The sequence below is a fragment of the Streptomyces sp. NPDC093801 genome, assembly GCF_040701585.1.
Classification (GTDB): Bacteria; Actinomycetota; Actinomycetes; order Streptomycetales; family Streptomycetaceae; genus Streptomyces.
The window spans coordinates 1-111861 of sequence record NZ_JBFBDP010000002.1 but is presented as its reverse complement, the minus strand read 5'-3'; the positions used below and the strand labels follow the sequence as shown (position 1 = coordinate 111861).

Below are 111861 nucleotides of genomic sequence, written 5' to 3'. Positions count from 1 at the left end.
GTCGACCCCTCCGCCATGGTCGTCGAGCCCCTGATGAAGGGGGTCACCTTCTCCTGGGCCAAGGGCGAGGGCGCCCGCTTCGGCCCCGAGGGCGCCAAGCTGCCCCTGGGCAACCTGCGGCTCGACGTGAACGCGGCGATCGACACCGCCAAGGACGCCCCCGCCTCGGCGGGCGCCTCGGTGTCCGGCTTCGTCCAGCTGGCCCCCCAGGTCGAGTTCTCGTACACGGGCACGAAGATCGGTTCCGCCCCCAGCGCGGCCTTCCTCGGCATGAGCGGCGACTGGTCCTCGCAGTGGGCCCTCAAGGGCCGCGCGGCGGCGAGCACCGGCTCGCCCAAGCGGATCCCGTTCGCCAAGCTGCACAGCGCCCCCGTCATCCAGGTGGGCCCGGTCCCGGTCGTGGTCAACCTCGACCTGACCACGTACATCCAGGTCGAGGCCGACGGCCAGGTCACCCTCGACGTCCAGCAGGACGTCAAGGGCGACTTCCGCGTCGGCGGCAGCTACGCGGCGGGCAAGGGCTGGCAGCCGGTCAGCACCTCGGCCGTCAACAGCTCCCCGGTGAAGGCCACCGTCGCCGCCGCCGGGCGGGTCAAGGGCGCCCTGGGCGCCGAGGCCTCCGTCGGCCTGTACGGGGCCGTCGGCGTCGGCGCAGACTTCGCCCCCTACCTGCGCGGCGAGGCCGACGCCAAGGCGTCCGCGTCCACCGACGGGAAGACCTCCGTCAGCGGCGCCTGGGCCCTGTACGGCGGCTTCGACCTGAACGGGCAGCTGCACCTCCAGCTGTCCCTGTTCGGCACGCCCGTCCTGGAGCGCCGCATCCCGCTGGGCTCCCTGCACCGCGAGTGGCCGCTGGTCAGCGGCAGCGCCGGACGCTAGCACCCGCTCCGCGGCGGGCGGGGGCCCGAAGGCCCCCGCCCGCCGCGGAGCCGCTTGACCAACCGGCTCTACGTGTCGGTAACTTGTGGCCGTCCAGGACTTCCGACGGAAGGGGAGGCGCGTGGCGGACCACGACCTGACCGGCTTCACCAAGAGCACGTTCACCCACGACGGCGCCACCCGCCGGGTGCTGCGCCGGGGCACGGGCCCGGCGGTGATCATCATGGCCGAGGTCCCGGGCATCACCCCCAAGGTCCTGGCGTTCGCCGAGCGCGTGGCGGACGCCGGCTGCACGGCCGTGCTCCCGGTGCTCTTCGGCACGCCCGGCCGCGACGCCGACCCCGCCACCGCGGGCTGGTCCCGTACCGCCCGCGCCCTGGCCTCGACCATGTGGCAGGTGTGCGTGAGCCGGGAGTTCACCCTGCTGGCGACCGGACGCAGCTCGCGCGTGGTGGGGTGGCTGCGGGCACTGGCCGCAGCCGAGCACGAGCGCTGCGGCGGGCCCGGGGTGGGCGCCGTCGGCATGTGCCTGACCGGCGGATTCGCCCTCGCCATGGCCACGGACGAGCGGATGCTCGCGCCGGTGCTGTCCCAGCCCTCGCTCCCCCTGCCCTGCACGGCGGGCCGGGCGGGCTCGATCGACATCGGCCCGCAGGAGCTGGCGGTCGTCCGCGGACGCTGCGAGCGCGAGGGGCTCCAGGTCCTGGGGCTGCGCTTCAAGGGAGACCGCCTGGTCCCCGGGGACCGGTTCGCGTTCCTGCGCCGCGAGCTCGGCGACGCGTTCGTCGCCGTCGAGCTGGAGGACGCCGCGGCCGCCCCGCAGAGCCCGCTGCCCGCGCACTCCGTCCTGACCGAGCACCTCGTCGACGAGCCCGGTCAGCCGACGCGGCAGGCGCTGGACACCGTGCTCGACCTGTTCCGCGAGAAGCTGCTGCCCGGCACGGGGGCGGACGCCTCCGCGTGAGCCGGGGCCCGGGGTCCCGGACCCCGGGCCGCCGGTCCGGTTCAGTACACGAGCTTGTACGTGACGTCCTTGTGCACGGGCGCCGGCGCGGTGTCCGTGTACAGCAGCCGGATCTTGGTGAAGCGCTGGACCCCGGGATGCGCGGGCCAGGGAAGCGGCTCGCTCAGGGTGACCGTCACGGGATAGGGGCGGAATCGCCCCGCCGCGCAGTAGGGACGGCAGTCGTTCACCATGTCGGTGCCGGTGGCGGTCGCCGTGCTCGCGCCCCAGCTGTCCCAGTCGAGTCCGACCAGGCGGTTGTTGCCGTCACCGCAGGCCAGGACGTACTCCTCGGGCCGCACCTGGGCCGCCGAGGAGCAGTCCACGACCACCACCGGGTACGGATCCTTCGGCGGGGCCTGCGCCGCCGCCGGCGCCGCCACCGCCGCCAGGGCGGCGGCCGCGCACATCAGGCCGGCCCTCCGCCCCCACTGCCGGGCCGGGCGGGCGCGCCGCCCGTCTCCTGAAGCGTCCACGAGCCCCTCCTCACCAGTCGGCTCCGCGGTCGGCACTACTGCCACCACGTCCAGCTTTGCCCATCCGGGCGGGCCGCGCACCCGCTGGGCGCGGCAGCGGGCCGTCGGGGACGGCCGGGCGGCGGCGCCAGTCCCGGGGCACCGGGGTGAAGACCTCCGGGCCGAAGCCGTCGCCGCCGCGCGCCGGATGAGCGCGCTGGAAGCCGGACGGACGGAGCTGCTGCACACCGCGCCGGTGCGCTACCGGGAGCAGCTGCTCCACCTCGCCCGCAGGGAGGAACCCGCCGCCGTGGACGAGGAGATCGTCCTCCCCGGGCGCGGGGGGCACTGACCCCCCGGGCGTGTGCGGCTTTCTTAGCGGAACGTTAGATCTGGGTGCCGGGCCTTGTCCGGGTGCGGTGGCGCATCCAGTCTGGGCACTCCCCCGGATCCGGGGGCGCCACCCCTCCCCATCAGGGACTTCCGTCTGGAGCCGCCATGCCCCCGTCCGCCGTCACGCTCGGCCCGTCAGCCTCGGACGAGCGCCGCAGGCGCCGTCTCGCGCTCGTCGGGGGGTCCCTCGGCAACCTCGTGGAGTGGTACGACTGGTTCGTCTACGCCAGCTTCGCCATCTACTTCGCCGATTCCTTCTTCCCCGGCGACAACCCGACCACCCAGCTGATGAACACCGCGGGCATCTTCGCCGTCGGCTTCCTGATGCGTCCCGTCGGCGGGTGGATCCTCGGGCGGGCCGCCGACCGGCACGGACGCAAGAGCGCGCTCACCCTGACCGTCACCATGATGTCGGTGGCCGCCCTGCTGATCGCCGTCGCCCCGACCTACGGCCAGGCCGGCTACTTCGGGGCCGTCGTGCTGCTGCTGGCGCGGCTGCTCCAGGGGATGAGCATCGGCGGGGAGTACGCGGCCAGCGCGACGTACCTGACCGAGGCCTCGGCCCGCGACCGGCGCGGGCTGGGGTCCTCGTTCCAGTACGTGTCCATGACCTGCGGGCAGCTCCTCGGCCTGGGCATCCTGATCACGATGCAGCACACACTGACCAAGGAGCAGCTGGGCAGCTGGGGCTGGCGGGTCCCGTTCGCGCTCGGGGCGGTGTTCGCGGTCGTCGTGTTCTGGCTGCGGCGCCGGCTCCAGGAGACCGACGCCTTCAAGGAGGACGGTGCGCACGACGACAGCGCGCGCGGCTCCCTCAAGGCGCTGTGGGAGCACCGGCGGCAGGCCGGGCTGGTCATGGCCCTCACCCTCGGCGGCACCGTCGCGTACTACACGTACACCACCTACCTCACCAAGTACCTGGTCGGCAGTGCGGGCATGGCCAAGACCACGGCCACGCTGGTGAGTTTCACCGCGCTGGCGCTGTTCGCCGCGCTCCAGCCCCTCGCCGGGATGCTGTCCGACCGGATCGGCCGCCGGCCGCTGCTGATCACCTTCGCGGTGGGCTGCACGGTCGGCACCTACCCGATCATGACGGCGCTCGGGTCGGCGTCCTCGTACTGGTCGGCGCTCGGCCTGTCCCTGCTGGCCCTGGTGATCGTCACCGGCTACACCTCCATCAACGCGGCGGTGAAGGCCGAGCTGTTCCCCACCCGGGTCCGCGCGCTGGGTGTGGCGCTGCCGTACGCGGTCGCCAACGCGCTCTTCGGCGGCACGGCGGAGTACGTGGCCCTGTGGTTCAAGGACGGCGGCCACGAGAAGATGTTCTTCTGGTACGTGTCCGGGTGCGCCCTCGTCTCGCTGGTGACGTACGTCCTGATGCCGGACACCCGTGACGCGGCGCTCAGCCGCGCCGAGGAGGAGGCCGGGGCGCGGTCGTCTGCGGCGACGGCCGCCGCGGGCGCGGCGCGATAGGCTGCCGGCCGGTTCGGGGGTCCGGGGTGCGGGGAGGGTGCCGGTGCACGCGCTGCTGGTGGAGGACGACGACCGCATGGCGCGGGCCCTGGGCACCGCCCTCGCCCGGCGCGGGCACACCGTCCGCCGGGTGGGCCGGGCCCTGGACGCCCTGCGGCACGTCCACGAGGCCGAGTTCGTCCTGCTCGACCTCGGTCTGCCCGACCTCGACGGGCTCGAACTGCTGCGGCGGCTGCGGACGGTCTGCGACGCGCCGCTGATCGTGGTGACGGCGCGCTGCGAGGAGCGCGACGTCGTCCAGGGGCTGCGGGCGGGCGCCGACGACTACGTGGTCAAGCCGTTCCGGATGGCGGAACTGATCGCCCGGATCGACACCGTGCGCCGGCGGACCGGGGCGTACGGAGTACGTCCGGGCGGCGGGGCGGCCGACGGCGGCGCCCGAGCCGTGCGCGCCGGGGACGTCGAGGTGGACCCGGCGGGGCGGACCGTGAGGGTGGCCGGGAGCGAAGTCCGGCTGACACGCAGGGAGTTCGACGTACTGGCCTTGCTGGCCGCGCGCCCGGAGGAGGTCCACTCGCGTGAGGAGATCCTGGACCGGATCTGGGGCGACGCCTTCCTCGCCGCCTCCCGGTCGCTGGACGTGCACGTGGCGGGCGTGCGTGCCAAGACGGGCCGCCCGGGCCTGGTGCGCACGGTGCGCGGGTTCGGCTACCAGCTCGGCTCGGCCGCCGCCGTGCTCGGGGAGCGGGAAGCGGGCCGGTGAGGCGCAGGCTGCTCGCGGTGCTGATGGTGCTCATGGGGGCCGCCGCGCTGTTGCTCTGCGTGCCCCTGGCCGACGCGTACGCGCGGGGGCGGACCGAGCACCTGCTGCTCCAGCGGCGTTCGGAGGCCGTACGGTTCGCCGACCTCGCGGACCGGACGGGCGGCGAGGCCGACCGGGCGGAGCTGTCGGCCGAGATCGGCCGGTACGCACAGCTGTACGGGGCCTCGGTGCTCGTGGTGGACGCGGCCGGGGCGACGGTGGCGCGGGCCGCGGGCACGGGGCCCGCCGCGCGGACCCCGCTGTCCGGGGCGGTGGACGCCCGCCGGCGGGCCCTCACCGGGCGCTCCACCGACCGGCTGCCGACGATCCGCCCCTGGGGCCCGGGAAGCGCGGTCCTCGCCGAGCCGGTGGGGCGGGACGAGCGGGTCAGCGGGGCGGTGCTGATGGCCGTGCCCACGGACGCCGCCCGCCGGGACGTCGCGGTCCGCTGGTCGCTGATCGCCGCCGGGGCGGTCGCCGCCTTCGCGGCGGCGGCCCTGGTCGCGGCGGGGATCGCGCGGTGGCTGATGCGGCCCGTCCTCGATCTGGACCGGGCGGTGGAGCGCCTGGCGGCCGGGAGCCTGCGGGCCCGGGCCGTCTCCGACACGGGTCCGCCGGAACTGCGGCGGCTGCGGCGGCACTTCAACGGGATGGCGGAGGCCGTCGCCGACTCCCTCGGCCGCCAGCGGGACTTCGTCGCCGATGCCTCCCACCAGCTCCGCAACCCCCTGGCCACGCTGGTCCTCCAGCTGGAGAACGTCGAACCGTACGTCGCCCCGGGCCCGGGCCTGGCCGAGCACGCCCGGGCCCTGGACGAGGCGGAGCGGCTGGAGGAGCTGCTGGACGGGCTGCTGTCGCTGGCCCGTGTGGAGTCGGGGGCGGCGGAGCTCGCGGACCAGGACCTGGCACGGGCGGTACGGGGCCGGGTGGAGGCCTGGGCGCCGGTCTTCGGGGCCGCGGGCCTGGAGCTGGCGGCGGGCGGCCTCCCGCGGGAGCTGCCGGTGCGCGCCCTGCCCGACGCGGCGGGGCGGATCCTGGACGCGCTCCTCGACAACGCGGTGAAGTTCGTCCCGGGCGGCGGCCGCGTGGAGGTGCGCGCGTGGGGCGCTCCGGGAGGGGAGGCGGTCGTACGGGTCGCCGACGACGGCCCCGGGGTTCCGGCGGACCAACTGGGCCTGCTGCTGCGCCGTTTCGCCCGCTCCCCCGAGCACCAGAACGTGCGCGGCAGCGGGCTGGGGCTGGCCATCGCGGAGGAGATCGCCCGGATCAGCGGGGGCCGGCTCGGCGTCGCCCCGAACCTCCCGCGGGGGCTGGCCTTCGAGTTCCGGCTGCCGGCCCCGGCGGACGGTCAGCCGTACACCGAGCGGTAGTAGGAGGCCGCGCCCGGGTGGAGCGGCACGGCGCCGGTGGATATGGCGAAGCGGGGTTCCAGCCGCACGCCCGCCGTGACCTCGCCCAGCAGGTCGTCGCGGCGGTCGAAGACCACCCGCAGCAGCCCGGCCGTCGCGCCCGCGGCCACGTCCGCGCGGGCCAGGAGGTAGTTGCCGACGCCGATGGTGCCCACCGGCGCGGTCAGTCCGTAGGCCCCGGCGGGCAGGGTGACCGTGGTGTAGACGGGGCCGAAGCGCTGCCTCAGCGCGTCCGCGAAGCCGTCCAGCGCGAGGAAGCGCAGGGGCAGTGCGCGGGCCAGGTCCGTCAGGGCCGGGGTGGGCACGCCACCGGACCAGAACACGGCGTCGACCGAGCCCGCGCGCAGAGCGGCCGCCGACTCGGCCAGGCCCAGCTGCCGTTCGCCGGCCGCCGCCGGGCCCTCGGACAGCCCGGCGGCGCGCAGGACGCGGGCCGCCACCACCTGCGCCCCCGATCCGGCGGCGCCGACCGCGACCGGGCGTCCGGCGAGGTCCGCCACCGAGCGGACCGGCCCGGCGGCCGGGACCAGGAGGTGGGTGTAGTTGACGTAGACGCGGGCCAGCGCCGTCACCGGGGCCCGGCGGACGAACGGTTCGCGCCCCAGGGCGGCGTCCTCGGCCACGTCGGCCATGGACAGGGCGAGGTCGACGGAGCCTTCGTCGAGCCGGCGCAGGTTGTCCACGCTCGCGGCGGTGGCCACCGGGACGATCTCCAGCCGGCTCCCGGCGTCGGCGGCGGCCCGGGCGAGGGCCTGACCGAAGGCGTTGTACGGGCCTCCCGGCGGCCCGGTCGCCAGCCGGAGCCGCGGCGCGGGGCCTGAGCGCCCGGAGCATCCGGCCAGGGCAGCCGCCGCGGCCGCGCCGAGCGCCGCGCCCATCAGGCGTCGGCGTCCGGTCGCTGCGTCGGTCACGGCGGCAGCCTAGCTCCCGCTCAGGCGCGCAGGTCCGCCGCGGTGGGGACGACGACGCCGAACAGGTCGGTGATCGTCGTCAGCGCGGCGGCCTGGAGGGCCGCGGCGGGCTGGACGGTGCCGTCCGGGGCGGCCAGGGCGCGGGTGGCGGTGGCCTCGGCGACGACCGTGGGACGGTAGCCGAGGTTGAAGGCCTCCTGGGCGGTGAACGCGATGCACATGTGCGTCATGAACCCGGCCAGGACGAGGTCCTTGCCGGTGCCGGCCCCGAAGCCGAGTCCGGCCAGGGTCTCCTCCAGCCCGGTGGCGCGGAAGGCGTTGGGGAACCCCTTGACCACGACGGGCTCGCCGTCGGCCGGGGCGACCTCGTCGGCGATGGCGCCGATGTGCTCGCGGACGTCGTACGGGCTGCCCTCGCCGCCGTCGTGGACGACGTGCACGACGGGGGTGCCGGCGGCGCGGGCGCGCGCCAGCAGGCGGGCGCCCGCCGCGAGGGCCTCCTCGGCGCCCTCCAGGGCCATGACGCCGGTGCGGTAGGTGTTCTGGAAGTCGATCATGACCAGGGCGGACTCGCCCAGCCGCGGCGGCCGGGATTCCAGTCCGCTCAGCTTGCGCAGGGTCGCGGACGCGGTGGTGGTGGTGCTCGTGGTGTCGGTGCTGCTGGTGGTGCTCACAGGATGCCTTTCCTCTGGATGTCGTTCATCGGGATGCGGTCGGCGGCAGCGGGCAGGGCGAAGCGCTCCGCCCGGCCGTCCGCCGGGGGAAGGGGTGGTGCGGGTCCGGGGCCGGGGCCTTCAGGCCGTCCGGGTGCGGAAGCGGCGCCGGTAGGCCGCCGGGGTGGTGGCGAGCTGCCGCCTGAAGGCCCGGTGCAGGGTCTCCGCCGAGCCGAGTCCGGAGCCTGCCGCCACCTGGTCGAGCGGGCAGTCGGTGGTCTCCAGCAGGCGCCGGGCCAGTTCGATGCGGACCGCTTCGACGTACGCGGCGGGGCTGGTGCCCGTCTCCTGGGTGAAGACGCGGGCGAAGTGCCGTTCGCTCAGGCACATCCGGGCGGCCAGGACCGGAGCGGACAGGTCGGCGTCGGGGTGGTCGGCGATCCACAGCCGCAGTTCGTCGATGTCCCGGCGCGCGGCGGCCGGGCGGCTGAGCGGTACGGAGAACTGGCTCTGGCCGCCCTGCCGCTTGAGGTACATCACCAGCTGCCGGGCCACGGCGAGCGCGGTCTGCTCACCGAGGTCCTCGGCGACCAGGGCGAGCGCCAGGTCCAGGCAGGCGCTGATCCCGGCCCCCGTCCACAGCCGTCCCCGGTCGGTCCGGACGAAGATCGGGTCCGGGTCGACCGTGACGGCGGGGTGGTCCGCGGCGAGCTGGGCGGCGGTCGACCAGTGGGTGGTGGCCGTCCTCCCGTCCAACAGCCCCGCGGCGGCCAGCAGATGGGCCCCGACGCAGACCGACGCCACGCGCCGGGCGTGCGGCGCGGTCTCCCGCACCCAGGCCACGACCTCCTCGTCGATCCGGGCGACCGGGCCGTCCTCGGCCATGTCGACCGCGCCCGGCACCAGCAGGGTGTCCACCTCCGCGCCGACGTCGGCGAACGCCACGTCGGTCAGCAGCCGCACGCCCGCCGACGTGCGCACCGCCCCGGCGGCGGAGCCGGCGAGGCGGACCTCGTACCCGGCCCGGCCCGCGGTCTCGCGGTTGGCCAGCGCGAAGACCTCTGCGGGGCCGGTGACGTCGAGGAGGTCGACATCGGGGAAGACCGCGATGACGACACGGTGTGCGGTGGGCATGGCCCCATCCTCGCCGCGGCCGCGGCATGGCCGCAATGACGCTTCCCCGTCACATTCGGACACGCCGGTCAACAGGGCCGGGCCGGTGGCGGGCCTCCTGCCAGGCGATCGGGTGATCTAGCGCCACCTCGCGGGGAGGTACCCCGTTACCAGGACGACCTCCCCAGCCGGGGCCGGTCCTCCGCCAGACAAGGAACCTTTCGAGCATGCTGAAGAAGATGATGGTCACCGCCGCAGCCACCGCCGCCGCGATCGGTGCGGGTGCTGCCGTTGCCGCCCCGGCCATGGCCATCGGCAACGACAACGGGGTCAACACCGTCAACGGCAACGGCGCCCAGCAGATCTACGGCAACCAGAAGACCGCCGGCGACATGAGCCCCCAGCTCAGCGCCATCCAGGGCACCCTCAACAAGCCCTGCATCGGCCTGCCCGTCAAGGTCAACGCCCAGTCGCTGATCGCCATCCTGGCCAACGTCGGAGTCCAGGACGTCAACGTCCTGTCCAACCCGCAGAACCAGCAGTGCACCGAGAACTCCACCCAGGCCAAGGGCGACGAGTCCCTCTCGCACATCCTGGACAACATCCCGGTCCTCTCCGGCAACCTCTCCGCCGGCAGCTGATCGGCCGAGGCCCCCCACCCCGCGTCCGGGGTGGGGGGCCTCGTCGTGCCGTCAGCGGGACCGGGCGGCGGTCACCACATCACCGGCAGGCGCTCGGGCAGCCGCTTCATGAAGCCGGTGCGCCAGACGAGCTGTTCGACGGGGACGGCCAGCCGCAGCCGGGGCATCGCCGCGAGGACGGCGCGCAGGCCGATCTCCGCGTGCTTCTTGCCGAGGGCGGTGGCGGGGCAGTAGTGGGAGCCGCCGCCGAAGGAGAAGTGGGCGGAGGAGTTGGCCCGCGTGAAGTCGAGGCGGTGCGGCTCCGGGAAGACGGACGGGTCGAAGTTGGCGCCCTCGGGCAGGACGAGCACCAGCTCGCCCTTCTTCACCTCGACGTCGCCGAGGGTCGTGTCCTCCATCGCCAGCCGGGGCAGGCCGTCCCCGATGGAGAGGTTGATCCGCAGGAGCTCGTCCACGGCCTGGGGCATCAGCTCCGGGTGGTCGGCCAGGTGGTCGGCCTCCTCCGGGTGGGTGAGCAGGGTGACCAGCGCCATGGCGAGGAACCCGGCGGTGGAGATGACGCCCGCGCCGAACAGGGTGACGCCGACGGTCGCGAACATCTCGTCGCTGACGTGCTCGTAGCCCTCGGTGCCGCGCAGCTTCGCGAGGTCGCCGATGAGGCCCTGCTCCGTGTCGTCGAGGCGGGCGGTCATGTACGCGATGTCGCGGTCCCAGTTCAGGCGGGCCGCCGGGATCTCGCGGGGGCTGTTCATGAAGGCGATCGGCAGCGACTCCGACAGCAGCGGGGCCGCCTCGTGCGGGATGCCGAGGATCTGGCAGTGCATCGCCTCCGAGAAGGGGTCGGTGAACATGGAGCGGATGTCGACGGGGGCGCCGTGCCGGACCATCCGCCCGACGAGCTCGGCGGCGTGGTCCTCCATCCACTCCTGGAGCCCGGGGGCCTTGGGGTTGATCGCCTTCATGACGGCCTTGCGCAGGCCGGCTCCGGTGATGTTGCCCATGTTGTTGACGACCTCGGGCGGGATCGTCAGCGCGTACTGGCGCGGCACCCCGGGGTCGGAGGTGTTCTTGAGGCTGAACCGGTCGTCCTCGAGGACCTGCTTGACGAGCTCGTACGAGGAGACCAGCCAGGCCTCGGCCCCGGCGATGGTGCGCACCTTCACCACGGGGGCGAGTTCGCCGATCTGGGCGGGCAGGTGGGTGCCGTCCCACGTGAACGGGAAGTCGAGGATCGGCTCCGCGTGGGTGGTCACAGCTGTTCTCCTTCGGTGGCGGGGGTGACGACGGCGTGGCCCTGGTTGCGGGAGGCCCGCAGTCCGGCGCCGCGCGAGTAGAGCAGGTCCGCCATCGGCAGCGCCTGGTGGTAGCAGTTCAGCGAGGAGGGGACGCCCAGGATCGCGGGGGTGTCGAGGAACAGGGGCGCCTCGGCGCACACGTAGTCGAGGCAGACCTTGCGCTGGTGCGCGGTGGGCTGCCGGCCGCCGAGCACCTTCGAGGACAGGAAGATGTCGACGAGTTCGTTGGCGGTCTGGGCGAACGCCGGGTCGGTGCCGAGCCGTTCCAGCAGGTCCGCGTGCATGCGGTCGTACGCGGGGATGCCCTGGAGCGAGGACATCGGCCTGCCGCGCAGGCGGGTGCCGGACGGGTCGATATCGGCCACGGCGTTGGTCACCTTGGCGCGTACGCCCCGGAGGTTCTTGACTGTTTTTCGACGGGCCTCGTCCTCCGGATAGCCCATGGCCACATACATTTCGGCCACGTGCAGGTCGGTGTAGATGAGATCGGCCTGCCGGAAGTTGTCCAGGGCCCATTCGGCGAGCGCGTGCACGCGCTGGGCGGAGAAGTAGGAGTTGCCGGGCGAGATGCCGATGACGGCGTGGTCGCCCTCACCGGCGATGACCTGGCAGTGCGGGGTGTAGGGGTCAACGCGGAAGGCGCTGGTCCGGGTTGCTGTTGTCATGGGAGTGGTCACGTCCCTGTCGCCGCGATTCCCCGCTCGGACCCCGTGTCCCGGGTGCGGCGGCGACGTTCAGAACCTAGCCGCAAAGCACGGCTCCGGTTGGATTACCGCACAGTTCGTCTCGGCTTCTGGACTCAGATGTTGCCCCAGTCAACAGCTGTGACGTGCGGGGCTGTTGTTCTGCCCTGCATGGTGATGATCGGACGGGTTCCCTGGCTCAATGACACCTTTTCCCTACAAGATCGCCGGATGGGCCACATGTGCCGGGTGGCCGGAACACGGAGTCCGGAAACGGCCCCCGCGCTGGGCCGCCCTGGCGGGCCTTCCCCGGGATCCGGGTGCCGATCACCCATAGTGGGGTGCATGCTGTCCGAGAAGACGCAGGTCCGCGTGGTGATCGTCGAGGACCACCCGCTGTTTCGCGAGGGGCTGAGGGCGGCGCTGGAGAGCGCCGACGACATCCGCGTGGTGGGCGAGGCGCAGACCCTCTCCGAGCTGCCCGCCGCGGTGGCCGCGGGCCGGCCGCAGGTGGTGGTGATGGACCTGTCCCTGCCGGACGGCTCGGGCATCGAGGCCACCCGGCGGCTCGCCGGGGAGCACCCCGAGCTGCAGGTGCTGGTGCTGACCATGGCGGACGACGACGGCACCCTCCTGGCCGCCCTGCACGCGGGCGCGCGCGGCTACCTGGTCAAGGGGGCCGGCCGGGAGGAGGTCCTGCACGCGGTGCGCACGGTGGCGGCCGGGGGCGCGGTCTTCGGCCCCGACGTGGCCGCGCGGATCGCCGCCCTGGTCACCGGCGGGCCGCGGCGCGAAGCGGAGCGGGTCCTCCCCGCGCTGACCGCCCGCGAGGTGGAGGTGCTGGACCTGGTCGCCCGGGGCTACGACAACCGCCGGATCTCGCGCGAGCTGGTCCTCGCGGAGAAGACGGTGCGCAACCACATCACCCACATCTTCGAGAAGCTCGACGTCGCCACCCGGGCCGAGGCCGTCGCGCGCGCCCGGGACGCGGGGCTGGGCGTGGCCGGGGACGGAGGGGGAGGGGGCGGCTGAGACCGGGGCCCGGCCCCTTCTCCCGGGACGCGCCGGCCGCACGCCGGCGGGGGCGTGTCACGAAACCGCCACAGCGTCCCACCTGCGCAACCCCGGCGGACCGCGGCGCGTGTCCGCCGACGCGAGAGCCGGCGCGGAACCGGTCGTGAGCCACGGGAGCATCCCATGCAGTACACAGCAGGTCTTCGGCGCACCGCCACGGCGCTGGCGGCGGCCGCGGCGGCCACCGCCCTGATGACGGGCTGCGGCCCGACCGGCGACGCGGGCGCCGCCGCCCCGCCGTCCGCGCCGCCCGCACCCCCGGCGTCGGCAACGGCAACGGCCACGCCCGCGGGCGGATCCGGGGGCTCCTCCTCCGGCGGCTCCTCCTCCACCGGGGGCGGGGGCTCCGCGAAGCCGACGCCCTCGTCGGCCGGAGGCGGCGGCAAGGCCAAGGCCTGCACGATCGAGGACGTCCGGGTCTCCCCCGCCCACCAGGCCGACGTCCGCCCGCCCGGCACCGGGACCGGGGCGGTGGTCGTGTCGGTCACCAGCCTCTCGACCTGCACCCTGCTCGGGTTCCCGCAGGTCGCCGGCGCCGGCAACGGCGCCCCCGACAAGAACCTGCCCCTGGCCACCACCAACAGCGGTACGGCCGCCCCGGTGTCGCTCACCCCGGGCGCCCGCGCGTGGACGAAGCTGACGTTCGTCAACGTCCAGGGCGAGGCGGACGGCTACTGCGTGTCCGGCTCCACGCCCGTCGTCTTCCCCAGCCTCGTCATCCGCGTACCGGGCGCGGGCTCGCACCAGATCGGCATGGACGACGGGCAGTTCGCCGAGTGCGACAACAAGGTGACGGTCACGCCCTTCTCCCTGACGAAGCCCTCCTGAGACCGGCGGTGGGAGCCGCGGTGGTACGGCGTCAGGAGATGCCGTACCACTGGCTGCCCCAGCCGGTGTTGATCGTGCTGGTGGACTGCTCGGAGAGGTTGAGGGCGGGCGGCAGCGAGGTCTGCCCGGTCAGGACCGTGCTGTAGCGCAGGGCCGGGGGCGTCAGGCCCGCGTTCACGGAGATGCCGGCGCCGGTGGCCTTCAGGGTGAGGGCGTTGGTGGCCCAGTTGCCGTTCAGCAGGAGGGCGATGAAGTAGGTGCCGCCGGCGGCGGTGAACGGCTTGGTGAAGGGCAGCGGCTTGGCCACCGCGTCGGTCATCAGCTGGGGCGAGATGTCGGCGGTGGACGCGACCAGCTTGCCGGTGGCGTCGTACACGCCGAGGTAGCAGTTGGAGAGCTGCGCGTTCGGGTCGACGCCGGCCAGGCCCAGCCAGACGTTGGACCAGGTGATCTGCTCGCGCAGGCCGATCCGCACCAGGGTGATCCGGCCGCCGACCCCCGCGGCCGACTGGGCGGTGACGTGGCCCGCGTCGTTGGGGTCGCCGGTCCAGGCCAGCAGGTTCTGGTCCTGCGGGCGCGGGCCCTCGTACCCGGAGCCGCCGCCCTGCACGGGTGCGGGAGCGGCCGCCGGGGGGCTCGACGCGTGCGGGGCGCCGTCGGACGAGGTGCACCCGGAGAGGGCGAGCAGCGCTGCGAGGGTGGCGGCCGGGCCGGCGGTGGTGGTACGGGTGCGCATGGTCCCCCCATGTGGTGCGGATGTGCCGGGGCCATCGTCACATGAGCCCCTGTGGTTGCCGCAGGCGCCCGGTGCGCGGCGTCCGGGCGAGCGGTTCCGGCCGCTTCGCGCCGGGAGTTGGCCCGGGAGGCCGTCGTCCGCAACGGCGTGCGGACCGATACTGCACGGGGCGGACCGCAACGCCCGGGGAGGGGAACCGATGGGGTCGAACGGGGTGGCGCGCGCGGCCGCGCGCCGGCGCGGGCGCGGTGTCGCGCTGCTGGCCGTACTGGGGGCGCTGGGAGCGGGGGCCCTCGTCCCCGCCGCGCCGGCGCAGGCCGCGCCGCGGTGCCCGGCCGCCGCCTCGGGCGCGCCGGTGCAGGTGGCGTACGTCCCGGACTGGGTCGAGTCGATCGCGGTGGACCGGCGGGGCCGGATGTTCGCCACCGGCTACTTCGGCGGACGCGTGTACCGCATCGACGCGCCGGGGGCGGCGCCCGTCGCGCTCACCGGGAACATCGGCGCCAACGGCGGGATCGTGGTGCGCGAGGACGGCCGGCTCCTCGTCGGCACCGGCAACGACGCGGCCCACTCGCTGACCGGGGACCTGCTGCCGGTCTCGAAGCTCCTGGAGGTGGACCCGGAGAGCGGGGCCGTCCGGGTGTACGCCTCGGGGCTCGGCGGTGTCGACGGGGTCGCGGCGGCCCCCGACGGGACCGTCTACACGACGACCCTGGGCGGTTCGGGCATCGGCCGCGTCACCCCCGACGGCCGGGTGGACCCGGCGTGGGCGCGGATCCCGCAGCCCAACGGGATCGCCGTGTCCCCCGACGGGACCGAGGTGTACGTGGTCCGGACGACCCTCTCGCCCGGGGTGTACCGGATCCCCGTCGCGGACCCGGGGCGGCCGCGGCGCTGGGTCTCGGCCGCAGGGGCCGACGCCCTGGCGCTGCCGGACGGGCTCACCCTCGACGGGCGGGGGCGGCCGCTGATCGCCACGCACGCGGCGGGAGAGGTCTGGCGGGTCGAGGCCGGGGCGCTGTGCGCCGCCGCGTCGGGACCGGAGCTGCGGCTGTCCACGCAGATCGTGTACGGGCGCGGCGGCCGGGGTTTCGCGGCGGGCCGGCTGTACCGGGCGGGCGTCGACGGAAGGATCTACGAGCTGCCGGAGGCGGCCGAGGGCCCGGAGTGATCCGGAAGGGACGGCCTAGAGGTCGTCCCAGGCCATCGCGCTCATCCGCCAGCCGTCCGGGGTGCGGACGAACTGGGTGGTCTTGCGGCCCTCGCCCTCGAACCACTGCCCGTCGAGGCGGCCGGACTTGCGGTACGCGCTGAAGCGGTGCGCGATCGACCCGAAGATCTCGGTGCGTTCGGCGACCTCCCACTCCGAGAACTCCGTCAGCGTTCCGTCGGTGAGGATCCGGCGCCGGGGTTCGATGAAGGAGTCGAGGTCGTGGACGACGGGCTCGCCCCCGACGTTCTTGATGATCATCCCTTGGGGGATGAACACCCTGCGGACGGCGTCGACGTCGGGGACGGCGCCTGCGGTGTTGGTGAACGCGCCGAGGAACGCGCCCATCAGCTCGTCGAGTTCGGTCTTCACGTCGGACACGCGGGCCCCCTGGTTCGTACGGCGGTGTACGCGCAGGATCGTATGCGGCCCGGGGCCGCGCCAGAAGATCCGTACGGCGGGTGGGGCGGCATCCGTCCGCGTACAGTCCGTGATGACCCGCACCTCTCGACGGCCGGGCCGCCGGCCGGACAGGAGAAGCCCCGTGGCCACAGACGCCGCCCCCGCGCAGCTCCCCCAGCAGCCGAACGGACCGGGCGGCCGGCCCGTGCCCGAACTGGACGGCGCGGCCGTGGAGTCGTGGCGCGCCGGGGGCGGGGAGCTGATCGACCTGCTGGCACGGGTGCGGGAGCGGCTCGGCGGGGTGGCCTCCGTCCGGCTGGGGCCGCGGCCCACCGTCCTGGTCACCGCGCCGGAGGCGGTGCAGCACGTGCTGGCCCTGCATCCGGACCGGTACGTCAAGCGCTCCCACCGCGCCCGCCTGCTGATCGGCGACGGGGTGCTGGCCGCGACCGGCGAGGCCTGGAAGCGGCAGCGGCGGCTGCTCCAGTCGCAGTTCACGGGGACGGGGATGCGCCGCTACGAGCGGCGGATCGCCGGGGCGGCCCGGACCGCGGCCGGGCGCTGGGCCGGCTACGCGCGCACCGGGCAGGTCTTCGACGTCGGGGAGGAGATGCGCCGCTTCGCCCTCGACACCATCTGGCGCTCCCTCACCGGCCACCCCCTGGATCCTGCGACCGCCCGCGAACTGGCCTCCGTGGCGGCCGTGGTGGCGGCGCTGCCGAGCCTGCCGGCCGATGCCGCGGAGGCGCGGGGCTCGGTGGCCGCGGACCTCGCCCGGATCGACGCGGTGGCGCAGGAGGCCGTGGCCGCCGCGCGGCGCGGGGAGGCCGGGCCCGACGGGCCGGGGCTGCTCCACATCCTGGCCGGGGCCGCGCGGGAGCGCCCCGAGTACACCGACCGGCTGGTGCGCGACGAGCTGGTCACCCTGCTGGTGGCCGGGCACGAGACCACCGCCACCACCCTCACCTGGCTGTACCTGCTGCTCGACCGGCATCCGCAGGCGCGCGGGGAGGCCCTGGCGGCGGGGCCCGAGGGTTCCCCGGAGCGCGGGGAGGCGGTCCGGGCGCTGGTCTCCGAGACCCTCCGCCTCTACCCGTCCGCCTGGATCCTGCCCCGGTACACGGCGGAGGCGGACACCGTGGCCGGGTACGCGGTGGAGGCGGACAGCGACGTGCTGGTCTGCCCGTACCTGACGCACCGCGATCCGCTGCTGTGGCCGGATCCGGAGCGCTTCGACCCGAGGCGCTTCGCGGCAGGGGCCGGCCGCCCCGGCCGGCCGGGGGCCTACCTGCCGTTCGGGATCGGGCCCCGGGCCTGCCTGGGCACGCAGTTCGCGCTGCGGGAGTCGACGGTGCTGCTGGAGCACCTGCTGCCCCGGTACACCCCGTCCTTCGTCTCCGTGCCGGGCGGGGCCGCGTACAGCATCACGGTCCGCCCCGACGGCCCGACTCCGGCGACCGTCGCCGCGACCGGGCCCTAGCCGCGGACGGGCCCCGGTGCCGGAAGAGCCCGGCCGGCGGTACGGGGGTCGACCGGTGTGAGGACGCCGAGGCGGTCCTCGACGGCCTGGGCGGCGGCCAGGCAGAGGTCCTCGCGGAAGGCCCGTCCGATGATCTGCACGCCGGCGGGGAGCCCGTCGCGCAGTCCGGTGGGGAGGGCCACGGCGGGGACGCCGACGAAGCTGGTCGCGGTGCACAGGCGCATGCCGGAGGCCACCCGGTCCCGGCCCGCCCGGTCGCGTGACTCCAGCCCCGGCTCGACCGGCGGCTCGGTGAAGGAGGGGCCGAGGACCAGCGGGTACGCGTCCAGGAACTCGGCCCAGGAGCGCCGGATGCCCAGCCAGGTGCCCATCAGGCGCACGAGTTCGTCGGCGGTGGCGGGCGGGGTGCGTTCCATGACGCTCTGGACGTAGCGGTCGCCGCCCTCGCCGAGGAGGGTGCGGACCACCGGCCAGGTCGGGGCGAACTCGGTGATCGTGATGCGGTCGTAGGCGTCGAGGGTCTCGTCCAGGCGGGGTACGTCGGGGACTTCGCACACCTCGTACCCGGCGTCGGCGAGCGCGGCTGCCGCGTCGGCGACGGCGGCGCGCACCGACGGGTGGATCCCGCGGCCGCCGGGGTCGGCCACCACCGCGACCTTCACGGGGCCGGGCAGCGCGGGGCCGTACGCGGGCACGGGCACGGCCCTCGGGTCGCGGGGGTCGGCGCCGGCGAGGGCCTCGTAGGCGAGGCGGAGGTCGGCCACGGTACGGGCGAACGGGCCGTCGGTGACGAGGGCCTGGGAGGCCGGGCCGGGGTCGTCGGGACCGAGCACGCGGTGGTCGGCGGGGAAGCGGCCGGTGGTCGGCTTGAGTCCGGCGACCCCGCAGAACTGGGCCGGGACGCGGATGGAGCCGCCGGAGTCGTTGCCGAGGCCGAGGGCGGCCATGCCGGTGGCGACGGCCACCGCGTCGCCGCCGCTGGAGCCTCCCGGGGTGCGGGTCGGGTCCCAGGGGTTGGCGGTGTCGCCGAAGAGCTCGCTGCGGGTGTGCATCCCGGCCAGGATCAGGGTGGGCATGTTGGCGTGGCCGATCGGGATGGCCCCGGCGGCGCGGAGGCGGGCCACGGGGGGCGCGTCGGCCGCCGCGACGAGGTCGCGGAAGCGGGGCACGCCGAAGGTGGTCGGCACGCCCTCGACCGGAGTGGTCTCCTTCACCGTGAAGGGAACGCCGGCGAGGGGCCCGAGTTCCTCGCCCGCGGCGCGCCGGCGGTCCGTCAGGGCCGCGTCCGCGCGGGCCCGTTCCGCCATCAGCTGGGTGACGGCGTTCACCCGGGGGTTGACCTGCGCGACGCGCGCCAGATGGCTCTCGACCAGTTCGGCGGCGGACACCTCGCCGCCGCGCACGGCTCCCGCCTGCGCGGCGGCCGTCATCCTCCAGAGCTCTTCCCGCATGGCTCGTACGCTCCCGTCCTCGTTTCGATGCGCTTGCATCGGAACCATATACGGGAACCGATGCAAACGCATCGAATAAACTGCGGGCCAGTGCGGCGGACAGGGAGGCGGAGGACATGCCCAGGCAGGTGGACCACGAGGAGCGGCGCCGGCTGATCGCCGAGGCGGTGTGCCGGCTCGCAGACGAGAGCGGACTGGAGGGCGTGACCCTGCGCGACGTCGCCGGGCGGGCCGGGGTGTCGATGGGCGCCGTACAGCGGTGCTTCCGCACCAAGGAGGAGATGCTGCTGTTCACCCTCGGGCAGATCGGCGAACGGGTCGGCGAACGGGTGCGGGCCCGGCTCGTGCGCAGCCCGGCCCAGTCGGCCGCCTCCGCCCTGGGCCACGCGGCCACGGAGGTCGCCCTGCTGCGCGGGGAGCACCGGGCGGAGGCCCGGGTCTGGCTGGCGTTCGTCGCCCAGGCGGCGGTCAGCGCCCCGCTGGCCGAGACGCTCAGGACGAACTACGCGGCGCTGGAGGCGCTGTTCGCCCGGCTGCTCGGGGAAGCGGCCGGGGGCCGCCCCCTGCCCGTGCCCCTCGACCCGCGGCGGGAGGCCCGGGCCCTGCTCGCCCTCGCGGACGGCCTCACCGCGCACGTGCTCATCGGGCACCTCACCGCGGACGGGGCCCAGGAGGTCCTGCACGCGCACCTGGCCCGCCTCTGGGAGCTCGAAGGCGGCGGAGCCGGTGGAGGGCCGGCGTCCGGGCTGTGAAAGAGTGCCTGGGGCAATGATCCGACAGGCCGGAAGGGCTCCCCATCATGAACACAGCCGACCAGCTCGACCACCGGGCGGCCGTGGCGGCGGAGACCGCCCGGTTCGCGGACCTGCTCCGGGGCGCCGACATGACGGCCCCCGTCCCCACCTGCCCCGGCTGGAACCTGACCGACCTGGCCCGGCACGCCGGAAGCGTGCACCGCTGGTTCTCGGTGCTGCTGCGCCGGCGCATCCAGGCACCGCCGACCAGCCGTGACGTGGACCTGCGGCTGCCGGAGCGGGCGGACGGGTACGCCGACTGGCTGGAGCAGGGCGCCGCCGAGGCGGCGGAGGTGTTCGCGAACACCGACCCGGACGCGCCCATGTGGGTCTGGGGCGCCGACGGGCACGCCCGCTTCTGGGTGCGCCGGATGCTGTTCGAGACGCTGGTCCACCGGGTCGACGCGGAGCGGGCGCTGGGTCTGCCCTCCGCCGTCGGGCTCGCGCAGGCCCGGGACGGCGTGGACGAGTTCCTCGCCAACCTGCCCTTCGCCGCCCTCTTCGCCCCGAAGGTGGCCAACCTGCGCGGAGCGGACCGGAGCATCCGCTTCGAGTGCACCGACACGGACGGCTCGTGGCTGGTCCGGCTGCGCCCCGACGGCTTCGGCACGGTCCCGGGGGGCACCGCCGACGAGGAACCCGCCGAGGCCGTGGTCCGCGCCCCGGCCGCCGACCTCCTCCTCCTGCTCTACGGCCGCCTGGACCGCTCGGCGGCGACGGTCGAGGCCCTCGGGGACCGGGAGCTGCTGGACCTCTGGTTCGCCAACTCGGAGTTCTGAGACCGCCGTGCCCGGCCGGGCACGCGATGCGGATCGCCACCGGGTGTGTCAGCGTGTGAGGGGACACGTCCCGCGAGGGGCGGGCAGTCCTGACGTGCTTCTCGTCGTCGCAGTGCGCGGCCTCGGGCTGAAGGGATCCTCTCGTGGCGCCTCCTGGTGATCCGCCGTCCCCGGCCCTCCCGGCCGAGGTCGCTCCCGCACGGGGAGGGCCGCCCGGCGAGGGCCCGACCCACACGTGGGCGGTGGGGCTGCTGATGGCGGCGGCCCCCTGTTCGGTGCGCGAGGCGAAACAGATCCTGCTGGGGGCGGCCGAGCTGGCCCGCGTCACGGCGGTGGAGGTGGCGGCCGCGATGGTCGCCGGCACCCTCGGCATGCCGATGCCCGTACGGATCGAGCGGGCCCTGCGCCGGTCCCTGGAGGCGGCCCGCGGCCCGGTCCGCCCGGGCACGGTCCAGGCGGTGGGGATCCTGCCGAGCCGGCTGCGCACCGAGGAGGTGCTGTCCCGGCTGCGCGGCTGCCAGGCCCGTCTGGCTGCCGCCCCGACGGACCCCGGCACCCTGCGGGCGATGGACGACGTCGCCTACACCCTGTGCGTGCTCATGGGCCGGCCCAGCACGCACCAGGCGGTCCTGGCGGCGGAGGAGCACCTGTCGGCCGCCGCCGAGTAGCACCGGCACCGGGGCCCCGCGGAACGGGGCCCCGGGACCCGGTTCACCAGCGGACGGGCAGCTCCTTGACCCCGCGGATCAGCATGCCGGGGACCCAGGGCAGCTTCGCCTCGTCGGCGTCACCGGTGAGCTCCGGGAAGCGCTCCAGCAGCGAGCGCAGGGCGATCCGGCCCTCCAGACGCGCGAGCGGGGCGCCGAGGCAGTAGTGCAGCCCGTGCCCGAAGGCGATGTGGCCGCGGGCGTCGCGGCGGATGTCGAAGCGGTCGGCGTCCTCGAAGCGGGCCGGGTCACGGTCCGCGTCGGCCATGGCGATCAGGACGGTGGAGCGCTTGGGTATCACCACGCCGCCCATCTCCACGTCCTCCAGGGCGAGTCGCTCGGTGCAGGTCTCGACGGGGCCGTCGTAGCGGAGCATCTCCTCGATCGCGCCGTCGAGCAGGCCGAGGTCCGCGCGCAGGTCGGCGAGCTGGTCGGGATGGGCGAAGAGCGCGCGCATCCCGTTGCCGATCATGTTCACGGTGGTCTCGTGGCCGGCGATGAGCAGCAGGACGGACATGCCGATCAGCTCGGACGGCGAGAGCCGGTCGCCGCCCTCGTCGACGGCGTGGATCATCGCGCTGAGCAGGTCGTCGCCGGGCTCGGCGCGCTTGGCGTCGATGAGACCGGTCAGATACCCGATCATCCCCTCGTACGCGGCGGCCTCGGCCTCCGGGCTGGTGCGGGCGACCGCCTCGTTGGACCAGGCGCGGAAGGCGTCGCGGTCCAGGCCCGGAACACCGAGCAGCTCGCAGATGACGGTCATCGGCAGCGGGAAGGCCAGGGCCTCCAGGAGGTCGGTCCGGCGCTCCTCGTTCGCCTCCATGGCGTCGAGCAGTTCGTCGGTGATCTGCTGGATGCGCGGCGCCAGTTCCTCGATGCGGCGCGGGGTGAACGCCCGGGCCACCAGGCGGCGCAGCCGGGTGTGGTGCGGCGGGTCGGCCATCAGCATGTGGGCCAGCGCCGGATTGTCCTGCTCGACGTTGATGATCTGGCTGATGTCGCCGGAGCGGAGCCAGTCGCGGCTCAGCCGCGGGTCGTTGAAGGCCGTGCGACAGGCCTCGTACCCGACGATCAGCCACAGCTCCTCGCCGTCGGGCGTACGGACGTGGTGGACGGGTCCGCGCGCGCGCAGCTGCGCGTAGACCGGGTACGGGTCGCGGACGAAGTCCGGACCCAGCTCCAGCAGGTCCACCGTTTCGGTACCAAGCGCCATTGCAATCCCCCTGAATGCACGTGTTGCCTTGCACGGTCACACGCCGATGCGTGTGCACCCCACACAGTAGTCATGACGGCACGGGGACGGGGGACCCGGGCCTCCCCCTCGGCGGCGGGGGAGGCGGCGCAGGACTTCAGGCGGTGCTGCGACTGCCGTGTCAGCAGCCGAAGTCGATGCGCCGGAACGTGGCGTAGTGGTCGGCGGTGTAGTAGTCCTCCTGGTACTGCCGGCCCGTGACGATCCGTCGGGCGCCGCGCGTCGGCGAGCCGGGGGTGATCACGGTGTACTCGTGGTAGTAGCCGGTGGTCTGGGCCGGCAGCACCCGTTCGCGGTTCTGGAAGACGATCCCGTCCTGGGAGTAGGGGAACGGGCCGCCCTGGTCGATGAGTTCGAGGGTGTCGTACGCCTCGTCGGGCAGCGCGGAGTAGCAGACGCTGCCGACCGAGGCCACGGCGGCGGGTGCGGGGGCCGGGGCGGCCGCGGCGGCCTGACCGGTGAACAGGGTGGCGGCGACGGCGGCCGCGGCGGCGATGGACGCGATGCGTGGGGGAATCCTCATGCGCCCCACACAACGCGCGTAGAGCGGGCACGGTCAACGCCAACTCGTAGCTGTTCCACGCCTGTTCACCCAGGTGGCACCGGGTGTGACCCGAACTCCCCCGGCCCGTAAACCACCGTTCCCCTGAGGGCGCGGCTCCGCTTGCCCGCGGGGTCGGGGCGCCGTACGGCACCGGGGGCGCCGGGGCCGTCCCGGGCGGGCGGCGGCCCCGGCGGCGGGGTTCAGGCCTGCGGGGCGTGGTCCTCGGGGAGGCCGGCGCCGCCCAGGCGGGTGAGGAGGCCGCCCAGTTCCCCGAGGTCGCCGTCGGCCCACTCCGGGGCGCCGAAGACGTCCGCGGCCACCTGCTCGGCGGCCTTGAGGGCGTGGGCCAGCCGCTCGCGCCCGGCGTCCGTGAGGGCCGCGTACGCCACGCGGGCGTCGCGGGCGTCGGTCTCGCGCTCCACCAGGCCGATCCGCTCCAGGGGGGCCAGCCCGCGGGTCACGCCCGAGGCCGTGAGCCCGAGCGCCCCGGCGAGGTCCACCCGCCGCATCCGGCCGCCCTCGGCCCGCCCCAGGTGCAGCAGCACCAGGAAGTCGGCCAGGCTCACCCCGTACAGGGCTCCCAGACGGGAGTCGAACCGGCGCACCAGGGCGGTCTGGGCCTTCACCAAGCGCAGGGACACATCCAGCGCATCACTCATTGCTACCTCCTTGACTCCTCAAGGATATGAAAAAAACTTGAGGAGTCAAGGAGGTGCGCAGCAATACCGCAGGCTCCGGCTCCGGCTCCGGCTAGAGCCGGCCGGGAGGGCCGTCGCCCCTGTCGCCCGGAGAGAGGTGGGCGACCACCTCGGCGAGCTCCTCGCAGGCCTCCTCGATCTTCAGCCGCACGTTGTTCTGCTCGGTGACCAGCGCCGCCAGCAGCAGCCCGGTCAGCGCCGCCGCGCCGTTGAGGGCCTGGAGGTTGACCATGACCTCCAGGAGGCTGTGCTCGGCGAAGGGGCCGGCGTGGTCGGTCGCCGCCCAGATCGACAGGACGGACACCAGCAGGGCGCAGGGCGCCGCCCCGGCCAGCTGGAAGCGCACCGCGGCCCAGATGAGCAGGGGGAAGACCAGGAACAGCAGGGACAGGGCGCTGTGGGTGGCGAGAACGGTCGTGACGACGGTGGCGACCGTCAGCGCCACCGCCTCGGCCACCCGGTAGGGGTCGCGGGGCGGCCCCGTCCAGCGGAGGGCCAGCAGCAGCGGGGTCACCAGCAGCACCCCCATCGTGTCCCCCGCCCACCAGGCCGACCAGGTCGGCCAGAAGCTGTCGGCCGGCAGGTTCCCGGTGAGCACGAGCGTGCCGGTCCCGGCGGTCGCGCTGATCAGCATCGGGAGCAGTCCGCCCAGGAAGACCAGCGCCAGTCCGTCGCGCAGCCGGTCCAGTTCGGGGCGGAATCCAGCCCTGCGCAGGAACAGCAGGGCGCATACCGGCGCCAGGACGTTGCCGGCCACGATGCCCAGGTCGGCGAGGTGGAACGCGGCGAGCTGCTCGATGGAGAGGTAGGTTCCGAGGGCGATTCCCGGCCAGACCCGCAGACCGAACCGGAGCAGGGCGGTCAGTGCGATCCCGGTGGGCAGCCACAGGGGGGTGACGACCGCGCCGTCGACCACCACCTGCCGCAGCAGTCCGAGCCGGCCGGTCGCGTAGTAGGCGGCGGCGAGGGCGAGGACCAGCAGGAGCGTTCCCCACGGACGCCGCCATTCCAGGGTGCGCACCCCAGCATCAGACAACAGGCGGGCCGTCCCGGCCGGGCGTGACACGCGCGCGCGGCGGGCGGGCCCGGGACGGCGGGGCGGACGGGCCCCGCCGCGGGGCGGGTGACGGCCCGCGGGTCAGACCCCCGCGGCGCCGCGCCCGCCCCGCCCGTCGGAGCCGTTCGGGCCGTCGGAGCCGGTCTGGCCTTCGGAGCCGGCCGGGGCGTCCGGGCCGTCGCGGCCGTCGGAGTCGGTCAGGGCGTCCGGGCCGTCGTGGCTGAGGACGAGGACGGCCGCGTCGTCGGCGTGGCCGGTCGAGTCGGCGACCTTCATCACCTCGGCGGCCAGCTCGTCGGGGTCGCCGCCCGCCGCCTCCCGCACGATCCGGGACACCCGCTCCAGCCCCTCCTCGATGGGGAACGACGGTCCCTCCACCACCCCGTCGGTCAGCAGCACGATGGACCCCGCGGCGGTCAGCCTGCGCCGGGTGACCCCGTACCCCGCCCCGGGGACCAGGCCCAGCGGCGGCCCGCCGGCGTCCTCGGCGATGCCGTGGCGGCCGTCGACGGTGGCCCAGACCGCGGGGACGTGGCCGGCGCGGGCGCCCTGGAGCTCACCCGTGCCCGGGTCGAAGAGCAGCAGGCTGCACGTGGCGAACAGCTCGGAGTCCAGCGAGAGCAGCACCTCGTTGGCCCGGCCCAGGACCTCTCCGGGGTCGGAGACGACGGCCGACACCGCGCGCAGGCAGACCCGTACCTGGCCCATGAAGGCGGCGGCCGCGACGTCGTGCCCCTGGACGTCGCCGATGGAGAAGGCGAGGGCGCCCTCGGGCAGCCGGAACCCGTCGTACCAGTCGCCGCCGATGTCCAGGCCGTGCTGGGCGGGCGCGTACCGGGCGGCGGCCCGCAGCCCCGGCAGGACGGGAAGGGTGGCGGGCAGCATCTCGAGCTGGATGGCCTCGGCCAGTTCGACCCGGGTGTGGTGCAGCTGGGCGCCCTCCCGCGCCTGGGCGGTGAGCCGCCCCAGCGTGGTCAGCAGATCGGCGCTGGCCGGCCGGGGGTGCCGCCGGCGCGGGGTCACGGACCACTCCCGGGTACGTCCATCTGCCTCTCTGCTCCCGCTGTGCGAAAGACCCAGGCACATCATATTTCGGCTCGCCTCCGGCCGCCCGGCGCCGCCGGGCGCCGGCCGGGCGGCCGGCCCACCGGTTCGGACCTCCCCCGCCCACGGGCGCCACCGCCGCGCCACGGCCGGAGCACGCCCCCCGCACCGGCCGTGTCCCCCACCGGGCACACGGGCCGCCGCGCCGGAGCACTCGTACGAACGGACAACGACTTTCGGCCGCCTGCGCGATGACGGCGCATCAGGCGACCCCGGCGGCCTCGGTAGGCTCATGATCACCCCGGCTGCCTCCGGGGGCCCGGGAACCGCACCCCACCGAGCCGAGGAGCAACGTGCCCCTGTCCGCCAACCGCCGCCCCCTGAACCGTCGCCTGGCCGTCGGCGCCGCCCTGCTGGCCGTGGTCGCCGGCGTGGCGCCCGCCACCGCCGCGCAGGCCGCCACCGCCCCCTCCGCCGAGGCCCTGCGCACCGCCGGCCCCGCGCTGCCGGCTCCGGACATGGAGGCCGTCGACCAGGCGCTGCGCAACACCCTCGCCGCCGGAGCCCCGGGCGCGCTGGCCCGGATCGCCGAGGGCGGCCGGGCCCTGAGCGCGACGGAGGGCGTGAGCGACAAGGTCACGGGCGCGGCCATGGACACCCGGGCCCGCTTCCGGATCGGCAGCGTCACCAAGACCTTCTCGACCGTCGTGCTGCTCCAGCTGGTGGACGAGAAGAAGATCGAGCTGGACACGCCGGTCAACCACTACCTGCCGGGGCTGCTGCCCGACGACCGGATCACGGTGCGCCACCTGCTGACCCACCGCAGCGGGCTGTCGGACTACACGAACGCCATGTTCGACAAGACCGTCCCCGGCTTCGAGGCCGTCCGCAACAAGGTGTTCAGCTACCAGGAGCTGGTGAACCTCTCGCTGGCCGAGCCCAGGACGACCGAGCCCGGGGCCTCGTACCAGTACTCGAACACCAACTTCGTGGTCGTCGGCATGCTGATCGAGAAGGCCACCGGGAAGCCGGTCGCCAAGGAGTACGAGCGCCGCATCATCAAGCCGCTGAAGCTGCGCGACACCGCGTACGTGCACCCCGGCACGGAGATCGCGGGTCTGCACACCCACGGCTACCTCACGCCGGACGAGGCCGGCGCCCCGCTGGTCGACTCCACCGAGCAGACCGTGTCCTGGGCGCAGTCGGCCGGTGCGATGATCTCCAGCCCGGCGGACCTCAGCACGTTCATGTCCGCGCTGGTGGGCGGCAGGCTGGTGGCGCCGAAGCTGCTGGACGAGATGCTGGTCATGACCCCGACGGACGCGGCCAAGACCCGCTTCTACGGGCTGGGCCTGCGCCGGTACGACCTGTCCTGCGGCACCTCGGTGTACGGGCACACGGGCACGGTGCAGGGCTTCTACACGTACGCGTTCACCACCCGCGACGGCAAGCGCAGCCTCACCGCCATGGCGAACACCTCGAACCGGGGCGCCGCGAACACCGCGCTCGGCGCGACCCTGGAGGGGGCGTTCTGCGGCAAGAAGCCGGCCCCCGCGGCGAAGGCCCGCAGCTTCTCCTCCGCTCCGGCCGACGTGGACCTGCCGGAGCGCGACGTCCGCTGACGGCCTCCCCCCGGGGCCCCGCCGCCTACGTTCCGGTGGCGGGCCCGCGGCGGGCCGTGAGGGCGGCGAGGGACAGCCAGGCGGTGGCCAGCAGCCAGCCGCCGAGCACGTCCGAGGGCCAGTGCACGCCGAGGTAGACCCGGCTGAGCCCCACCGCCGCACCCCAGGCGACGATCAGCACGGCGGCAGCCGTCCGGGCCGGGCCCGGGGAGCCCCGCAGGGCGAGCGCCGCGAGCAGGAGTCCGGCGACCAGGGCCCCCGTCGTGGCGTGGCCGGACGGGAAGGACCAGTTCCCGGCGTGGGTGGCCCAGTCGGCGGCCGGGGGCCGCGGCCGGGCGATCAGGGTCATCACCGTGTACCGCACGGCCTGCCCGCCGGCGAGGCACAGGGCGAACGCGGCCGCCGTCAGGAGGCGCTGCCGGGTCCCGCGGCCGGCCCACAGGCCCGCCAGGACGACCAGGACGTACGGCAGGACCCCGGTGCCGGTGGCGGTGACCGCCCGGGCCACGGCCAGGCCGAGGGCCGGCCGGTGCACGAGGGACCAGGCGTGCGGGCCCGGGTCCCCGGGCAGCGGCCCGGCGGGGGCCAGGGTCACCCAGAGCGCGAGCAGCGCGAACGCGGTCGAGGACGCCAGGGCCGTCCGGGCCGCCGGGCCGGGGCTCCGCAGGCGGGCCCGGCGCCGTCCGTCGGGGGCGGGGTCGGGCATGCGGGCTGCCTCTCACGGTCCTGGACGGGGCCGGAGCGGGTACGGTCCGTTCCGCCTCCCCCACGTACGGGGTGTACCGCACTGTAGCGAGCGGGACGCGGGGGGCGGCCGTGACCGGCGGGGCGAGTGGGTCGAGTCCCCGTCAGAGGGTGACCCAGTAGCGGCGCTTGGGCCCTATCAGGGTCTCCCGGACGTCCTCCAGGACGCCGCCGGACCGCTCGATCGTGCGCTGCGAGGGCTCGTTGCCGGGGTCGCAGGTCAGCAGGACCCGGTCCATGCCCATCAGGCGGGCCTCGTACAGGACCCGGTCCAGCGCCCAGCCGGCCAGGCCGCGCCGGCGCGCCGAGGGGCGGACGCTGTAGCCGATGTGGCCGCCGGCGTCGAGGAGGAAGGCGTTGAGGTAGTGGCGCAGGTCGATGGCGCCCAGGTAGGTGTCGCCCTCGGCGATCCACCAGTACGTGGCGTGGACGCGGCCGTCCTCGACCGCCGCCGTGCGGTCCGCCTGGCGGCGCAGGCGGGCGGTCCAGGCCTCGAAGCCCCCGGGGGTCTCCACGTCGTCGGCGGAGCCCAGTCCGGCGCCGTCCATGTGGGCGTCGACGCCCCATTCCGCCTGCGCGTCGAGCCAGGAGGAGTGCAGGTGCGGGGAGGGGGCGATCAGTTCGGGCATGACCCGACCGTAACAGTCCGATCATCCGACTGTTCAGCTTCGGCGACGCTGCTGCGGCGGCCACACCGCCGACCCCGGGGGCACCGCCCGGAGACCGATCGGATAGTTTGCCATCCGTTTACCCGACGGCACCGACGCCGCCCGCGCCACCAGGAGCTCCCGCATGCCCCACCCCGTACGCCGCCCCGCACGGACGGCGGTCCTCACCGCCGCCGCCCTGCTGGCGGTCCCCGTCCTGGCGGCCTGTGACGGCGGTGGCGGGGCTCCGGCGGCGCTCAGGCCCCCGGCCCCGGCGAGCGCCCCCGCCGCCCCGCCTGCCGCGCTGCCCGCCGCCCTGACCGGGCAGAAGCCGGCCTGGGCGCCCTGCCCGGCGCCCTCCGCCGCCCAGGGCGGCGGCAAGGCCCCCGGCGCGGGCTGGGAGTGCGCCACGATGAAGGCGCCCCTGGACTACGCGAAGCCCGACGGCGAGACCCTGGACGTGGCGCTCATCCGCAAGAAGGCCACCGACGCCGGCAAGCGCGTCGGCTCGCTGGTGTACAACTTCGGCGGCCCGGGCGCCTCGGGCGTGAAGACGCTCCCGCACGCGGCGAAGGACTACGGGAAGCTGGGCGCCGTCTACGACCTGGTCAGCTTCGACCCCCGCGGCGTGGGCAACACCGCCCCGGTCACCTGCCTGGACGACAAGGCCCTGGACGAGGGGCCCGGCCCCGCCGGCGACGACCCGCTCTCCGCCGTCCGGACCTACACGCAGGCCTGCGAGCGGAACTCGGGCAAGGTCCTCCCCCACGTCGGCACGGCCGACACCGCACGCGACATGGACCTGATGCGCCACGTCCTCGGCGAGGCCCGGCTGAACTACTTCGGCATCTCCTACGGCACCCAGCTGGGCGGCGTCTACGCGCACCTGTTCCCGAAGAACGTCGGCCGCACCGTGTTCGACGCCGTGGTCGACCCCACCTCGGACGAGCTCCAGGCGGGCCTCGGCCAGGCCAAGGGGTTCCAGCTGGCGCTGGAGCACGCCATGGAGTTCTGCCGCGACAAGTACGCCGCCAAGTGCCCCACGGGCGCCGACACCGCCGAGGGCAACCGGCGGATCGCGGAACTGCTGGAGAAGCTGGAGAAGCGGCCCGCGCCCACGAAGAGCGGCCGCAAGCTGACCTCCGACGCGGCGCTCACCGGGATCGCCGCCACCCTGTACGACAAGCAGACCTGGGACTACCTGGTCCAGGGGCTGTACGAGCTGCGGCAGCTGGGCACCGGGAACAGCCTGCTCGCCATCGCGGACGCCTACAGCGGGCGCGGCCAGGACGGCCGCTACGACAACACCGACGCCGCCCACACGGCGATCGGCTGCGCCGACACCGGCCGCCGCTACACCGTGGACGAGATGCGGGCCCAGGAGCCCGCCTTCCGCTCCGCCTCCCCGGTCTTCGGCCCGTCCCTGGCGAAGGGCCTGCTGGTCTGCACCGACTGGCCGGTGCGCGGTACCTCCGACCGGCCGCAGGTGGCCGCCGAGGGCGCGGCCCCGATCCTCGTCGTCGGCAACACCGGCGACCCGGCCACCCCGGTCGAGGGCGCGAAGCGGATGGCCGACGCGCTCGGCCGGGGCGTCGGCGTCGGTCTGACGGTGAAGGGCGAGGGCCACGGTGTCTACGGGAACGACGGCTGCGCGACCAGGACCATCGACGCCTTCCTCGTCGACGGGACCACACCGGCGGACGGAACCACCTGCCCCTGAGTTCCGCTTTGCCCCCTGTTCAGGCCTTTGCCCCGGCGCCCGTACCGACCTGTGTTCGGGTGCCGGGATTCCGCCACCTACACTTGTGCCGCCCGGCCGCCGGTGCCGGCTTCAGGGGAGCGACGTCCTAAGTGAGCAGCACCAGCAGTGAAGCGCCGATCTACGACCGGCTCGTACGCGAGCGCGGCGATGTCCCGGGGCAGGTCCGCCGGGAGGCGGAGGAGATCCTCCACCACCTGGCCCAGGTGATGGCCGGCCGTCCTCCGTCGGGCGGGCTGCCCGGCTGGCGGACCTCCTGACCCGGTCCCGACACGGCCCGGAGTCCCCGGCGCCGGCGTGACGCCGGCTGCGCCGGTGGCGTTCTCCGCCATGGGCGGCGCACGGAGTGTGGGTCCGGCGCACATCGGCACCGGCCGCGCCGGTCCCTAACGTTCGGACCATGACGAGCGGATCTTCCAGCAGCGCGTCCGGCGGCACGGAGCCCGGCCGGGCGCGGACCGGCGGCCCGGCGGGGCCCGGACCCGAGGGCCGGGTGGCCCTGGTGACCGGCGGCGGCAGCGGCATCGGGCGCGCCTGCGCCGTGGCACTGGCCGACGCCGGGGCCTTCGTGCACGTCGTGGACGTCGACGCGGAGGCGGCGAAGGCCGTGGCCGCGCGGATCGGCGGCGCGGCGCACCCGGCCGACCTCGCCGACCCCGCGGCCTGCGACGCCCTGCCGGCCTCCGTGGACATCCTGGTCAACAGTGCGGGGCTGCAACACGTCGCGGCCATCGAGGAGTTCCCGCCGGAGCGGTTCGAGCTGATCCAGCGGGTGATGGTCCACGCCCCGTTCCTGCTGCTGCGCCGGGTCCTGCCCCACATGTACGGGCGCGGGTGGGGGCGGGTGGTCAACATCTCCAGCGTGCACGGACTGCGGGCCAGCGCGTTCAAGTCCGCGTACGTGGCCGCGAAGCACGCGCTGGAGGGACTGAGCAAGGTCACCGCCCTGGAGGGGGCCCCGCACGGGGTGACCAGCAACTGCGTGAACCCCGGCTACGTCCGCACCCCGCTGGTGGAACGGCAGATCGCCGCCCAGGCACGGGCCCACGGCCTGCCGCCCGAGCGGGTCGTCGAGGAGGTGCTGCTGCGCGGCTCGGCGATCAAGCGGCTGATCGAGCCCGAGGAGGTGGCCGCCGTCGCCGTGTGGCTGTGCGGCCCGCACACCGGGCACGTCACCGGGGCCTCGCTACCGATGGACGGCGGCTGGACCGCCGCCTGACCCCGCGGCGGGGTTCACGGCCGCGGAGGGGGCGTGCGGACTTTGCCCGCGGTCCGTGCGGGGGGATCCTGGGAATGGGGCCCGTCACGGAGGAGGCAGGCCATGACACACGCCGAGGAGTGGAGGGTGGACCTCTACCTCGTGGAGGAGGACGGCACCACCAGGGCCCGGGCCGTGCTCGACAACGGGAGGACCACCCTGACCGGCAGCGGGCGGGCCCGGTGCAATCCGCAGGACGTCGACGTCCCCGCCATCGGCGACGAGCTGGCCGCGAGCCGGGCGATGCACGACCTGTCCGCCCAGCTGATGCGCGCCGCCGACCGCGACCTGGCCGCGGTCGGCGCCGTACCCGTCCCGCCGCGCACCGGGTACGGCTGGCCGGACGACGCCCGCCCGGAGCGGTAGCCGGGCGGGGCGGCGGGTCCCGGTCAGCAGATGCGGGGCAGCTGCTCCCCCAGGGGCAGGTCCACCACGCGGGTGCCGCCGAGTCCGGTGCGCGCCACGACCAGGCCGGGGTGCGCGTCGACGGCCTCGCCGATCACCGCCGCGTGCCGGCCCAGCGGGTGGGCGCGCATGGCGTCCAGGACGGCGTCGGCGTGCTCGCGCGGGACGAACGCGACGAGCTTGCCCTCGTTGGCGACGTAGAGCGGGTCGAGGCCGAGGATCGCGCAGGCGTTCGCCACTGCCGGCGGGACCGGGACGCGCCCCTCGTGCAGGACGACGCCGGTGCCGGAGGCGGCCGCGATCTCGTTGAGGGCGGCCGCGAGCCCGCCCCGGGTGGGGTCGCGCAGGACGTGCAGGTCGGGGGTGACCGCGAGCATCGCCCGCACGAGCCCGCCCAGGGCCGCGCAGTCGCTCTCGACGTCCACGCCGAACTCCAGCCCCTCCCGGACGCTCATGATCGCCACCCCGTGCAGGCCGATCTCGCCGCTGACGATCACGACGTCACCGGGTACGACGCGCTGCGCGCGCAGGTCGACCCCGTCCGGGATCAGGCCGATCCCCGCGGTGTTGACGTAGACGCCGTCGCCGTGGCCCGCCTCGACGACCTTGGTGTCGCCGGTGGCCACCTCCACGCCGGCGGCCCGTGCGGCGGCCCCCATGGCCTCGGCGACCCGGGCGACCGAGGCCATCTCGACGCCCTCCTCGAGGATGAACCCGCAGGACAGGTAGGCGGCCTCGGCCCCGCTCATGGCGAGGTCGTTCACCGTGCCGTTGACCGCCAGGTCGCCGATGCTGCCGCCGGGGAAGAACAGCGGCCGCACCACGTAGGAGTCGGTGGAGAAGGCGAGGCGGACCCCGCCCAGGCGCAGGGCCGCCGCGTCGCCGAGCTGCGCGAGCGCCTCGCCGCCGAAGGCCGGGGCGAACAGGTGCTGGACCAGTTCCGCCGACAGCGCCCCGCCGCCGCCGTGGCCCATCACCACGCGGGGCCGGTCGCGCAGGGGGGCCGGGCAGGTCCAGCCCGTGACGTCGAGTGCGGTCTCAGACAACGGGGCTCGCCTCCAGCGGGGCGGTCGGGGCGGTGGGCCGGGCCGGGGTGGTGGCGGACCTCGGGGCCGCGGGCCGGATGTCCAGGCGCCGGTAGAGGTAGTAGGCGGCGCAGGCCCCCTCGCTGGAGACCATGGTGGCGCCGAGCGGGTTGCGCGGGGTGCACAGCGTGCCGAAGGCCTCGCACTCGTGCGGCTTGATCAGCCCCTGGAGCACCTCCCCGCTGCGGCAGGCGGCCGGCTCGCGGGTGGTGATGCCGGTGACGGAGAAGCGGTGCTCGGCGTCGTACTCCCGGAACCGGTCGGACAGCCGCCAGCCGCTGTCGGGGATGACCCCGATGCCGCGCCAGGCCCGGTCGGTGACCTCGAAGACGTCCGCCAGCATGGCGAGCGCGGCGGGGTTGCCCTCGGGGCGGACGGCGCGCGGGTAGGCGTTCTCGACCGTGTGCTCGCCGCGCTCCAGCTGCCGTACGGCCCGCCGTACGCCTTCGAGGATGTCCAGCGGCTCGAAGCCGGTCACCACGATCGGAACGCGGTGGCGTGCCGCGAGGTCCGGGTACTCGGCGGTGCCCATGACGCTGCACACGTGCCCGGCGGCGAGGAAGCCCTGGACGCGGCAGCTGGGCGAGCGCATGATCGCCTCGATGGCCGGGGGCACCCGGACGTGGGAGACGAGCAGGCTGAAGTTGGTGATGCCGAGCTTGCGGGCCTGGTACACCGTCATGGCGTTGGGCGGGGCGGTGGTCTCGAAGCCGATGCCGAAGAAGACCACCTCGCGGTCCGGGTTCTGCCGGGCGATCTTCAACGCGTCGAGGGGCGAGTACACCACCCGTACGTCGCCGCCCTCGCTGCGCACCTGGAAGAGGTCGCGGCCGGTTCCGGGGACGCGGAGCATGTCCCCGAAGGAGCAGAAGACGACCCCGGGCCGGGAGGCGATCTCCAGGGCCTTGTCGATGACCTCCAGGGGGGTCACGCACACGGGGCAGCCGGGGCCGTGGATCAACTCCACCTGTTCGGGGAGGAGCTGGTCGATGCCGTGCCGGATGATGGTGTGGGTCTGCCCTCCGCAGACCTCCATCAGGGCCCAGGGGCGGGTCACCGTCGCGTGGATGTCGTCCAGGATCCTGCGGGCCAGGCCGGGGTCCTGGAATTCCTCGATGTACTTCACCGCCGGGCTTCCTTCCGCGTCTCCGCCGCGCCGGCCGGGGTCTCCCCGGCCCGGCGCTCGTCGTCGTCCTCGTCCTCGTACCCTTCGTCTTCCCGGTCCTCGGCGAAGGGAGGATCCCCCTCGCCCAGCCGGGCCGCCTGCTCCCAGGGGTCGCCGAACTCCTCCTGGAGCATGCCGAGTTCGGAGAAGAGGTCGAGGGTCTTGCGGGCCGACTCCTCGTCGAGCCGCTGGAGGGCGAAGCCCACGTGCACGATGGCGTACTCGCCCACCCGGAGGTCCGGGAGGTACTCCAGGCACACCTCCTTCTGTACGCCGCCGAAGTCGACGGTGGCCATCCGGGTGCCGTCCCTCTCCCCGATCTCAAGCACTCTGCCGGGTACCGCCAGGCACATGGGCCTCTCCTTGTGGTGGGTGTTGCGTGGCGGTGGCGGCCGCGGCCGCCACCATGAGCTGGCCGAGTGCCAGTCCGCCGTCGTTGGGCGGCACCCGGTGCTGCCGCAGGACGGTGAACCCCCGCGCGCGCAGCGTCCGGGCGCACGCGGAGGAGAGGAGGGTGTTGCAGAAGACCCCGCCGGTCAGGGCGACGGTGTCCGGGCCGTGCGCGGCGCGGGCGAGCACGCAGAGGTCGGCGACCAGGTCCGCGACCGCCGCGTGGAAGCGGGCCGCGACCAGCGGGCGGCCCGCACCGGCCCGTAGGTCCGCCACCGCGGCGGCCAGGACGGGAGCCGGGTCGGCGACGACCGGGCGCGCCGTCCCGGGGGCGGGCAGCCGCAGGCCGAAGGCGTACGCGCGGCCGCCGGGCGGGGCCTGGAGTGCGGCGGCCTCCAGTTCGACGGCGGCCTGGGCCTCGTACCCGGAGTAGTGGCAGACCCCGGCGAGCGAGGAGACGGCGTCGAAGAGCCGGCCCATGCTGGACGTCGGCACGCAGTTCAGGCCCCGCTCCAACTGGGTCTCCAGTACCCGCAGTTCGTCCGCCGGGCAGGCGGCGACGCACGGCAGGTCCGGTTCCCGGCCGAGGCCCGCGGCGCGCAGGTGGGACAGGGCCATGCGGTACGGGCGGCGCACGGAGGCGTCGCCGCCGGGCAGCGGGACGTAGGCGAGGTGGGCGAAGCGGGTGTAGCCGGCGTAGTCCGCGAGGAGGACCTCGCCGCCCCACACCGCGCCGTCGTCCCCGTACCCGGTGCCGTCGAAGGCGACGCCGATCACCCGCCGTCCGCCGTCCAGGCCGTGTTCGGCCAGGGCGGAGGCGATGTGGGCGTGGTGGTGCTGGACGGGGACCAGCGGGCGGCCCTCCGCGTGGTCGCGCGCCCAGCGGGTGGAGCGGTAGCCGGGGTGGCGGTCGGCGGCGAGCCGTGCGGGGGCGACCCCGGTGAGGGCCGACAGCTGCCGCTGCGCGTGGGCGAAGGCGTCCTGGGTGGCGAGGTCGTCCATGTCGCCGATGTGGGCGGACAGCCAGGCGCGGCGGCCCTCGCCGAGGCAGAAGGCGTTCTTGAGGTCGCCGCCGGCGGCGAGGGTGGGCGGGACGGGCAGCGGGAGGGGGACCGGCAGGGGGGCGTAGCCGCGCGAGCGCCGCAGGACCAGGGGTTCGCCGTCGCAGACCCGGACGACGGAGTCGTCGCAGGGGACGTGGATGGGGCGGTCGTGGGTGAGCCAGGCGTCGGCGAGGCCGGCGAGGCGTTCCAGGGCCTCGGCGTCGTCCGTGACGATGGGCTCGCCGGAGAGGTTGCCGCTGGTCATCACGAGCAGGCGGGGGCCCGGGGGGTCGCCGGGCAGGCCGAGCAGCAGGTGGTGGACGGGGGTGTACGGGAGCATCACGCCCAGGTCGGGGCTGCCCGGTGCGACGGCGTCCGCCGGCCCGGGTGCGGCGGCGCGGCGCCGGAGCAGGACGACGGGGCGGGCGGGTCCGGTGAGCAGTTCCCGCTCCTCGGGGCCCAGTTCGGCCAGGCGCTCGACGTCCGGGAGGTCCCGGGCCATCAGGGCGAAGGGCTTGTCCCCGCGGTCCTTGCGGCGCCGCAGCTCGGCCACGGCCCCGGCGTTGCCCGCGTCGCAGGCGAGGTGGTAGCCGCCGAGGCCCTTCACCGCGAGGACGGCGCCGTCCGCCAGCAGCCTGCGGGCCTCCGCGACGGGGTCGGCGGCGGCCGCCCTGCGCGGCGGCCGGCCGGTGAGCAGGCTCAGCCGGGGGCCGCAGGCCGGGCAGGCGACGGGCTGGGCGTGGAAGCGGCGGTCGGCGGGGTCGGCGTACTCGCGGGCGCAGTCCGGGCACATGGGGAAGCGGGCCATGGTGGTGTGGGCGCGGTCGTAGGGCAGCCCGGTGACGATGGTGAAGCGCGGTCCGCAGTGGGTGCAGGTGATGAACGGGTGGCGGTGGCGGCGGTCGGCCGGATCGGCGAGTTCGGCGAGGCAGTCGGCGCAGGTGGCGGTGTCCGGGGAGACCAGGGTGCGGGGCGGGCCTCCGGTGCGGGAGGCGATGATGGTGAACCCGGCGCCGCCGGCGAGGGGCACCGGGCGGTGGTCGACGGTGTCGACGACGGCCAGGGGCGGGGCGTCGGCGGCGAGCCGCTCGCAGAACGCCGCCACCGCCGACGGGGACCCCTCGACCTCGGCGACGACGCCGTCGGGGGTGTTGGTGACGTGGCCCGCCAGGCCCAGGGTGGTGGCGCGGGTGTACACGTACGGGCGGAAGCCGACGCCCTGGACCACACCGCGGACGGTGACGCGGCGGCGTTCCGCAGCCTCCATCAGCGCGGCCCGGCCGTGGTGGCGGGGGCCGGGTGGGTGTGGGTGTGGGTGTGGGTGTGGCCGTGCGGGTGACCGTGACCGTGGGTGTGGCCGTCGGGCTGCCGGGACATCACCGGGGTGTGGGGGCGGGCGCCGGCCGCGATGTCGAGGGCGCGGTCCAGGAGGAGGCCCGTTCCCTCGCCCGAGCGGGACGAGGTGCGCAGGATCTCCACGCCCGGGTTGACCCGTCGGACGTTCGCGAGGAAGGCCTCCTCGTCGAACCCGACGGCCTCCGCGATGTCGGTCTTGGTCACGACCACCAGCTGGGCGAGCCCGAAGGCGGTCGGGTACTTGAGGGGCTTGTCCTCGCCCTCCGTCACCGAGGCCAGGACCACGCGGAGCGACTCGCCCAGGTCGTAGGAGGCCGGGCAGACCAGGTTGCCGACGTTCTCGACGAACAGCAGGCGGGTGCCCTCGGGCAGCCAGCCGTCCAGGTGGCGGCCCAGCATGTCGGCTTCGAGGTGGCACAGGCCGTCGGTGAGGACCTGGCGGACCGGGACGCCCGAACGGGCCAGCCGGGTCGCGTCGTTCTCCGTCGCCAGGTCGGCCGTCAGCGCGGCCGCGGGCACCCCGCGCTCCCGGGCGAGGGTCAGCTCGCGCTCCAGCAGGGCCGTCTTCCCGCTGCCGGGGCTGGAGAGCAGGTTGACCACCGCCGTTCCGCGGGCGGTCAGTGCGGCGCGCAGGGCCTGCGCGGCCCCGTCGTTCTTGGCGAGCACCGCTTGTCGCAGGTCGACCACTCGGCACACGGTCAGGCCTCCTCGGGGATCGGTTCGGGGGCGTCTTCCCAGACCACGCGCAGGATCCGCAGTTCACGCCCCGTCAGGAGCTCCACGGCGGTCCCGTTGCCGCAGCCGGGGCAGGACAGGTCGGGGGGCATGCCGACGGCCCACTCCCCCGTGCAGGATGCGCAGCGGGCGCGGGCCGCCACGGAGCGGGTGACCAGCTCGGCGCCTTCCAGGGGCGTACCGCTGCGGGCCAGTTCGAAGGAGAAGGCCAGCGCGTCGGGGACGACCCCGGCCAGTTCCCCGATCTCCAGCTCCACACGGCTCACGGAGCGTGCCGCTCCGGCCTGGGCCGCCTCCGCCACCTGGTCCACGACGGCCATGGCGATCGACATCTCGTGCATCGGACTCCGTCCTGCCGGGCCTCATTACAGCGGCAGGGCCGGGACCGGGGCGGCGGGCACGCCGACACGCCGCCGGGCCCGTACTCCGTTCGGACGCCGGAGCCGGCCCGGGGCCGCGGCCGTGCGCTACGCCATCCGCTGCGCACCCGCCGTGTCCGGCCGGTTCCGTGACGGAACCGGACCCCCTGTGGATAGCCTCCTCCGCGTCAGCGCCGTGATTTCGACGCTCCTTCGCGCGGATCGACTCCACCGCACCAGGCCGGAACGCCGACGGCGCGTACTCGTCGAAAGGATTGCGCGATGCCCCTCCTCTCCTCGACGGTCCGGTGTCTCGGGTCGGTCCTGCTGCTCCTCGGACTGGGCACACCGGCCGCGGCGGCGCCGGCGGATTCCCCGCTGGGACACGCGGGCCGCTGGCTGACCGACGACCAGGGCCGTGTGATCACCCTGCACGGGGTGAACATGGTCTACAAGAAACCGCCGTACTTCCCGGCAGCGGGAGGGTTCGGCGAGAAGGACGCCCGGTTCCTGGCGGAGAACGGTTTCAACGCGGTGCGGCTGGGTTTCGCGTGGAACGCGGTCGAACCGCGGCCCGGCGTCTACGACGACGCCTACATCGAGCAGATCAGGCAGACCCAGCAGGTGCTGGCCCGCCACGGCATCCTCAGTCTCGTCGATTCCCACCAGGACGCGTTCAACGAGAAGGTGGGCGCGAGCTGGAGCGGGTTCCCCGACTGGGCGACCATCAGCGACGGATTCCCGGTCAAGCCGAACCCGGGCTTTCCGCTGGTCTACTTCACGAGCCCCGCGCAGAACCAGACGTGGGCGAACTTCTGGCGCGACCGCACCGCGCCCGACGGCGTCGGGCTCCAGGAGCACTACGCGGCCATGTGGGAGCACGTCGCGCAGCGCTTCGCGGACCAGCCGTACGTCCTCGGCTACGACCTGATCAACGAGCCGTGGCCGGGCTGGGACTACCCGACGTGCTTCCCGAACGGCTGTCCCCGGTTCGAGGGCGATGTGCTCGCGCCGTTCGAGGCGAAGGCCATGAAGGCCATCCGCCGGGTCGACCAGAAGCACCTGCTGTTCTTCGAGCCCTCCCTGACCAACGACTTCGGTACGCCGGACTGGATGCCCAATCCGACCGGTGATCCGAACGCGGGCATGAGCTTCCACGACTACTGCGTCGGGGTCGACACCTGTGTGACCAACGGCCTGGACCGCTCCGTCGAGGACGGGGTCGCCGCGGTGGTGACCGAGTTCGGCGCGACCAAGGACGCGGCGAGGCTGACCCGCCTCACCGACCGGTTCGACGAGAACCTGGCGTCCTGGATGTTCTGGTCCGAGCCGCAGAACCAGACGCCCGGTCACCCCCAGGAACCGCCGACCGGCCCCAACCTGATGGACCCGGCGGTCGTCCGCCCGTATCCCCGTGCCGTCGCGGGGACCCCGCAGCAGTGGGGCTACGACACCACGGCGGGGACGTTCACCCTCCGCTACAGCACCGCCCGGGCCGGTTCCGGTGCGCCGTTCGCCCCCGGAGCCCTGACCGAGGTGTACCTGCCGCAGAGCGGCTACCCGGGCGGCTACCGGGTCCGGGCCCAGGGCGCCGAGGTCGTGTCCGCGCCCGGTGCCCGGGTGCTCCAGCTCACCGCCGTTCCCGGGCAGGACACCGTCCAGGTGACGGTGACGCGCCTCTGACGTGGGGAACGGCCCGGAACATGCTGTTCCGGGCCGTTCCCTCCGCAGCGGCGGGTCCGGGGTGCGGACCCGCGGTGCCTCACATGCGGCGGATCCGCAGGTAGCGCTTGATGTCGGGGAGCGTCTGTGCCAGGACGACGGTCAGGGCCAGGGCCGCGGCTCCGCACAGGACGGCCTTCTTCATGGGGTTCTCCTCAGTTCGCACCGGTTGCTTTCGTCCGGCTCGGGCTCCGCTTCCCCGGCCGGCAGGAGGTCCAGGAGCATCCGTACGGCGTCCGGCACCGCGGCGGCCACGGGGGCGCTCAGGCCGATGCCCTCGTCCACGCAGGCGGGTTCGCAGCCGACGACGTAGGTGCGCCGGGGCGGTTTGGAACCCGTTCCGGCGCAGAGGGTGCCCAGCAGGCCGAGGACCGCGTCCGGGGACATGTGGTGGCCGTCCAGGACGGGCCGGCCGCGGCCCTGCGGGGCGGAGCCGGGCGCCTCGATCAGGTACAGGGTGCCCGGTGCGCCGCCCCGCTCGGTGGCGTCGACCAGGACGAGGGTGTCGTAGCCGTCCAGGAGCTGGTAGGCCAGGTGCACCCCGCGCACGCCGAAGTCGACCACCTCCACGTGGTCGGGCAGGGCGTGCGCGGACAGGGCCCGCACCGTCTCGACGCCGAAGCCGTCGTCGCCGAGGAAGACGTTGCCGATGCCGGCGACCAGGACCCGGCCGCTCACGGCTCCTCCCCCACGGTGACCTCGTCGGGCTGGAAGTACAGGAACCGGCCCTGCTCGCGGCGGATGTCGGCGCCCGGATCGCCCTCCACGGTGACGGCGAGGTGCACTCCCCCGTCGACGTCGTGCAGGACCGCCTCGACGCGCGCGGCGCGGCCCTGGAGGAAGAGGTCCTGGGCGTCGGTGCGCCGCAGCCCCGGGCGGAGCAGCACGCGGCTTCCGGGGCCGACGGGCGTGCCGTCGACCAGTGCCCGGCCGGGTCCCGCCGCGTCCGCGCCGGCCGGATCCCACCAGGGGGTCTGCGGGGTGAACAGCGTGTCGGGCGCGGGCTCCTCGGGCTCCGCCGCGCCGGTGGGGCCGCGCAGGGAGCGGATCGCTCCGTGCAGCCGCTCCAGCACCTCGGGCGGCAGGGAGTCGGCCAGGTCGACGACGGCCGCGGCGCGCGGGTCGGTACCGCGCGCCTCGCGCTTCTCCTGGTCGGTGAGGGCGGCGGTGCGCAGGGCGAGGATCTCGTCGATCTCGGTGGCGTCGTACATCGCGCCGGCGCTCTCGGGGGCGATGGCGGGGTGGTCCTCCAGGATGATCGGGGAGGAGAGGACCACGTCGGCGCGGCCGTCCTCGCCGGCCAGGACGGGCCAGGTGTGCAGGTTGGCGCAGGCGGCGACGGCGGGCCGGGCCCATTCGGGCGGGTCGGTCATGGACAGGAAGGAGCCCGGGGTCAGGCCCAGCATCAGGTGGGCGGCGACGAGGGAGCGGGGCAGGGCCTCCTCGCGGGCGGTGCCCGGGGCGTCCGGGGTCCAGGCGCTGGTGTTCTCGACCACGGCCGTGAGCCTGAGGACCCGGTAGGGGCAGTCGAGTTCCTCGGCGTGGAGGCGGACGACGCCCTCGACCTCCCGGGTGCGCCGTACCAGGCGGCCGACGGTCCGGCCGTGCTCGTCGAGCACCGGTTCGGTGTCCTCGCGGGCGGGGCGGGCGAAGGGGAGGACGATCTCCTTCTCCGTCAGCTCGGGTACGGCGACGCGCAGTTCGACCCGCTCCTCGGTGCCCTCGTCCCAGGGGACGAGGACCCGGTCGGGCAGGTGGAGTCCGGCCGTGTCCTCGAACGTGCCGTCGGCGCGGACCCGTTGGACGGTGCGGCGCTGGGCGTGCAGGAAGCGCAGTTCGAGGGAGAGGGTCGCGGCGCCGCGCGGCTCCATGAGGACCTCGGTCCGCTGGAGGCTGTGCTCGCCCTGCTCGGGGGCCCAGGCGGGCGGGACGAGGACGCCGAACTGCCAGCGCATCCGGTTCTTGGCGGCGGAGGCCCGGTACGGGTAGAGGACGTAGCCCTCGAAGAGGACGGCGTCCGCCACCTGGCGGGCCGTGTCGAAGCGCCGGCCCGGGCGGGAGGCGGTGGTCGTGGATGCCGTGGTGGTCATGGCACCGCCCTCTCGGTGACGCGGGGCGCCGGCGCCCCGGGCAGCGGGAGCGGCGGCGGCACGGGGGGTTCGGCTGCGTCCAGCAGGGCGCGCAGGGTGCTCTCCCAGGAGGCGAGGGAGTGGCGGGAGCGGAAGGCGAGCAGTGCGGCCATGGTGTCCCGGGGCAGCCGCAGCCATCCGCAGCCGGGGAAGTGCTGTTCGACCATCTCCTGCCAGACGGCGACCGGCATCCGGAACGCGGCCTCGCGGTCCCAGGGCACGGGTTCGACGCGGAATCCGCCGGCCCCGGTGAAGGCGGTGCCGGAGAAGAGCAGCAGGAGCGGGACCTCGCCGTCCCGGAGGGCGTTGAAGTACCGGGTGGAGGCGATGTCCATGTCGTAGGTGCAGGGGACGACGAGGTCGGTCTCGGTCTCCCCGGTGAAGCCGGGCACCATCAGGCCGACCTGGGCGAACTGCACGGGCCGCAGTGTGGTCCCCCAGCGGGAGCGGTCGCCGAACAGGTCGGCGAGGCCCTCGGCCTCCTCGGGGCCGTAGCCGCGCCGGGCCGGTTCGATGCGGATCTGGCAGCGCAGGGCGAGGGCGTGGACCGGCGTGCCGGGGTCCGCGGTGATGCGCAGCCGCAGGACGAGGGTGGGGCCGGCGGCGTACGGGTCGGCGCGGACCCCGGTGCAGGTGAAGGTGAGGGCGGTCATGTGGGGCCGGCCTCCGCGAGCACCTTGGCGCGGGCCTCGACCTGCGCGAACAGGGTGTCGAGGGCGGCCCGGGCCTCGGCCCCGCCGTCGAAGCCGCGCCAGTGCAGCCGCATCCGCCCGACGAGTGCGTAGCAGACGTCGATGGGCACGAGGTGGCAGGTGGTGCGGCCGGGCGTGTGGTGCAGCAGGAGTGCCTCCACGTCGGGTTCGAGGAGCGCGGCGAGCCGGCCGCCGCCGAGCACGGACTGCCAGGTGTCCGGGTCGAGTTCGCTCTCGGTGGCCCCGGCGGGGCTCGGGTAGAGCGCGACCAGCCGGCCGAGGGCGGCGTTGCGGAAGAGGAAGGCCACGCCGACGGGGATCCGCAGCCGTTCCCAGGCCGCGTCGTCCAGCGGGTGGGAGGGGTCGCTGAGATAGCGGTCCGGGACGGCGCGGTAGCGGCCGGTGGCCGCCCCCGGCCGGTCGAAGAGCAGGGCGCAGGCGGTGCAGGCGCAGACCAGGGCCCGCTGCTCGGTCTCCACCAGGTGGCGGTGGCCGTCCGGGGGCACGGGTGCCGCGCACAGTCCGCAGCTCTCGGGCCGGGGCGGGCGGGGGCCGGTGAACCGGCGCAGCCCCCGGGGGCGGGGGCCCGTCACGGCACCCGGGCCGGGGTGTGCGGGCGGGTGCCGATCTGGAGCAGGGGGGCCGGGGGCGCGGCCGTTTCGAGGTCGACGCCGGTGACCTCGGGGGCGAAGCAGGCCAGGGCGTCCTCCAGGGCGGTGCGGGTGGCGTCCGTGGCGCCGGAGCCGCAGCCGCAGCCGGCGGCCGCGGCGGGGGTGGTGCGCAGCCGCAGGACTCCGGTGGCCGCGTCGAATCCGAGGCGCTCGACGGGGGCGCCGGCGGCGCGCAGGGCCCGTCCGATGCGGGTGTCGACGTCCTCGGGGTGCAGGCCGTGCAGGGTGAGCAGGCTCGCCACGAGGTCGTCGTCCAGCAGCGGGGCGAGCGCCCGGGTGCCGAGCCGCTCGGTGATCCGGGCGAGGCCGGCCCCGTAGAACTCCATGAGGACGCGGACGAGTTCCTCGGCTGCCTCGCAGGCGGCGCGGTCCCCGGACGCGGCCAGCCCGTCGAGGACCTCCTCGACCCGCTCCCCCGCCCGCCGGGCGTCGGCGGCGGCGGCGCTCATCCGCCCAGTCCGCTCAGGCCGGTGGGCACGTGCAGGGACTTCACGGTCTTGCCGCCGCCCACGTACATGTGGACCCCGCACGGCAGACAGGGGTCGAAGCTGCGCACGGCGCGCATGATGTCGATGCCCTTGAAGTTCTCCGGGGTGTTCTCCTCGAAGATCGGGGTGTTCTGCACGGCGTCCTCGTACGGTCCCGGTGTGCCGAAGGTGTCGCGGGTGCTCGCGTTCCACGGGGTCGGCGGGTAGGGGTGGTAGTTGGCGATCTTCCCGTCGCGGATCACCATGTGGTGGGAGAGGACGCCGCGGACGGCCTCGGTGAAGCCGCAGCCGATGGACTGGTCGGGGACCTCGAACTTCTCCCAGGTCTGCGTGCGTCCGGCGCGGACCTCGGCCAGGCCCTGCTCGGCGCAGTGCAGGGCGATGCCCGCCGCGTACGCCTGGAAGTAGGTGCGGGCGCGGTTGCGCTCCAGCGCGTTGGACCACTTCGGGATCTTCCACTCGAAGGTGGTCTCGGGCTTGGTCATGGTGCGCGGCAGGGTGATGACCACGCTGTGGCCGGTGGCCTTGACGTAGCCGACGTCGACGAGCCCGGACAGGGCCGTGGACCACAGGCGGGCGATGGGGCCGCCGCCGGTGTCGAGCGCCAGGTGGTCCTTGCCGTCGAACCAGCGGGGGGACATCACCCAGCTGTACTTGTCGTCGAAGTTCCGCTTCTGCGGGGCGGGGATGGTGTGCTGGTTCCAGGGGTGGCGGGGGTCGACGGGGTTGCCGAGCGGGTCGTGGGTGACGAACTGCTCGTGGCCCTCCCAGTCGTCGTAGTAGGAGCTGCCGAGCAGGATGCGGATGCCGAGGTTGATCCGGGTGAGGTCGTTGGTGACCAGCTTGCCGTCGACGACGACGCCCGGGGTGACGAACATCTTCCGTCCCCAGTCGGTCATGTTGGCGTACGTGAAGTCGCAGTGCTCGGGGTCGTTGAGGGCGCCCCAGCAGCCCAGCAGCACGCGCCGGCGGCCGACCTCCTCGTAGCCGGGGAGGGCCTCGTAGAAGAAGTCGAACAGGTCGTCGTGGAGCGGGACGACCCGCTTCATGAACTCGCAGTACCGCATGAGGCGGCTCATGTAGTCGGTGAACAGCTGCACGGACGCGATGGTGCCGACGCCGCCCGGGTAGAGGGTGGAGGGGTGCACGTGGCGCCCCTCCATCAGGCAGAACATCTCGCGCGTGTACCGGCTGACCTGGAGGGCCTCGCGGTAGAACTCGCCCTCGATGGGGTTGAGGGAGCGCATGATGTCGGCGATGGTGCGGTAGCCGTGGTCGGCGGCGTGCGGGGCCTCGGTGCGCTCGGCGAGTTCGAGGACGCCGGGGTTGGTCTCGCGGACCATCTTCTCGCAGTAGTCGACCCCGACCAGGTTCTCCTGGAAGATGTTGTGGTCGAACATGTACTCCGCCGACTCGCCGAGGTTGATGATCCACTCGGCGAGGTGGGGCGGCTTCACCCCGTAGGCCATGTTCTGGGCGTAGACGGAGCAGGTGGCGTGGTTGTCCCCGCAGATGCCGCAGATGCGGCTGGTGATGAAGTGCGCGTCGCGGGGGTCCTTGCCTCGCATGAAGACGCTGTAGCCGCGGAAGACCGATGAGGTGCTGTAGCACTCGGCGACGCGCTTCTGCTTGAAGTCGATCTTCGTGTGGATGCCGAGGCTGCCCACGATCCGGGTGATCGGATCCCAGGCCATCTCGACCAGGCCGCTGCCGTCACCGGCCGCGTTCGTCTTCGCTGCCATCGTCTGTGCCGTGACCCTTCGTTCGTACGGGGTGGGTGGGATCGGTGGGAGGGCGGCCCGTCACCAGGGCGGGCGGTAGCCGGTGGTGAGCGTGCGGCCGGCGTTGCGCCACTTCGGTTCGCGGTCGACGGTGTGCAGGGTGACCGCGCGGAGCCTTCGGACCACGGCCCCGTACGCTCCGCTGGCCTTCGCGGACACGGCGGATCCGGGGGGCGCGTCCATGAAGGGCATGAACTTGTCGGGGAAGCCGGGCATGGTGCAGGCGATGCAGATGCCGCCGACGTTGGGGCAGCCCCCGATGCCGTTCATCCAGCCGCGCTTGGGGACGTTGCACTTGACGACCGGGCCCCAGCAGCCGAGCCGGACCAGGCACTGCGGGGAGTCGTAGGCCTCGGCGAACTGGCCCTGCTCGTAGTACCCGGCGCGGTCGCAGCCCTCGTGGACGGTCTGCCCGAACAGCCAGGTCGGGCGCAGCTTGTCGTCCAGGGGGATCATCGGGGCCGAGCCCGCCGCCTGGTACAGCAGGTAGGTCAGGGTCTCGGAGAAGTTGTCGGGCTGGATGGGGCAGCCGGGCACGCAGACGATCGGGATGCCCGCCTTGGAGGTCCAGTCCCAGCCGAGGTAGTCGGGCACGCCCATGGCGCCGGTCGGGTTGCCCTCCATGGCGTGGATGCCGCCGTACGTGGCGCAGGTGCCGATGGCCACGACCGCGAGCGCCTTGGGGGCGAGCCGGTCGATCCACTCGCTGGTGGTGATCGGCTGCCCGGTGCGGGGGTCGTCGCCGAAGCCGCACCAGTAGCCCTCGGGTTTGACGGACTCGTTGGGGATCGATCCCTCGACGACGAGCACGAACGGGTCGATCTCGCCCCGCTCCCCCTTGAAGAACCATTCGATGAAGGTGTCGGCGCCGCCGACGGGGCCGCACTCGAAGTCGATCAGGGGCCAGTGCACGGCGATCTTGGGCAGGCCCGGGAGGGTGCCCGTGACGATCTCCTCGATGCTCGGCTGCATGGCCGCCGTGAGGGAGACCGAGTCGCCGTCACAGCTCAGTCCGGCGTTGATCCAGAGGATGTGGATCGTCGGGTCCTCGGCCGGGTCCGACGTTGCTGCATCCATGCGGGGCCTCCTTGGAGGGGATGCGGAGGGGGCGGTGAGGGGGCGGACGGGGGCCCGCGCCTCTTCCTTGCTAGCAGGGCCCCGTGGGGGACGCGCTGTCCTGTACGGCCGGTCCAGTGACGCCGGGGCCGGCCGGGCGTCCGCCGCCGGGTGCGGGGGCGGTGCGGCGCGTGAGGTGGGGCGGGGTCTCCCGCGGGGGCTCCTTGCGCACGAAGGCCCGGCGCAGGGCGTGGTAGGGGGCCTGCGGGTCGTCGAAGGTCCGCTTCATCCGGGCCAGCTCGGCCTCCCGGTAGGCGGCCAGCGGGCGCCGGGCCTCGTCCTGCTCCCGGCGGGCCTTCTTGGCGGCGATGCGCGAGGAGGTGGCGGGCAGGGCCGCCAGCCGGGCCGCGAGCCGCGCCGTCTCGCCGGCGAAGGCCTCCGGCGGGCAGGCGATCGTACGGTCGGACAGGCCCAGGCCGAGGGCTGCGGCGGCGCTCAGCGGCAGGGCGTCCCCGGTGATCCGGGCGGCCGCGGCCTCGCCGACACGGGCCGCCAGGGTGTACGTCCAGTACTCGGAGCCGTACAGGCCCATCAGCCGGTAGTGGGGGTTGAGGACCGTGCCGGAGCGGCACCAGACCTCGTCGGCGGCGAGGGCCAGCATGGCCCCGCCGGCGGCGGCGTTCCCGCCGAGGGCGGCGACCACGAGCCGGTCGGTGGTGGTCAGGACGGCCTCGACCAGGTCGTCCATGGCGTTGATGTTGGCCCAGGACTCGGCGGCCGGGTCGGCCGCCGCCTCGATCACGCCCAGGTGGATGCCGTTGGAGAAGAAGTCGCGGCCGCCGCCGAGGACGAGGACCGACGTCGGGCGGGACAGGGCGGTCCGGTAGGCCGCCAGCAGCCGGCGGCAGCGGTCGGTGCTCATCGCCCCGGACGGGAAGGAGAACGAGAGGAAGCCCACCGGCCCCTCCTCCCGGTAGCCGATGTCGGACCAGGTGCGGCGGCGGGGGTCGGTGTGCAGGGGCGCGGGGTGTTCGCGCAGCGGGGGCAGCCGGTCGCCGAGGGCGAGGACGGCCGGGAGCCGGGGGGCCTGCGGCTGCCCGGGGTCGTGGCGGGCCCGCAGTTCGGGGATCCAGACGGCGCCGTCGGCCGTGGCGCGGCAGACCGCGCCGGCCCGGGTGGCCAGGAGCTCGCCGGGACGGCCGCGCAGCCGGTCCTCGGGGTGGCCGCCGTGCAGGTACCAGTCCCCGCCGAGCAGGTCGTCGCGTACGCCGGGCCGGGAGTCGGCGGCGCGCAGCACCCGCAGGACCCGCTCGGTGGTGTCCGTCTCCCAGTCGATGCGGCGGCCGTCCTGGCGCAGGGCGGGGCGGGCGAGGCCGCCGCTCTGGGGCTGTGGGACGTACGTCCCGGAGGCGAAGCGCTCCACGGCCAGCAGGACGGCCTCCAGGGCCGCGTCGGCGATCTCCCCGCGGTAGAGGTCGCTCTTGCCCACCGCCGGGACGGTGCAGCCGGCGGTGGCCCAGACGGGGCCGGCGTCCATCTCGGCCTCGGCCTGGAGGACGGTCACCCCCCAGCGGGGGCACCGCTCCTGGACGGCCCGGTCGAGGGAGGAGGGGCCGCGGTCGCCGACCGGGCCCGGATGCACGATCAGACAGGGGTGGGCGGACCAGACCTCTTCGGGGACCGCGGTGCGCAGCATCGGGGCGAGGACGAGGTCGGGCGCGTGGCGGCGGACGGTCTCGGCGAGGGGGAGGTGCGGGAGGGCGAGTTCGACGACCACGCTGTGGCCGTGGTCGCGGAGCTCGGCGTGGACCCGCTGGGTGAGGCTGTTGAACGCGCTCGCGAGGAGCAGGACGTGCACGTGGGGTCTCCCGCGGCGCTCCGGGGCCGGGGCGCGGTGGCGCCCGGCCCGATCGGCAGGTCGTGACCGGGTCATGACCGGCCGCCTGAGATCGTGGCGCGGGGAGCCGGGGGCGGGGGCGCAGGCGGGCGGCGGTGTCACCCGAAAGCGGCCCGGCCGGGGGGCCAGTCGGCCCCGGGACCGGCCTGATCCGGAAGCGGTCGTCGAAGGCTGCGCCGACCCGGCCGCCTGCGTGTCCCGGTCCGGCCCGAGATCGCCGAGCCCGCGCCATGCTCATGCCATCCATGTCATAGTCGGACACTATGTGGACAACGCTTGCGCCGCTCATCGGCGTCCTGCTCGGCGGCTTCATGTCGATGCTGGCCCAGCGCTCGGCAGGACGCGCCATGGAACGCGGCGAGGAGCGCCGCAGTGTTCGTGAACTTGCCGAGGCGCGCCGCAACGAACGTCTCACTCACCTCATCGAATTTCTGTCTGCGGTGCAGGAAGCCGAACGGGTCGCGGTGGATCGGCATCACCACAACCTGGCCGACGAGCAGTGGCAGGCCCGGGCAAGGCAGGTCCTTGACAGGGTGTGGGTGACGCAGAAGACGATCCACGTGCTGTGCACCTCCGAGGTCAGCGAAGCGGCACGCAGCCTCGCGTGGGCCGTACAGGAGGTGATCAGGAAGGGTCCCGAAGACCGGGGAGAGCCGCAGGACGAGAAAGTCTGGGCGCACATCCGTCCGAGCCGACAGGCATTCCTTGATCTCGTGCGCGACCAGCTGAGTTGAAACCCCGGGGAGGGATTCTGCAGCTGCCGTGCACGTCCGCGGGCCGGCAGCAGGCCGTCGAATGGCCCCTTGGCCCATCGACAAGCTGATCACGATCACTTCGGAACGACTCGTCTAGAGGCGGTCCTCCATGCCGATGGCGTCCTCCAGGTCCCGGCGCGCCCGGGTCCCGTCGCCCGCCTGCTGTTCCAGGAGGGCGCCGGCGATGGCGTCCAGCTTGCGCTGGATGGCGTGTTCGGCGCGCCGCTCGGAGTTCTTCAGCAGGGCCAGCAGCAGGAGGGACAGGGCGCCCATGGCGTCGCCCGCGAGGTGCTGCCACTCCATGGGCAGCCGGGCCAGGTGGACGGCGGCGAACGCGGCCACCAGGGTGAGGCACAGGAGCAGGAAGGCCGCGGAGCTCGTGAAGTTCGAGGCCAGCTCGGCGAGGGTCTCGAAGCGGCCGCGCCGCCCCTCGCGGGTCTTCTTCGCGGGGTGCTCGAAGGTCATGCCCGGCGCCTGCCCACGCGCGGCCCCGGCAATCGGGCCGGCCCCGCCCGGCCGCCGCCCCGGCACCGGCGCCGCGCCGGGAGGAACGGTCCGGCCGGGGTGGCCGCGTACGCGAGGGCGAAGGCGGCGATGAGGGCGGGGTCGGAGGGGGCGACCGCAGGGGCAGCAGCGCGAGGACGACGGCGGTCGGGGCGCAGACCGTGCCGGCCGGCATGCCGGGGCGCCCGCCGCGCTCCGGGTCCGTCGGCGATGCGGGCGACCGGGGGCCCACCACGCCCACGCCTCCTCCTTCGAGTGGCCCGAGCCCCGCGGGTGTGTCACACCTGCCCCGACACGATCGTCCCACCGCCGGCGGGTTCGGGCAGGGCGGGCCCGCGCCCGGGGGCTCAGCGGTAGTGGGCGGCGGCCTCCGCGAAGGACACGGCCTGCGCGGGCACCGAGGCCAGCAGGGCGACCCAGGAGCCGTCCGTGAACTCCAGGTCCATGCGCCCCCGCTGGAGCACGCCCGTGGGCTTGGCGCGGACGGCGGCGACGGCCGGACGGGGTACTTCCCAGTACTCCTTCATCACGGGCGTCGACTGCCACAGGTGCGAGACGTCGCTGAGGCCGAACCAGCGCCGGTCGGTGACGGCGAGGACGCCGGTGACCGACCCGCGCGCTCCGGCGCGGCTGATGAGGAAGTGCCCGGCCGCGCTCTGCCAGCCGCCCTCCATGCTCTTGCCGTGCATCAGCCGGGTGCCGAGCTGGTCCACGGCGTCCGGCAGCCGGTCCACCGCGGCCGCCGCGGCGGCGGGCCGCGAGCGCCGGGGGTCGATGACGCGGCTCCGGACCAGCTGGGCCAGCGGCCGCGGCAGCTTGGCCTCGATCCGGCGGTGGAGCGCGGAGGGGTCGGCCGGGGGGAGGAGCTCCTCCGGCGGGGTGGGTACGCCCGGACCGAGCTCGTACGCGCACACGGCGACGAGGTGCTCCCCCGCACGCAGGAAGGGTCGGACCTGTTCGCGCCTGTCCTCGGTCAAGGGACGTGCTCCTGTCGTGCGTAGGGCCGGGGGTAACCGGTGCTGTGCCGCCGGAATGGGTCGTGTCCGGCGTTCCGGATTCTGCCCCATGGGCCGCCGCGGATGATCATCGGGGGGTGTCCGGGAGGGATACCCGGAAGGGGTACCGGCGGTAAGGCCCGCCGGGGCGTCCGGGAGCGCGCCCGGAGGCGGTCCGGGCCGACCTCGCGGAGCGGGTGGGCGGCGGTCCGGGCCGCGCCCGCCGGAGCGGCCCGGGGCGGTCCCGCGGGCCCGCTCCGGGCCGTCCCCGGGCCTTCCCCGGGCCTTCCCGGTGCCGTCTCAGAGGGGGTCCGCGTCCAGGAGGAAGGCCGTGGGGTCCGGTTCCGCTTCGGCGGCGCCCGGTGGCCCCAGCTCCGCCCAGATGACCTTGCCCCCGGGGGTGTAGCGGGTGCCCCAGTGCTCGCTGAGCTGCGCCACCAGGAACAGGCCGCGGCCGCCCTCGTCCGTGGTGGCGGCGTACCGCAGGTGCGGAGCAGTACTGCTGCCGTCCCAGACCTCGCAGGTCAGGCCGTGGTCGTGCAGCAGCCGTACCCGCACCGGGGCGCTGCCGTGCCGCAGGGCGTTGGTGACCAGCTCGCTGAGGATCAGCTCCGTGGCGAAGCCGAGCTCCGGCAGGCCCCACCCGTCGACGGTACGGGCGGCCGCGTTGCGGATCTCCCCGACGGCACTGGCCTCGAACGGCACGTCCCACTCGGCGACCCGGTCCGGGCCCAGGGTGCGGGTCCGGGCGACGAGGAGGGCCACGTCGTCGGCCGGGCGGGTCGGCAGCAGCAGGTCGAGGACCTCCCGGCAGGTCTCGCGCGGGTCCCCGTCGGCGCCGCTCAGCGCGGTGCGCAGGAGTTCCAGCCCCTCGCCGATGTCCCGGCCGCGCTCCTCGATCAGCCCGTCCGTGTACAGGACGAGGCGGCTGCCCTCCGCCAGGTCCAGCTCGGCCGTCTCGAAGGGCATCCCGCCGAGGCCCAGCGGGGGCCCGGCCGGCAGGTCCACGATCTCGGTGGTGCCGTCGGGGGCGGCCACCAGGGGCGGCAGGTGTCCGGCCCGGGCCATGGTGCAGCGCCGGGAGACCGGGTCGTATACGGCGTACAGGCAGGTGGCGCCGAGGACGGAGCCGCTCGTGTCGCCGCCCTCGTCGTCGTGGTCGATGCGCTGGACGAGGTCGTCGAGGCGGGCGAGGATCTCGTCGGGGGCGAGGTCGAGGGAGGAGAAGTTGTGCACCGCCGTCCGCAGCCGCCCCATGGTCGCGGCGGCGTGCAGGCCGTGCCCGACCACGTCCCCGACGACCAGCGCGACCCGGCATCCGGGCAGCGGGATCACGTCGAACCAGTCCCCGCCCACCCCGGACTGCGCGGGCAGGTAGAAGTGCGCCACGTCCACGGCGCTCTGCTCCGGCAGGGCGCGCGGCAGCAGGCTGCGCTGGAGGGTCACGGCGAGGGCGTGCTCGCGGGTGTAGCGGCGCGCGTTGTCCATGCTGACGGCGGCCCGGGCGACCAGCTCGACGGCCAGTGACAGGTCGTCCTCGTCGAAGGGCTCGGGCTTGCGCGCGCGCCAGAAGTTGACCACGCCGAGGACCACGCCGCGGGCGGTGAGCGGGGCCGCGATCAGCGAGTGGATCCCGTACTCGATGATGGCGCGGGTGCGCTGGGGGTCCTGGGCGAGCCAGCCCGGCTCGGCGGACAGGTCGGGCACCAGCTCGGCCTTGCCGGTGCCGTATCCGCGCGCCTGGGGGGTGGACGGCAGGAAGTCGATCAGCAGCCCGCGGGGGTAGAGGGGGTGGTCGGAGCGGATGCCGCTGACCGCGGTGCGGCGCATGTCCGCTCCCGGTCCGGGCTCGTCCCCGTCGAGGACCGCCTCGGCCAGGTCGACGGTGACGTAGTCGGCGAAGCGGGGGACGGCGACGTCGGCGAGCTCCTCGGCGGTGCGGACGACGTCGAGGGTGGTGCCGATGTCGCCGCCGGCGTCGTAGAGCAGCTTGAGGCGCCGGCGGGCCGTCTCCGCGCGGCTGGTCAGGACCTGCATCTCGGTGGAGTCGCGGATGGTGACCACCGTGCCGCCGTCGGCCCGGCCCTGGGGGTGGGTGCGCCGCTGGTTGACGACGAGCAGCCGGTCCCCGGTCTCCAGCACCTCGTCGGTGGCCACCCGGCCGGAGAGCAGCAGGTCGGCCATCGGGCGGTCCAGGCCCGGCACGTCCCCGATGCGGCTGCCGTCGGTGTCCTCCGGCAGCCCGAGCAGGCGTCGGGCCTCGTCGTTGGCGAGCAGCAGCCGGCCGTCCCCGTCGATGATCAGCACCCCTTCGCGGACGGCGTGGAGCACCGCGTCGTGGTGTTCGTACATGCGGGTCATCTCGAGCGGGCCCAGGCCGTGGGTCTGCCGGTTCAGCCGTCTGGTGATCAGGGCCGTGCCGGCGGTGGCCAGGGCCAGGCCGATGGCGATGGACAGCAGGATGACGGGGAGCTGGCGGTTGACGACGCCGCTCACGTTCTTCACCGTCAGCCCCGCCGACACCAGCCCGACGACCTTGCCGTCGGGTGCCGTGACCGGCACCACCGCCTGGATCTCCTTGCCGAGGGGTCCGTTCACGCTCTCGGTGTAGGTGTGGCCGGCGAGGGAGGGCCCGATGGTGCCCACGAACCGCTGGCCGATGCGTGCCGGCTGGGGGTGGGTGTACCGGATGCCCTGGGTGTCCATCACCACGATGAAGTCCACCCCGGCGTCCTTGCGGGTCCGCTCGGCGACCGGTTGCAGGATCGCCGAGGGGTTCGCCGACTTCAGCGCCGGCTGGAGGCCCACGGAGTGCGCGAACGTCTGTGCGACGGCCACGGACCGGTTGCGCGCCTCGCGGTCGATGTCGTGGTGCGACTGGAGGAGCAGCGCCAGGAGCGCGCCGCCCGCGAGCAACACCACGATCGCCACCTGGAGGACGAATACCTGTCTGGCGACGCTTCGGGATCGGCTGCCTAGAGGTGACCGCACCGACGTGCCCGGCACGGGTGGCGAGAAGGGGTCACGCCCCCAGTTGTAGCACTTCCGGGCGCTCACGGCCCCCGGCGCGGCGGCGCGGCGCCCGTGGCGTCGTGTCGGGCCGCCCCGCTCCCCCCTTCGGGTCAGGCGGGAGCGGCGGCTGCGCGGCAGTCCGGGTGCCCCCAGCGGGCCCCCAGTTTGGCGATCTTCTCGCCGGCCGCGTACGGCTGCCCGCAGGGGCAGGTGCCGCGGAACTTCGCCGTGATGGTGCGCACCCCGGAGCGGGCGGCGCCGCCCCCGGAGGCGGTCCCCCGCGCCGGGGCCGTACGGGACGGGGCCGTACGGGACGGGGCGGTGCGGGACGGGGCCGGCACGGGGACGGCCGTGGCGCCGTGGGCGGTGCCGGCGGGCTCCTGGCTGACGGCGGCGTCGCTGGCGGCCTGGTCGGCGATGGCGTTCAGGTGGTCGCCGTCCTCCCGGTGGGCCGGTACGTAGCGGAACTCGACGTCACGCTCGGCGAGCAGGGAGTCGATCCGCTCGACGATCTCCCGGTTGGCGACGGGCTTGCCCGCCGCGGTCTTCCAGCCGTTGCGCTTCCAGTTCGGCAGCCACTGGGTCACGGCCTTCATGGCGTACTGGGAGTCCATCCGCACCTGGAGCGCGGTACCCGGCTCCACGGCCTCCAGCAGGCGCTGGAGGGCGGTGAGCTCTCCGACGTTGTTGGTGGCGCGCCCCAGCGGGCCGGCCTCCCAGCGCTCGGGCCGGCCCCCGGCGTCCGCGATGACCCACGCCCATCCGGCCGGGCCGGGGTTTCCCTTGGCCGCCCCGTCACAGGCGGCGATGATGCGATCAGACATCCCCCGATCTTGCCCTATCCGGCGGGCCCGGACGGCCACCCCTGCGGATCGGGGCACCGGCCGCCCGCCGGCGGTCCCGGTCGGGGCCCGGCCGGCGGGGTCGGCCGCCCGGACCCGCCGCCGCGGAATCGACGGCGATCGCCCGCACGATGCCGGCGGCGGGCGGGACGGAGCCCCGGGCCTCAGCCCACCCGGACCGTAACCGTGCGGCCGGGGGCCACGGACGGGGTGGCGTAGGTGTACGTCACCCCGTCCACCACCTTGGTCCGCACCGGCACCGGCACCCCGTCCACCCGTATGGACGACCAGGTGCCCGGGAAGCGGGCCTCCCAGGTCCAGCGGTCCGTCCCGGAGGTGTTGGTGAGGGTCGAGGCGCGGTTCCCGTCGTGCCGCAGCGAGAAGCCGGACCTCCCCACCCGCAGGTCGTCGACCTTCAGCCAGTCCATGCCGGCGGGCAGCCCGGACCGGGTGGTCAGCCGGCGGGCGGGCGCGTCGGGGGTGACGCCGAGGAGGCCCTCGACGGTCTGGCCGAGGAGCGTGAAGGAGACCTCGGGGTAGTCGCCGTTGGCGCCCTGGGCGGCGTTGACGTGCTGGAGGTCCTTCTGGTCGTAGACCTGCTGCATCCACTTCCAGGCGGTGTCCGGGCGATTGTTGGCGAAGAAGGTGTCCGGGAGGTAGGTGAGGGCCTCGATGTTGTCGGGGCGGCCCTCGCCCGACGCCTCCCGGTCGATGTAGTCGAGGTAGGCCTCCCTGCGCGGGCCCGGGTCGATGATCTGCTTCATCGGCATGAACCAGCTGTTCTCCTTGCCCCAGCCGGTCAGCGGGCGCCCGTCGGTCGTCCAGCCGCGCACCATGTCGGCGCCCGATCCGGAACCGCTCCAGACCGTGTTGAAGTACGCCTTCAGGTCGCGGGCGCGGGTGTCGTAGGCGGCGGCGAGCGCGCGGTCCCCCTTGGCCCTGGCCAGGGCGGCCACCGCCGTGTACGCGCGGTACTGGGCGGCGATGCCGTCGCCCGCCTCGGCCAGCGGCTCGCCGCCCTGCTCGTTGTAGCTGGCGGTGCCCTGGAAGATGCCCCGGCCGGTGCCCTCGGCGACCTTGACGGGGCCGTTGTCCTTGAGCCCGTCGTGCAGGTCGACGAACTCCCCGGTGGCGTGCCGGTAGAAGTCCCAGAGCACGGGGTCGGTGAGGTAGGAGCGGTCCCCGCTCCAGCGGTAGGCCTCCTCGGCCTTCTGCACCAGCTCGAAGGTGGCGGGGACCTCGCGGACGAAGAGGGACGGGCCGCGGTAGTCGATCGCCAGGGGGCTGCGGCCGTCGAAGTTGAGGGCCCAGACCGGGTAGTACTTCTGCTCGGCGGTGGCGGAGGCTGCGAAGCTGCGCAGCACGGCCCGGTTCTCGGCGTACAGGCCCAGGACGCCGGCGCCGGCCAGCTGGTGGGCCGCGTCGCGGGAGTAGTAGCCGCTGCGGTTGGCGTAGCCCGCCCAGTACGAGGGCCCGTACGCGCCGGTGCCGGTGCCGGCGCGGTTGTTCTCGTCCACGTTCAGCGGGCCCTCGGTGCCCGGGAGCTGGACCCAGCTGTTGGCCTTGCGCTTGGCCCAGTCGAACATCTCGACGATCTTCGGGTCGGAGGAGCTGACCCGGGGGTCGGCGGGAGCGGCCGGCGAGAGCATCAGGTCGTCGGCGTTGACCCAGCCCTCCCCCGACTCGAAGGCGATCTCCAGCCGGTCGCCGGCGGCGAGCACGATCCGGCTGAGGGTCCGGCGCCGGTAGGCAGATCCCGCGGGCAGCACCTGCGCGGCCCGCTCGGCGCCGTTGACACGTGCGGTGAAGCGGCCGCCCGCGCCGCCGGTGGCGATCCAGGCGGAGACGTCGTAGGCGCCGGGCCCGGTGGCGGTGAGGGTCTGCGCGACCTTCTTCCCGGCCCCCGCGTCGAGGTAGACCAGGCGGGCCCCGCCGTGCGGGTAGTTGGTGGCCACGCCGGTCCCGGCGGTGAACTCCCAGCCGGTGGCGCCCTGTTCGAAGCCGGGGTTGACGACGGCGAGCGGGGCGGGGGCGGGGTTCCCGCCGTCCGGCCCCGGGAGGGACCCGGCGGCCCGCGCCGGGGCGGCGGGGCCGGCCAGGGTCAGGGCGGCGAGCGGGGCGAGCAGGGCCAGTGCGGTGAGCAGGGCGGTGCGGGAACGCGTCATCGGCTTCTCCCGGGCGTCTGGATCCTCGTCTGCCACGAGGCGGGCGCGCGGCACGCTAGCAAGCCGGATGACGGCCATGCAATGGATCAGACAAGCTTGATTGCGCGACCAGACTGAAAGTTTTCACCGATACCTTGCAATTCGATCAGCCGCGTGATTGAGTTCCGGCCAGCCAGCAACCAACGGAGGGGATGCGCATGGAAGTTGACCGTCGCAGCGTGCTGCGGGCGGGCGGCGCGATCGGGGCGGGCCTCGCGCTCGCTGCCGCCGCCGGCTGTTCCGGCGGCTCGGACACCGCAGCGGCCGGCGGGGCCGACGGCGAGAAGGACAAGGGCCGGATCACCGTCTGGTCCTGGCAGGGCCCGGCCGCCGAACTCACGGCGCTGATACCGGAGTTCCACGCGAAGTACCCGGGGATCGAGGTCACCGTCGAGGACATCGGCAACCCGGCCATCTGGGACAAGATCACCACCGGTCTGGCGGCCGGCGGCCAGGGCCTCGCCGACGTCCTGCACATCGGGGTGGACTACCTCCCCGGCTACGTCGAGAAGTTCCCCGGCGGCCTCGCCGACCTGGCGCCGCTGGGCGCGACCGCCCACGAGGACGCCTTCGCCCCGGGCCTGTGGCAGACCGTCTCGCCCGACGGGAAGCGGGTCAACGCCCTGCCCTGGGAGGCCAACTCCGCCGGCTTCTGGTACCGCGCGGACCTCTTCGAGAAGGCCGGGGTGGACGCCGAGGCCCTCCAGACCTGGGACGACACCGTCGAGGCGGGCAAGCAGCTGAAGGCGAGGACCGGCACGTTCCTGATCGGCCTCGACAAGCCCGCCTCCCAGGCCGACGCCGCCAACTTCTTCCAGATGCTGCTCCAGCTCCAGGGCGCCTTCTACTTCGACCTGGAGGGGCGGATCACCCTCGGCTCCCCCGAGGCCGTCAGGGCCATGACCCTGATCAAGACCCTCAACGACGCGGAGCTGGTCGCCGACCTCGCCGGGGGCTGGAACGCCCTGATGAGCGCCCTGAAGCAGGGCACCACGGCAGTCCAGCCCATGCCCACCTGGTTCGGCGGGATCATCGAGGAGCAGGTCCCCGGCGAGGCCGGGAAGTGGAAGGTCCGCCTGCCCCCGGCCGTACGGCGCGGCGGCTCCACCGCCGCCACGGTGAACTCCACCCACCTCGCGGTGGCGGGCGGCAGCAGGCACCGGGCCGCCGCCTGGTCCTTCGTCGAGTTCGCCCTCACCCGCCCGGCCTCACAGGTGCGGATCTACCGCGACAAGGGCATCGCCCCGGCCTTGATGGCCGCCTACGAGGACGCCCTCTTCCACGAGCCCTCCGCCTTCTTCAGCGGTCAGCGCAAGGGCGAGACCTTCCTCGCCGCGCTCAAGGCCCCGCAGCCCGCCTTCGACTACACCGCCGACTACGCCCGCGCCCTGAAGCTGGTCACCGACGCCCAGTCCAAGGTGCTCCTCAAGGGCGCCGACCCGGCCGCCGTGCTCCGGGACGCGGCCGACCAGCTCGCCCGGCAGACGGGCCGCAAGGCCGTCCGGTGACCGCGGTGGACACGGCCGCCCGGGCGGCGGCGCCACCCCGCCGCCGTGCGCGCCGGCGCCCCGCCCCGTACCTCTTCGTGCTGCCCGCCCTGCTGCTGTTCGCGGTGTTCCGGCTCTACCCCATCGCCTCGTCGTTCGTGCTCAGCCTGCACCGGACGGCCGGCGGCACCCGGACGTTCGCCGGCACCGACAACTACGAACGGCTGCTGCACGACCCGCTGTTCTGGACGGCCCTGAAGAACACCGCGGTCCTCCTCGCCGTCCAGGTACCGGTCATGCTGGCCCTGGCCACCGGCCTGGCCGTGGCCCTCGACTCCCGCCTGCTGCGCGGCCGTTCCGTCTTCCGGCTGGGCTTCTTCCTGCCGATGGTCACCGGCCTGGTCGCGTACGGCATCGTCTTCTCCGTCCTGCTCAACAAGGACTACGGGCTCGTCAACTGGCTGCTGGGCCTGCTCGGAGCCGGCCCGGTGCCCTGGCTGACCCATCCCCTGTGGGCGCAGGTCTCCCTCGGCATCGCCCTGACCTGGCACTACACCGGCTACAACGCGGTGATCCTGCTGGCCCGGCTGCAGAGCGTGCCCGCCGAGCTGTACGACGCCGCCGCCGTGGACGGGGCCGCCGGGTGGCGGACGTTCCTGCACGTCACCCTGCCCGGGCTGCGCCCCGTGCTGCTGCTGACGGCGGTCCTGTCCACCGTCGGCACGCTCCAGCTCTTCGACGAGCCGTACGTCCTCACCGGCGGCGGCCCGGACAACGCCACCCTGACCATCGGCGTGTACCTGTACCAGAACGCCTTCAAGTACTTCGACTTCGGCTACGCCTCGGCCGTCGCGTACGCCCTCGCCGTCCTCATCGCCGCCCTCGGGCTGATCCAGTTCCGCGTGCTGGGAGACAAGGAATGACCGCCGCCCCGCTGCCGCCCGGCGCCCGCCGACGGGCCCGGAGCCTGCTGCTGACCTCGGGGCTCGCCATCGCGCTGGCCGTCGTGGCGATCCCGTTCTACTGGCTGGCGGTGGGCGCCACCCACAGCTCCGCCGAGCTCTTCGCCTCCCCACCGCCCCTGCTGCCCGGCGGCCACCTGACGGAGAACCTGCGCTCCCTCCAGGACTCCGCGCAGTTCGGCCGGGTGCTCCTCAACTCCCTGCTGATCGCCACCGTCTACACCGTGTGCGCCGGCGCGGTCTGCACGCTGGCCGGCTACGGGTTCGCCGTCTACCGCTTCCGCGGCCGCGAGGCCCTGTTCGGCCTGCTGATGCTCGGCCTGGTCGTGCCCGCGCAGGTCACCCTGGTGCCGTTGTTCCGGATGATGGCCGACCTGGGCTGGCTGGGCACCTACCAGGCGGTGGTCCTGCCCAACCTGGCGCTGCCGTTCGGCGTCTTCCTGATGCGTCAGTCCATGGCCACGCTGCCCGCCTCCCTGCTCGACTCGGGCCGGCTGGACGGCTGCGGGGAGCTGCGGCTCTTCCTGCGGGTGGCGCTGCCGCCGATGCGGCCCGCCCTGGCCGCGCTGGCGATCTTCCTCTTCCTCTACCAGTGGAACGACTTCGTCTGGCCGCTGGTCGTGCTCCGCGACGGGGCCTCGTTCACCCTGCCGGTGGCCCTCGCCTCCCTCCAGGGCCTGGACGAGACCGACTACGGGGCCATCCTCGCCGGAACCTCCGTCGCGGCCCTGCCCATGGCCGCCGTATTCCTCGCGCTCCAGCGCCATTTCGTCTCCGGCCTGCTCGCCGGCGCCGTGAAGGAGTGACCATGCCGACCGAAACCCCCGCGGCGGCCGCCGACCCGGTGACCACCGCCGGCCTGGCCCCCGCCCCGTACGCCCCGCTGCTCGACACGGTGGAGGTGGCCGTCCTCGCCCGTTCCCCGGGCGCCGCCGTGCCCGCCGAAGCCGCCTGGACCCTCGCCGAACTCCCCGACGGCCTGCGGATGCTGGAGGCCGACACCGGTGGCGCCCCCGCCGAGGTCCGTTTCCGCGTCCCGCTCGGCGACACCGCCGGGTACTGGCACCCGCAGGGCGGCTGGCGGCGCACCCTGGTCGCCGACTGGGAGGGCCGGGCCTCGGTCTCCCTGGTCGACGGGCTCGCCGCCGGCTGCCTCTACGACCACTCCGGGGCCACGCTGCTCACCTTCGCCGCCGCCGACCCCGCCCCCGAGACCACGGTGCGCTTCGGGGTCTCCGAGGAGGAGGACACGCACGTCGTGCACCTGCGGCTGCCCGCCGGCGAGGGGCCGCACCGGGTCCTGCTCGTCCCGGCCGCCCCGTCGGCGGCCGCGGCCCTGCGGCAGCTGCGCGCCTGGTACGCCCGGCAACGGCCGCCGATGCCGGTGCCGGAGGGCGCCCGGACGCCCGTGTACTCCACCTGGTACGCCTTCAACCAGGACGTCGGGGCCGGGGAGGTCGAGACCCAGGCCGCACTCGCCGCCGGCCTGGGCTGCGGGACCCTCATCCTGGACGACGGCTGGCAGGAGTACGGCCACGGCCGCGGCTACGCCGGCCTCGGCGACTGGCGGCCCGACCCCGCCGCGTTCCCCGACTTCACCGCCCATGTCGCCCGGGTCCGCGCCCTGGGCCTGCGCTACCTGGCCTGGACCGCCCCGCTGCTGCTCGGCCCGGGCGCCGACTGCCACGCCCGCTGGGCCCCGTACGCCCCCGTCCCCGCCACCGTGCCCGGCGCGCACGTCCTCGACCCGCGCCGGCCCGAAGTCCGCCGCCACGTCGTGGACCTGTGCGTCCGGCTGGTCCGCGACCACGGGCTGGACGGGCTGAAGCTCGACTTCCTGGACCAGGCGATGGTCTACGCGGGCGACGGCGGCCCCGACGTGGGCCGCGCCATGGCAGGCCTGCTCGGCGAGGTGCGCACGGCGCTGGAGGAGGTCCGCCCCGAGGGGCTGCTGCTGGAGCTGCGCCAGCCCTACACCGGGCCCGGCACCGCCCCCTTCGGCAACATGCTGCGCTCCTTCGACTGCCCGGCCGACGCCACCGCCAACCGGGTGCGCACCCTGGACACCGGCCTGCTCGCGGTGGGCGGCGCCGTCCACTCCGACATGCTGCTGTGGTCCCCGCAGGCCCCCGTGGAGGCGGTCGCCCGGCAGCTGATCGGCGCCCTCCACGCCGTTCCGCAGCTGTCCGTCCGCCTGGACCGGCTCCCGCCGGCGCACCGGGACGCCGTCGCGTTCTGGCTGCGGTGGTGGCGGACCCACCGCGCGGCGCTGCTGGACGGGGAGGTGGAGCCCGGACGGCCCGACGAGCTGTACCCGCTGGTGCGGGCGAGCGACGGCGACCGCTGCGTGGTCACCGTCCACGGCCGGGTGGTGGTCCCCCTCGACCTGGCCGCCCACCGCCGGGTGGAGCTGGTCAACGGGTCCGCTCACCAGACCCTGACGCTGTCCGTACGGGGCGGTCCGGCCGAGGTCGCACGCGTGATCCACGCCCCGGACGGCCGTATCATCGAGTCCGCGTCGGCCCTGTTCGGGGAGGGGCCGCACACGCTGGCCGTCCCCCGCGGCGGCCTGGCGTCGATCACGGTCACGGAAGGACGGCGATGAAGGTAGGGATCACCGACGTCGCGGCCCGCGCGCAGGTCAGCGAGGCGACGGTCAGCCGGGTCGTCAACCGCCGCCAGGGCGTGTCGCGCAAGACCCGGGAGGCGGTCGAGCGGGCGATGGCCGAGCTGGGCTACGAGCGCACCACCCAGGGCCGGTTGGTGGCCGTGGTCACCGACCACGTGTCGAACCCCTTCTTCGCCGAGGTCGCCGAGCGCATCGAGTCGGCGCTCGCCCCGCACGGGCTGAAGACGGTCCTCTGCCCCGCCTTCGCGGGCGGGGTCCAGGAACTCGACTTCATCTCCTCCCTGGTGGACAAGGGCATCGCCGCCGTGGTCTTCCTCTCCGCCTCCAACACCGTCGAGGGCGCCGACACCGAGGCCTACGAGGTGCTGCGCCAGCGCCGGGTCCCGTACGTGGGCGTCAACGGCGAGTTCGCCGACGGGGTGGCGGTCCCGGTGTTCTCCACCGACGACCTGCTCGCCGCCGAACTGGCCGTGGACCACCTGTACCGGCTGGGGCACCGCAGGATCGGCATGGCGTCCGGCCCGGCCGGCAACCGCCCCGCCGACCGCCGGGTCCAGGGCTTCCTGGCCGCCATGGCCCGGCGCGGGATCGAGGACGCCGGGCGCCGGGTGATCCGCCAGTCGTACACCGTGGAGGGCGGGCAGGCCGCGGCCGCCGCGCTGCTGGAGCTCGGCGCCACCGCGATCGTCGCCGCCAGCGACTGGATGGCGCTCGGCGCGATCCGCGGGATCCGCCGGCAGGGCCGGTCCGTCCCGCAGGACGTGTCGGTCGTCGGCTACGACGGCACGGGCGTCACCGAGTTCACCGACCCGCCGCTGACCACGGTCCGCCAGCCCGCCGACCGGCTGGCGCTGGAGGTGGGGCGCAGCGTGCTCGCGCTGGTCGGCAACCGGGAGGTGCCCACCGGGGAGCTGCTCTTCGACCCCGAGCTGGTCATCCGCGCCTCCACCGCCCCGGCCGGCCCTTCCTGACCGCTCCCTTCCCCGCGCACTCCCCCGACAGACAGGCGAGGACGTGTACACGACCGTCACCGAGCTCGCGGACGGCCGCGAGCTCATCTACTACGACAGCGCCCCCGGCCGGGACCGCTCGGCCGCGGACCGGCGCCCCCTGGACCGCGTCGGGAGCAGCCCGGAGCTGCGCCGGGACCCGGCCACCGGTGACTGGGTCACCATCGCGGCCCACCGGCAGACCCGCACCTACCACCCGCCCGCCGACGCCTGCCCGCTGTGCCCCTCGCGGGACGGGCTGCAGAGCGAGATCCCGGCCGCCGACTACGAGGTGGCCGTCTTCGAGAACCGTTTCCCCTCGCTCTCCGGCGATGCCGGGCGGTGCGAGGTGGTGTGCTTCACGCCCGAGCACGCGGCGGGCTTCACCGACCTCACCCCCGAGCGGGCCCGGCTGGTGCTGGACGCCTGGACCGACCGCACCGCCGCGCTCCGCGCCCGTCCCGGCGTGGCGCAGGTGTACTGCTTCGAGAACCGCGGCGCGGAGATCGGCGTCACCCTGCCGCATCCGCACGGCCAGATCTACGCCTTCTCCGTCCCCACCCCGCGCACCGCCAAGCACCTCGCGGCGGCGGCCGCCCACCGGGCCGCCACCGGGCGGAACCTCTTCGAGGACCTCCTCGCCGAGGCCCGCTCCGCCACGGAGCGGGTGGTGCTGGCCGGGGAGCACTGGACGGCCTTCGTCCCGTACGCCGCCCGCTGGCCCTACGAGGTCCACCTCTACCCGCACCGCAGGGTGCCCGACCTGACCCGCCTGACCGAGGCGGAGCGGGCCGAGTTCCCCGGCCTCTACCTGGACCTGCTGGGGCGCTTCGACGGGCTGTTCGGGCTGGCGGAGCCCACCCCGTACATCTCCGCCTGGCACCAGGCGCCGACGGCGGGCGGAGAGGAACTCGCCCTGCACCTGGAGCTGTTCACCGTCCGGCGGACCGCCGACAAGCTCAAGTACCTGGCCGGGACGGAGTCGGGGATGGACGCGTTCATGAACGACGTGTCGCCGGAGACGGCGGCGCGGCGGCTGCGGGAGGCCCGGTGAACGCGCGGGTGGTGCGGGACTTCGGGCGGGTCCACGGGGGTGCTCCCGAGGGTTTGTGGGCCGCTCCGGGGCGGGTCAACCTGATCGGCGAGCACACCGACTACAACGACGGCTTCGCCCTGCCCATGGCCCTGCCGCAGACCGCCGTGCTCGCCGCCCGCCGCCGCCCCGACGGGCTGCTGCGGCTGCACAGCGCCCAGGGCGACGGCGCCGTCACCGAGCTGCGGGTGGCGGACCTAGCCCCGGGCGCGGTGCCCGGCTGGGCCCGTTACCCGGCCGGGGTGGTCTGGGCGCTGCGCGAGCGGGGGCTGTCCGTCGGGGGCGCGGACCTGCACCTGGACAGCACGGTTCCGACGGGGGCCGGGCTGTCGTCGTCGGCGGCGCTGGAGTGCGCGGTGGCCGTGGCGTACGAGGAGCTGTACGGGCTGGGGCTGGGCCGGCCGGAGCTGGCGCGGGTGGCCCAGTACGCCGAGAACGCCTTCGCGGGGGTGCCCTGCGGGGTCATGGACCAGATGGCCTCGGTCTGCTGCACCGAGGGCAGCGCCCTGCACCTGGACAGCCGGAGCCTGGAGGTCCGGCAGGTGCCGTTCGACCTCGGGGGGCACGGGCTGCGGCTGCTGGTGCTCGACACGGGGGTCAAGCACGACCTGGCCGACGGGGCGTACGCCGCGCTGCGGGCGGGCTGCGAACGGGCGGCGCGGCTGCTGGGCCTGCCCGCCCTGCGGGACCTCGCGGAGCCGGAGCTTCCAGGGGCGCTGGGGCGCCTGCCGGCGGATCTGGTCCCGCTGGTCCGGCACGTGGTGACGGAGAACGCGCGGGTGGCCCGGGCGGTGGAGCTGCTGACGGCGGGCGGACCCGGGGCGCTGGGCCCGCTGCTGACGGCGGGCCACGCCTCGCTGAGGGACGACTACGGGGTCTCCTGCCCGGAGACCGACCTCGCGGTGGCGGCCGCCGTCGCGGCGGGGGCGCTGGGCGCCCGGATGACGGGGGGCGGCTTCGGCGGCTCGGTGATCGCGCTGGTGCGGGCCGACGGGGCCGCTGCCGTGGCCGGCGCCGTGGCGGACGCCTTCGCGGCGGCCGGGTTCGGGGCTCCGTCCGTACTGGAGGCCGTACCGGCGGCGGGCGCCCGCCGGATCGGCTGACCCGCACGGCGCGCCGGCGGAACGGCGCCGGCCGCCGAGGACGGGCGGCTCCCCCGAACCTTGGCCCGCGGGCGGCAGGAGGCCGGATCCCCGCGGCCGACCCGACGCCGGAACCCCAGGGCCGGGCAGGGCGCCGGAACCCCAGGGCCGGCCCGGGCGCCGGATGCCCGTGGCCAGCCCGACGCCGGAAACCCAGGGCCGGCCAGGCGCCGGAACCCACGGCCGGCCCGGGCGCCGGATGCCCGTGGCCAGCCCGACGCCGGAAACCCAGGGGCGGGCAGGCGCGGGATCCCCAGGGCCGGCCCGGCGACGGATCTCCGGAGTCGGGTCGGCGCCGGATGCCCGTGGTCGGCCCGGCGCCGGGTCTCCGGGGACGGGTGGGGGTTCGGCCGGGCCTGTTCAGCTGGCGGCGGGCGGGCGAGAATGCCGCCATGACCGAACCCGATGCCGCCCCCGCCGTCCGTGTCGAGCGGGACGGGGCCGTGACCACGGTGGTGCTGTCGCGGCCCGCGGCCCGCAACGCCGTGGACGGGCCGACGGCACGTCGCCTGGCGGACGCCTTCAGGGAGTTCGAGGCGGACGGGTCGGCGTCGGTCGCGGTGCTGTGGGGTGAGGGCGGGACGTTCTGCGCGGGCGCCGACCTCAAGGCCGTCGGGACCGCGGACGGCAACCGCGTCGAGCCGGAGGGCGACGGTCCGATGGGCCCGACCCGGCTGCGGCTGACCAAGCCGGTGATCGCGGCCGTCGCGGGCCACGCCGTGGCCGGCGGGCTGGAGCTGGCGCTCTGGTGCGATCTGCGTGTGGTGGAGGAGGACGCGGTCTTCGGGGTGTTCTGCCGCCGCTGGGGCGTGCCCCTCATCGACGGGGGCACGGTCCGGCTGCCCCGCCTGATCGGCGAGAGCCGGGCGATGGACCTGGTCCTGACCGGCCGTCCGGTCCCGGCCGCCGAGGCCCACGCGATCGGGCTGGCCAACCGCCTCGTGCCGCCCGGGCAGGCCCGTCGGGCCGCCGAGGAACTCGCGCGGGAGATCGCCGCCTTCCCGCAGCTGTGCCTGCGCCACGACCGGCTCTCCGTGCGGGAGCAGCACGGGCTGGCGGAGGGCGAGGCGCTGGCGAACGAGCTGCGGCACGGGATGGTGCCCCTGTCGGCCGGCGAGACCCTCTCGGGTGCCGCCCGCTTCGCCTCCGGGGCCGGGCGGCACGGCTCCTTCTCCGACTGAGCCGCCGGAACAGCCGGCCCCTGCTGACGGCCGTCCTGGACGGCACCCCGCCCGCGGGGGCGCTGCGGCTGCCGGAGCCGCCCCCGGGCACGGCACTGCGGCTCGGCGTCCGGGCCGTCCGCCCCGACCCGCTCCGATGCCTGGTGCACGCCTCCGGCGGGGAGGCACACCCGTACGACCGCCCCGTGCCGGCCACCGGCGCCGCACCCGTCCTCCCCGGACCGGGCTGGGCGCGCTCGGCGGACGGGCGGCTCGCGCCCGGGGTGCGGCCGCGCGACGAGCTCGCCGCCGGGGGCGGCCCGGCCACGGTGAACGCGGCGGCTTCCTCGTCGACGCCCGCTGCCGTACCGCGGACCCGCTGATCCGGGCCGTCGGCGACTGCGCCGCCGTCGACTGCCACGGCCTGGTCGGCCCCGGCTACCACAGGGCCGAACCGGTGGCCCGGGACCTGGCCGGCGAGGACCCCGGCCCCGCCTTCGCCGATCCCGGCCTGTCCACCAAGCTGAAGCTGCCGGGCGTGGAGTCGGCGGCTTCGGCGACGCCCACGCCCGCACCGCCGGGGCGCTGGAGTCCATCCGCACCGACCGCGGCGGCTCCCGCCACGCCAAACCGGTCCTCGACGCCTCCACCGGCGCCCTCCCGGCGGGCGACACGACGGCGTACGCCACCCTCCGCACCCTCCTCGGCCACCCCTCCCGGGCCCCCCGGACCCCCTCCTGGCCGGGTACCGGCCCTGACCGCCCCGCTCGCGCCGCCTCGTGCCGGAGCGGCCCCGGGGGATCGCACCTACGATGGGCGGGAGCCCGCTCGGGCAGCCGGCGGGCGTCCCGGGCGCGCAGGGCGGAGGAGCATGGCACAGGCCGGCGACGCGGCGCGGATCGTCATCCTCACGGTGGACGACGACCCGGGGGTGTCCCGTGCCATCGCCCGCGACCTGCGGCGGCGCTACGGGGGCGGGTACCGGATCGTGCGCGCCGAGTCCGGGGAGTCCGCGCTGGAGGCGCTGCGCGAGCTGAAGCTGCGGGGCGACCTGGTCGCCGTCCTCCTCGCCGACTACCGGATGCCGCAGATGAACGGCGTCGAGTTCCTGGAGCAGGCCCTCGGCGTGTACCCGGGGGCCCGGCGGGTGCTGCTGACCGCGTACGCCGACACCCACGCGGCCATCGACGCGATCAACGTCGTCGACCTCGACCACTACCTGCTCAAGCCGTGGGACCCGCCGGAGGAGAAGCTCTACCCGGTCCTGGACGACCTGCTCACGGCCTGGCGCTCCAGCGACCACCGGCCGGTGCCGGCCACCAAGGTGGTCGGGCACCGCTGGTCGGCGCGCTCCTCCGAGGTGCGGGAGTTCCTGGCCCGCAACCAGGTGCCCTACCGCTGGTACTCCTCCGACGAGCCCGAGGGGCGGCGGCTGCTGGAGGCGGCCGGGGCCGACGGGCTGCGGCTGCCCCTGGTGGTCACCGCCGGCGGGGACGCCCTGGTCGAACCGGACGTGCCGGAGCTGGCCGCCCGGGTGGGACTGGCGACCACGCCGGCCTCCGCCTTCTACGACCTCGTCGTCATCGGCGGCGGCCCCGCCGGGCTGGGCTCGGCGGTGTACGGGGCGTCCGAGGGGCTGCGCACCGTCCTGGTCGAGCGGTCGGCGACCGGCGGCCAGGCCGGCCAGAGCTCCCGCATCGAGAACTACCTGGGCTTCCCCGACGGGGTCTCCGGCGCCCAGCTCACCGAGCGCGCCCGCCGCCAGGCCACCCGGTTCGGTGCCGAGATCCTGACGGCGCGCGAGGTCACGGGGCTGGAGGTCAACGGCCCGGCGCGCGTCGTGCGGTTCTCCGACGGCTCCTCGGTGGCCGCGCACAGCGTCATCCTGGCCACCGGGGTCTCGTACCGGCAGCTGGGCGCTCCGGGCTGCGGGGACCTGACCGGGCGCGGGGTGTACTACGGCTCCTCGCTCACCGAGGCGGCCTCCTGCGAGGGGCACGACGTGTACGTCGTCGGCGGCGCCAACTCCGCGGGCCAGGCGGCGGTGTACCTGGCGCGGGGCGCGAAGTCGGTGACGCTGCTGGTGCGCGGGGAGTCGCTGGCGGCGTCGATGTCGTACTACCTGATCCAGCAGATCGAGGAGGCACCGAACATCGCGGTGCGGCCCCGGACCGTCGTGGACGCGGCACACGGCGAGGGGCACCTGGAGGGCCTGACCCTGCGGGACGCCGCGACCGGCGCCACCGAACGCGTCGACGCGCAGTGGATGTTCGTCTTCATCGGCGCGGCCCCGCTGACGGACTGGCTGGACGGAACGGTGCTGCGCGACGAGCACGGCTTCATCCTGGCCGGGCCGGACCTCACGCCGGACGGGCGGCCGCCGGCCGGGTGGGAGCTGGACCGGCCGCCGTACCACCTGGAGACCAACGTCCCCGGGGTGTTCGTGGCGGGCGACGCGCGCGCCCAGTCCGCGAAGCGGGTCGCGTCGGCGGTGGGTGAGGGAGCCATGGCCGTCATGCTCGTCCACCGCTATCTGGAGCAGTCATGAGCGCACGGGAAGTGTCCTGCGACCCGCGGGAGATCGGCTCGCTGTTCCTGTTCGAGAAGCTCTCGCCGGAACAGCTCGGGAGGCTGTGCTCCGAAGGCCGGGTGGAGCGTTTCGAGGCCGGTCCCGTGTACACCGAGGGCGAACCGGCCACCTGCTTCTACGTGATGCTCGAGGGGACGGTCGTCCTCTACCGGCGGGTCGGCGCCGACGACGTCGAGGTGAGCCGGACCTCGCAGCGCGGGGTGTACGCGGGGGCCATGCAGGCGTACCTGGGCGACCGGGTCCCGCAGACGTACGTCAACTCCATGCGGGTGACCGGGCCGACGCGGTTCTTCGTGCTGTCGGCGCAGTCGTTCGCGGACATCATGCAGGAGTGGTTCCCGATGGCCGCGCACCTGCTGGAGGGCCTGTTCTTCGGGGCGAAGGACACCCAGCGGGCCATCGGGCAGCGCGAACGGCTGCTGGCGCTGGGCTCGTTGTCGGCCGGGCTCACGCACGAGCTCAACAACCCGGCCGCGGCGGCCGTGCGGGCCACGGCGGCGCTGCGCGAGCGGGTGGGCAAGATGCGGCACAAGCTGGCCGTCATCGCCCGGGGCCCGTACTCGCGCGAGGCCCTCGCCGAGCTGATCGAGATCCAGGAGCGGACCGCCGAACGCGTCGCCAAGGCGCCGGTGCTGAGCCCGCTGGAGGCCTCCGACCGGGAGGACGAGCTCTCCGACTGGCTGGAGGACCACGGCATCCCGGAGGGCTGGCGCATCGCGCCCGCCTTCGTCCAGGCCGGACTGGACACGGACTGGCTGGAGCAGGTCGCGGCCACCGTGGCGCAGGACATCCTGCCGGGGGCGATCGGCTGGCTCAACTACACGGTGGAGACCGAGCTGTTGATGGACGAGATCGACGACTCCACCACCCGCATCACGCACCTCGTGGACGCGGCCAAGCAGTACGCGCAGCTCGACCGCGCCCCGCACCGCGACGCCGACGTCCACGAACTCCTCGACAGCACCCTCCTGATGCTCTCGGGCAAGATCGGCCCCCGGGTGCGGGTGGTCAAGGAGTACGACCGCACCCTGCCCGAGGTGCCGGCCTACCCGGCGGAGCTCAACCAGGTGTGGACCAACCTCATCGACAACGCGGTGTCCGCCATCGGGAGCGCCGGCGGCGAGGGCACCCTGACGGTCCGCACCGCGCGGGAGGGCGACCGGCTGCTGGTGGAGTTCCGCGACACGGGACCGGGCGTGCCCGCGGAGATCCGCGACCGCATCTTCGACCCCTTCTTCACCACCAAGCCGGTCGGCGAGGGCACGGGGCTCGGACTCGACATCTCCTGGCGGATCGTGGTCAACAAGCACCACGGAAGCCTCCAGGTGGAGTCCGTACCCGGCGACACCCGGTTCCGGGTCCTGCTGCCGCTGACCGCGCCCGAGGAGGACGCCGGATCCGGCCCGGACGGCGCCACCGACACCGACACCGACACCGACACCGACACCGACACCGACACCGCGGACCAGACGCAGGAGGAGCCCGCATGACCGAGATCGACGGGATCGACCCGGGCGTCCCGCCCAGCGGCACCGGCTGCGCCGACTGCGACGCGGTGGGCGGCTGGTGGTTCCACCTGCGGCGCTGTGCGCTGTGCGGCCACGTCGGCTGCTGCGACTCCTCGCCCGCCCAGCACGCCACCGGCCACTGGAAGGCCACCGGGCATCCGCTGGTCCAGAGCTTCGAGCCGGGCGAGGCCTGGTTCTGGGACTACGCCACCGACACCCTGTACGAGTCCGGGCCCGGCCTCGCCCCGCCGGACGGCCACCCCGCCGACCAGCCGGCCCCCGGCCCCGCGGGCCGCGTACCGCAGGACTGGCCGAGCCGCCTCCACCGCTAGGCCGCGGCTCGGCGGGAGCGCGCACAGCCGTGGAGGAGCACCCCTGGTCCAAGGCCTCTCGTGGCTGCCCGCACAATGGCTTCGACCGGCCGGCGGACCAGGAAGGGCCTCATCGTGGACGACGTCTCCCCGTACCGGCGGGCGACCCCCCGCTCCGCCCCGGCCGGAGACGGCGGGCGGGGCCGGCCGGCGGAAGCCCGCATCGAGGACGCCGGCAACGTCCTGGTCGCGCCTTCGGCGTTGCGGGACACCGACGTGGTCAGGGACTTCTTCGGATCCGTGATCACCCCGGAGGAACTCGTCTCCGGTTCGCCCGACCTCGCGCGCAAGACCGTCTACCTGTGCGGCGACGCGTCCGGGATCGACAGCCGCCGACTGGGCGCGGCCGCCCGGGTGTTCGTCGTCCGGGAGCCGTCGCACGGTGGCCGCGGTGACGCCGGCCACCCCTGGACCCCCGTCGGCCCCGGCCGGGTCCCCGTGCGCGTCCACGGCGCCGGCGTGTACTACCGCCGCTTCTTCGAACCCGGCGACGACCACTTCGGGCGGATCCGCGCGGAGCACGTCTTCCAGTCCCTGACGGAGTCCACCAAGCCCGGAACCGCCCATCGCAGCGGGATCTACCTGACGCCCGTCCGGCGCGACGGCGACGCACTGCACTTCCGCCTGCTCCGGTGCTCCACGAACCTCTCGGGGCCGACCGAGGGGTTCCGCCCGACCGACACGCACATCGTCGGGGCCCTGAACCGCGAGGCCGCCGCCGTCTTCCGCGACCAGGCACCGCTCAACCACGTCCTCGCCCAGATCTACCACAACACCCGTGCCACGGCGGAGCGCAGACAGTCCAAGGCCAGGATCTCGGCCCATGCCGACAAGACCAAGGACATGCCCGCCAACGGCATCATGGCCTTCTGCACCTTCTACGACCGGCTCGACGGGCTCCGGCCCCTGGCCGACGACGCCTTCGACCACGGGGTGGAGGGGGTCAGCGGGCTGACCAGACTCCACTTCCGCCTCAAGGAGCCGGCCGCGGAGGGCGGCGCGGCCGCGCTGCCCCCGAAGTTCACCGTGACCCTGTACCCGGGCTCCGTGTTCTTCGTGCCGCTGTCCACCAACCGCCTGTACACGCACGAGATCCGGCCGTCGGCGCTGGACGCCGGCCTGCTCCCGACCCGTCTGGGGTACGTGGTCCGCTGTTCGAGCACCGAGGCGGTGCACCAGGACGGCCACACGTTCCTCAAGACGGCCGGGGATCCGGTGAGGCTGGAGCCGCCCACCCCGGCCGGCATGGACGATCTGCGCAGGCTGTACGCCGAGGAGAACCGGACCTCGTCCTCCGTCGACTACGGCGGGAAGTTCCTCTTCAGCATGAACTCGGGAGACTACGTTGCCCCCCACGTCTGAGATCGCGGACGGGATCGTCTCCTGCGCCCTGCCGGCCGGGGAGGACCTCTTCGCGGAACTGTCCGGGTCGGTCCGCTGGGAAGACGTGGGCAAGGGCCGGCGGGGCGCCGTGCTCACCAGGGTCGACGAGGCCGGCGGGGTGCCCCTGGTGCGCACCACCACCCGGTACGCCGGCCCCGCGCAGCGCTTCCGTGCCGTCCACGAACGGCTGGCGCGGCGGGTCCAGGAGGGTGCGGCGCTTCCGGTCGGCTTCAACAACGCCCTCGTCGAGCGCTACACGAACGCCTACACGACCATGGGCAGTCATTGCGACCAGGCCCTCGACCTGGCCGACGACTCGTTCATCGCCGTCTTCTCCTGCTACGAGCACCCCGACGCGGGCCCGCCGAGGAAGCTGGTCTTCGAGTCGAAGGAGTCCGGGGGCGGGAGGTTCGAGATCCCCCTGGCCCACCACGGCGTCGTCGCGTTCTCCACCGGCTCGAACCGGCGCCTCCGACACAGGATCGTCCTGGACAAGCCCGTTCCGGCGGCGGACAACACCTGGCTGGGCGTGACGTTCCGCACGTCGAAGACCCTCGTCCGGTTCCACGGCGGCCACGGACACCTCCCGCAGGGCGCGCGCCTCGCGCTGGCCGACGAGGAGCAGAGGAGCGAGTTCTACGGGCTGCGGCGCCGCGAGAACAGGGAGACGGACTTCGCCTACCCGCCGCTCGCGTACACCGTCAGCGAGAGCGATCTGATGCCGCCGGTCTGACCGCCGCCCGGCGGGGGCGTCAGGACTGGGCGGTGGGGCGGACGACGATCTCGCCCACGTCGACGCCCGGCGGCTGCTCGATCGCGTAGGCGATCGCCGAGGCCACGGCGGAGGGCGGCATCGCGATCTCGTCGCGCAGCCGGGTCATCTCGGCCGCGACCCGGGGGCCCGCGCCCTTGCCCACGCCCTCCGTGTGGGTGAAGCCGGGCGAGACGAGGGTGACGCGCAGGTCGGGGCCCGCTTCCTGGCGCAGGCCCTCGGTGAGCACCTTCACCGCCGTCTTCGTGGCGGCGTAGACCGCCTGGGGGGACTTGACCGTGTGGGCGGCGGTGGAGCCGACGTTGACGAACTGGCCCGAGCGCTGGCGGCGGAAGACGGGCAGGGCCGCCGCGATGCCGTTGAGGAGGCCGGTGACGTGCGTGGCGACCATGGCGTCCCAGTCGTCCTGGCGGAGGTCGTCGAACGGCGAGACGGCCATCGTGCCCGCGTTGGAGACGAGCACGTCGAGCCGGCCGTGGCGGTCGAGGGCCGTGTCCGCGAGGCGCCGGAGGTCCTCGCGGCGCGTGACGTCGACGAGGACGCCGACCGCCGTGCCGCCCCGGGCCCTGATGCGGTCCACGACCGCGTCCAGCCGGTCCGGCCGGCGGGCGCCGAGGACGAGCCGGGCGCCCCTCTCGGCGAGGTGGACCGCCGTGGCCTCCCCGATGCCGCTGCTGGCGCCGGTGATGGCGATGACCTTGTCCTGGATGCCCGACATGAGCGAACGGTTTCCTCTCGGGGAGCGGGGTGCGGGGTGCGCGGGCCGGGACACCGGCCTACAGTACGGAGACAAGCGGGGGGTTCCCCACTTACTGGAGATTAAGTGGGGGCCCCTCCGTTTGGCAACGGGGAACGGCTCCCGGGAAGAGGGAGGCGGGCAGTGATGGCCGACGGAGCGCCCCGACCGCTGCGGGCCGACGCACGGCGCAACCGGGAGAAGATCCTCGCCGCCGCCGTGCGCGTGTTCACGACGCGGGGGCTGGACACCGGGATGGAGCGCATCGCCGCGGAGGCCGGCGTGGGCAGCGCGACCCTGTACCGCAACTTCCCCTCCCGCGAGGCCCTCGTCGAGGCCGTCTACCGCGACGAGGTGGCCCGCCTGTGCGACGCGGCCCCCGCCCTGCTCGCGCAGCGGCCGCCCGAGGAGGCGTTGCGCGCGTGGACCCGACTCTTCCTGGACTACGTCACCGCCAAGTACGGCATGATCGACGCCCTGCGCGCCATGGCCGCCAGGGGAGGCGACCCCTACGGCCACAGCCGGGAGATGATCCGGGAGGCCATCGCCTCCCTCATGGAGGCCTGCGCGGCCGCCGGGGCGATCCGCACCGACATCCGGCCCACCGACCTCGCCGCCGCCCTGGAGGGCATCGCCCTCACCTCGGCGGGCGCCGAGCACCGCCAACAGGCCGAGCGCCTCCTCGACCTCACCCTGGACGGCCTCGCGGTCCGGCGCGGCTGACCCCCGGACGCGTGCCGCCGGGCCGGGCACACGCGCCCGGTCCGGCGCGAGAACGGACGTGCGGCGGGGCCGGGTGGGAGGCCTCCGGGCGCACGGTTCGGGCCGGGGTGGCGGGATGCGGGCGGTCCGGGGCGGCGGGGGCGGCGGCCGGCCCGGGCGCGGGGCGCGTCGCGGCCGGTTTCGGTCACGTTCCCCGATTCCACGTGGAGTGACGCCGGTATGTCGAAATCCGTGCGCTGCGCCCGGATCGCCCCCGGAGCTACGGTTGCCTGGCTTGTCCGTCACACGGATCCGGCCATTCCAAGTCGTCCCACATCAGGGGGAGTTCCCATGGCAGATTTCGACGCGGCCACGTTGTTCGAGGCCCACGACCTGGACCTCGGTGACATCACCGTCACCTCGATGCGCGACACCGCCGACGTTTCGGCCTTCGCGAAGAGCTGCTCCACGGCCACCTGCGGCATCCCCACGGCCTGTGCCTGCCACGGCAGCATGCAGCAGGTGCAGACCGTCCCCGGCGTCGTCTGAGCCGACCCCGCCGGCCGCCCGCCCGGCGTCCTCACGGGGGGCGCGGGGCGGGCGCTCCCGTGCCGACCCCGTCCAGGCCGAGCCGGAAGGACCCCGGGACGCCATGACAGCCCCCGCACCCGACGCCCCCGCCGTGCGCACCGCGCCCTACGTGCTGGTCCGCGCGACGACGCTCAGCCACCCCGCGCAGTCGCCGCGGGCCGCCGCCTTCCGGGAGGGGGTCGAGGAGCTGACCCGGCTGGAGGCCGCGCTCGCGGACCTCGTGCCGGAGCTGACCGACGCCCTGTACGCCAGCCGCGGCGGCCATCCCGACTCCTTCCACCGGGCGGTGGTGCTCCCCCTGCGCCGGGCCCTGCACAACGGCCGGGAGCCCCGGGCCGCCCTCCTCGGCGGGCTCGGCGACCTGCCCGGGCGGGTGCCGCCGCTGCGGGAGTGGCTGGAGCTGCGCGACCGGCTGGCCTCCGCGCGGGCCCGTGCCGCCGGTGCGGCGCCCGCGGCACTGGCGGCCGAGCGCGCCGCCCTCGCCACCCAGTGCCGCGAGCCGGCCCTCGCCCTGGCCGCCTCGGCCACGAGCGCCGAACTGCTGGCCGCCGTCGAACGGGCGGGGAGCGGGGCCGGCGGGCGGCGGGCCCGCAAGGAGGAGCCGGGGGTCCTGCGGCACGCGGTGCGTGCCGCGACCCGGACCAGTCCCGTGTCCTGGTTCACCGCGGTCGGCTGGGGCCCGCTCCCGGACGGCCCGGAGGGCAGCGGCTCCGAGTGGGGGGAGGGCGACCCGCTGGGGCCGGCCGCCAACCCCGTCCGGGTCAGCCGGAGCCTGGTGGCCGCGCTGTGCGAGGCCCTGCTGGCCGATCCGGGCAGGAGGGCCCGGCTGCCGCACCGGATGACGAGCGCACCCCGCACGGGCACCGACGGGCGGGCCGCCTTCGCCCGCAGGCGCGGCCTGTCCGGGGTCTGGCGTTTCGTCGCCGTCGCCGAGGACGAGGTCGAGGTAGCGGCGAGCGGGGCACTGGAGCGGGTCGCCGAGCTGTGCCGGACGCCCGTGACCCCCGGGGAGCTCGCGGCCGCGCTGGCCGCCCCGCCGGACCGCGCGGCCGCCCTCGCGTACGTGGAGCGGCTCGCGGACACCGGGCTGCTGGTCCCCGTGCCCCCGGTCGGCGCGCAGGACGCCGACCCGCTGGGCCGGCTCGCCGCCTGGCTGCGCGCGGGCGGGGAGAACGGCCTCGCCACCGCCCTCGACGAGATCGCGGAGGCGACGCGGACGTTCGGGTCGGCCGGACCGGGCGAGCGCGCCGCGCTGCTCGCCCTGCTGCGCGACCGCTGGGCGGGCCTGCTCGCCTCGGCCGGCCGGCCGCTGCCCCCGCACGAGCCGGCGCCCGCCCCGCTGACGGAGGACGTCGTGGCCCGGCGCCCGGTGTCCGCGGCCCGGGACCTGCTCACCGGCGAGGACCACGAGGCGCTCCACGAGCTGGCCGGCCTCGCCGAGCTGTACGACCTGGGGCACCTGGTCCGGCGGTACCTGCGCGACCGGTTCGTCGCGCGCCACGGTTCCGGCGGTGTCTGCCGTCCCGTCTGGGACTTCGGCAAGGACACCGTCGCCGCCTGGGAGGACACCGTCCGCGACGCCTCCCGCCCGCCCGGCGAAGACGGGCCGGACCCGCTGCCGAGCCGCGCGGCCGAACTCGTGGGTCTGCGGGCCGCGTTCGAGGCGGAGGTCGCGCTGGTCGCCTCCCCGGCCGGCCCGGACGACGAGGTGGTCCTGCCGCCCGGGCTCGTGCGGTCCTTCGCCGCCCGGCTGCCCGGGTGGGCCTCGGCGCGCCCGCTGTCGTACGCGCACTTCCTCCAACGGGACGTCCGGCGCGGCCTGCTGGCCCTCAACCACGTCTACGGCGGCTGGGGCCGGACCGGGAGCCGTTTCCTCTCCCTGCTCGACCCGGGCGCCGCCGGAGCGGTCGCCCGCGGGGTCGGGCGCGGGGTGGCACCCGGCTCCCGGACGGTGCAGTTCCGCCCGGTGCAGGGTTTCAACGCCAATCTCCAGCCGTGCTTCCTGCCCGAGGAGATCCTCTCGGAGGAGTCCGGCCCCACGGACGGAACGGACCCGCGGGACCCGCTGGACGACTCCGCCGTGGAGCTCGTGCACGACGAGGCCACCGACCAGGTGCGCCTGCGGCTGCGGGACACCGGCGAGCTGCTGGACGTCTTCTACCCCGGCCTGCTGGTGTCCGGGCTGCTCCCCACCCGCAGCGCGCCCCTGGCCCACGACCATCCGGAAGGCGTCGTCGACTTCGCCTCCCTGGTGCCCCGCACGGTCACCGAGGTGCCCGGCGGCCCGCTGGTGCGCACGCCCCGGCTGCGGTACCGGCACATCGTGCTGCGGCGCCGGCGCTGGAAGCTGGCCCCGGGCACGGTGGCGGCCCTGCGCGCCGAACTGGCCGCCCCGACGGCCGACGGCGCCGTCCCCTTCGGGGCCGCCGCGCGCTGGCGGGCCCTGCTGGGCGTCCCCGACCAGCTGTTCCTGCACCCGCCGCTCGCGCCGGCCCCGGCCGACGGGGAGGCGCCGGCCCGGCGGGTGCCGCCCAAACCGCAGTTCGTCGACCTCGGCAACGCCCTGCACCTGCGCTGCCTCGGCGCGTGGCTGGGCCGCCACCCCGAGGGCCTGGTACTGGAGGAGGCCCTGCCCGCGCCCGGCGGCCGGGAGCTGCCGGTGCGCGCCGTCGAGGTCGTCGTGGAGACCTACCGGGCGGGGAGCGCCTCATGAGCGCCGCGCCGGCCCACGGTTCCGCCGGTCCCGCCGGCACCGCGGAACCCGACCTCCTGCACTCCCTGGCGCGGTGGCGGCTCCGGCCCGGGGTCACCGCGAGCGTCCTCACGGGCGGCCTGCACCTGCGCGGCTGGGACGGCAGCGTCACCCTGGAGGGCAGTCCCGCGCTCCCTGCCCTCTGGCGGCTGCTGGAGGAGGCCCTCCGGACGGGTGGCGCCGCCGGACTCTCGGCCCGCGCCGCCACCGGCACGCCGGTGCGCGCCGGGCTGTGCACCCTCATCGGCCGGCTCCACGCGCACGGGATGCTGGTCGAGGAGCCCGGGCCGCCGCGGGGCGGCCCGGCAGGGGACTGGCTGTCCGACGTCTCCGACCGCCCGGCCGAGGCGGCGGCGGCGCTCGCCGGATCCCGGGTGGAGGTACGGGCCGCCGATCCGGGCGGCGCCCTGGCGGCCGCCGCGGTACGGGCCCTGGGCCGCTCCGGGATCACCGCCGAGACGGTCGCGGACCCGGCGGCGGGACGGGACGGCCGGGTGCTGATCCGTGCCTCCCGCGCCGACGGCGCCGAGTGGGCGGTCGGCGCGGCGGTCCACCCCGGCGGCGCCTTCGTCACCCCCGCCGGCGGCCCCGCCCGGGCCGCGGCGGACGCGGCGGCACTGGCGCAGCGGCTCGGACCCGGCCGGCAGCCCCTGCCCCCGGCGCCGCCGTCCGCCGCGCTCACCGCCCTGGTGGCGGGCGGGGCCGTGCAACGGCTGCTGTGCGCCCTGGCCGGTCTGCCGGATCCGGCGTCGGAGGGCGGCGAGGGCGCGGGCGGGGTCGGCGGGGCCACCGGGACCGGCGGCGCAGGCCGGGCGGGGCTCGGGAGCGGGGCGGCGGAGCCGCGGCCCGGGTTCCCGTCCGTGCTGGTCGCCGGGGAGCACCCGGCGCGGTCGGCCTACCACCCCTGGCCCGCCGGGTCCCCTGACCCGGCGCCGCCGCCGCGCACGCTCGCCGAGGCGATGGACGGCGTGGCCGCGCTCGGTGACGAGCGGCTGGGGGTGCTGGCGGCGCCGCTGGCGGGCGGTCTGCCCCAGCTGCCGGTCGCGCTGGCCCGCTGCGGGGCGCCGGGCGGCGGGGCGCTGACGGCCGGGGCCGCCCGGACCGACCTCGCCCGGCTCGACGCCGCCTGCGGTGCGGCGGAGCTGGGGTGCGGGGCGGGCCGGTCCGGGGTGGTGGTGGGTGCGGGCCCCGGTCACGCGCTGGGACGGGCGCTGCGGCGCGCCGCGCTGGGGCTCCCCGCGCCCTGGCCGGGGGCCGCGCCCGGGGACCCGTACGGGAGCGGGCATCCGCAGGCCCGCCACTGGTGGGGCGTCCTGACGCGACGCCTCGGGGTACGGGCGGAGCTGTACGTCGCCCCGCTGGACGCCGACGGCACGGCCTACCGGGCCGACGTCCGCGCGGCCGCGGGCGGGCCCGGGCGGCTGCTCGGGCGGGCGGTGGAGGCCACGGCCGGGGACGCCGCCGCCTTCGCCGCGCTGTCCGCGGTGGTGCGCTTACGGGCGCGGGCCCTGGTACCGGCCGGCCGCCACCTCACCTCGCCCGGGGGCGAGGTGTGCGTACTCGCGGCGGCAGGCGTGGAGCCCGCCCCCTGGGAGGACGAGAGCTGGGCCGCGGGCTGGTGGGCCGCCGTCGCCCGGCGCGAGGCGGCCCTGCACACCGTCCTGCGCGGGCTCACCGGGCTGCGGACGGCCGTGTGGGAGCCCGCCGGTCCCGAGGAGCGCACGCTCGGCGCCGCCCTGCGCGGCTGCGGGTTCACCGTGTTCGAGGTCCGGGGCGCCCGCGTACGCCCGGCCGCCGCCTCCGTCACCGGCGGGGAAGGAGCTCTCCGATGACCGCGTCGGCCCCACCCGTCACCGCGACCCCGCTCGGGGTGGCCCTCGCCGCACTCGGGCTGGCCGTCCTCGACGCCCCGGCCGCGCTCCGGACCACCGCCGGACGGGCCGTCGTGGTCCTGGACGACTGGGACCTGGAGGGCGCCGCCGCCCTGTCGCGGCACGCGCTGCGCCACCCGGTGGCCCTGGTCCCGGTGCGCGGCGACGGGGCGCTCACGGTGGTCGGCCCGGTGCTGCGGCCAGGCGCGGTGGGCTGCCTGTCCTGCACGGAGTACCGCCGGCTCGCCACCATCGGCGGCCGTGTCCCGTGGCACAGTCCGGGGCTGCGGCTCGCCGGCCGCCCCTCCCCCGCCCTGGTGGACGCCGTCGCGGCACTGGCCGCCGAGCTGGCGGCGGAGCCCGCCCCGCCCCCGGGGGCCGGTGCGGCCCTGCGCGTCGTGCACAGCGGCCGCGCCGGCTGGTCCGCCCACCGCTTCCGGCCGGTCGGCGGCTGCGCGGTGTGCCTGCCGCTGCCCGAGGACTCGGCGGAGGCGGCCCGGGCGCCCCGGACCTCGCTGCCGCTGCCGGATCCGGCGGTGCTGCGCGGCGCCAACGACCGCACGTCCCTCGCCGGCCTGCGGGCCGAGCTGTACGACGAGCGGTTCGGCCCGGTCCGCCGGGTGGTCCGCACCGAGGACTCCGTGCCCTGCCTCACCAGCACCTACGTCACCCAGGGGCGGGAGCTGCCCGACGGCGGCTACGGCCGCGCGGCCGACCACGACGCCGCTGAGCGGGTGGCGCTCTTCGAGGGCGTCGAGCGGCTCACCGGAATGAGCCCGCTCGGGCACCGCACCGTACTGCGGGCCCCCTACGCCGATTTGGGGCCGGAGCGGGCCCTGGACCCGGAGCGGCTGGGGCTGCCCGATCCCGCCCACCACGGCCATCCGGCCTCGGCGACCGTCCCCTACGGCCCGGACCTGGAACTGGACTGGGTGCACGGCTGGTCGCTGACCCGCGCGCGTCCGGTCGCCGTGCCCGAGCACGTCGCCTACTGGGACCCCGCCCCGGGCCGGCCGCGGGTGGTCTACGAGTGCTCCAGCGGCTGCGGTCTCGGCAACAGCCCCGAGGAGGCGGCCCTGTACGGGCTGTTCGAGGTGGCGGAGCGCGACGCGTTCCTGATGGCCTGGTACGGGCGGACCCCGCTGCGGCGGATCGCGCTGCCGGAGGACGACCCGGAGGTGCTGCACCTCGCCGACCGGGCGGAGCTGGCGGGCTACGAACTCGCGCTGCTGGACGCGACCAACGACTTCGGCGTCCCGGCGGTCGTGGCGGTCGCCCGGCACCGCGATCGGCGGTCGGCGGCGCCGCAGGTGTTCGTGGCGGCCGGGGCCCACCACGACCCGCGTGCGGCGATCCGCTCCGCCGCCGTGGAGGCGGTGACGAACGTGTTCAACGCCGCCCAGCGGCTGCGGGCGGAACCCGCGACCTGCGATCCGCGCCGGCTGCGGCCGATGCTGGAGCGCCCGGACCTCGTCGTCACCCTGTCCGACCACACCGCCCTGTACGCGCTGCCGGAGGCCCGGCCGAGGCTGGACCCCCTGTTCGCGGGCGACGACCGGCCGACGCCCTGGCGGGAGGCCTGGCCGGGTGCTCCGGAGCCGGTGGCGGACCTGGCCGGGCTGCTGGAGGCGACGGTGCGGCGGCTGGCCGGGGAAGGTCTGGAGGTGGTCGTGGTCGGGCAGGACGAGGCGGGTGTCCGCGAGAGGCTCGGCCTGTACGCGGCGAAGGCCGTGGTGCCCGGGGCGCTGCCGATGACGTTCGGCCACGTCAACCGGCGCACGCTGGGGCTGCCCCGGCTGCTGGAGGTCCCCCACCGGCTGGGCCGCGCCCCGGCCCCGCTGCGGCACGCGGAACTCCCGCTCCACCCGCATCCGTTCCCCTAGGGAGTGCGGGGTGCGGGGTGCGGAGTGCCTAGAGGCCGGAGATGTTGAGCAGGCGGTTCGGCGTGCCCGCCGGGACGGCCGTCAGGACGTCCCGGTCGGCCCGGCCGGTGAGCCAGGTGCGGACCTGTGCCGGCGTGGCGGCCGGGTGCGCCGAGAGGTAGAGGGCCACGGCGCCGGTGACGTGCGGGGTGGCCCAGGAGGTGGCGGCGGAGTCGCTGGTGACGGTGGAGCCGCCCGCGGCCGCGGAGGTGATCCGGTCTCCGGGTGCGTACAGGTCCACGCAGGACCCGTGTCCGGAGCCGAAGCTCTCGGTGTCCTGCCAGTGTCGGTCGTCGGCGGTGGAAGCGGCCACCACGACGGCGCCGTGGGCGCCGGCCGGCGAGTGCGTGCAGGCGTCGTCGTCGAAGTTGCCCGCCGCGACGACGGCCGGGATCCCGGACTCGACCAGGTGCTGCACGGCGGCGTCGAGGGCGGGCGAGCGGGTCGTGAGGTTGAGGGACATGTTGACGACGGCCGGGCGGTGGGCGTGGGCCGTCACCCACTCGACGGCCTTGATGATCGAGTCCTCCGGCGCCGGGGCACCCGTGCCCGGCCCGCTGCTGCCGCCCTCCTCGCAGCCGATGGCCTGCACGCGCACGAGCCGGGCCCCGGGGGCGACGCCGTAGGTGCGGCCCCCGATGATCCCGGCCACGAACGTGCCGTGGCCCAGTCCGTCCCCGCCGGAGCAGTCCCCGGTGTCGGGTGCCCCGACGAAGTCGGCGCCGGCGGTGGCGCGGCCCGCGAACTCGGCGTGCTCGACGTCCATGCCGGTGTCCAGCACGTAGACGTGGACCCCGCGGCCGTCGGCGCCCGCCGCGAAGCGTCCGTCGAGGGGACGGGTGCGCTGGTCGAGCCGGTCCAGGTTCCACGGGACGCCCGTGCGCACGACGGGGGCGGCCCCGGTGTGCCCGGCCGGTGCGGGGGTGGCCGGCGTGCCCCCCGCGGGGCCGCCGGACGGGTGCGTCGCGGCGGACGGTCCGCCGGCGGACGGCGGGTGGGCGGAGGGGGAGGCGTGCGCGGTCCCGGCTCCGCCGGCGGGCCGTTCGGGCCCCCCGGGCTCCGGGTCCCCGGACGGGTGGCAGGCCGAGAGTCCCAGGGCCATCGCCACCGCGGTGACCAGCACCGCGTTGCGGTACGCGCGTCCCATGTCCCGTCCCCCGTCCCCCTGGGGCCGCCGCCCGGGCTGCCCGTCGTCAAGGGCCCAGACGCCCGGCCGGGGGCGCCCGGTTGCAACCGGAGGCGATTGGATCTTGGCGCTCGTCTCGTGTAGAACACATCACCGATCGGACGTGATCACAACATTTTTCAGCCACATCGGGGGAATTGACATGTCGTCGACTCGACGCATCATCGGAACGTTCGCGCTGGTCGCGGCCCTCGGATCGGTCGCGGCCTGCGGCCCCGAGGACACTTCGGGCTCGGCCGGTACGGGCGGGTCCGCCGGCGGCGGCAGCTCGTCGAGCGCCGGTTCGGCCGGCTCCGGCGCCGCCGCGAAGCCCTCGGCCAAGGCTCCGGCCGGCGGGGCGTCCGCGGGCTCCGCCGCGCCCGGCGGCGACTGCGGGCAGCCGCCGAAGCTGCCGGCCGGCCACAAGATGGTCGAACCCGTCGCGCCGCCGTCCAAGGGCTCGATGTCCGCGAAGGACGCCCAGCCGACCTGCACGCCCAACGACTGGATCTACCACGGCCAGGGCGAGGCGAAGTACTACACCTTCACCGGCGGTGAGGTGAAGGCGGAGCTGGCCACCGGTTCCGGCTCCACCAAGACGGTCCCGGTCGGCGAGCTGTGGATGCACGCGGGCGACTGCATGACGAACCCGTCCGCCGTGAAGGCCCCGTACAGCTGCTCGGGGAACATCTACGACATCACGGTCGACGGCGAGGGCAAGATCGCCACGATCAAGGAGGTCTGGCACCCGTAGCGGGGCGGGTGGAGCGCGGGGTCCGGCGGCGGGTGCGCCGCCGGACCCGGCGCACGGCTCAGACGGCGGGCGTCCGGGCCCGGTCGAGGACGGCCGCGGTGTCCACTCCCGTCGGCAGGGTCCCGTAGGCGCCGCCGTGCCCGCCGCCCAGCCGGGACGCGCAGAACGCGTCGGCGACCGCCGCCGGGGCGTGCCGCACCAGGAGCGAGGCCTGGAGGGCCAGGGCCATCGTCTCGGCCAGCTGCCGGGCCCGGTACTCGGCCTCGGCGGGGTCGGCGAGCTGCTTGTGCAGCCCGGCCACCGCCGCGTCCAGGTGCCGGTCGGCCCCGGCCGCCCGGCCCACCTCGGCGAAGAAGGCCTCGACGGTCTCCGGCTGGCGGGCCATGGCCCGCAGCGCGTCCAGGGCGGCCACGTTGCCCGAGCCCTCCCAGATGGACGACAGCGGCGCCTCCCGGTAGAGCCGGGGCATGCCCGAGTCCTCGACGTAGCCGTTGCCGCCGAGGCATTCGAGGGCTTCGGCGGCGTGCGCGGGAGCCCGCTTGCACACCCAGTACTTCGTCACGGCCAGGCCCAGGCGGCGCAGCAGCGCCTCGTCCGAGTCGCCGCGCGCGACCCGGTCGGTGGCCCCCGCCAGGCGCATGGCGACGGCCGTCGCGGCCTCGGACTCCAGGGCGAGGTCGGTCAGGACGTTGCGCATCAGGGGCTGGTCGATCAGGTTCCGGCCGAACACCCGCCGGTGGGTGGCGTGGTGGACGGCCCGGACCAGGCCGAGCCGCATGCCCGAGGCCCCGCCCAGGACGCAGTCGAGGCGGGTCGTGTTGACCATCTCGATGATGGTCGCCACTCCGCGCCCCTCCTCGCCCACCAGCCAGCCGAACGCCTCGTCGTACTCGATCTCGGAGGAGGCGTTGGAGCGGTTGCCCAGCTTGTCCTTGAGGCGCTGGAGCAGCAGCCGGTTGCGGGTGCCGTCGGGCAGGACCCGCGGCAGCAGGAAGCAGGACAGCCCGCCCGGGGCCTGCGCCAGGGTCAGGAAGACGTCCGACATCGGCGCCGAGGTGAACCACTTGTGGCCGGTCAGCCGGTACGTGCCGTCCCCGGCCGGCACGGCGGTCGTGGTGTTGGCGCGGACGTCCGATCCGCCCTGCTTCTCCGTCATCGACATGCCGGCGATCAGCCCGCGCTTGGTGTCGGGCCGGCGCAGCCCGAAGTCGTAGGTGCGGGAGGCGAGCAGCGGCTCCAGCCACTCGGCGAGGGCGGGCGCCGCGCGCAGCGCCGGTACGGAGGCGTACGTCATGGACACCGGGCAGGTGTGGCCCGCCTCGACCTGGCTCCAGACGATGAACTTCGCGGCGCGGGCGACGTGCGCGCCGGGCTCGTCCTGCGCCCAGGGGGCCGCGTGCAGCCCGTGGGAGACGGCGGTGTCCATCAGCTCGTGCCAGTACGGGTGGAACTCGACCTCGTCGACGCGGTGGCCGTAGCGGTCGTGGGTGTGCAGGACGGGCTCGTTCTCGTTGGCCAGCCGGCCCCACTCGGCGGCCTGCTCGGACCCGGCGAGGACGCCGAGGCGGTGGAGCTCGGGGGCGGCCCAGGCTGCTCCCTCGCGGCCGAGGGCCTCCAGCAGGGCGGGGTCGGCGGCCGCGTCGTAACCGTGGTGCGGCGGAACCTGGTTGGTGACCTCATGCGTCTGCGGCATCGTGTCCTCCAAGGGCACGCAGGGTGAAGGTGATCAGGCCCGGGATGACCGCGCCGGGGGCCGCGTCGCCGTCGGCGAGCGGTCCCACGAGCGCCTCGGCGATCGCGCCGACCAGGGCGGCGGCGGTGAGCTCGGGTGCCTGCGGCGGGAGTTCGCCGTCGGCCACACCGGCGGCGACCTGCGCCGCGAACACGTCGCGGAACGCCCGCCGGAAGACGAGGCGTTCGGTGTCCACGGCCGGGTCGGCCGGCTCCGCGAGCAGGGCGAAGGCCCGCCGGGGCGCCTGGAGCGCGCGCGAGGCGAAGGTCTCGACGGCCGCGGCCACCCGCTGCGCGGCGCTCCCGGGGCGGTCCGCCGCGGCGGTCACCGCCTCCACCTCCCGTGCCACGAGGGTCCGGAAGAGGGCGGCGGCCAGCTCGGACTTGCCGGAGAACGACTGGTAGACGCTCCCGGTGGAGATGCCGGCCTCGGCGGCGATCGCGGCGACGGAACAGCCGGCGTACCCCTCCCGCGAGAGCAGGCGGACGGCGGCTTCCAGGACCCGGTCGCGACGGGCGTCGAGACGGGCCTGCACGGCGGGTGGGCGACGGTAGGGCATGGGAAGGATTGAAGCAGTGATTCACCGCTTCACACCAGACCCGGGCAGGCTTCGGTCCCGCCGGATCAGCGGCGGCGGTAGAGGGTGACGGCGTCTCCGTGGCCGAGCCAGCGGACGGTGAGCGGGCAGACCTCCCGGGCCACCCAGTGGCGCTCCAGCTCGGCGAAGAAGCCCGCGTCGGCGCACATCCCGCCCGGCCCCTCACCGGCGTACAGGAAGGTGTCCCCGCGGTAGGCGCGCAGGGCCTCCGCGGCCATGGGATCCGCGGGCGGAGGCCAGACGATCAGCAGGGCGCGGCCCGGGTGCCGTCGTACGGCGTCCACCGCCCCGAGCCCCTGGACGTCGGCGTACCGGAAGCCGTGCGTGAAGCCGTTGGCCTCCACCCCGTGCAGATCGGTGGCCAGCACGTCGACTCCGCCGAGGGAGAGCTGCCGCGCCCAGTAGCCGGAGCCGGCCCCGACCTCCAGCAGGGCCGCACCGCCGAGGGCCCCGCGGATCCAGTCGACCACGGAGGCGGTGACCAGCGCCCAGCTGTACAGTCCCGCGAGGTCCCGCCGCCGCAGCATCAGCGCGGCCGCGCCGCGCTCCCCCGGCAGGTGGTCGAAGACCTCGACCACCCGGCCGTGGGGACCGCGGGAGCGCAGGGCGGGGTACCACAGCAGCGGCACCAGCTGCGGATGCCGGTCCGCGTGCAGGACGTCGCCCTCGGGGAGCAGCTCGCCGAGGGCCCGGAACGGGTACCCCCAGCCCGGGAACCCCACCGTCGGGGCGGCGTCCCACATCGCCTGCAGCCGGGTGGAGAGCTCGACCAGCCTCTCCACCACGGGCGGTCCGGCCGGGGCCGCGGCCCCGCGGTCGTCCATCTCGGGGTTCAGCCGATGGCGATGTGCTCGACCACGGCCAGCTCGCCGTCGGCGGGAGCGGGGGCGGGGTCGACGGGCGCGGAGAGCATCCCCATGTGGGCGACGACGCTGATCGCGCCCTTGTCGTCCGCGCCGCCCGGGTTGGCGGCGCCGGCGGTGGCCGCTCCGGCGAGGGCGGCGACGGCGGCCGCGACGACGGCGGCGTTGCGGGTGGTCGGGTTCATGCGGGGTCCCCCTGGACGTGATGCGCGACGGGTCGTCGCGAACTGGCGTACGACAACCACCCTACTCGCAGGCCCGGTTGAATCGATCATGACCGTTGTCACCCACGCCCCGAGGGGGTACGGGCGCCGGGTCGCCGTCAGGCGCAGGTGACGGTCACCCGGCCGCTGCCGCCGTTGCCGGAGACGGCGATCGTGAACCGGTTGTTCGGGGGCTGCTGTTCGGCCCGGCCGCCGAGCGTGATCACCTGTGAGGCGTCGGCGGCGAGGGAGCCTCCGGAGGGACTGGCGGTGACCCCGGCCGGCAACTGCCCGAGCGACCAGGTCAGCTTCCCGCCACCGCTGTTGCGGACCAGCAGGGTGGCCGGCCATTCGCCGTTCGCGCAGAACTCCCGCACGCCGGACGGACTCAGCGACAGCACGGGGCCGGCGGCCGGAGGGGGCGCGCTCGACTGCTCCGGCGGCGCCGGCCGGGTCGTCCGGCCGGGTGAGGGGGCGGCGCCGCTCCGGGTGGGCGGGGTGGAGGCGGTGGGCGTCGGCGAGGCGGGCTCGCGCGCGGCCGGGGTGCTCGGGCCGGCGCCGGCTGCCGGGGCGCCGCCGTCGGAGGAGGCCGAAGGGGCGCCGCCGGAGGTGCCGGCCGAGGCGGCGGCGGTGGGGGTGGCGGCCGCCTGCGGGGTGGGGGTGGCCGGGTCGTGGCCGAGCTGCCGGCCCACGAGGAACCCGCCCACGGCCAGCACCATGACACCGCCGATGACCAGCGCCATCGTCTTCGGCTTCTTCTTGGCCCGCTTCTGACGCGCCTTCGTGTCCGGGTGTCCGGTACGCCCTCCCTGGACGATGATCCCCTTGCCGACCGCCCGGGGGTCGTCCTGCTTGGGACCGATGGCCCGCGGGTCGTCCTGCTTGGGACCGATGGCCCGCGGGTCGTCCTGCTTCGGACCGATCGCCCGGGAGCCGTCCGGCCCGGAAGCCGTGCGGCCGCCCTGGACGATGATGCCGTCGCGGCCCGGGGCCGGGTCGGTGAACCCTCCCCCGGTGTCCGGGGTGGTCCCGTGGGACGGGACCGACGGGTCGTTCTCCGGACGCGGCACGTCCGGTCCCCCTCTGGCGTCGCTCATGGCTCGACATCCCCCTCCGGTCAGCTGCTGGACGGTCGGATCGACCGCCGTCGCCACGGAAGCGACCGTGGCGACGGGGCAGTTACCACTCAGCCAGTTTTCGGCCAGGGGGTCCATCCCCACGACGCGACGACAGCGTCCCGATCCCGTACCGGAACGGGCCGGGCGGGGCCGGGCCCGGGGGTCAGTCGCGGGGCGACAGTTCGGCCATGGCGCTCCAGCCCTGGCCGGGGACCTCGACGTGGATGATCTCCGGGGTGGTGGCGATGGCTCGGGAGAGGGTTTCCATGCCGGCCTTGAAATGGTCCGACGCGACGTGCGCGGCGCCGGCCTCGGCGTCGGTGAACGCCTCCAGCAGGGTGTACTTGTTGGGGTCGTCCACGCTGCGGGACCAGTCGTAGAAGAGGTTGCCCGGCTCGGACCGGGTGGCGCGGGTGAAGTCGTCGACGAGCGTGAGCCAGTTGTCGCTGTGCTCCGGGCGGACGTCGAACCTGACGGCGATGAAGATCATGCGGCCAGCCTGGCACGCGGGGCGGGCCGGCGCACGCCCGACGCCCGGCATTCCGGCAGGGCCGGAATCCGGGTGCGGTCCCGGCGGGGCGGCCGCCCGGACACCCTCAGATCCGGCCCGCGGCCGCCTCCGCGAGCGCGGTGCGGATCTCCTCCGGGCGTCGGCGGAACTCCTCCGCGGGCACCGACACCGACAGTGCGTGCACCGCGTCCGGCTCGTCCCCCGGCGCCCCGCCGGTCCGGGGCAGGGCGACCCCCACGCAGGTCCACGCCGGGTCCGCCTCCCCCACGGACACCGCGAAGCCCGCCGCGCGCACCCGCAGCAGCTCCGCCTCCAGGGCCTCCGCGCTGGTGATCGTCGCCGGGGTCAGCCGGGCCATCCCGTGCTCGGCGAGGTAGCGCCGCCGCGCCCGCGGGGTCAGCCGGGCGAGGAGCGCCTTGCCGTGGGCGGTGGCGTGCGCACGGGTCTCACGGCCGGGGGCGAACGGGTTCGCGGTGTCCGTCACGGGGGCCGTGGTGTCCACGACGGTGATCACCCCGCCCCGGTACGCCGTGTAGTACGCCTCGCCGCCGGTCGCCCGCCGCAGCCGGGCGAGGAGGTCGGCCATCCCCGGGGCCGGGGCCAGCTGGTGCAGGAAGCTGCGGTGCAGCCGGGGCAGCGCGGGCCCCAGTGCGTACCCCTGGGCCGTCCGCGCCAGGTAGCCGCGCTCGGTGAGCGGCCCCAGGAGGTGGTAGGCGGTGGACAGCGAACAGCCCGCGCGTCGGGCCAGCGCCTTGGCACTGACCGGGCCGGGCGCGGCGGCCACCGCGTCGACGAGGGCCAGCGCGCGGTCGAGGGACTGCGGACCGGTGTGCGGCATGGTGCTGGTGGTTCCCCGTGGTGGGCGGCAGGACGGGCTCCAGCCTACGCCGGGCACGCCGGGGCACCGTCGACAGACCGTCACCGTACGGACACACTGGGCTCGGAGGTGCACACATGACCCAAGCCGACCGGCCCGGCGAGATGCGGGCCGCCGTACGCGAGACGTACGGTCCCGCCGACCTCAGTGCGGTCCCCGTCTTCGCGGGTGGCTTCATCAACTTCGGCTACTGGCGGCCGGAGGACCTCGACGGCCCGCCCAGCGTCGACGACCGGATCCGCAGCCAGCAGGACCTGTACCGGCGGGTGCTGGACACCGCCGGCCCCCTCGGCGGCGGGGAGTTGCTGGAGGTCGGCTGCGGGCTGGGGGTGGGCTGCGCCCTGGCCGTCGGGGAGTACGGCCCCGCCCGGGTCACCGGCATGGACATCCATCCCCAGCAGCTGGACCGGGCCCGCCGGGCCAACGCCGGCCTGCTGGACGGGCCCGGGCCCGAGCGGCTCCGGCTGGTGCGCGGGGCCGCCGAGGAGATGCCGTTCGGGGACGGCGAGTTCGACTGCGTCTACAGCGTGGAGGCCGCCCAGCACTTCGACGACCTGGAGCGGTTCGCAGCGGAGACCGCCCGGGTCCTGCGGCCGGGCGGCCGGGCCGCCGTGACCAGCTTCTTCGCGGCGGACCCCGGGGCCGCTCCCCGGCTGGCGGAGCTGCTGGACACCTTCGCGGACGGGCTGGACATCGCCCGCCCGCCCTCCGAACTGACGGACGCCCTGGCCCGGTCGGGGCTGACGGGGGTGCGCTGCGAGTCGATCGGCCCCTCGGTGTGGCCGGGCTGGGACCACTGGCTGTCCGCCCAGTGGAAACCGGGCACCTGGCCGAGGAACTTCCTGCGGGCCTGGGAGCAGGGCCTGCTCGACTACTACGTGATCACCGCCACCCGGCAGCGGGCGGTCAGGCCCGCCGCCGCCGGCGGCTGATCACGACGACGAGGGCGATGACGGCGGCCACGACCAGCAGGACGAACAGCACGCCCACCACCAGCGCGGCGGTGCCCAGCTTCCCGAGGAAGCCCTTCTTCTTTTTCTTGGACTTCTTCTTCCCGTCCTTCGACACGCCCTTCGAGACGCCCTGCGAGACGTCCTTCGACGCGGCCGCCGCGAGGGTGTGCCCCGCCGGGGCGTTCGCCCCGCCGACGGATCCGGCCGCCGCTCCGGCCGGGGCCGCGGCCGCCGCCGCGCTGTGGGCCGGTCCGGACCGCTGGGCCGCGGGGGCCTGCGCCGCGCCGGCGGGCAGCGGGGCCAGGAACAGCCCTGCCATCAGCAATACCGGAACCACCCTGGCCATCACGTTCGTCCTCACACCGCTCTCCCTGTCCTCGACACCCGGTACGGGCCCCCTCCATGCCGGGTTCTCGTACCCCCGGGCGCGGCGCGTACGCACGATCCGGCCATCCTCGGGTGCCGGGCGGCAGGAAGCAACCTCCTGCGCGGGCGGCCGCGGGGCGCCGGGTCCCCGGCCGTCGGCCCGTCCTCCTCCCGTGGGCTCAGAGCCGGCGCCGGTAGCGGAGTTCGGTGAGGGCGGCCCCGTCGTAGTCGTCGTCCCGGGTCGCGCCGTCGGGCCGGTAGCCGGCCCGCTCGTAGAAGCGCCTGGCCCGTTCGTTGCCGTCGAGGACCCAGAGGACGGAGTCCGTGAAACCCCCGTCGCGCATCCGGGCGTGGGCCTCGTCCAGGAGGCTCCGGCCGATGCCCGTGCCGATCAGGTCCGGGGTGACGTAGAGGGCGTAGACCTCGCCCGCCGCAGCCCGGTCGGGCAGTTCCTCCCGGCAGGGCCCCAGGCAGATCCACCCCACCGGGCCGCCGTCGCCGGAGGCCACGAGGTCCTGCGAGGTCCGGCCGGGCCGGGAGAACCACTCCCGGCGCCGCTGGGCATCGTCCTCGACCGTCATGGCGTCCAGGTGGGTCCGGGGGATCAGGCCGGCGTACGCCGCCTGCCACCCCCGGACGCGGATCGTCGAGACGGCCTCGATGTCGGCCCGGTCCATGGCGCGTATCCGTGTCATCGCGAAACCGTATCCCCGCAGCGGCCGGATCCGGCTCAGCCTGCGGCCGGGGCCCGGTCGGCGCGGGCAGGCCGCTGTGCCGGGGTTCCCCTGCGGTCGCGGCGGAACACGATCTCGGCCATCCGGCGCTCCGGGCCGCGGCGGCGCAGGAACAGGTGGCCGAGGAAGGCGGCCGGGCCGAAGAAGACCTGGGCGGGGATCACCGCCGGGGCGTGCCCGGTGACCGCGCCGACGATGTGCAGGGTGGCCACCGGGGCCACCGCACCGAAGAGCAGGACCAGCGCGATCCCGGTGCGCAGCCCCGCCTTCCCGTACGCCTTGTACGCGGTGGTGGTGAAGAGGGCGTAGGCCAGCAGGTCGCCCATGCCGACCACGGCGCCGAGGTCCTCCCCGATGCGCAGTCCGGCCGCGGGGGCGAACGGATAGCCCTGGACGGCCTCGGACAGTTCCTCGGTCAGGGGGACGACCCAGGCGAAGAACGCGTCGTAGAGGGTGAGCGCGAGGAGGAACCACGCGACGTTCCTCAGCCGCATCCCGCCCTGCACGTTGAGGTTGGTGGCGGAGACCACGACCAGGCCGACGACGCAGCTGTTGGCGATCCAGTACGGCGCGGCGAGCTCGCCGAAGGCCAGGTGGGCGACGAACACGCCGGCGATCAATACGGCGATCAGCGCCCAGCGCAGCCGTCCGTTGCCGATGACGGGCTGGTAGCCGACGGACAGGCCGCCCGCGAAGACGAGGGCGAGCACGGCCGGGAGGACAGCGCCGGGCAGCGCGAGGTAGACATACGGCAGCGCCAGGACGAAGCCCATGATCACGAAGATGTCGCGGCCGTCGAAGACGCCGACCGGCGGCCTGGCCGCGCGTACGGTACGGAAGTAGGTGACCGCTCCGGCGCACACCGCGAGCGCCAGGGAGATGGTGACCGCCAGCTGGAAGAAGACCGTCATGCGGGGCTCCGGGTGAAAGTGTGCTCCAACAGGTCGCAGCGGAGGGGGAAGCGCCGCGCGGCCTCCTCGTCGCCGAGCGGCAGGACCGTGACGTCCGCCTCGATGTCCTGGGCCCGCAGCCGCTCGGTCACTTCGGCGGCGGTGGCCTCCTTGGCTGCGACCTCCACGTGGAGTCGGCCGCCGGCCCCGACGGCTGCCCGGTGGCGCAGCGGGAACGGCAGCCCGGGGGTGCCGTCCAGCGCCTCCACGATCTCGCGCGGGGTGACGACGCCGTCGCTGGTGCGGTGCAGTTGGCCCGCCTTGCCGAGGATGTAGGAGACCGCGGGCACCATCGCCAGTTCGCAGTCCGGCTCTTCCTCCAGGGCGCGGACCACGTCACCGGTGTTGTACCGCAGGACGGGCATGCACTCCCGGTAGGGGTAGTACGGCGTGACCGTCAGCTCGCCGAGCCTGCCTGGTGCGGCGGGCTCACCCGTCTCCAGGTCGAGCACCTCCGTGTACCCCATGTTGGGATCGATGTGCAGATGGCGCCGGCTACAGGTACGGCCGCCGACGGGCAGCAGCTCGGTCATGCCGAAGGCGTCGCCGACGACCTTGGCCCCGAACGTCTCGCGCAAGGCGTCCATCAGGTTCCGCGACAGCATCTCCCCGCCGCCGTAGATCGCCCGCAGCCCGAAGTCGTCGGGTCCGTAGCCGCTTTGGCGTGCGGCGGTCACCAGCTGGCCCAAGTAGCTGGGGGCGCCGGTGAGTATGGTGGGCTGGGTGCCGTTCCGGCCGAGGAGGTGCTCGATGGACTCGTCCGGCGGGATCTGCCCCACGACATGGCACGACGCGTTGGCGAGCCGGCACACCGCGACGTCCTCCTGTACGGCGGCCGTCGCCCTGGAGCTGAGGTTGATCTGCATCCGGTCGCCGGGGCCGAGTTCGCCGCGCAGGACGAGGGACAGCGCGATCAGCGCAGGCCAGAGTTCCATCTCGTAGCGGGAGAGCCAGATCTGAACGGGACGGCCGGTGGTGCCGGTCGTCTGCGTCGCCAGGTACGGGGGGCTGCACAGGAAGTCGGCGGGACGTTCGATCAGGTCGGCCTTGCGCGTGACCGGGATGCGGGTGAGCGTCTCGGTGGTCAGCCCCGCGAGGTCCACTCCGGCGAGCCGCTCGCGGTAGAAGGGCGAGCGCTTGGCGAGTTTGCGCACGGTCCGCTGGAGCGCGCGGTTCTGCAATTCCCGGCGCTCGTCCGGGTCGGTGAACGGCCCGTCGGCCAGTTCGTCGACGTCGTCGCCCAGCGAGCCGAACTCCTCAAGCGTGGCAAGGGCGTCGGCGACCAGCCGCTCCACGGTCCGTGCGCTCAGCCGTCGGCCGAACACCATGGACAGCGCCACCCGTACCTGCCGGACACCGGTCTCCAGCACTCATGCCTCCCTTAGGCGTAGCGAGGGGGTGGGGGCGGAATCCGCCCCCACCCCCTCTTTGCGGCTCTACGTCAGCTGACGGAGCAGTAGGAGAAGAAGACCGACGTCATGGCACCCATGACGTACTTGAACTGCTTGGCGCTCGTCTTGATGGCGCTCATGTGAGCCTCCTCAGGTGTGCTGTGGGCCGACGGCCGCTGGACTCCCGGTGGAGCCGCAACGTTCCGTCGCTTGACGGAGAACACAGTGGCGCGATTGCGCAGGGCGAGCAATGATCGGGTCCATTCAGCGGACCGGAGGGTGACGGGAACCATACCGACACCCCAACTGACCTGGTCCGAACGGGGAATTGTGGGGTTCGTCCGCTCGATGGACCCCTGCATGAGAGGGGGACCCTCATGGCGCGATCCGGCGCAGAGGGACGCGGCGTGCTGGAAGGCGCGTTCGCCTTGATGGAGGTACTGGCACACGACGACGAGGTCGGGTTGACGCGGCTGGCGACCGATGCCGCGCTGCCCAAGGCCACCGCCCACCGGCTGCTCGGGCAGCTGGTCGCCCTGGGCGCGGTGCAGAGCCACGAGGGCCGTTACCGGCTGGGCCCGCGGACGTTCCGGCTGGGGCAGGCCTGGCATCCGGCGCGGGCGCTGCGGGCCGCCTCGGCCCAGCCGCTGCGGGAGCTCGCGGCGGTCGGCGGAGGCGGGGTGAGCCTGAGCCTGTCGGTGCCCGAAGCGGGGCAGATCGCCGTCGTCGGGGGCATGCGGGGCGAGGTGGACGAGGTCTTCCCGCTGCGCTCCGGGGTCGTGCTGCCGCCCGGCAGTGCGGCCGAACTGATCCTGGCGGCGTCGGCCCCGGGAGCGGAGCGGCCGGCGGGGTGGACGGAGGCCGCCTGGGTGCGGGAGGTGGCCGGGATCCGTGAGCGGGGGCTCGCGTTCGACTACCAGCAGTGCGTGGATGCGCTGTCGTGCGTGGCGGCTCCGGTCTTCTCGGCGTCCGGGCAGGTGGTGGCCGCCGTGGCGGCGACCGCCCTGGACGCGAAGCTGATCCCCCCGCTGTGCGACGCCGTCGGCCGCGCGGCGTCGATGATCAGCACCAGGCTGGCCCGTCTGCCGGACCCCGCGTCGAGGCCCCGCCGGACGGGACCGCCGGTGGGCCGGACCGTGCCGGGCCTCGCGGTTCCGGCCGAGCAGAGCCGCTGAGGCGGCCGGGCGGGCCGGACCCGCGCACGCCCTGAGGAGGGCCGCCTCCCCCACCGGGGAGGCGGCCGTTCCGCGGTGGACGGCGCCGGTCCGGCGGTCCCGTGCGGGCCGGCACGGCCCCGCCGCTCAGGTGCGGTAGCGGTAGACGATCCGGCCGCGCGTCAGGTCGTAGGGGCTCAGTTCCACGAGCACCCGGTCCTCGGGAAGGATCTTGATGTAGTTCTTGCGGATCTTCCCGCTGATGTGCGCGAGCGCTTGGTGCCCGTTCTGGAGCTGCACGGTGAAGGTCGCGTTGCGCAGGCACTCGACCACGGTGCCTTCGACCTCGATGCCCTTGGCGGTTCTCGGCAATGTCTCTCGATTCTCGATTTCGGTGGAGGCTCGGCACACTACGCGGGGACCGGCTCCCGCCCAACCCGTTTTCCGCGGGCGGGCGGTCTCCACCCACTCCTCCCCCCGCGCCGCCGCACCCGGCCGCACGGGACAGGGGGGCGCCCGGTGGCGCGGCACGGGCCCGATTCGGAAAAAGTTTTCCACTCACGTCTATCGAATGGCCGTCCGATGGGCATGCTGCGTGTGATCTCCCGCCCGGTCCGGCGCTCCGTCAGTGCGTCCCGCCCGGGCGGCCTTCCGTTCTGAGCCCCGGGAGGTAACACGCCATGCAGTCGGTCCCCACTCCGCCGCCGGCCCCCACCCGTCGCGGTCTCCTCGCCGGCCTCGGCCTGGCCGCCGCCGCACCGCTCGCCCTGGCCGCCGCCCCCCGCCCCGAGCTGCGCGACCGGCCCACCGCCCCGCCCGCCCCGCCCGCCCGGGACGCCCGCGCGGTCCTGCTCCGCGGGGCCTCCCTGGTACTCACCATGGACCCCGCCGTCGGCAGCGGCCCGCTCGGCGCCCTGGAGCACGCCGACGTGCTGATGCGCGGCGGCGCCGTCGCCGCCGTGGGCACGGCGCTGCCGACGCCGCCCGGCACCCGGGTGGTGGAGGCCTCGGGCAAGCTGGTCATGCCGGGGTTCGTCGACACCCACAACCACCTCTGGCAGGCGATGATCCGCGGCGGCTGCACCGACCGGGACCTGTTCGGCTGGTTCCGGGCGTGCACCGACCCCCAGCGCGGCCGGCTGACCCCCGGGGCCCTCCACAGCTTCGTCCGGCTCGCCGCGCTCGACGCCCTGCAGTCGGGCGTGACCACGCTGGTGGACTGGGTGGACATCTTCTCGTACGACCTGATCGAGAGCTACGTACGGGCGCTGGCCGGCACGGGGCTGCGGTTCGCGTACGCCATGTACCCGCCGGCGCCCGACGGGGTGCTGGCCGCCAAGGTCAAACGGGAGCTCGTCGACCCGGTGCCGCTGGGCTCCTTCCAGATCGCCACCCACGCGGCCCGGGCGGCCGAGTCGGACAACCGCGCCCACTGGGAGACCGCGCAGGAGCTGGGGGTCATGCTCAACTCCCACGTCCTGGAACGCCCCGAGCAGCGCGCCGACGATCCCGTCGGCGTCCTCGCCGACATCGGCGCCCTGGGCCCCCGGCTCCTGATGAACCACGCGGTCCACCTCACGGACGCGGAGATCGCCGCCGTCGCCGCGCACGACGTGCGGCTGGCCCACTGCCCGCTCAGCAACATGCGGCTGGCCTCCGGCATCATGCGGCTGTCCGAACTCGGGCGCTGCGGCGTCAAGGTGGGGCTCGGCCTGGACGGCGGGACGAACGACACCTCGGACTTCCACGCCCTGATGAAGGCCGCCATCGGACTGCAGCGCGTGCGCACGACCGAGTCCGGGGTCTTCCCGCAGGTGCACGACGTCCTGCGGATGGCCACCCTGGGCGGCGCCGAGGTCATCTGCCTGGCGGACCGGGTGGGCTCCCTGACCCCGGGCAAGCGGGCGGACCTGCTGGTCATCGACCCGGCCGCCCTGAACTTCGCCCCGCGCTTCGACTGGACCGGCCAGCTCGTCTTCAACGGGCGCCCCGAGAACGTCGACGCCGTGTTCGTGGAGGGGCGGGCCCTGAAGTTCGGCGGCCGGCTGGTCGACGTCGACACGGCCCGGGTGGTGCGGGAGGCCGAGGCCGCGGCCACCCGGCTGCGCTCGGCCTAGGCAGGCGGATCCGCCCGGGCCGGCGGGGCCGTCCGGTCCTGCGCCGGGGCCGGGAGGCGGCGCAGGGCCTCCTTGCGGGTGAGCGGGGCGACGCGGGTTCCGTGCCGCCCCAGCCAGTCCAGGACGAACCCGGGGTCACGGGTGGACAGTTCGCGCAGCACCCAGCCCAGGGCCTTGCGGATGAAGAACTCCCGCTCGTCGACGAGGGCGTCCGCGTAGCGCGTGAGGCGGGCGGTGTCGGGGCGGCCGGCGCGGATCGCGGGCAGCAGGGCCAGGAGCGCCGTGCGGCGGAGCCAGAAGTCGGGGTCCGCGGCCCAGCGGTCCAGGGCCTCCCCCGCGGCCGGGTCGCGCAGGGCGACGGCGCCGGCGCAGTGCACGGCCAGCGGGTCGACGAGGGCCCAGGTGCGGCACTCGCGCAGCAGGGCCTCGACGGCCGGGAGGTGCGCGGCGTCCAGGGCCCGCGCGTACTGCACCAGCAGTTCGACGGCCGCCCAGCGGTACTCGTACACGGTGCGGCCCGCGCCGTCGGGGACGGACCACAGCTCCGCGGCCAGCGCGAGGACGCAGGGGGCCGGCCGCGCTCCGAGCCCCCGGCGGGTACGGGTGACCGCGCGCCGCATGTCGGGCACGGCGACGCCCAGGTGGTGGAGGTCGCTGCGCAGGTAGGCGCGCTGCCGTGCGGCGCGGTCCGGGTCCGCCGCGGCCGACAGGGCGGCCCGGATCTCCCGCGCCGCACCCTGCGGGTCCTCGCCGTCCGCCCTCATCGCCGCTCCTCATGTGCCCGACCGGTGCCGCCGATCGTATGCCCGCGGAGCCGGATGCGGGCCCCGCACACCCCGCCCGGAAGGGGGCGACCCTGGCCCGAAAATACCCCTGGGGGTATCTGTGCTACCGTCGAAGACATACCCCGGGGGGTAATTTTTCGCAGGGCGCGCACAGTGCGCCGCAGTCACAGGAAGGGAGCAGGCCGTGTTCTTCGTCGACACGATCGAGGTGTCCGGGCTCGGCAACCGGAGCTATCTGGCCGGCGGGGAGGCGACGGCGGTCGCCGTGGACCCGCCGCGCGACGTGGACCGGCTGATCGCTGCGGCGGCCCGGCGCGGGGTGCGCATCTCGCACGTCGTGGAGACCCACGTGCACAACGACTACGTGAGCGGCGGCCCGGAGCTCGCCCGGCTCACCGGCGCCGCCTACCTGGTGCCGGCCGCGGCCCGGATCGCGCACCCGCACGTCCCGGTGCACGACGGGGACCGCGTCGAGGTCGACACGGGTGCGGGGCTGACCCTGCGCGCGCTGGCCACCCCCGGCCACACCCCGCACCACACCTCGTACGTGCTGGAGGAGGCCGGCGCGTCCGTCGCGGTGTTCACCGGCGGCTCCCTGCTGATCGGTTCCGTGGGGCGGCCCGACCTCGTCGAGCCGCGCCTGACCCGGGGACTGGCCCGGGCGCAGTACGCGTCCGCGCACCGGCTGGCCGCCGAACTGCCCGAGGAGACCCCGGTGCTGCCCACGCACGGCTTCGGCAGTTTCTGCTCGTCCTCGCAGGCGGAGGGCGGCGACACCACGACCATCGGCAGGGAGAAGGCTTCCAACGGAGCGTTCACCCGCGACGTGGAGAGCTTCGTCGCCGACCTCCTGGCGGGGCTGGACGACATCCCCGCGTACTACGCCCACATGGGGCCGGTCAACGCCGCCGGGCCCGCCCCGGTCGACCTGACCCCGCCCGCGGTGGCCGACGCAGACGAGATCGCGGCGCGTCTGGCGGCGGGCGAGTGGGTGGTGGACCTGCGCCACCGCGTCGCCTTCGCGGAAGGGCACGTCGCCGGCTCGCTGAACTTCGAGGCCGAGGGGCAGCTCGCCACGTACCTGGCCTGGCTGATCCCGTGGGGCAAGCCGGTCACCCTGCTCGCCGGGTCGGCCGCACAGCTGGCCGCCGCGCAGCGCGAGCTCGTCCGGGTCGGCATCGACCGCCCCGCCGCCGCGGCCACCGGCGCACCCGCGGACTGGCTGCGCCCGGGCGAGGCGCCGGCCTCGTTCCCGCGGGCGACCTTCGCCGAGCTCGCCGACCGGCGGCGCGCTGCGCCGGGCTTCGTCGTCCTCGACGTACGCCGGGACTCGGAGCGCCGGGAGGGGCACATCGAGGGCTCGTTCCACATCCCGCTCCACACCCTGCCCCGGCGCCTCGGCCGGCTGCCGGAGGGCGAGGTGTGGGTGCACTGCGCGGGCGGCATGCGCGCGGCGATCGCCGCCTCCCTGCTGGACGCCGCCGGCCGCGAGGTCGTCGCGGTGGACGACTCCTTCGAGGCGGCCGAGCGGGCCGGACTGGTCGTACGGCGGTCCTGACCGCCCTGCGGCCCGGGTGCGGGCGCCCGTCCGCACCCCCCCTGCGCACCACGAACGGAAGACGGACATGAACATCCTCGGACGACCACCGGACGGCCCCGGCGGGAACCGCAGCCGCGGGGACGGCGGCGCGATATGACCGGGCTCGTACTCGCCCTGGCCGCCGGCGCGGTGATCGGCCTGGCCCTGGGGGCGCTCGGGGGCGGCGGCAGCGTCCTGGCCGTCCCCGCCCTGATCTACCTGCTCGGCCTCACTCCGGTCGCGGCCACCACCGCCGCACTGGCCGTCGTCGCCGCCACCTCGGCCGTCGCCCTGGCCGCGCACGCCCGCGACGGGCAGGTGCGGTGGCGTACGGGGCTGCTGTTCGCGGCCGCCGGGCTCGGTCCCGCGATGCTGGGCGGCGCGCTGGCCGCCCGGATCCCCGGCGCCCTGCTGACGGGGGCGTTCGCCCTGGTGGCGGCGGGCGCGGCGGTCCGGATGCTGCGGACCGCCCCGGCGGCCGGCGGCGCCGCCCCGGTCCGGCCGGGCCGGGCAGCGGCCGCCGGGGCCGGACTCGGCGCGGTCACCGGCGTCCTCGGTGTGGGCGGCGGCTTCCTCGCCGTGCCCGCGCTGGTGGGCGTCCTGGGCATGCGGATGCGCCACGCGGTGGCCACCAGCCTCCTGGTCATCACCGTCAACTCCCTGGCCGCGCTGGCGACCCGGTCGGGGGCGGCGCAGGGCCTGGACTGGGCCGTCGTCGCGCCCTTCGCGGGGACCGCGGTCCTCGGGGCCCTGGACGGGAAGCGGCTCGCCGCCCGGATCGCCGGCCCCGCCCTCCAACGGGCCTTCGCCCTGGTGCTGCTGGGCGTGGCCGCGTTCATGCTGCTGGACGCGGCGCTGTGAACGGACCGCTGCCGGGGGTCAGGCGAGCGACAGGAACAGCTTCTCCAGCCGGGCCCGCATCGCCTGCGGGTCCTCCCCGTCCACCCGGCCGTCGCGGGCGTCGGCCACGCACTGCTGCAGGCCCGTCGCGATGATCGCGAAACCGGCCCGGTCGAGCGCCCGGGAGGCCGCGGCGAGCTGCGTCACGACGTCCTCGCAGTCGCGCCCCTCCTCGATCATCCGGATCACGCCGGCGATCTGACCCTGCGCACGCCGCAGCCGGTTCAGCACGGCCTTCAGCTCGGTGCCCTCAAGCTCCAGTTCCACCATCACTCCTCCGAGATACCCCCAGGGGTACTGTACGTCCCGGTTCGGGGCGACGTCGACCACGAAGGACCACCTCTGCCATGAACGCCCCCACCCCCGCCCCCACCCCCGCCGCCCTGGACGTCGACCGGGCCCGGGCGCGCCTCGCCGGACTCACCGTCATCGACGTGCGCACCCCCGCCGAGTACGCCTCCGGCCACCTCCCCGGCGCGCTCAACGTCCCCCTGGACCGGCTCGGGCGGGCCGTCCCGGACGTACGGCGCGCCGCGGAACGCGGCGGCGTCCTCGTCGTGTGCGCCTCCGGCGTCCGGTCCGCGAAGGCCTGCGCCCGGCTGGCCGAGCACGGCGTGCCCGCCGCGACCCTCGTCGGCGGCACGGCCGCATGGGCCTCCGCCGGACACGCGCTGCACCGCCCCGAGGCCCCCGCCGGCCGTCCCGGCTGGAGCATGGAGCGCCAGGTCCGCTTCACCGCCGGCGCCCTCGTCCTGCTCGGCCTCGCACTCGGCCTGCTCGTCCACCCCCTCCTGCTGCTCCTCGCCGCCGGGGTGGCCGGCGGCCTCGCCGTCTCCGCCCTCACCGGCACCTGCGGCATGGCCGCCCTCCTCGCCCGTCTTCCGCGCAACCGGCCCCGCACCGCCGACCTCGACGCGGCACTCGCCGCCCTGCGCGGCCACGCCCCCGGAGGGGGCCGCCGGTAGGGAGCCGTGGCGTTCCCCGGGGCGCCGTGCCGGTGCCCGCGCCCGATGCCCCCGCCGGACTTACGATGTCGCTAGAGGACTCGGGGCAGTCGACGGCCGGTCTCTGGCCGGCGGGAAGCGGGCACCCATGGCGGCGCGGCTCAAAAGATCGGGACTGGTCGGCGAGCTCTCTGCGGAGTTCGCCGGAACGATGATCCTCATCCTCTTCGGCTGTGGCGTGGTGGCCCAGGTGGTCGCCGGCGGCGCCCTCACCAATCCGCCGGGCGGCCTGGGCAACCACGACAGCATCGCGTGGGCCTGGGGCCTCGGCGTCACCCTCGGCGTCTACGTCGCCGCCCGGCTGAGCGGCGCCCACCTCAATCCCGCGGTGACCGTCGCGCTGGCGGCGTTCAAGGGATTCCCGTGGAAGCGCGTGGGCCCCTACGTGGTGGCCCAGATCGCCGGTGCGTTCGTGGCCGCCCTCATCGTGCGCTGGAACTACAGCGAGGCACTGGCGAAGGCGGACCCCACCCACACCATCAAGACGCAGGGCGTCTTCTCGACGCTGCCGGCCAACGGCAACACGAACCTTCCGGTCACCGAATGGGGGGCGCTGCGCGACCAGATCATCGGCACGGCGATCCTGCTCCTGCTGATCCTCGCGGTCACGGACCTCCTCAACACGCCCCCGGGCGCCAACCTCGCCCCGTTCATCGTCGGCCTCATCGTGGTCGCGATCGGCATGGCCTGGGGCACCAACGCGGGCTACGCCATCAACCCGGCGCGCGACCTCGGCCCCAGGCTGGCCAGCTTCCTCACCGGCTACGGAGGGGCGTGGCGCGACCAGTACGGGAACTTCTACTTCTGGGTGCCGATCGTCGGCCCGCTGATCGGCGGCCTGCTGGGCGCGGCCCTGTACAAGTTCCTCATCGGCCGGTACCTGCCGACCGCCGAACCGGAACCCGCGGGACGGGTGCCGGTACCGGACGAGAGCTGAGCCGACCCGCAGTTCGGGACCAAGAGAGGCGGCAACCCATGGCTGACTTCGTCGGCGCAGTGGACCAGGGCACCACCAGCACCCGTTTCATGATCTTCGACCATGCGGGCAGCGAGGTGGCCAGACACCAGCTGGAGCACTCGCAGATCCTGCCCCGCTCGGGGTGGGTCGAGCACGACCCGGTCGAGATCTGGGAGCGCACCAACTCCGTGATCCAGAACGCCCTGCGGCACGGAAACCTTTCCGCGACCGACCTGGCGGCCATCGGCATCACCAACCAGCGGGAGACGACCGTCGTCTGGGACCCGCGCACCGGCCGCCCCTACTACAACGCCATCGTCTGGCAGGACACCCGCACCGACTCCATCGCGGCGGCGCTGGACCGCTCGGGCCGGGGCGACGTGATCCGGCGCAAGGCGGGGCTGCCGCCGGCGACCTACTTCTCCGGCGGCAAGATCCAGTGGATCCTGGAGAACGTCGACGGGGTCCGCGAGGCCGCCGAACAGGGGCACGCCCTCTTCGGCAACACCGACTGCTGGGTGCTGTGGAACCTCACCGGCGGCCCCGACGGCGGCATCCACGCCACCGACGTCACCAACGCCAGCCGCACCATGCTCATGGACCTGGAGACCCTCGACTGGGACGACGAGCTGCTGGGCTTCTTCGGCGTGCCGCGGTCGATGCTGCCGACCATCAACCCCTCCTCCGATCCCGAGGCGTACGGACAGGCCCGCACCTCCCGGCCGCTGCGGGCCGCCATCCCCATCACCGGGGTGCTCGGCGACCAGCAGGCGGCCACCGTCGGCCAGGTCTGCTACGCCCCGGGCGAGGCCAAGAACACCTACGGCACCGGCAACTTCCTGGTGCTCAACACCGGCACCGAACTCGTCCGGTCCCAGCACGGCCTGCTGACCACCGTGGCCTACCAGTTCGCGGGGCAGCCGGCGGTCTACGCCCTGGAGGGCTCCATCGCCGTGACCGGGTCCGCGGTCCAGTGGCTGCGCGACCAGCTGAAGATCATCAGCGATGCCGCGGAGACCGAGCGCCTGGCCTCGACCGTCGAGGACAGCGGCGGCATCTACTTCGTGCCCGCCTTCTCCGGCCTGTTCGCCCCGTACTGGCGCTCCGACGCCCGCGGCGCGATCGTCGGCCTCGCCCGCTACCACGACAACGGCCACCTGGCCCGGGCCACCCTGGAAGCCATCTGCTACCAGAGCCGCGACGTGGTGGAGGCCATGGAGCAGGACTCGGGCGTCCACCTGGACGTGCTCAAGGTCGACGGCGGCGTGACGGCCAACGACCTCTGCATGCAGATCCAGGCCGACGTCCTCGGTGTGCCGGTCAGCCGTCCGGTCGTCGCCGAGACGACCGCGCTCGGCGCCGCCTACGCCGCGGGCCTGGCGACGGGCTTCTGGCGGGACACGGACGAACTGCGCACCCACTGGCAGGAGTCCAAGCGCTGGGAGCCCCAGTGGTCCGAGGAGCAGCGGGCCGAGGGGTACGCGGGCTGGAAGAAGGCCGTGGAGCGCACCCTCGACTGGGCCGAGGTCGAGTAGCCGGCGGAGCGGATCAGGGGCGGCGCAGGCCAGGGGCCAGCGCCGCCATCGCCGCCATCAGCGCCGGCAGCACCAGCATCGCCCACCGCAGGTCCGTCGCCTCCGCGAGGACGCCGATGACCGGCGGTCCCGCGAGGAAGCCGACGTAGCCCACCGCCGAGACGGCGGCGATGGAGGACCCGGTGCGCTCCGGCCGCAGCGCGGCCGCGTGGGCGAAGACGAGGGGGATGACCGCGGCCATCCCCAGGCCCAGCAGGGCGTAGCCGACGAAGCCCGCCGCCGTCGTCGCGGCGAGGATCGGGACGAGGGCCCCGGCGCCCGCCACCGCGGCGCACAGGAGCGTGAAGGCGACCGTCCCGAGGCGGGCCCGCAGCCGGTCGGCGGTGAGGCGTCCGACGACCATGCCCGCGGAGAAGACGGCGTACCCCAGGCCCGCCGCGCCCGCCGAGGCGCCGGTCTCCTCCTTCAGGTACACCGCGCCCCAGTCGTTGACGACCCCCTCCCCCATCAGCGCGCAGAACGCCACGAGGCCCGGCACCCACAGGCCCGGCCCGGGCAGGGCCAGCAGCGGGTCCCTCCGGGACGGGCCCCCGGCCGGCGGCGGATCGGGGGCCAGGGCCGTGGCCGCCGCCCCCGCCACCACCAGCAGGAGCAGGGCCGCCACCGTGAAGTGCGCCCGGATGCCGATCCCGGCGGCGGCCGCGAGGCCCCCCGCCGTGGCGCCGGCGATCCCGCCGAGGCTGAACATGGCGTGGAAGCCGCCGAGGACGGGGCGGCCGCAGGCCCGTTCGACGAGGACGCCCTGGGTGTTCATCGCGACGTCGACGGCCGTGTTGCCGCACGCGAACACGGCCAGGGCGGCCGTCAGCGCCGCGAGGCCGGGGACGTGGGGCAGGCTCGCGAGGGCGCCCAGGTAGGCGGCCATGCCGGCGCACAGGACCGTGCGGCTGCCGAACCGGGCGACCAGGCCGCCGACCAGCGGAAGTCCGAGGAAGGCGCCGCCGCTCAGGCCGACGAGGGCCACGGCCAGCTCCCCGGCGGACAGGTCCAGCCGGTCCTGGACGGCGGGGACCCGGGCCGCCCAGGTGGCGAAGGCGGCGCCCGTGACGAAGAAGACCGCGCAGACGGCCGCCCGCATCGCGCGCGGGCTCGGGCTCCGGCCGCGGGCGGAGGCCGTGGTGCGTCCGGCCGCGGTCCCGGGCTCGTTGCGCATGTACCTCGTCCCTTCGTCGTTCGTGCCGGTCCGTGCGCGGCCGGTCCCCCCCGCGCTCCGGCGCGGGAGGAGCGGCCGTCCGCCTACCGCGCCGCGTCGGCCGTCCGCCGGGTCAGGGCGATCAGCGCCTCCCGTTCCTCGACGAGGACCTTGTACAGGACCTCTGCGTAGCGGTGCATCGTCCGTACGTCGTTGGGAGGGCCGAACGAGCTGAAGCTCTGGCCCAGCACCAGGCGGCGCAGGCAGACCTCCTCGCTCACGGGGTACTGCGCGGGATCGTAGCGGTGTCCGGGGGTCGCGTGCCCGCAGCTCCAGGGGCACCCCCGGCCGTATCCGCGCAGTTCCCGGAAGAGGGTCTGCCCGGGGACGGGCTGCGGCTGCCAGCGCATGATGTGCAGGCCTTCGGCGTTGACCGCCCGGGCGAGCGCGTCGCGGAAGGCGGCGACGGGGAGGCCGTCGAGTCCGATGTCCTCGGGCATGACGAGCAGCGGGTAGAAGAAGTAGACGTGCGTGCGGTCCTCGGGCACGACGGGCGGGCGGATGCCGGGCACCCCGGCGAGGGCCTGCGTGAGGGCGGCGCCGTTGGCCTGCCGGACGAGGGACATCCGCGGCAGCCGGGTGAGCTGGGAGCGGGCGAACGCGGCGGCGAGGACGTCGATGCGGTAGTTCCAGCCCATGATGCGGGCGTTGTAGTCGCGGCTCTGGCCGGGGAGCTCCTCACCGAACATCAGCACCCGCCGGGCCAGCCGGTGCTGCTGCTCGTCGCGGGTCGCGAACAGGCCGCCCTCACCGAGTGCGGAGAGGGTCTTGGACCCGTTGAGGCTGGCGCCGCTCATCGTGCCGAGGGAACCGACCGGGCGGCCCCGGTACTCGGCGCCGTGGGCCTGGGAGGCGTCCTCGATGAGGACCAGCCCGTGCCGGTCGGTGATCGCCCGCAGGGCCTCGTAGTCGGCGGGCAGGCCGTTGAGGTCCACGGCGACGACCGCACGGGTGCGGTCGGTGATCCGCTCCTCGATCCGGGCCGGGTCGAGGTTGAACGTCGCGAGGTCGGTGTCGACGAACACCGGGATGGCGTTGGCCTGGAGCACGCAGGAGGCCGAGGCCAGGAAGGTGTCGGCCGGGACGAGCACCTCGTCGCCCGGCTCCACGCCCGCGGCGGCGATCGCCATGTGCAGGGCCGCCGTGCCGGAGTTGGCGGCGAGGACGTGGGGCATGCCGGTGAACTCGGCCCAGGCGGCTTCCAGGTCGTTCACCGTGCGCATCGGCCAGTGCCAGGGGGTCGCCTGGTCCAGCGCGTCGAGCACGGCCTTGCGGTCGGCGTCGACGATGTGCGGCCAGGGGGCCGACTCGTGCGCGGAGAGGAGGGGGGAGCCCCCGTCGACGGCTAGCACGCCCCGGCCTCCTCACCGGCCGCGCCGGCCGCGGTCAGCGCCGGCCGGCGGCGGGCCGGGGTCTCGCGGCGGAACACCGCCCTGGCGGAGGGCGTCTCGGGGAAGGGGCCGAGCAGGGCGGCCAGGCCGGAGAGGCCCGCGGCGAGGGTGACCCGCGGAGCGAAGCCCAGCCCGGTCAGACGGGTGACGTCGGCCAGGAGCGTGAAGCTGTCCGCGAGGCTGGAGGTGTCGGCGTCCAGCAGCGCGGGGCGGCCGGTCGCCGCCCCCACCGCGTCGGCCAGCTCGCGCATCGAGACGGCGGTGCCGGTGCCCAGGTTGTAGGTCTCGCCGTCGGCGCCCCGGCCGGCCAGGACGATCAGGGCCCGGCACAGGTCCTCGACGTGGATGAAGTCGCGGCGCTTGCGGTCGACGTCCCCGACCACCGGGATGGGCTGCTCGTTGAGGTGCCAGCGCAGGAACTGCGAGACCTCCCCGCCCGCCCGGCGCGGGTCCTCTCCGGGACCGTAGACGACGAAGGACCGTCCGATGACGACGGGCAGCCCGGCCGTCGCGTACAGGCTGCGCAGGGTCAGCTCGCCGGAGAGCTTCGAGGCGCCGTAGGGCAGGAAGGGCTGCGTGGGATGGTCCTCGCGGATCGGGCTGTGCAGCGGGGTGCCGTAGACGATGGCGGAGGAGAGGTAGACGAGGCGGCGCGCGCCCAGTTCCAGGCAGGCGTTGCCGACGTTGCAGGTCGCCAGGGCGTTGAGGTGGAAGTCGCGGCGGGGGTCGGCGACCGACTCGGTGCCGCTGGCGTTGCCGGCCAGGTGGAACACGGCGTCGGCGCCCTGCAGGGCCAATAAGGTCTCGCCGTAGTCGCGCAGGTCGGCGCGGACGTGGGAGACGCCGGGCAGGGCCGCGAGTTCGGCGGGGAGGGGGGCGTGGTCGACGACGGTGACCTTCCGGGACAGCAGGCTGAGGGCCGTGACGAGGTGTCGGCCGACGAAACCGGCTCCGCCGGTGACGGCCACTTCCTCGTAGGGGGTTTCGGGCATGTCGGGACCGTGCTGCACGATCGCTCCATTCGGGATGCGAGGCGGGGGGAGGCGGGGGGAGGCCGGTACGGGCGGACACCGGCCGGTGTCTCCCGGGGGCGCACCCGCCTGCCGCGCACCCGGCGGTGCGCTCTCGAAGCGGCGGTGCTGTTCGACCCTGGCCCGGACCGGCAGTGGCGCTCACGCACCTGATCGGTTGCGGCCCTGCCAGTTCACCACGGTTCCTCCCCGTCGGCGCAAGGGGCGCCGGGGAGTGTGGCCGAGACTGCCCGCCGCCCGGCCGCGCGGCGCCGAGAAGAGCGGAGTTGGTCTGTTTTCGCGACGATCGAGCACGGACGGAGGGATTCCGCCCGAACCGGAAGCGTGGCGGCCGCGTTTCGCGGCCGGGCCCGGATGGCCGATTCAGGCGGACTCGCCCGGGGGGCCGGGACGGCGCCCGTGCGCCCGGAGGGCACGCAGGCGCGCGAGCCGGACCCCGTACGGGGTCCCGCACGCACCACGCGCGTGTGCGAGGGACGCCCGCCGGGCCCCGAAGGCCACGGCGGTCGCGGCCACCAGGGCCAGGCCGAGCAGCCAGCCCCCGAGGACGTCGCTCACCCAGTGCACGCCGAGCGCCACCCGCGTGTACCCGACGCCCGCCACGGAGACCACCGCGAGCCCCCACAGGAGCGCACGGCGGCGGCGGGACACCAGCGGGAGCAGGACCACCAGCAGCACCGCGCAGGAGGTGGCGGCCGTCATGGCGTGCCCGGAGGGGAAGGCGAACCCGGGCGCGTGGGAGACCGGATCGGGCAGGCCGGGCCGGGCCCGCGCGACCACGCCCTTGACCAGCGCGCCGAGCAGGCCGCCGGCCGTGGCGGTGACGGCCGCCCAGAGCGCCAGGCGGACCGCGCCCCGGACGAGCAGCCAGACCACCAGCGCCGCCACGAGCAGCCGCATGGTCACCGGGTCCCACACGACATGGGTCAGGAAGTCGAGGAAGCGCACCCGTGCGGGTTCCTCCAGCGCCACGGTGTGGAGCCGCTCGGCCGCGCTCCGGTCGAGCCGGCTCAGCGGCGCCCACCGCGCCTCCACCAGGGCCAGCACGAGCGCGAAGGGGACGCAGGCGGGGACGGTCACGGCCACCGTCCTGAGCAACCGCCCCCGGAAGCGGGCGCCTGCGCCCGGGCGGGCATCGGGTCCGGGGCGGGCGCCTGCGCCCGGGCGGGCGCCAGGTCCGGGGCGGGCGCCGGTTTCCGGGCGGGCGCCGGTTTCCGGGCGGGCGCCGGTTTCCGGGCGGGCGCCGGGTCCGGGGCGGGCGCCGGGTCCGGGGCGGGTATCCGTTCCCGGGCGGGCGGGGACGGAGTCGGCGGGCGCGGGGGGCGGGGTGGAAGGTCGTGCCATGGCCGCCATGTTTCCGTCCCGGGTCCTCCACCGGAAGACCGGTACCCGTGCGGTCACGTCTCCCTGACGGCACATGACCCGCCGGAGCCTCCTCGCACCCGTCCGTGCGCCGCCGAACTCCGCGCGTTCCGGCCTTCCCTGACGGAGGGTCCCGCCGTCGGCTCCGCCCCGGGACCGGATCGACACCCCTCCGACCTGCATCTTCTCTCATCCCGAGACCGTTGCGTCCGCCATGCGGTCGCGCCCTTGCCCGGGGACCGCATCCGGGGAAGTATTCCTATCAATCCGATGGGAAAGGTGGGGATCGGATACGGCGCGACCCTGCCCACCAGCCTTCCTCCTCCCCGCACCTCCGGCATCCGGTCGGCGCGGCCCGACAACGCCCGGAGCAGTCGACATGACCACCGACGTCCCCCCGCCCTCCGCCGCCCGCCCCGCCCCCGCGCCGAACGCCCGCGCACGGGCCTCCCGGTGACGCCCGTGCCGACGGCCCCGCACCCCGCCGGACACCCGCCCGCCGCCGCACAGCGCCGCGCGCTCCTGCGCACCGCGCGCGACGTGGCCGAGGACCTGGCCGCGGACGCCATCACCCGCGACCGGGCGGGCAGGCCCCCCGCCGACGAGACGGGCCGCCTGCGCGAGGCGGGACTGCCCGCGGCCCTCACCCCGCCCCGCTCCGGCCGCGGAACGGACTGGCGTACCGGATGCGCCGTCATCAGGGAGGTGGCCGCGGCCGACAGCTCGCTCGGCGAGGTCCTCGCCCGCCATTACGTGCACGCGTGGAGCGGACGCTTCTACGCGGACGATGAGCGCGCCGCCGCCCTCGAGGAGGAATCGGTGCGGCGGCAGTGGCTGTGGACCGGCGCGGTGCACGCCCCCGCCCCCGAAGAGGACGTCGACCGGCCCGACCTCACGCTGAGGCCGCGCACCACGGGGTACGTCCTGGAGGGGCGCCGGCCCGTGGACACGGCGGTGGCCGCCGCCGACCAGATCGTGCTGGACGCCGTGTGCGCCGTGACGGGCGACGTCCTGGTGGTACGGGTCCCGGCCGGCACGCGGGGCGTGAGCGTCGAACCCGCCCCCGAGCGCCTCGGCCAGCGCGTCGCGGGAGCCGGAGAGGTCGTGTGCGACCGCGTGGCCGTCCCGGCCGGGCAGGTGCTGGGCCGCCGGCCGCACGACGAGGAGTCGGCCGCACCCTTCACCGCGCTCGCCGAGCCGGCGCTCCGCCTCGCCCTGTGCCACGTGGGCCTCGGGACGGCCGAGGGCGCGCTCACCGAGGCACGGGACCTCAGCAGGGGCGGCCGGGCCCGCCGGGCGCCCGGCGAGGACCCGGACCTGTTCCTGACCTACGGGGAACTCGCCTCCGCCGTCCAGACGGCGGGCGCCGTGGCGGACCGGGCCACGGAGGTGATGGCGCAGGCCCTCGACAGCGGCGGGCAGCTCGGCGCGGAGGAGGCCGCGGGCGTCGCCGCCCTCGTCGCCACGGCCGAGACCGTGACGTCGAAGGCCGCCCTGCACGTCACCGCCCGCGTGCTGGAGTTCGCCGACGCCCCCGGCCTGGACCGGTTCTGGCGCAACGCCCGCGTCCTGACGGCCCACCGCCCGGTGGCGCACCGCCTGCGCTCCATCGGCGAGCACTACCTCAACGGCTCCCACCGCGCGGTGGCGGCTGCCTTCCGCTGACGCGCGGCCCGCGGGGCGCGCGGCGGCCCACCCGCGCGGGACCGGGGCGGCCGCTGCCGTACGGGATAATGTCCGCATGCGGATCTCAGCCAGGGCGGACTACGCGGTACGCGCCGCACTGCAGCTTGCCGCGTCACAGGACGAGGGGCCGCTGAAGGCCGAGGCCATCGCCGACGCCCAGGACATCCCCCACAAGTTCCTCGAGGGCATCCTGGGCGACATGCGCCGCGGCGGTCTCGTCCTCAGCCGGCGCGGCGGCAACGGCGGCTACCGGCTGGCCCGCCCGGCGGCGGCCATCAGCATCGCGGACGTCATCCGCGTCGTGGACGGACCGCTCGTCTCGGTGCGCGGGGTCCGCCCGCCGGACCTCTCCTACACCGGCCCCGCCGAGTCGCTGCTCCCCCTGTGGGTGGCGCTGCGGGCCAATGTCCGCGAGATCCTCGACGGCGTGTCCCTCGCCGACGTCGCCTCCTCCGCCCTGCCCGCCGACGTCGCCGCGCTGGCCCACGCCCCGGGCGCCTGGACCAATCCCTGACCCTCGGGCCCATCTGCGGTTTCTCACGTCGCGAGACGATGGCGTCCAACATGTGACCGGCCTCTTGGGGCCGCCCTTCCGCTCTGCCAAGATGCCTACCAACCAGGTGGGAAAACTAGGAAATCGAGGAGGCGGCCGTGCGAGCACTGCACCGTGCGGGCCTGCCACTGCCCCTGGTCTCCCGCCGGCACATCGACCTGGGCCGTACCGCCAGCGCCATCTGTCCGCCTGCCTGAACCGCCCCGAGGCCCGGCCGCGCGGGCAGTGCACGGCCGCCGTGCCCTGGCCGCGCCCCCGCGCGCAGCACCGGCCGGACTCCGCCCCGGGCCGCCCCGCGCCGCCCACGGCCTTCCCGCACGCGACCACGCTCCCGCCGCCCGCGGCCGGGAGCGGGTGCCGTGCGCCCCGACGGCTTCGCCGCGCCCTCCTCCGCTCCCGCGACCCCATCCCCTGAGAGGACACCTCCGTGTCTGCCGCAAGATCGCTCACCGCCCTGCGCACCCTCGCCGTCACCGCGGCGCTCCCCCTGCTGCTCACCGCGTGCGGCTACGGCTCCGAGGCGCAGAAGGACGAGCCGAAGGCGGCCGGCGCCTCCGCCGACGGCGGCAGCAAGCTCTCCGCGTCCGAGGTCCGCAT

The 111861-nt window shown here is 75.1% G+C and carries 107 protein-coding genes (1 of these 107 only partly in view); 52 read left to right on the top strand and 55 right to left on the bottom strand.

The window, feature by feature from the left end; genetic code table 11:
* Positions 1–879: the 3' portion of a hypothetical protein gene (locus AB0469_RS02285; RefSeq protein WP_366449400.1), read on the top strand. It extends 522 nt beyond the left edge of the window; the window shows 879 of its 1401 coding nt (coding positions 523–1401); its start codon lies off the left edge, out of view; it ends in the stop codon at positions 877–879.
* Positions 880–1000: 121 nt separating this feature from the next.
* The gene (locus AB0469_RS02280; RefSeq protein ID WP_366449399.1) at positions 1001–1843 is read left to right on the top strand and encodes a dienelactone hydrolase family protein; all 843 of its coding nucleotides are present in this window, start codon (positions 1001–1003) and stop codon (positions 1841–1843) included.
* Positions 1844–1884: 41 nt separating this feature from the next.
* Here AB0469_RS02280 and AB0469_RS02275 read toward each other — a convergent pair whose 3' ends face one another.
* Entirely contained in the window at positions 1885–2358 is a 474-nt protein-coding gene (locus AB0469_RS02275; RefSeq protein WP_366449398.1) for a hypothetical protein, read from the bottom strand.
* 187 nt (positions 2359–2545) lie between these two features.
* Here AB0469_RS02275 and AB0469_RS02270 point away from each other — a divergent pair, with 187 nt between their 5' ends.
* The 4 genes from AB0469_RS02270 (at position 2546) to AB0469_RS02255 (ending at position 6375) form a co-directional block, all read left to right on the top strand.
* Entirely contained in the window at positions 2546–2689 is a 144-nt protein-coding gene (locus AB0469_RS02270; RefSeq protein ID WP_366449397.1) for a hypothetical protein, read from the top strand.
* 146 nt (positions 2690–2835) lie between these two features.
* Positions 2836–4203: an MFS transporter gene (locus tag AB0469_RS02265; RefSeq protein WP_366449396.1), complete on the top strand. Its 1368-nt coding sequence runs from the start codon at positions 2836–2838 to the stop codon at positions 4201–4203.
* 43 nt (positions 4204–4246) lie between these two features.
* Entirely contained in the window at positions 4247–4966 is a 720-nt protein-coding gene (locus AB0469_RS02260) for a response regulator transcription factor (RefSeq protein ID WP_366449395.1), read from the top strand.
* Entirely contained in the window at positions 4963–6375 is a 1413-nt protein-coding gene (locus AB0469_RS02255; protein WP_366449394.1) for a HAMP domain-containing sensor histidine kinase, read from the top strand. The genes AB0469_RS02260 and AB0469_RS02255 overlap by 4 nt, the downstream gene beginning before the upstream one ends.
* Here the strand turns inward: AB0469_RS02255 and AB0469_RS02250 are convergent.
* The 3 genes from AB0469_RS02250 to AB0469_RS02240 all read right to left on the bottom strand — a co-directional run bounded on the left by AB0469_RS02250 (position 6354) and on the right by AB0469_RS02240 (position 9112).
* Positions 6354–7325 carry a TAXI family TRAP transporter solute-binding subunit gene (locus AB0469_RS02250; protein ID WP_366449393.1) on the bottom strand — a complete coding sequence of 324 codons (972 nt, stop codon included), beginning with the start codon at positions 7323–7325 and terminating at the stop codon, positions 6354–6356. The two genes, AB0469_RS02255 and AB0469_RS02250, sit on opposite strands and share 22 nt — an antisense overlap.
* A 20-nt stretch (positions 7326–7345) precedes the next feature.
* A complete protein-coding gene (locus AB0469_RS02245; RefSeq protein ID WP_366449392.1) occupies positions 7346–7999 on the bottom strand; it encodes an isochorismatase family protein in 654 nt (217 codons plus the stop codon).
* A gap of 120 nt (positions 8000–8119) precedes the next feature.
* Positions 8120–9112, bottom strand: a complete 993-nt coding sequence (locus AB0469_RS02240; RefSeq protein WP_366449391.1) for a DJ-1/PfpI family protein — start codon at positions 9110–9112, stop codon at positions 8120–8122.
* A gap of 206 nt (positions 9113–9318) precedes the next feature.
* Between AB0469_RS02240 and AB0469_RS02235 the strand changes: the two genes are divergently transcribed.
* Complete coding sequence (locus tag AB0469_RS02235; RefSeq protein WP_366449390.1) at positions 9319–9732, top strand: rodlin; 414 nt, start codon at positions 9319–9321, stop codon at positions 9730–9732.
* Positions 9733–9803: 71 nt separating this feature from the next.
* On the opposite strand, the gene AB0469_RS02230 is transcribed toward AB0469_RS02235, so the two are convergent.
* Complete coding sequence (locus tag AB0469_RS02230) at positions 9804–10985, bottom strand: cytochrome P450 (RefSeq protein ID WP_366449389.1); 1182 nt, start codon at positions 10983–10985, stop codon at positions 9804–9806.
* Positions 10982–11692, bottom strand: coding sequence for a tRNA-dependent cyclodipeptide synthase (locus AB0469_RS02225; RefSeq protein WP_366449388.1), 711 nt, complete (start codon positions 11690–11692; stop codon positions 10982–10984). The genes AB0469_RS02230 and AB0469_RS02225 overlap by 4 nt, the downstream gene beginning before the upstream one ends.
* Before the next feature lie 363 nt (positions 11693–12055).
* Between AB0469_RS02225 and AB0469_RS02220 the strand changes: the two genes are divergently transcribed.
* Positions 12056–12742: a response regulator transcription factor gene (locus AB0469_RS02220; protein WP_366449387.1), complete on the top strand. Its 687-nt coding sequence runs from the start codon at positions 12056–12058 to the stop codon at positions 12740–12742.
* A gap of 165 nt (positions 12743–12907) precedes the next feature.
* Positions 12908–13612 carry a DUF4232 domain-containing protein gene (locus AB0469_RS02215; RefSeq protein ID WP_366449386.1) on the top strand — a complete coding sequence of 235 codons (705 nt, stop codon included), beginning with the start codon at positions 12908–12910 and terminating at the stop codon, positions 13610–13612.
* Positions 13613–13643: 31 nt separating this feature from the next.
* On the opposite strand, the gene AB0469_RS02210 is transcribed toward AB0469_RS02215, so the two are convergent.
* The gene (locus tag AB0469_RS02210; protein ID WP_366449385.1) at positions 13644–14348 is read right to left on the bottom strand and encodes a hypothetical protein; all 705 of its coding nucleotides are present in this window, start codon (positions 14346–14348) and stop codon (positions 13644–13646) included.
* A gap of 199 nt (positions 14349–14547) precedes the next feature.
* Here AB0469_RS02210 and AB0469_RS02205 point away from each other — a divergent pair, with 199 nt between their 5' ends.
* On the top strand, positions 14548–15519 hold the full coding sequence (locus AB0469_RS02205; protein WP_366449384.1) for an SMP-30/gluconolactonase/LRE family protein: 972 nt from the start codon (positions 14548–14550) through the stop codon (positions 15517–15519).
* A 15-nt stretch (positions 15520–15534) separates the two neighbouring features.
* On the opposite strand, the gene AB0469_RS02200 is transcribed toward AB0469_RS02205, so the two are convergent.
* Positions 15535–15906, bottom strand: a complete 372-nt coding sequence (locus AB0469_RS02200; protein ID WP_366449626.1) for a DUF4440 domain-containing protein — start codon at positions 15904–15906, stop codon at positions 15535–15537.
* A 196-nt stretch (positions 15907–16102) separates the two neighbouring features.
* Between AB0469_RS02200 and AB0469_RS02195 the strand changes: the two genes are divergently transcribed.
* Entirely contained in the window at positions 16103–17440 is a 1338-nt protein-coding gene (locus AB0469_RS02195; RefSeq protein WP_366449383.1) for a cytochrome P450, read from the top strand.
* Here AB0469_RS02195 and AB0469_RS02190 read toward each other — a convergent pair.
* Positions 17437–18891: an amidase gene (locus AB0469_RS02190; protein WP_366449382.1), complete on the bottom strand. Its 1455-nt coding sequence runs from the start codon at positions 18889–18891 to the stop codon at positions 17437–17439. The genes AB0469_RS02195 and AB0469_RS02190 overlap by 4 nt on opposite strands.
* 116 nt (positions 18892–19007) lie before the next feature.
* On the opposite strand from AB0469_RS02190, the gene AB0469_RS02185 reads away from it, so the two are divergent.
* The 3 genes from AB0469_RS02185 (at position 19008) to AB0469_RS02175 (ending at position 21132) form a co-directional block, all read left to right on the top strand.
* Positions 19008–19643 carry a TetR/AcrR family transcriptional regulator gene (locus AB0469_RS02185; RefSeq protein ID WP_366449381.1) on the top strand — a complete coding sequence of 212 codons (636 nt, stop codon included), beginning with the start codon at positions 19008–19010 and terminating at the stop codon, positions 19641–19643.
* A gap of 47 nt (positions 19644–19690) precedes the next feature.
* Positions 19691–20464, top strand: coding sequence for a maleylpyruvate isomerase family mycothiol-dependent enzyme (locus AB0469_RS02180; RefSeq protein ID WP_366449380.1), 774 nt, complete (start codon positions 19691–19693; stop codon positions 20462–20464).
* A 143-nt stretch (positions 20465–20607) separates the two neighbouring features.
* On the top strand, positions 20608–21132 hold the full coding sequence (locus tag AB0469_RS02175) for a DUF5133 domain-containing protein (protein WP_366449379.1): 525 nt from the start codon (positions 20608–20610) through the stop codon (positions 21130–21132).
* A gap of 43 nt (positions 21133–21175) precedes the next feature.
* On the opposite strand, the gene AB0469_RS02170 is transcribed toward AB0469_RS02175, so the two are convergent.
* From AB0469_RS02170 to AB0469_RS02150, 5 genes are all read right to left on the bottom strand, one after another.
* Complete coding sequence (locus AB0469_RS02170) at positions 21176–22384, bottom strand: cytochrome P450 (RefSeq protein ID WP_366449378.1); 1209 nt, start codon at positions 22382–22384, stop codon at positions 21176–21178.
* Between the two features lie 160 nt (positions 22385–22544).
* Positions 22545–22946 (bottom strand): ribonuclease domain-containing protein, encoded by a 402-nt coding sequence (locus AB0469_RS02165; protein ID WP_366449377.1) that lies wholly within the window; start codon positions 22944–22946, stop codon positions 22545–22547.
* 221 nt (positions 22947–23167) lie between these two features.
* A complete protein-coding gene (locus tag AB0469_RS02160) occupies positions 23168–23626 on the bottom strand; it encodes a MarR family transcriptional regulator (protein WP_366449376.1) in 459 nt (152 codons plus the stop codon).
* A 91-nt stretch (positions 23627–23717) separates the two neighbouring features.
* Entirely contained in the window at positions 23718–24686 is a 969-nt protein-coding gene (locus AB0469_RS02155; RefSeq protein WP_366449375.1) for an MASE1 domain-containing protein, read from the bottom strand.
* A 117-nt stretch (positions 24687–24803) separates the two neighbouring features.
* Entirely contained in the window at positions 24804–25745 is a 942-nt protein-coding gene (locus AB0469_RS02150) for a SpoIIE family protein phosphatase (RefSeq protein WP_366449374.1), read from the bottom strand.
* Between the two features lie 374 nt (positions 25746–26119).
* Here AB0469_RS02150 and AB0469_RS02145 point away from each other — a divergent pair, with 374 nt between their 5' ends.
* Positions 26120–27388 carry a serine hydrolase domain-containing protein gene (locus AB0469_RS02145; RefSeq protein ID WP_366449373.1) on the top strand — a complete coding sequence of 423 codons (1269 nt, stop codon included), beginning with the start codon at positions 26120–26122 and terminating at the stop codon, positions 27386–27388.
* Between the two features lie 25 nt (positions 27389–27413).
* On the opposite strand, the gene AB0469_RS02140 is transcribed toward AB0469_RS02145, so the two are convergent.
* Both AB0469_RS02140 and AB0469_RS02135 read right to left on the bottom strand, forming a co-directional pair.
* Positions 27414–28094: a phosphatase PAP2 family protein gene (locus AB0469_RS02140; protein ID WP_366449372.1), complete on the bottom strand. Its 681-nt coding sequence runs from the start codon at positions 28092–28094 to the stop codon at positions 27414–27416.
* Between the two features lie 142 nt (positions 28095–28236).
* Positions 28237–28761, bottom strand: coding sequence for a GNAT family N-acetyltransferase (locus AB0469_RS02135; RefSeq protein ID WP_366449371.1), 525 nt, complete (start codon positions 28759–28761; stop codon positions 28237–28239).
* A 163-nt stretch (positions 28762–28924) separates the two neighbouring features.
* On the opposite strand from AB0469_RS02135, the gene AB0469_RS02130 reads away from it, so the two are divergent.
* The 4 genes from AB0469_RS02130 to AB0469_RS02115 all read left to right on the top strand — a co-directional run bounded on the left by AB0469_RS02130 (position 28925) and on the right by AB0469_RS02115 (position 32162).
* Positions 28925–30499 (top strand): alpha/beta hydrolase, encoded by a 1575-nt coding sequence (locus AB0469_RS02130; protein ID WP_366449370.1) that lies wholly within the window; start codon positions 28925–28927, stop codon positions 30497–30499.
* Positions 30500–30630: 131 nt separating this feature from the next.
* A complete protein-coding gene (locus tag AB0469_RS02125) occupies positions 30631–30798 on the top strand; it encodes a hypothetical protein (protein ID WP_362067758.1) in 168 nt (55 codons plus the stop codon).
* Between the two features lie 140 nt (positions 30799–30938).
* On the top strand, positions 30939–31757 hold the full coding sequence (locus AB0469_RS02120) for a 3-hydroxybutyrate dehydrogenase (protein ID WP_366449369.1): 819 nt from the start codon (positions 30939–30941) through the stop codon (positions 31755–31757).
* Between the two features lie 102 nt (positions 31758–31859).
* Positions 31860–32162, top strand: a complete 303-nt coding sequence (locus AB0469_RS02115) for a DUF1876 domain-containing protein (RefSeq protein WP_366449368.1) — start codon at positions 31860–31862, stop codon at positions 32160–32162.
* A gap of 23 nt (positions 32163–32185) precedes the next feature.
* On the opposite strand, the gene hypE is transcribed toward AB0469_RS02115, so the two are convergent.
* Genes hypE through AB0469_RS02085 form a run of 6 tightly spaced genes read right to left on the bottom strand, consistent with a single transcriptional unit; the run spans position 32186 to position 38316 of the window.
* Positions 32186–33247 (bottom strand): hydrogenase expression/formation protein HypE, encoded by a 1062-nt coding sequence (gene hypE / locus AB0469_RS02110; RefSeq protein WP_366449367.1) that lies wholly within the window; start codon positions 33245–33247, stop codon positions 32186–32188.
* Positions 33240–34412 (bottom strand): hydrogenase formation protein HypD, encoded by a 1173-nt coding sequence (gene hypD / locus AB0469_RS02105; RefSeq protein WP_366449366.1) that lies wholly within the window; start codon positions 34410–34412, stop codon positions 33240–33242. Before hypD ends, hypE begins: the two co-directional genes overlap by 8 nt.
* Positions 34409–34804 carry a HypC/HybG/HupF family hydrogenase formation chaperone gene (locus AB0469_RS02100; protein ID WP_366449365.1) on the bottom strand — a complete coding sequence of 132 codons (396 nt, stop codon included), beginning with the start codon at positions 34802–34804 and terminating at the stop codon, positions 34409–34411. The genes hypD and AB0469_RS02100 overlap by 4 nt, the downstream gene beginning before the upstream one ends.
* Positions 34773–37151 carry a carbamoyltransferase HypF gene (hypF, locus tag AB0469_RS02095; protein WP_366449364.1) on the bottom strand — a complete coding sequence of 793 codons (2379 nt, stop codon included), beginning with the start codon at positions 37149–37151 and terminating at the stop codon, positions 34773–34775. Before hypF ends, AB0469_RS02100 begins: the two co-directional genes overlap by 32 nt.
* Entirely contained in the window at positions 37151–37936 is a 786-nt protein-coding gene (gene hypB / locus AB0469_RS02090; protein WP_366449363.1) for a hydrogenase nickel incorporation protein HypB, read from the bottom strand. The genes hypF and hypB overlap by 1 nt, the downstream gene beginning before the upstream one ends.
* 2 nt (positions 37937–37938) lie before the next feature.
* A complete protein-coding gene (locus AB0469_RS02085; protein ID WP_366449362.1) occupies positions 37939–38316 on the bottom strand; it encodes a hydrogenase maturation nickel metallochaperone HypA in 378 nt (125 codons plus the stop codon).
* Between the two features lie 300 nt (positions 38317–38616).
* Here AB0469_RS02085 and AB0469_RS02080 point away from each other — a divergent pair, with 300 nt between their 5' ends.
* Complete coding sequence (locus tag AB0469_RS02080) at positions 38617–40017, top strand: cellulase family glycosylhydrolase (RefSeq protein WP_366449361.1); 1401 nt, start codon at positions 38617–38619, stop codon at positions 40015–40017.
* A 180-nt stretch (positions 40018–40197) separates the two neighbouring features.
* Here AB0469_RS02080 and AB0469_RS02075 read toward each other — a convergent pair whose 3' ends face one another.
* From AB0469_RS02075 to AB0469_RS02040, 8 genes are all read right to left on the bottom strand, one after another.
* Complete coding sequence (locus AB0469_RS02075) at positions 40198–40734, bottom strand: hydrogenase maturation protease (protein ID WP_042811358.1); 537 nt, start codon at positions 40732–40734, stop codon at positions 40198–40200.
* A complete protein-coding gene (locus AB0469_RS02070) occupies positions 40731–42146 on the bottom strand; it encodes a hypothetical protein (RefSeq protein ID WP_366449360.1) in 1416 nt (471 codons plus the stop codon). The genes AB0469_RS02075 and AB0469_RS02070 overlap by 4 nt, the downstream gene beginning before the upstream one ends.
* On the bottom strand, positions 42143–42838 hold the full coding sequence (locus tag AB0469_RS02065; protein WP_366449359.1) for a DUF6084 family protein: 696 nt from the start codon (positions 42836–42838) through the stop codon (positions 42143–42145). The genes AB0469_RS02070 and AB0469_RS02065 overlap by 4 nt, the downstream gene beginning before the upstream one ends.
* Complete coding sequence (locus AB0469_RS02060) at positions 42835–43470, bottom strand: DUF5947 family protein (protein ID WP_366449358.1); 636 nt, start codon at positions 43468–43470, stop codon at positions 42835–42837. The genes AB0469_RS02065 and AB0469_RS02060 overlap by 4 nt, the downstream gene beginning before the upstream one ends.
* Positions 43467–43997: a hypothetical protein gene (locus AB0469_RS02055; RefSeq protein WP_366449357.1), complete on the bottom strand. Its 531-nt coding sequence runs from the start codon at positions 43995–43997 to the stop codon at positions 43467–43469. Before AB0469_RS02055 ends, AB0469_RS02060 begins: the two co-directional genes overlap by 4 nt.
* The gene (locus tag AB0469_RS02050) at positions 43994–45778 is read right to left on the bottom strand and encodes a nickel-dependent hydrogenase large subunit (protein ID WP_366449356.1); all 1785 of its coding nucleotides are present in this window, start codon (positions 45776–45778) and stop codon (positions 43994–43996) included. Before AB0469_RS02050 ends, AB0469_RS02055 begins: the two co-directional genes overlap by 4 nt.
* A gap of 60 nt (positions 45779–45838) precedes the next feature.
* Complete coding sequence (locus AB0469_RS02045; RefSeq protein WP_366449355.1) at positions 45839–46894, bottom strand: hydrogenase expression protein HypE; 1056 nt, start codon at positions 46892–46894, stop codon at positions 45839–45841.
* Between the two features lie 70 nt (positions 46895–46964).
* Positions 46965–48731 carry an enoyl-CoA hydratase-related protein gene (locus tag AB0469_RS02040; protein WP_366449354.1) on the bottom strand — a complete coding sequence of 589 codons (1767 nt, stop codon included), beginning with the start codon at positions 48729–48731 and terminating at the stop codon, positions 46965–46967.
* 302 nt (positions 48732–49033) lie between these two features.
* On the opposite strand from AB0469_RS02040, the gene AB0469_RS02035 reads away from it, so the two are divergent.
* The gene (locus tag AB0469_RS02035; RefSeq protein ID WP_366449353.1) at positions 49034–49504 is read left to right on the top strand and encodes a hypothetical protein; all 471 of its coding nucleotides are present in this window, start codon (positions 49034–49036) and stop codon (positions 49502–49504) included.
* Positions 49505–49618: 114 nt separating this feature from the next.
* On the opposite strand, the gene AB0469_RS02030 is transcribed toward AB0469_RS02035, so the two are convergent.
* The 5 genes from AB0469_RS02030 to AB0469_RS02010 form a co-directional block, all read right to left on the bottom strand.
* On the bottom strand, positions 49619–49990 hold the full coding sequence (locus AB0469_RS02030; RefSeq protein ID WP_366449352.1) for a hypothetical protein: 372 nt from the start codon (positions 49988–49990) through the stop codon (positions 49619–49621).
* 386 nt (positions 49991–50376) lie between these two features.
* A complete protein-coding gene (locus tag AB0469_RS02025; protein WP_366449351.1) occupies positions 50377–51006 on the bottom strand; it encodes a hypothetical protein in 630 nt (209 codons plus the stop codon).
* Positions 51007–51324: 318 nt separating this feature from the next.
* Complete coding sequence (locus tag AB0469_RS02020; protein ID WP_366449350.1) at positions 51325–53955, bottom strand: SpoIIE family protein phosphatase; 2631 nt, start codon at positions 53953–53955, stop codon at positions 51325–51327.
* Between the two features lie 191 nt (positions 53956–54146).
* Positions 54147–54860, bottom strand: a complete 714-nt coding sequence (locus tag AB0469_RS02015; protein WP_366449349.1) for a ribonuclease H — start codon at positions 54858–54860, stop codon at positions 54147–54149.
* Between the two features lie 182 nt (positions 54861–55042).
* Entirely contained in the window at positions 55043–57043 is a 2001-nt protein-coding gene (locus AB0469_RS02010) for a hypothetical protein (protein WP_366449348.1), read from the bottom strand.
* Positions 57044–57240: 197 nt separating this feature from the next.
* Here AB0469_RS02010 and AB0469_RS02005 point away from each other — a divergent pair, with 197 nt between their 5' ends.
* The 14 genes from AB0469_RS02005 (at position 57241) to AB0469_RS01940 (ending at position 73129) form a co-directional block, all read left to right on the top strand.
* Positions 57241–58590, top strand: a complete 1350-nt coding sequence (locus tag AB0469_RS02005; protein ID WP_366449347.1) for a sugar ABC transporter substrate-binding protein — start codon at positions 57241–57243, stop codon at positions 58588–58590.
* Complete coding sequence (locus tag AB0469_RS02000; protein ID WP_366449346.1) at positions 58587–59492, top strand: sugar ABC transporter permease; 906 nt, start codon at positions 58587–58589, stop codon at positions 59490–59492. The genes AB0469_RS02005 and AB0469_RS02000 overlap by 4 nt, the downstream gene beginning before the upstream one ends.
* Positions 59489–60337 carry a carbohydrate ABC transporter permease gene (locus AB0469_RS01995; protein WP_366449345.1) on the top strand — a complete coding sequence of 283 codons (849 nt, stop codon included), beginning with the start codon at positions 59489–59491 and terminating at the stop codon, positions 60335–60337. The genes AB0469_RS02000 and AB0469_RS01995 overlap by 4 nt, the downstream gene beginning before the upstream one ends.
* A 2-nt stretch (positions 60338–60339) precedes the next feature.
* A complete protein-coding gene (locus AB0469_RS01990; RefSeq protein ID WP_366449344.1) occupies positions 60340–62136 on the top strand; it encodes a glycoside hydrolase family 36 protein in 1797 nt (598 codons plus the stop codon).
* On the top strand, positions 62133–63131 hold the full coding sequence (locus tag AB0469_RS01985; RefSeq protein WP_366449343.1) for a LacI family DNA-binding transcriptional regulator: 999 nt from the start codon (positions 62133–62135) through the stop codon (positions 63129–63131). The genes AB0469_RS01990 and AB0469_RS01985 overlap by 4 nt, the downstream gene beginning before the upstream one ends.
* A gap of 43 nt (positions 63132–63174) precedes the next feature.
* On the top strand, positions 63175–64203 hold the full coding sequence (gene galT, locus AB0469_RS01980; RefSeq protein ID WP_366449342.1) for a galactose-1-phosphate uridylyltransferase: 1029 nt from the start codon (positions 63175–63177) through the stop codon (positions 64201–64203).
* On the top strand, positions 64200–65345 hold the full coding sequence (galK, locus tag AB0469_RS01975) for a galactokinase (protein ID WP_366449341.1): 1146 nt from the start codon (positions 64200–64202) through the stop codon (positions 65343–65345). The genes galT and galK overlap by 4 nt, the downstream gene beginning before the upstream one ends.
* Before the next feature lie 431 nt (positions 65346–65776).
* Positions 65777–66565, top strand: coding sequence for a crotonase/enoyl-CoA hydratase family protein (locus AB0469_RS01970; RefSeq protein ID WP_366449340.1), 789 nt, complete (start codon positions 65777–65779; stop codon positions 66563–66565).
* A 185-nt stretch (positions 66566–66750) separates the two neighbouring features.
* Positions 66751–66927: a hypothetical protein gene (locus AB0469_RS01965; RefSeq protein WP_366449339.1), complete on the top strand. Its 177-nt coding sequence runs from the start codon at positions 66751–66753 to the stop codon at positions 66925–66927.
* A 488-nt stretch (positions 66928–67415) separates the two neighbouring features.
* Positions 67416–69092 (top strand): FAD-dependent oxidoreductase, encoded by a 1677-nt coding sequence (locus tag AB0469_RS01960; RefSeq protein ID WP_366449338.1) that lies wholly within the window; start codon positions 67416–67418, stop codon positions 69090–69092.
* Positions 69089–70624, top strand: a complete 1536-nt coding sequence (locus tag AB0469_RS01955; RefSeq protein ID WP_366449337.1) for an ATP-binding protein — start codon at positions 69089–69091, stop codon at positions 70622–70624. The genes AB0469_RS01960 and AB0469_RS01955 overlap by 4 nt, the downstream gene beginning before the upstream one ends.
* Entirely contained in the window at positions 70621–70974 is a 354-nt protein-coding gene (locus AB0469_RS01950; protein ID WP_366449336.1) for a UBP-type zinc finger domain-containing protein, read from the top strand. Before AB0469_RS01955 ends, AB0469_RS01950 begins: the two co-directional genes overlap by 4 nt.
* A gap of 240 nt (positions 70975–71214) precedes the next feature.
* Positions 71215–72375 (top strand): hypothetical protein, encoded by a 1161-nt coding sequence (locus tag AB0469_RS01945; RefSeq protein ID WP_366449625.1) that lies wholly within the window; start codon positions 71215–71217, stop codon positions 72373–72375.
* Positions 72359–73129 carry a hypothetical protein gene (locus AB0469_RS01940; RefSeq protein WP_366449335.1) on the top strand — a complete coding sequence of 257 codons (771 nt, stop codon included), beginning with the start codon at positions 72359–72361 and terminating at the stop codon, positions 73127–73129. Before AB0469_RS01945 ends, AB0469_RS01940 begins: the two co-directional genes overlap by 17 nt.
* 19 nt (positions 73130–73148) lie before the next feature.
* Here the strand turns inward: AB0469_RS01940 and AB0469_RS01935 are convergent, their stop codons facing one another.
* Complete coding sequence (locus tag AB0469_RS01935; protein ID WP_366449334.1) at positions 73149–73886, bottom strand: SDR family oxidoreductase; 738 nt, start codon at positions 73884–73886, stop codon at positions 73149–73151.
* A 165-nt stretch (positions 73887–74051) separates the two neighbouring features.
* Here AB0469_RS01935 and AB0469_RS01930 point away from each other — a divergent pair, with 165 nt between their 5' ends.
* From AB0469_RS01930 to AB0469_RS01910, 5 genes are all read left to right on the top strand, one after another.
* On the top strand, positions 74052–74627 hold the full coding sequence (locus tag AB0469_RS01930) for a helix-turn-helix domain-containing protein (RefSeq protein ID WP_366449333.1): 576 nt from the start codon (positions 74052–74054) through the stop codon (positions 74625–74627).
* Between the two features lie 330 nt (positions 74628–74957).
* On the top strand, positions 74958–75155 hold the full coding sequence (locus AB0469_RS01925; protein WP_366449332.1) for a thiazolylpeptide-type bacteriocin: 198 nt from the start codon (positions 74958–74960) through the stop codon (positions 75153–75155).
* 103 nt (positions 75156–75258) lie between these two features.
* Positions 75259–77910 (top strand): lantibiotic dehydratase, encoded by a 2652-nt coding sequence (locus AB0469_RS01920; RefSeq protein ID WP_366449331.1) that lies wholly within the window; start codon positions 75259–75261, stop codon positions 77908–77910.
* Entirely contained in the window at positions 77907–79781 is a 1875-nt protein-coding gene (locus AB0469_RS01915; RefSeq protein WP_366449330.1) for a hypothetical protein, read from the top strand. Before AB0469_RS01920 ends, AB0469_RS01915 begins: the two co-directional genes overlap by 4 nt.
* A complete protein-coding gene (locus tag AB0469_RS01910; RefSeq protein WP_366449329.1) occupies positions 79778–81703 on the top strand; it encodes a TOMM precursor leader peptide-binding protein in 1926 nt (641 codons plus the stop codon). Before AB0469_RS01915 ends, AB0469_RS01910 begins: the two co-directional genes overlap by 4 nt.
* Before the next feature lie 28 nt (positions 81704–81731).
* Here AB0469_RS01910 and AB0469_RS01905 read toward each other — a convergent pair whose 3' ends face one another.
* Positions 81732–82889, bottom strand: a complete 1158-nt coding sequence (locus AB0469_RS01905; RefSeq protein ID WP_366449328.1) for a S8 family serine peptidase — start codon at positions 82887–82889, stop codon at positions 81732–81734.
* Positions 82890–83070: 181 nt separating this feature from the next.
* Between AB0469_RS01905 and AB0469_RS01900 the strand changes: the two genes are divergently transcribed.
* Positions 83071–83661, top strand: a complete 591-nt coding sequence (locus AB0469_RS01900) for a hypothetical protein (RefSeq protein WP_366449327.1) — start codon at positions 83071–83073, stop codon at positions 83659–83661.
* A 58-nt stretch (positions 83662–83719) separates the two neighbouring features.
* Here AB0469_RS01900 and AB0469_RS01895 read toward each other — a convergent pair whose 3' ends face one another.
* The 7 genes from AB0469_RS01895 to AB0469_RS01865 all read right to left on the bottom strand — a co-directional run bounded on the left by AB0469_RS01895 (position 83720) and on the right by AB0469_RS01865 (position 89524).
* Positions 83720–85354, bottom strand: a complete 1635-nt coding sequence (locus AB0469_RS01895) for an isovaleryl-CoA dehydrogenase (RefSeq protein WP_366449326.1) — start codon at positions 85352–85354, stop codon at positions 83720–83722.
* A complete protein-coding gene (locus tag AB0469_RS01890; protein WP_366449325.1) occupies positions 85338–85952 on the bottom strand; it encodes a TetR/AcrR family transcriptional regulator in 615 nt (204 codons plus the stop codon). The genes AB0469_RS01895 and AB0469_RS01890 overlap by 17 nt, the downstream gene beginning before the upstream one ends.
* Before the next feature lie 65 nt (positions 85953–86017).
* Entirely contained in the window at positions 86018–86815 is a 798-nt protein-coding gene (locus AB0469_RS01885) for a hypothetical protein (protein ID WP_366449324.1), read from the bottom strand.
* Positions 86816–86823: 8 nt separating this feature from the next.
* On the bottom strand, positions 86824–87039 hold the full coding sequence (locus tag AB0469_RS01880) for a hypothetical protein (RefSeq protein WP_366449323.1): 216 nt from the start codon (positions 87037–87039) through the stop codon (positions 86824–86826).
* Positions 87040–87176: 137 nt separating this feature from the next.
* Complete coding sequence (locus AB0469_RS01875; RefSeq protein WP_366449322.1) at positions 87177–88154, bottom strand: hypothetical protein; 978 nt, start codon at positions 88152–88154, stop codon at positions 87177–87179.
* A 184-nt stretch (positions 88155–88338) separates the two neighbouring features.
* On the bottom strand, positions 88339–88665 hold the full coding sequence (locus AB0469_RS01870; RefSeq protein ID WP_366449321.1) for a putative quinol monooxygenase: 327 nt from the start codon (positions 88663–88665) through the stop codon (positions 88339–88341).
* Between the two features lie 106 nt (positions 88666–88771).
* Positions 88772–89524, bottom strand: a complete 753-nt coding sequence (locus AB0469_RS01865) for an IclR family transcriptional regulator C-terminal domain-containing protein (RefSeq protein WP_366449320.1) — start codon at positions 89522–89524, stop codon at positions 88772–88774.
* Between the two features lie 116 nt (positions 89525–89640).
* Here AB0469_RS01865 and AB0469_RS01860 point away from each other — a divergent pair, with 116 nt between their 5' ends.
* Positions 89641–90495, top strand: a complete 855-nt coding sequence (locus AB0469_RS01860; RefSeq protein ID WP_366449319.1) for a methyltransferase domain-containing protein — start codon at positions 89641–89643, stop codon at positions 90493–90495.
* On the opposite strand, the gene AB0469_RS01855 is transcribed toward AB0469_RS01860, so the two are convergent.
* The 4 genes from AB0469_RS01855 to AB0469_RS01840 form a co-directional block, all read right to left on the bottom strand.
* Complete coding sequence (locus AB0469_RS01855) at positions 90470–90877, bottom strand: hypothetical protein (RefSeq protein ID WP_366449318.1); 408 nt, start codon at positions 90875–90877, stop codon at positions 90470–90472. The two genes, AB0469_RS01860 and AB0469_RS01855, sit on opposite strands and share 26 nt — an antisense overlap.
* A gap of 184 nt (positions 90878–91061) precedes the next feature.
* The gene (locus AB0469_RS01850; protein ID WP_366449317.1) at positions 91062–91577 is read right to left on the bottom strand and encodes a GNAT family N-acetyltransferase; all 516 of its coding nucleotides are present in this window, start codon (positions 91575–91577) and stop codon (positions 91062–91064) included.
* 35 nt (positions 91578–91612) lie between these two features.
* A complete protein-coding gene (locus tag AB0469_RS01845; RefSeq protein WP_366449316.1) occupies positions 91613–92527 on the bottom strand; it encodes a hypothetical protein in 915 nt (304 codons plus the stop codon).
* Positions 92524–93936 (bottom strand): AMP-binding protein, encoded by a 1413-nt coding sequence (locus tag AB0469_RS01840; RefSeq protein WP_366449315.1) that lies wholly within the window; start codon positions 93934–93936, stop codon positions 92524–92526. The genes AB0469_RS01845 and AB0469_RS01840 overlap by 4 nt, the downstream gene beginning before the upstream one ends.
* A 428-nt stretch (positions 93937–94364) precedes the next feature.
* On the opposite strand from AB0469_RS01840, the gene AB0469_RS01835 reads away from it, so the two are divergent.
* Complete coding sequence (locus tag AB0469_RS01835) at positions 94365–95132, top strand: helix-turn-helix domain-containing protein (RefSeq protein WP_366449314.1); 768 nt, start codon at positions 94365–94367, stop codon at positions 95130–95132.
* A 126-nt stretch (positions 95133–95258) separates the two neighbouring features.
* Here AB0469_RS01835 and infA read toward each other — a convergent pair whose 3' ends face one another.
* Positions 95259–95483 (bottom strand): translation initiation factor IF-1, encoded by a 225-nt coding sequence (gene infA / locus AB0469_RS01830; RefSeq protein ID WP_042816044.1) that lies wholly within the window; start codon positions 95481–95483, stop codon positions 95259–95261.
* A 308-nt stretch (positions 95484–95791) separates the two neighbouring features.
* Between infA and AB0469_RS01825 the strand changes: the two genes are divergently transcribed.
* Positions 95792–97228: an amidohydrolase family protein gene (locus tag AB0469_RS01825; RefSeq protein ID WP_366449313.1), complete on the top strand. Its 1437-nt coding sequence runs from the start codon at positions 95792–95794 to the stop codon at positions 97226–97228.
* Here the strand turns inward: AB0469_RS01825 and AB0469_RS01820 are convergent.
* Positions 97225–97992, bottom strand: coding sequence for a DNA alkylation repair protein (locus AB0469_RS01820; RefSeq protein ID WP_366449312.1), 768 nt, complete (start codon positions 97990–97992; stop codon positions 97225–97227). The genes AB0469_RS01825 and AB0469_RS01820 overlap by 4 nt on opposite strands.
* Positions 97993–98197: 205 nt before the next feature.
* On the opposite strand from AB0469_RS01820, the gene AB0469_RS01815 reads away from it, so the two are divergent.
* Positions 98198–99571: an MBL fold metallo-hydrolase gene (locus tag AB0469_RS01815; protein WP_366449311.1), complete on the top strand. Its 1374-nt coding sequence runs from the start codon at positions 98198–98200 to the stop codon at positions 99569–99571.
* Positions 99572–99706: 135 nt separating this feature from the next.
* Entirely contained in the window at positions 99707–100453 is a 747-nt protein-coding gene (locus tag AB0469_RS01810) for a sulfite exporter TauE/SafE family protein (RefSeq protein WP_366449310.1), read from the top strand.
* 18 nt (positions 100454–100471) lie between these two features.
* Here AB0469_RS01810 and AB0469_RS01805 read toward each other — a convergent pair whose 3' ends face one another.
* Entirely contained in the window at positions 100472–100759 is a 288-nt protein-coding gene (locus AB0469_RS01805; RefSeq protein ID WP_042818119.1) for a metal-sensitive transcriptional regulator, read from the bottom strand.
* A gap of 80 nt (positions 100760–100839) precedes the next feature.
* On the opposite strand from AB0469_RS01805, the gene AB0469_RS01800 reads away from it, so the two are divergent.
* From AB0469_RS01800 to glpK, 3 genes are all read left to right on the top strand, one after another.
* Complete coding sequence (locus AB0469_RS01800; RefSeq protein ID WP_366449309.1) at positions 100840–101457, top strand: rhodanese-like domain-containing protein; 618 nt, start codon at positions 100840–100842, stop codon at positions 101455–101457.
* 127 nt (positions 101458–101584) lie between these two features.
* A complete protein-coding gene (locus AB0469_RS01795) occupies positions 101585–102433 on the top strand; it encodes an MIP/aquaporin family protein (protein WP_366449308.1) in 849 nt (282 codons plus the stop codon).
* A gap of 38 nt (positions 102434–102471) precedes the next feature.
* On the top strand, positions 102472–103989 hold the full coding sequence (gene glpK, locus AB0469_RS01790; RefSeq protein WP_366449307.1) for a glycerol kinase GlpK: 1518 nt from the start codon (positions 102472–102474) through the stop codon (positions 103987–103989).
* Positions 103990–104002: 13 nt separating this feature from the next.
* Here the strand turns inward: glpK and AB0469_RS01785 are convergent, their stop codons facing one another.
* The 4 genes from AB0469_RS01785 to AB0469_RS01770 all read right to left on the bottom strand — a co-directional run bounded on the left by AB0469_RS01785 (position 104003) and on the right by AB0469_RS01770 (position 108749).
* On the bottom strand, positions 104003–105202 hold the full coding sequence (locus AB0469_RS01785) for an MFS transporter (protein ID WP_366449306.1): 1200 nt from the start codon (positions 105200–105202) through the stop codon (positions 104003–104005).
* Positions 105203–105285: 83 nt separating this feature from the next.
* A complete protein-coding gene (locus AB0469_RS01780) occupies positions 105286–106593 on the bottom strand; it encodes a DegT/DnrJ/EryC1/StrS family aminotransferase (protein ID WP_366449305.1) in 1308 nt (435 codons plus the stop codon).
* A complete protein-coding gene (locus AB0469_RS01775) occupies positions 106587–107624 on the bottom strand; it encodes an NAD-dependent epimerase/dehydratase family protein (RefSeq protein WP_366449304.1) in 1038 nt (345 codons plus the stop codon). Before AB0469_RS01775 ends, AB0469_RS01780 begins: the two co-directional genes overlap by 7 nt.
* Before the next feature lie 402 nt (positions 107625–108026).
* Positions 108027–108749 (bottom strand): phosphatase PAP2 family protein, encoded by a 723-nt coding sequence (locus AB0469_RS01770; protein ID WP_366449303.1) that lies wholly within the window; start codon positions 108747–108749, stop codon positions 108027–108029.
* 738 nt (positions 108750–109487) lie between these two features.
* Between AB0469_RS01770 and AB0469_RS01765 the strand changes: the two genes are divergently transcribed.
* The 3 genes from AB0469_RS01765 to AB0469_RS01755 all read left to right on the top strand — a co-directional run bounded on the left by AB0469_RS01765 (position 109488) and on the right by AB0469_RS01755 (position 111461).
* The gene (locus AB0469_RS01765; protein WP_366449302.1) at positions 109488–110690 is read left to right on the top strand and encodes an acyl-CoA dehydrogenase; all 1203 of its coding nucleotides are present in this window, start codon (positions 109488–109490) and stop codon (positions 110688–110690) included.
* Positions 110691–110766: 76 nt separating this feature from the next.
* Positions 110767–111225: an Rrf2 family transcriptional regulator gene (locus tag AB0469_RS01760; RefSeq protein ID WP_366449301.1), complete on the top strand. Its 459-nt coding sequence runs from the start codon at positions 110767–110769 to the stop codon at positions 111223–111225.
* A gap of 137 nt (positions 111226–111362) precedes the next feature.
* Positions 111363–111461 (top strand): putative leader peptide, encoded by a 99-nt coding sequence (locus AB0469_RS01755; RefSeq protein ID WP_366449300.1) that lies wholly within the window; start codon positions 111363–111365, stop codon positions 111459–111461.
* Positions 111462–111861 lie beyond the last annotated feature (400 nt).

Bases quoted from the DNA above. Each gene is read 5' to 3' on its own strand.
- AB0469_RS01995 (WP_366449345.1), top strand. From the start codon at position 59,489: ATGACCGCCGCCCCGCTGCCGCCCGGCGCCCGCCGACGGGCCCGGAGC.
- AB0469_RS01930 (WP_366449333.1), top strand. From the start codon at position 74,052: ATGGCCGACGGAGCGCCCCGACCGCTGCGGGCCGACGCACGGCGCAAC.
- AB0469_RS02120 (WP_366449369.1), top strand. From the start codon at position 30,939: ATGACGAGCGGATCTTCCAGCAGCGCGTCCGGCGGCACGGAGCCCGGC.
- AB0469_RS02190 (WP_366449382.1), bottom strand. From the start codon at position 18,891: ATGCGGGAAGAGCTCTGGAGGATGACGGCCGCCGCGCAGGCGGGAGCC.
- AB0469_RS02205 (WP_366449384.1), top strand. From the start codon at position 14,548: ATGGGGTCGAACGGGGTGGCGCGCGCGGCCGCGCGCCGGCGCGGGCGC.
- AB0469_RS02185 (WP_366449381.1), top strand. From the start codon at position 19,008: ATGCCCAGGCAGGTGGACCACGAGGAGCGGCGCCGGCTGATCGCCGAG.
- AB0469_RS02160 (WP_366449376.1), bottom strand. From the start codon at position 23,626: ATGAGTGATGCGCTGGATGTGTCCCTGCGCTTGGTGAAGGCCCAGACC.
- hypF (WP_366449364.1), bottom strand. From the start codon at position 37,151: ATGGAGGCTGCGGAACGCCGCCGCGTCACCGTCCGCGGTGTGGTCCAG.
- AB0469_RS01845 (WP_366449316.1), bottom strand. From the start codon at position 92,527: ATGACGGTCTTCTTCCAGCTGGCGGTCACCATCTCCCTGGCGCTCGCG.
- AB0469_RS01985 (WP_366449343.1), top strand. From the start codon at position 62,133: ATGAAGGTAGGGATCACCGACGTCGCGGCCCGCGCGCAGGTCAGCGAG.
- AB0469_RS02005 (WP_366449347.1), top strand. From the start codon at position 57,241: ATGGAAGTTGACCGTCGCAGCGTGCTGCGGGCGGGCGGCGCGATCGGG.
- AB0469_RS01875 (WP_366449322.1), bottom strand. From the start codon at position 88,154: ATGAGCGACGCCAGAGGGGGACCGGACGTGCCGCGTCCGGAGAACGAC.
- AB0469_RS01950 (WP_366449336.1), top strand. From the start codon at position 70,621: ATGACCGAGATCGACGGGATCGACCCGGGCGTCCCGCCCAGCGGCACC.
- AB0469_RS02240 (WP_366449391.1), bottom strand. From the start codon at position 9,112: ATGCCCACCGCACACCGTGTCGTCATCGCGGTCTTCCCCGATGTCGAC.
- AB0469_RS01820 (WP_366449312.1), bottom strand. From the start codon at position 97,992: ATGAGGGCGGACGGCGAGGACCCGCAGGGTGCGGCGCGGGAGATCCGG.
- AB0469_RS01825 (WP_366449313.1), top strand. From the start codon at position 95,792: ATGCAGTCGGTCCCCACTCCGCCGCCGGCCCCCACCCGTCGCGGTCTC.
- AB0469_RS02200 (WP_366449626.1), bottom strand. From the start codon at position 15,906: ATGGGCGCGTTCCTCGGCGCGTTCACCAACACCGCAGGCGCCGTCCCC.
- AB0469_RS02030 (WP_366449352.1), bottom strand. From the start codon at position 49,990: ATGACCTTCGAGCACCCCGCGAAGAAGACCCGCGAGGGGCGGCGCGGC.
- AB0469_RS01960 (WP_366449338.1), top strand. From the start codon at position 67,416: ATGGCACAGGCCGGCGACGCGGCGCGGATCGTCATCCTCACGGTGGAC.
- AB0469_RS01860 (WP_366449319.1), top strand. From the start codon at position 89,641: ATGACCCAAGCCGACCGGCCCGGCGAGATGCGGGCCGCCGTACGCGAG.
- AB0469_RS02270 (WP_366449397.1), top strand. From the start codon at position 2,546: ATGAGCGCGCTGGAAGCCGGACGGACGGAGCTGCTGCACACCGCGCCG.
- AB0469_RS02050 (WP_366449356.1), bottom strand. From the start codon at position 45,778: ATGGCAGCGAAGACGAACGCGGCCGGTGACGGCAGCGGCCTGGTCGAG.
- AB0469_RS01955 (WP_366449337.1), top strand. From the start codon at position 69,089: ATGAGCGCACGGGAAGTGTCCTGCGACCCGCGGGAGATCGGCTCGCTG.
- AB0469_RS01865 (WP_366449320.1), bottom strand. From the start codon at position 89,524: ATGCCGCACACCGGTCCGCAGTCCCTCGACCGCGCGCTGGCCCTCGTC.
- AB0469_RS01970 (WP_366449340.1), top strand. From the start codon at position 65,777: ATGACCGAACCCGATGCCGCCCCCGCCGTCCGTGTCGAGCGGGACGGG.
- AB0469_RS02080 (WP_366449361.1), top strand. From the start codon at position 38,617: ATGCCCCTCCTCTCCTCGACGGTCCGGTGTCTCGGGTCGGTCCTGCTG.
- AB0469_RS01910 (WP_366449329.1), top strand. From the start codon at position 79,778: ATGACCGCGTCGGCCCCACCCGTCACCGCGACCCCGCTCGGGGTGGCC.
- AB0469_RS01850 (WP_366449317.1), bottom strand. From the start codon at position 91,577: ATGACACGGATACGCGCCATGGACCGGGCCGACATCGAGGCCGTCTCG.
- AB0469_RS01810 (WP_366449310.1), top strand. From the start codon at position 99,707: ATGACCGGGCTCGTACTCGCCCTGGCCGCCGGCGCGGTGATCGGCCTG.
- AB0469_RS02035 (WP_366449353.1), top strand. From the start codon at position 49,034: ATGTGGACAACGCTTGCGCCGCTCATCGGCGTCCTGCTCGGCGGCTTC.
- AB0469_RS02055 (WP_366449357.1), bottom strand. From the start codon at position 43,997: ATGAGCGCCGCCGCCGCCGACGCCCGGCGGGCGGGGGAGCGGGTCGAG.
- AB0469_RS01775 (WP_366449304.1), bottom strand. From the start codon at position 107,624: ATGCCCGAAACCCCCTACGAGGAAGTGGCCGTCACCGGCGGAGCCGGT.
- AB0469_RS02115 (WP_366449368.1), top strand. From the start codon at position 31,860: ATGACACACGCCGAGGAGTGGAGGGTGGACCTCTACCTCGTGGAGGAG.
- AB0469_RS02265 (WP_366449396.1), top strand. From the start codon at position 2,836: ATGCCCCCGTCCGCCGTCACGCTCGGCCCGTCAGCCTCGGACGAGCGC.
- AB0469_RS01925 (WP_366449332.1), top strand. From the start codon at position 74,958: ATGGCAGATTTCGACGCGGCCACGTTGTTCGAGGCCCACGACCTGGAC.
- AB0469_RS02140 (WP_366449372.1), bottom strand. From the start codon at position 28,094: ATGCCCGACCCCGCCCCCGACGGACGGCGCCGGGCCCGCCTGCGGAGC.
- AB0469_RS01870 (WP_366449321.1), bottom strand. From the start codon at position 88,665: ATGATCTTCATCGCCGTCAGGTTCGACGTCCGCCCGGAGCACAGCGAC.
- AB0469_RS01900 (WP_366449327.1), top strand. From the start codon at position 83,071: ATGTCGTCGACTCGACGCATCATCGGAACGTTCGCGCTGGTCGCGGCC.
- AB0469_RS02215 (WP_366449386.1), top strand. From the start codon at position 12,908: ATGCAGTACACAGCAGGTCTTCGGCGCACCGCCACGGCGCTGGCGGCG.
- AB0469_RS02010 (WP_366449348.1), bottom strand. From the start codon at position 57,043: ATGACGCGTTCCCGCACCGCCCTGCTCACCGCACTGGCCCTGCTCGCC.
- AB0469_RS02100 (WP_366449365.1), bottom strand. From the start codon at position 34,804: ATGTGCCTGGCGGTACCCGGCAGAGTGCTTGAGATCGGGGAGAGGGAC.
- glpK (WP_366449307.1), top strand. From the start codon at position 102,472: ATGGCTGACTTCGTCGGCGCAGTGGACCAGGGCACCACCAGCACCCGT.
- AB0469_RS01890 (WP_366449325.1), bottom strand. From the start codon at position 85,952: ATGCCCTACCGTCGCCCACCCGCCGTGCAGGCCCGTCTCGACGCCCGT.
- AB0469_RS02225 (WP_366449388.1), bottom strand. From the start codon at position 11,692: ATGACAACAGCAACCCGGACCAGCGCCTTCCGCGTTGACCCCTACACC.
- AB0469_RS01990 (WP_366449344.1), top strand. From the start codon at position 60,340: ATGCCGACCGAAACCCCCGCGGCGGCCGCCGACCCGGTGACCACCGCC.
- AB0469_RS02220 (WP_366449387.1), top strand. From the start codon at position 12,056: ATGCTGTCCGAGAAGACGCAGGTCCGCGTGGTGATCGTCGAGGACCAC.
- AB0469_RS01915 (WP_366449330.1), top strand. From the start codon at position 77,907: ATGAGCGCCGCGCCGGCCCACGGTTCCGCCGGTCCCGCCGGCACCGCG.
- AB0469_RS02065 (WP_366449359.1), bottom strand. From the start codon at position 42,838: ATGACCGCCCTCACCTTCACCTGCACCGGGGTCCGCGCCGACCCGTAC.
- AB0469_RS02235 (WP_366449390.1), top strand. From the start codon at position 9,319: ATGCTGAAGAAGATGATGGTCACCGCCGCAGCCACCGCCGCCGCGATC.
- AB0469_RS01905 (WP_366449328.1), bottom strand. From the start codon at position 82,889: ATGGGACGCGCGTACCGCAACGCGGTGCTGGTCACCGCGGTGGCGATG.
- AB0469_RS01800 (WP_366449309.1), top strand. From the start codon at position 100,840: ATGAACGCCCCCACCCCCGCCCCCACCCCCGCCGCCCTGGACGTCGAC.
- AB0469_RS01935 (WP_366449334.1), bottom strand. From the start codon at position 73,886: ATGTCGGGCATCCAGGACAAGGTCATCGCCATCACCGGCGCCAGCAGC.
- AB0469_RS02180 (WP_366449380.1), top strand. From the start codon at position 19,691: ATGAACACAGCCGACCAGCTCGACCACCGGGCGGCCGTGGCGGCGGAG.
- AB0469_RS02135 (WP_366449371.1), bottom strand. From the start codon at position 28,761: ATGCCCGAACTGATCGCCCCCTCCCCGCACCTGCACTCCTCCTGGCTC.
- AB0469_RS01880 (WP_366449323.1), bottom strand. From the start codon at position 87,039: ATGAACCCGACCACCCGCAACGCCGCCGTCGTCGCGGCCGCCGTCGCC.
- AB0469_RS02130 (WP_366449370.1), top strand. From the start codon at position 28,925: ATGCCCCACCCCGTACGCCGCCCCGCACGGACGGCGGTCCTCACCGCC.
- AB0469_RS01760 (WP_366449301.1), top strand. From the start codon at position 110,767: ATGCGGATCTCAGCCAGGGCGGACTACGCGGTACGCGCCGCACTGCAG.
- AB0469_RS01795 (WP_366449308.1), top strand. From the start codon at position 101,585: ATGGCGGCGCGGCTCAAAAGATCGGGACTGGTCGGCGAGCTCTCTGCG.
- AB0469_RS02210 (WP_366449385.1), bottom strand. From the start codon at position 14,348: ATGCGCACCCGTACCACCACCGCCGGCCCGGCCGCCACCCTCGCAGCG.
- AB0469_RS02070 (WP_366449360.1), bottom strand. From the start codon at position 42,146: ATGACCACCACGGCATCCACGACCACCGCCTCCCGCCCGGGCCGGCGC.
- AB0469_RS01895 (WP_366449326.1), bottom strand. From the start codon at position 85,354: ATGCCGCAGACGCATGAGGTCACCAACCAGGTTCCGCCGCACCACGGT.
- AB0469_RS02045 (WP_366449355.1), bottom strand. From the start codon at position 46,894: ATGGATGCAGCAACGTCGGACCCGGCCGAGGACCCGACGATCCACATC.
- AB0469_RS02085 (WP_366449362.1), bottom strand. From the start codon at position 38,316: ATGCACGAGATGTCGATCGCCATGGCCGTCGTGGACCAGGTGGCGGAG.
- AB0469_RS02015 (WP_366449349.1), bottom strand. From the start codon at position 54,860: ATGTCTGATCGCATCATCGCCGCCTGTGACGGGGCGGCCAAGGGAAAC.
- AB0469_RS02170 (WP_366449378.1), bottom strand. From the start codon at position 22,384: ATGGCGCTTGGTACCGAAACGGTGGACCTGCTGGAGCTGGGTCCGGAC.
- AB0469_RS02165 (WP_366449377.1), bottom strand. From the start codon at position 22,946: ATGAGGATTCCCCCACGCATCGCGTCCATCGCCGCCGCGGCCGCCGTC.
- AB0469_RS01885 (WP_366449324.1), bottom strand. From the start codon at position 86,815: ATGGACGACCGCGGGGCCGCGGCCCCGGCCGGACCGCCCGTGGTGGAG.
- AB0469_RS01785 (WP_366449306.1), bottom strand. From the start codon at position 105,202: ATGCGCAACGAGCCCGGGACCGCGGCCGGACGCACCACGGCCTCCGCC.
- AB0469_RS01920 (WP_366449331.1), top strand. From the start codon at position 75,259: ATGACAGCCCCCGCACCCGACGCCCCCGCCGTGCGCACCGCGCCCTAC.